This window comes from Citrobacter sp. RHBSTW-01044, from assembly GCF_013781945.1.
Taxonomy (GTDB): Bacteria; Pseudomonadota; Gammaproteobacteria; order Enterobacterales; family Enterobacteriaceae; genus Citrobacter; species Citrobacter braakii.
Genome location: NZ_CP056180.1, coordinates 805,475 through 920,817 on the forward strand (window position 1 = coordinate 805,475; position 115,343 = coordinate 920,817).

98 protein-coding genes, 1 tRNA gene and 1 other RNA gene (2 of these 100 running past the window's edge) are annotated in these 115,343 nt (G+C 52.5%); 73 read left to right on the forward strand and 27 right to left on the reverse strand.

Going from position 1 to position 115,343, the window contains the following annotated elements; genetic code table 11:
• The 6 genes from HV352_RS03945 to HV352_RS03970 all read left to right on the forward strand — a co-directional run.
• Window positions 1–819: the 3' portion of an MFS transporter gene (locus HV352_RS03945; protein WP_181635214.1), read on the forward strand. The gene continues 405 nt to the left of window position 1, outside the view; 819 of the gene's 1,224 nt are visible here — the last part of the coding sequence; its start codon lies beyond the left edge, outside the window; it ends in the stop codon at window positions 817–819.
• Between the two features lie 13 nt (window positions 820–832).
• Window positions 833–2,494: an acyl-CoA synthetase FdrA gene (locus HV352_RS03950; protein WP_103284200.1), complete on the forward strand. Its 1,662-nt coding sequence runs from the start codon at window positions 833–835 to the stop codon at window positions 2,492–2,494.
• A 16-nt stretch (window positions 2,495–2,510) separates the two neighbouring features.
• On the forward strand, window positions 2,511–3,773 hold the full coding sequence (locus tag HV352_RS03955) for a DUF1116 domain-containing protein (RefSeq protein WP_181635215.1): 1,263 nt from the start codon (window positions 2,511–2,513) through the stop codon (window positions 3,771–3,773).
• 110 nt (window positions 3,774–3,883) lie between these two features.
• Window positions 3,884–4,756: a DUF2877 domain-containing protein gene (locus tag HV352_RS03960; protein WP_181635216.1), complete on the forward strand. Its 873-nt coding sequence runs from the start codon at window positions 3,884–3,886 to the stop codon at window positions 4,754–4,756.
• A complete protein-coding gene (allS, locus tag HV352_RS03965) occupies window positions 4,674–5,606 on the forward strand; it encodes an HTH-type transcriptional activator AllS (RefSeq protein ID WP_032931810.1) in 933 nt (310 codons plus the stop codon). The genes HV352_RS03960 and allS overlap by 83 nt, the downstream gene beginning before the upstream one ends.
• A gap of 127 nt (window positions 5,607–5,733) precedes the next feature.
• Window positions 5,734–6,594: a small-conductance mechanosensitive channel MscS gene (locus HV352_RS03970; protein ID WP_016154372.1), complete on the forward strand. Its 861-nt coding sequence runs from the start codon at window positions 5,734–5,736 to the stop codon at window positions 6,592–6,594.
• 41 nt (window positions 6,595–6,635) lie between these two features.
• Here the strand turns inward: HV352_RS03970 and dctP are convergent, their stop codons facing one another.
• Window positions 6,636–7,682: a TRAP transporter substrate-binding protein DctP gene (gene dctP / locus HV352_RS03975; RefSeq protein ID WP_049268792.1), complete on the reverse strand. Its 1,047-nt coding sequence runs from the start codon at window positions 7,680–7,682 to the stop codon at window positions 6,636–6,638.
• A gap of 200 nt (window positions 7,683–7,882) precedes the next feature.
• Here dctP and argO point away from each other — a divergent pair, with 200 nt between their 5' ends.
• From argO to HV352_RS03990, 3 genes are all read left to right on the forward strand, one after another.
• Entirely contained in the window at window positions 7,883–8,518 is a 636-nt protein-coding gene (gene argO, locus HV352_RS03980; protein WP_016157426.1) for an arginine exporter ArgO, read from the forward strand.
• A gap of 93 nt (window positions 8,519–8,611) precedes the next feature.
• Window positions 8,612–9,334, forward strand: coding sequence for an oxidative stress defense protein (locus tag HV352_RS03985; protein ID WP_029139653.1), 723 nt, complete (start codon window positions 8,612–8,614; stop codon window positions 9,332–9,334).
• Window positions 9,335–9,520: 186 nt separating this feature from the next.
• Window positions 9,521–10,417 (forward strand): LysR family transcriptional regulator, encoded by an 897-nt coding sequence (locus HV352_RS03990; protein WP_103284199.1) that lies wholly within the window; start codon window positions 9,521–9,523, stop codon window positions 10,415–10,417.
• On the opposite strand, the gene HV352_RS03995 is transcribed toward HV352_RS03990, so the two are convergent.
• From HV352_RS03995 to argP, 5 genes are all read right to left on the reverse strand, one after another.
• On the reverse strand, window positions 10,414–11,880 hold the full coding sequence (locus HV352_RS03995) for an acetyl-CoA hydrolase/transferase family protein (protein WP_149382400.1): 1,467 nt from the start codon (window positions 11,878–11,880) through the stop codon (window positions 10,414–10,416). The genes HV352_RS03990 and HV352_RS03995 overlap by 4 nt on opposite strands.
• Before the next feature lie 24 nt (window positions 11,881–11,904).
• Window positions 11,905–12,690 (reverse strand): methylmalonyl-CoA decarboxylase, encoded by a 786-nt coding sequence (gene scpB / locus HV352_RS04000; protein WP_016154367.1) that lies wholly within the window; start codon window positions 12,688–12,690, stop codon window positions 11,905–11,907.
• Window positions 12,691–12,700: 10 nt separating this feature from the next.
• Window positions 12,701–13,696: a methylmalonyl Co-A mutase-associated GTPase MeaB gene (gene meaB / locus HV352_RS04005; protein ID WP_016154366.1), complete on the reverse strand. Its 996-nt coding sequence runs from the start codon at window positions 13,694–13,696 to the stop codon at window positions 12,701–12,703.
• Complete coding sequence (gene scpA, locus HV352_RS04010; protein ID WP_181635217.1) at window positions 13,689–15,833, reverse strand: methylmalonyl-CoA mutase; 2,145 nt, start codon at window positions 15,831–15,833, stop codon at window positions 13,689–13,691. Before scpA ends, meaB begins: the two co-directional genes overlap by 8 nt.
• A 226-nt stretch (window positions 15,834–16,059) precedes the next feature.
• Window positions 16,060–16,953, reverse strand: coding sequence for a DNA-binding transcriptional regulator ArgP (argP, locus tag HV352_RS04015; protein WP_003825477.1), 894 nt, complete (start codon window positions 16,951–16,953; stop codon window positions 16,060–16,062).
• Window positions 16,954–17,123: 170 nt separating this feature from the next.
• On the opposite strand from argP, the gene rpiA reads away from it, so the two are divergent.
• Both rpiA and serA read left to right on the forward strand, forming a co-directional pair.
• Window positions 17,124–17,783: a ribose-5-phosphate isomerase RpiA gene (gene rpiA, locus HV352_RS04020; RefSeq protein ID WP_016154364.1), complete on the forward strand. Its 660-nt coding sequence runs from the start codon at window positions 17,124–17,126 to the stop codon at window positions 17,781–17,783.
• A 271-nt stretch (window positions 17,784–18,054) separates the two neighbouring features.
• The gene (gene serA / locus HV352_RS04025; protein ID WP_016154363.1) at window positions 18,055–19,287 is read left to right on the forward strand and encodes a phosphoglycerate dehydrogenase; all 1,233 of its coding nucleotides are present in this window, start codon (window positions 18,055–18,057) and stop codon (window positions 19,285–19,287) included.
• Between the two features lie 382 nt (window positions 19,288–19,669).
• On the opposite strand, the gene HV352_RS04030 is transcribed toward serA, so the two are convergent.
• From HV352_RS04030 to zapA, 3 genes are all read right to left on the reverse strand, one after another.
• Window positions 19,670–20,266: a 5-formyltetrahydrofolate cyclo-ligase gene (locus HV352_RS04030; protein WP_103284195.1), complete on the reverse strand. Its 597-nt coding sequence runs from the start codon at window positions 20,264–20,266 to the stop codon at window positions 19,670–19,672.
• Window positions 20,267–20,285: 19 nt separating this feature from the next.
• Window positions 20,286–20,469, reverse strand: a non-coding RNA gene (gene ssrS, locus HV352_RS04035) — 6S RNA.
• A 41-nt stretch (window positions 20,470–20,510) separates the two neighbouring features.
• Window positions 20,511–20,840 carry a cell division protein ZapA gene (gene zapA / locus HV352_RS04040; protein ID WP_003026980.1) on the reverse strand — a complete coding sequence of 110 codons (330 nt, stop codon included), beginning with the start codon at window positions 20,838–20,840 and terminating at the stop codon, window positions 20,511–20,513.
• Between the two features lie 167 nt (window positions 20,841–21,007).
• Between zapA and HV352_RS04045 the strand changes: the two genes are divergently transcribed.
• The 8 genes from HV352_RS04045 to HV352_RS04080 all read left to right on the forward strand — a co-directional run bounded on the left by HV352_RS04045 (window position 21,008) and on the right by HV352_RS04080 (window position 31,270).
• Window positions 21,008–21,586: a YecA family protein gene (locus tag HV352_RS04045; RefSeq protein ID WP_016157420.1), complete on the forward strand. Its 579-nt coding sequence runs from the start codon at window positions 21,008–21,010 to the stop codon at window positions 21,584–21,586.
• Between the two features lie 24 nt (window positions 21,587–21,610).
• Window positions 21,611–22,936 (forward strand): Xaa-Pro aminopeptidase, encoded by a 1,326-nt coding sequence (gene pepP, locus HV352_RS04050; RefSeq protein WP_137352058.1) that lies wholly within the window; start codon window positions 21,611–21,613, stop codon window positions 22,934–22,936.
• Window positions 22,933–24,111: a 2-octaprenyl-6-methoxyphenyl hydroxylase gene (gene ubiH / locus HV352_RS04055; RefSeq protein WP_016154358.1), complete on the forward strand. Its 1,179-nt coding sequence runs from the start codon at window positions 22,933–22,935 to the stop codon at window positions 24,109–24,111. The genes pepP and ubiH overlap by 4 nt, the downstream gene beginning before the upstream one ends.
• 139 nt (window positions 24,112–24,250) lie before the next feature.
• The gene (gene ubiI / locus HV352_RS04060) at window positions 24,251–25,453 is read left to right on the forward strand and encodes an FAD-dependent 2-octaprenylphenol hydroxylase (RefSeq protein ID WP_016154357.1); all 1,203 of its coding nucleotides are present in this window, start codon (window positions 24,251–24,253) and stop codon (window positions 25,451–25,453) included.
• Between the two features lie 452 nt (window positions 25,454–25,905).
• Window positions 25,906–27,000: a glycine cleavage system aminomethyltransferase GcvT gene (gene gcvT, locus HV352_RS04065; protein WP_016154356.1), complete on the forward strand. Its 1,095-nt coding sequence runs from the start codon at window positions 25,906–25,908 to the stop codon at window positions 26,998–27,000.
• Between the two features lie 25 nt (window positions 27,001–27,025).
• A complete protein-coding gene (gene gcvH, locus HV352_RS04070) occupies window positions 27,026–27,415 on the forward strand; it encodes a glycine cleavage system protein GcvH (protein ID WP_003026965.1) in 390 nt (129 codons plus the stop codon).
• 176 nt (window positions 27,416–27,591) lie between these two features.
• A complete protein-coding gene (gene gcvP / locus HV352_RS04075) occupies window positions 27,592–30,465 on the forward strand; it encodes an aminomethyl-transferring glycine dehydrogenase (RefSeq protein WP_019077632.1) in 2,874 nt (957 codons plus the stop codon).
• Window positions 30,466–30,526: 61 nt separating this feature from the next.
• The gene (locus HV352_RS04080) at window positions 30,527–31,270 is read left to right on the forward strand and encodes an SDR family oxidoreductase (RefSeq protein ID WP_016154354.1); all 744 of its coding nucleotides are present in this window, start codon (window positions 30,527–30,529) and stop codon (window positions 31,268–31,270) included.
• A gap of 94 nt (window positions 31,271–31,364) precedes the next feature.
• Here the strand turns inward: HV352_RS04080 and bglA are convergent, their stop codons facing one another.
• On the reverse strand, window positions 31,365–32,798 hold the full coding sequence (gene bglA / locus HV352_RS04085) for a 6-phospho-beta-glucosidase BglA (RefSeq protein WP_016154353.1): 1,434 nt from the start codon (window positions 32,796–32,798) through the stop codon (window positions 31,365–31,367).
• A gap of 120 nt (window positions 32,799–32,918) precedes the next feature.
• Entirely contained in the window at window positions 32,919–33,647 is a 729-nt protein-coding gene (locus tag HV352_RS04090; protein WP_003838265.1) for a MurR/RpiR family transcriptional regulator, read from the reverse strand.
• A gap of 52 nt (window positions 33,648–33,699) precedes the next feature.
• On the opposite strand from HV352_RS04090, the gene yqfB reads away from it, so the two are divergent.
• Window positions 33,700–34,011, forward strand: a complete 312-nt coding sequence (yqfB, locus tag HV352_RS04095; protein WP_016154352.1) for a N(4)-acetylcytidine aminohydrolase — start codon at window positions 33,700–33,702, stop codon at window positions 34,009–34,011.
• Between the two features lie 163 nt (window positions 34,012–34,174).
• Window positions 34,175–34,834, forward strand: a complete 660-nt coding sequence (locus HV352_RS04100; protein WP_016154351.1) for a hemolysin III family protein — start codon at window positions 34,175–34,177, stop codon at window positions 34,832–34,834.
• Window positions 34,835–34,913: 79 nt separating this feature from the next.
• Here the strand turns inward: HV352_RS04100 and ygfZ are convergent, their stop codons facing one another.
• Window positions 34,914–35,894: a tRNA-modifying protein YgfZ gene (gene ygfZ, locus HV352_RS04105; RefSeq protein ID WP_016154350.1), complete on the reverse strand. Its 981-nt coding sequence runs from the start codon at window positions 35,892–35,894 to the stop codon at window positions 34,914–34,916.
• A 257-nt stretch (window positions 35,895–36,151) separates the two neighbouring features.
• Here ygfZ and sdhE point away from each other — a divergent pair, with 257 nt between their 5' ends.
• Together sdhE and HV352_RS04115 are read left to right on the forward strand one after the other, a co-directional pair.
• Window positions 36,152–36,418 (forward strand): FAD assembly factor SdhE, encoded by a 267-nt coding sequence (gene sdhE / locus HV352_RS04110; RefSeq protein WP_016154349.1) that lies wholly within the window; start codon window positions 36,152–36,154, stop codon window positions 36,416–36,418.
• The gene (locus HV352_RS04115; RefSeq protein ID WP_016154348.1) at window positions 36,399–36,806 is read left to right on the forward strand and encodes a protein YgfX; all 408 of its coding nucleotides are present in this window, start codon (window positions 36,399–36,401) and stop codon (window positions 36,804–36,806) included. The genes sdhE and HV352_RS04115 overlap by 20 nt, the downstream gene beginning before the upstream one ends.
• Window positions 36,807–36,906: 100 nt before the next feature.
• Here the strand turns inward: HV352_RS04115 and fldB are convergent, their stop codons facing one another.
• Window positions 36,907–37,428 carry a flavodoxin FldB gene (fldB, locus tag HV352_RS04120; protein ID WP_016154347.1) on the reverse strand — a complete coding sequence of 174 codons (522 nt, stop codon included), beginning with the start codon at window positions 37,426–37,428 and terminating at the stop codon, window positions 36,907–36,909.
• Between the two features lie 113 nt (window positions 37,429–37,541).
• Between fldB and xerD the strand changes: the two genes are divergently transcribed.
• The 5 genes from xerD to lysS all read left to right on the forward strand — a co-directional run bounded on the left by xerD (window position 37,542) and on the right by lysS (window position 43,757).
• On the forward strand, window positions 37,542–38,438 hold the full coding sequence (gene xerD / locus HV352_RS04125) for a site-specific tyrosine recombinase XerD (protein ID WP_016154346.1): 897 nt from the start codon (window positions 37,542–37,544) through the stop codon (window positions 38,436–38,438).
• 23 nt (window positions 38,439–38,461) lie between these two features.
• Complete coding sequence (dsbC, locus tag HV352_RS04130) at window positions 38,462–39,175, forward strand: bifunctional protein-disulfide isomerase/oxidoreductase DsbC (RefSeq protein ID WP_016154345.1); 714 nt, start codon at window positions 38,462–38,464, stop codon at window positions 39,173–39,175.
• Between the two features lie 5 nt (window positions 39,176–39,180).
• Window positions 39,181–40,914, forward strand: a complete 1,734-nt coding sequence (gene recJ / locus HV352_RS04135) for a single-stranded-DNA-specific exonuclease RecJ (RefSeq protein WP_016157413.1) — start codon at window positions 39,181–39,183, stop codon at window positions 40,912–40,914.
• Window positions 40,915–41,131: 217 nt separating this feature from the next.
• A protein-coding gene (gene prfB, locus HV352_RS04140; RefSeq protein WP_100250065.1) for a peptide chain release factor 2 occupies window positions 41,132–42,230 on the forward strand; the annotation gives its coding sequence in 2 pieces (ribosomal slippage) (window positions 41,132–41,206 and window positions 41,208–42,230; 1,098 coding nt in all).
• A gap of 9 nt (window positions 42,231–42,239) precedes the next feature.
• Window positions 42,240–43,757: a lysine--tRNA ligase gene (gene lysS / locus HV352_RS04145; protein WP_005123357.1), complete on the forward strand. Its 1,518-nt coding sequence runs from the start codon at window positions 42,240–42,242 to the stop codon at window positions 43,755–43,757.
• Window positions 43,758–43,842: 85 nt separating this feature from the next.
• On the opposite strand, the gene idi is transcribed toward lysS, so the two are convergent.
• The gene (gene idi / locus HV352_RS04150) at window positions 43,843–44,391 is read right to left on the reverse strand and encodes an isopentenyl-diphosphate Delta-isomerase (RefSeq protein WP_181635218.1); all 549 of its coding nucleotides are present in this window, start codon (window positions 44,389–44,391) and stop codon (window positions 43,843–43,845) included.
• A gap of 166 nt (window positions 44,392–44,557) precedes the next feature.
• On the opposite strand from idi, the gene actS reads away from it, so the two are divergent.
• From actS to vexE, 12 genes are all read left to right on the forward strand, one after another.
• Window positions 44,558–45,316 carry an amidase activator ActS gene (gene actS, locus HV352_RS04155; protein ID WP_016157411.1) on the forward strand — a complete coding sequence of 253 codons (759 nt, stop codon included), beginning with the start codon at window positions 44,558–44,560 and terminating at the stop codon, window positions 45,314–45,316.
• Between the two features lie 79 nt (window positions 45,317–45,395).
• Window positions 45,396–45,469 (forward strand) — tRNA-Gly (locus HV352_RS04160).
• A gap of 1,250 nt (window positions 45,470–46,719) precedes the next feature.
• On the forward strand, window positions 46,720–47,247 hold the full coding sequence (locus tag HV352_RS04165; protein WP_019077624.1) for a hypothetical protein: 528 nt from the start codon (window positions 46,720–46,722) through the stop codon (window positions 47,245–47,247).
• A 257-nt stretch (window positions 47,248–47,504) separates the two neighbouring features.
• Window positions 47,505–48,782 (forward strand): Vi polysaccharide biosynthesis UDP-N-acetylglucosamine C-6 dehydrogenase TviB, encoded by a 1,278-nt coding sequence (gene tviB / locus HV352_RS04170; protein WP_016157409.1) that lies wholly within the window; start codon window positions 47,505–47,507, stop codon window positions 48,780–48,782.
• A gap of 2 nt (window positions 48,783–48,784) precedes the next feature.
• Window positions 48,785–49,825, forward strand: a complete 1,041-nt coding sequence (tviC, locus tag HV352_RS04175) for a Vi polysaccharide biosynthesis UDP-N-acetylglucosaminuronic acid C-4 epimerase TviC (protein WP_109017256.1) — start codon at window positions 48,785–48,787, stop codon at window positions 49,823–49,825.
• Between the two features lie 29 nt (window positions 49,826–49,854).
• Window positions 49,855–52,350, forward strand: coding sequence for a Vi polysaccharide biosynthesis protein TviD (gene tviD, locus HV352_RS04180; protein ID WP_181635219.1), 2,496 nt, complete (start codon window positions 49,855–49,857; stop codon window positions 52,348–52,350).
• Complete coding sequence (tviE, locus tag HV352_RS04185; RefSeq protein WP_016154314.1) at window positions 52,350–54,086, forward strand: Vi polysaccharide biosynthesis glycosyltransferase TviE; 1,737 nt, start codon at window positions 52,350–52,352, stop codon at window positions 54,084–54,086. The genes tviD and tviE overlap by 1 nt, the downstream gene beginning before the upstream one ends.
• 45 nt (window positions 54,087–54,131) lie before the next feature.
• Window positions 54,132–55,199: a Vi polysaccharide ABC transporter protein VexA gene (gene vexA, locus HV352_RS04190; protein ID WP_016154313.1), complete on the forward strand. Its 1,068-nt coding sequence runs from the start codon at window positions 54,132–54,134 to the stop codon at window positions 55,197–55,199.
• Between the two features lie 9 nt (window positions 55,200–55,208).
• The gene (gene vexB / locus HV352_RS04195) at window positions 55,209–56,003 is read left to right on the forward strand and encodes a Vi polysaccharide ABC transporter inner membrane protein VexB (protein WP_016154312.1); all 795 of its coding nucleotides are present in this window, start codon (window positions 55,209–55,211) and stop codon (window positions 56,001–56,003) included.
• A gap of 25 nt (window positions 56,004–56,028) precedes the next feature.
• Window positions 56,029–56,724: a Vi polysaccharide ABC transporter ATP-binding protein VexC gene (vexC, locus tag HV352_RS04200; RefSeq protein ID WP_049041941.1), complete on the forward strand. Its 696-nt coding sequence runs from the start codon at window positions 56,029–56,031 to the stop codon at window positions 56,722–56,724.
• A gap of 22 nt (window positions 56,725–56,746) precedes the next feature.
• Window positions 56,747–58,051, forward strand: a complete 1,305-nt coding sequence (gene vexD / locus HV352_RS04205) for a Vi polysaccharide ABC transporter inner membrane protein VexD (RefSeq protein ID WP_016154310.1) — start codon at window positions 56,747–56,749, stop codon at window positions 58,049–58,051.
• A 19-nt stretch (window positions 58,052–58,070) separates the two neighbouring features.
• Window positions 58,071–60,053 (forward strand): Vi polysaccharide transport protein VexE, encoded by a 1,983-nt coding sequence (gene vexE, locus HV352_RS04210; protein WP_181635220.1) that lies wholly within the window; start codon window positions 58,071–58,073, stop codon window positions 60,051–60,053.
• A gap of 228 nt (window positions 60,054–60,281) precedes the next feature.
• On the opposite strand, the gene HV352_RS04215 is transcribed toward vexE, so the two are convergent.
• Window positions 60,282–60,818: a GNAT family N-acetyltransferase gene (locus HV352_RS04215; protein ID WP_016157400.1), complete on the reverse strand. Its 537-nt coding sequence runs from the start codon at window positions 60,816–60,818 to the stop codon at window positions 60,282–60,284.
• 961 nt (window positions 60,819–61,779) lie between these two features.
• On the opposite strand from HV352_RS04215, the gene pgaA reads away from it, so the two are divergent.
• From pgaA to HV352_RS04245, 6 genes are all read left to right on the forward strand, one after another.
• On the forward strand, window positions 61,780–64,242 hold the full coding sequence (pgaA, locus tag HV352_RS04220) for a poly-beta-1,6 N-acetyl-D-glucosamine export porin PgaA (protein WP_075847466.1): 2,463 nt from the start codon (window positions 61,780–61,782) through the stop codon (window positions 64,240–64,242).
• 9 nt (window positions 64,243–64,251) lie between these two features.
• Window positions 64,252–66,273: a poly-beta-1,6-N-acetyl-D-glucosamine N-deacetylase PgaB gene (pgaB, locus tag HV352_RS04225; protein ID WP_016157399.1), complete on the forward strand. Its 2,022-nt coding sequence runs from the start codon at window positions 64,252–64,254 to the stop codon at window positions 66,271–66,273.
• On the forward strand, window positions 66,270–67,604 hold the full coding sequence (pgaC, locus tag HV352_RS04230; RefSeq protein ID WP_016154305.1) for a poly-beta-1,6-N-acetyl-D-glucosamine synthase: 1,335 nt from the start codon (window positions 66,270–66,272) through the stop codon (window positions 67,602–67,604). The genes pgaB and pgaC overlap by 4 nt, the downstream gene beginning before the upstream one ends.
• Window positions 67,601–68,107 carry a poly-beta-1,6-N-acetyl-D-glucosamine biosynthesis protein PgaD gene (gene pgaD / locus HV352_RS04235; protein WP_016154304.1) on the forward strand — a complete coding sequence of 169 codons (507 nt, stop codon included), beginning with the start codon at window positions 67,601–67,603 and terminating at the stop codon, window positions 68,105–68,107. Before pgaC ends, pgaD begins: the two co-directional genes overlap by 4 nt.
• An 82-nt stretch (window positions 68,108–68,189) precedes the next feature.
• Window positions 68,190–68,420, forward strand: coding sequence for a 4Fe-4S mono-cluster protein YjdI (gene yjdI / locus HV352_RS04240; RefSeq protein ID WP_016154303.1), 231 nt, complete (start codon window positions 68,190–68,192; stop codon window positions 68,418–68,420).
• A gap of 11 nt (window positions 68,421–68,431) precedes the next feature.
• Complete coding sequence (locus tag HV352_RS04245; RefSeq protein ID WP_016157396.1) at window positions 68,432–68,704, forward strand: GNAT family N-acetyltransferase; 273 nt, start codon at window positions 68,432–68,434, stop codon at window positions 68,702–68,704.
• A gap of 42 nt (window positions 68,705–68,746) precedes the next feature.
• Here the strand turns inward: HV352_RS04245 and HV352_RS04250 are convergent, their stop codons facing one another.
• A complete protein-coding gene (locus tag HV352_RS04250; RefSeq protein ID WP_016154301.1) occupies window positions 68,747–69,676 on the reverse strand; it encodes a LysR substrate-binding domain-containing protein in 930 nt (309 codons plus the stop codon).
• 391 nt (window positions 69,677–70,067) lie between these two features.
• Here HV352_RS04250 and HV352_RS04255 point away from each other — a divergent pair, with 391 nt between their 5' ends.
• The 7 genes from HV352_RS04255 to HV352_RS04285 all read left to right on the forward strand — a co-directional run bounded on the left by HV352_RS04255 (window position 70,068) and on the right by HV352_RS04285 (window position 78,571).
• Window positions 70,068–70,673, forward strand: coding sequence for an ankyrin repeat domain-containing protein (locus HV352_RS04255; RefSeq protein ID WP_016157395.1), 606 nt, complete (start codon window positions 70,068–70,070; stop codon window positions 70,671–70,673).
• Window positions 70,674–70,799: 126 nt separating this feature from the next.
• Window positions 70,800–71,588, forward strand: coding sequence for a DUF2877 domain-containing protein (locus HV352_RS04260; RefSeq protein ID WP_109017262.1), 789 nt, complete (start codon window positions 70,800–70,802; stop codon window positions 71,586–71,588).
• Window positions 71,566–73,113: an acyl-CoA synthetase FdrA gene (fdrA, locus tag HV352_RS04265; RefSeq protein WP_019077613.1), complete on the forward strand. Its 1,548-nt coding sequence runs from the start codon at window positions 71,566–71,568 to the stop codon at window positions 73,111–73,113. Before HV352_RS04260 ends, fdrA begins: the two co-directional genes overlap by 23 nt.
• Window positions 73,113–74,531 carry a DUF1116 domain-containing protein gene (locus HV352_RS04270; protein ID WP_016154297.1) on the forward strand — a complete coding sequence of 473 codons (1,419 nt, stop codon included), beginning with the start codon at window positions 73,113–73,115 and terminating at the stop codon, window positions 74,529–74,531. The genes fdrA and HV352_RS04270 overlap by 1 nt, the downstream gene beginning before the upstream one ends.
• Before the next feature lie 117 nt (window positions 74,532–74,648).
• Window positions 74,649–76,199: a hypothetical protein gene (locus tag HV352_RS04275; RefSeq protein WP_016154296.1), complete on the forward strand. Its 1,551-nt coding sequence runs from the start codon at window positions 74,649–74,651 to the stop codon at window positions 76,197–76,199.
• A gap of 26 nt (window positions 76,200–76,225) precedes the next feature.
• A complete protein-coding gene (locus tag HV352_RS04280) occupies window positions 76,226–77,176 on the forward strand; it encodes a carbamate kinase family protein (RefSeq protein ID WP_019077612.1) in 951 nt (316 codons plus the stop codon).
• Window positions 77,177–77,188: 12 nt separating this feature from the next.
• Window positions 77,189–78,571, forward strand: a complete 1,383-nt coding sequence (locus tag HV352_RS04285) for an amidohydrolase family protein (RefSeq protein WP_016157391.1) — start codon at window positions 77,189–77,191, stop codon at window positions 78,569–78,571.
• A gap of 45 nt (window positions 78,572–78,616) precedes the next feature.
• Here the strand turns inward: HV352_RS04285 and HV352_RS04290 are convergent, their stop codons facing one another.
• Window positions 78,617–79,504, reverse strand: coding sequence for a nickel/cobalt efflux protein RcnA (locus tag HV352_RS04290; RefSeq protein WP_080859173.1), 888 nt, complete (start codon window positions 79,502–79,504; stop codon window positions 78,617–78,619).
• 120 nt (window positions 79,505–79,624) lie between these two features.
• On the opposite strand from HV352_RS04290, the gene rcnR reads away from it, so the two are divergent.
• Window positions 79,625–79,897: a Ni(II)/Co(II)-binding transcriptional repressor RcnR gene (gene rcnR, locus HV352_RS04295; RefSeq protein WP_016154292.1), complete on the forward strand. Its 273-nt coding sequence runs from the start codon at window positions 79,625–79,627 to the stop codon at window positions 79,895–79,897.
• Between the two features lie 53 nt (window positions 79,898–79,950).
• On the opposite strand, the gene HV352_RS04300 is transcribed toward rcnR, so the two are convergent.
• Window positions 79,951–81,180 carry an amino acid permease gene (locus HV352_RS04300; RefSeq protein WP_029139645.1) on the reverse strand — a complete coding sequence of 410 codons (1,230 nt, stop codon included), beginning with the start codon at window positions 81,178–81,180 and terminating at the stop codon, window positions 79,951–79,953.
• 142 nt (window positions 81,181–81,322) lie between these two features.
• Entirely contained in the window at window positions 81,323–81,778 is a 456-nt protein-coding gene (locus HV352_RS04305) for a multidrug/biocide efflux PACE transporter (protein ID WP_016154290.1), read from the reverse strand.
• A 101-nt stretch (window positions 81,779–81,879) separates the two neighbouring features.
• Here HV352_RS04305 and HV352_RS04310 point away from each other — a divergent pair, with 101 nt between their 5' ends.
• The 4 genes from HV352_RS04310 to kduD all read left to right on the forward strand — a co-directional run bounded on the left by HV352_RS04310 (window position 81,880) and on the right by kduD (window position 86,185).
• Window positions 81,880–82,764, forward strand: coding sequence for a LysR family transcriptional regulator (locus HV352_RS04310; protein WP_016154289.1), 885 nt, complete (start codon window positions 81,880–81,882; stop codon window positions 82,762–82,764).
• Window positions 82,765–82,866: 102 nt separating this feature from the next.
• Window positions 82,867–84,045 (forward strand): acetyl-CoA C-acetyltransferase, encoded by a 1,179-nt coding sequence (locus HV352_RS04315; RefSeq protein WP_181635221.1) that lies wholly within the window; start codon window positions 82,867–82,869, stop codon window positions 84,043–84,045.
• A 484-nt stretch (window positions 84,046–84,529) separates the two neighbouring features.
• On the forward strand, window positions 84,530–85,366 hold the full coding sequence (kduI, locus tag HV352_RS04320; protein WP_016154287.1) for a 5-dehydro-4-deoxy-D-glucuronate isomerase: 837 nt from the start codon (window positions 84,530–84,532) through the stop codon (window positions 85,364–85,366).
• Window positions 85,367–85,423: 57 nt separating this feature from the next.
• Window positions 85,424–86,185 (forward strand): 2-dehydro-3-deoxy-D-gluconate 5-dehydrogenase KduD, encoded by a 762-nt coding sequence (gene kduD, locus HV352_RS04325; RefSeq protein WP_016154286.1) that lies wholly within the window; start codon window positions 85,424–85,426, stop codon window positions 86,183–86,185.
• 144 nt (window positions 86,186–86,329) lie between these two features.
• Here the strand turns inward: kduD and HV352_RS04330 are convergent, their stop codons facing one another.
• Window positions 86,330–86,656, reverse strand: coding sequence for a cupin domain-containing protein (locus HV352_RS04330; RefSeq protein WP_016154285.1), 327 nt, complete (start codon window positions 86,654–86,656; stop codon window positions 86,330–86,332).
• A gap of 137 nt (window positions 86,657–86,793) precedes the next feature.
• On the opposite strand from HV352_RS04330, the gene HV352_RS04335 reads away from it, so the two are divergent.
• A complete protein-coding gene (locus HV352_RS04335) occupies window positions 86,794–87,501 on the forward strand; it encodes an aspartate/glutamate racemase (protein ID WP_047414387.1) in 708 nt (235 codons plus the stop codon).
• Here the strand turns inward: HV352_RS04335 and HV352_RS04340 are convergent.
• Window positions 87,473–88,408 (reverse strand): LysR family transcriptional regulator, encoded by a 936-nt coding sequence (locus tag HV352_RS04340; RefSeq protein ID WP_016154283.1) that lies wholly within the window; start codon window positions 88,406–88,408, stop codon window positions 87,473–87,475. The two genes, HV352_RS04335 and HV352_RS04340, sit on opposite strands and share 29 nt — an antisense overlap.
• A gap of 118 nt (window positions 88,409–88,526) precedes the next feature.
• On the opposite strand from HV352_RS04340, the gene lysA reads away from it, so the two are divergent.
• Window positions 88,527–89,783 carry a diaminopimelate decarboxylase gene (gene lysA, locus HV352_RS04345; RefSeq protein ID WP_016154282.1) on the forward strand — a complete coding sequence of 419 codons (1,257 nt, stop codon included), beginning with the start codon at window positions 88,527–88,529 and terminating at the stop codon, window positions 89,781–89,783.
• 51 nt (window positions 89,784–89,834) lie between these two features.
• On the opposite strand, the gene HV352_RS04350 is transcribed toward lysA, so the two are convergent.
• On the reverse strand, window positions 89,835–90,845 hold the full coding sequence (locus tag HV352_RS04350; protein ID WP_008785715.1) for a LacI family DNA-binding transcriptional regulator: 1,011 nt from the start codon (window positions 90,843–90,845) through the stop codon (window positions 89,835–89,837).
• A 13-nt stretch (window positions 90,846–90,858) separates the two neighbouring features.
• Entirely contained in the window at window positions 90,859–91,887 is a 1,029-nt protein-coding gene (galR, locus tag HV352_RS04355) for an HTH-type transcriptional regulator GalR (protein ID WP_016157382.1), read from the reverse strand.
• A gap of 598 nt (window positions 91,888–92,485) precedes the next feature.
• Here galR and aas point away from each other — a divergent pair.
• Both aas and lplT read left to right on the forward strand, forming a co-directional pair.
• Entirely contained in the window at window positions 92,486–94,645 is a 2,160-nt protein-coding gene (aas, locus tag HV352_RS04360) for a bifunctional acyl-ACP--phospholipid O-acyltransferase/long-chain-fatty-acid--ACP ligase (RefSeq protein WP_016154280.1), read from the forward strand.
• A complete protein-coding gene (gene lplT, locus HV352_RS04365; protein ID WP_016154279.1) occupies window positions 94,638–95,843 on the forward strand; it encodes a lysophospholipid transporter LplT in 1,206 nt (401 codons plus the stop codon). The genes aas and lplT overlap by 8 nt, the downstream gene beginning before the upstream one ends.
• A gap of 100 nt (window positions 95,844–95,943) precedes the next feature.
• Here lplT and HV352_RS04370 read toward each other — a convergent pair whose 3' ends face one another.
• From HV352_RS04370 to mutH, 4 genes are all read right to left on the reverse strand, one after another.
• Window positions 95,944–96,984 carry an NADP(H)-dependent aldo-keto reductase gene (locus HV352_RS04370; protein WP_016154278.1) on the reverse strand — a complete coding sequence of 347 codons (1,041 nt, stop codon included), beginning with the start codon at window positions 96,982–96,984 and terminating at the stop codon, window positions 95,944–95,946.
• Between the two features lie 106 nt (window positions 96,985–97,090).
• Entirely contained in the window at window positions 97,091–97,309 is a 219-nt protein-coding gene (gene ygdR, locus HV352_RS04375; protein ID WP_000758660.1) for a lipoprotein YgdR, read from the reverse strand.
• Window positions 97,310–97,450: 141 nt separating this feature from the next.
• Window positions 97,451–98,167 (reverse strand): TerC family protein, encoded by a 717-nt coding sequence (locus tag HV352_RS04380; RefSeq protein WP_181635222.1) that lies wholly within the window; start codon window positions 98,165–98,167, stop codon window positions 97,451–97,453.
• A 75-nt stretch (window positions 98,168–98,242) separates the two neighbouring features.
• Window positions 98,243–98,938 carry a DNA mismatch repair endonuclease MutH gene (gene mutH, locus HV352_RS04385; protein ID WP_047499360.1) on the reverse strand — a complete coding sequence of 232 codons (696 nt, stop codon included), beginning with the start codon at window positions 98,936–98,938 and terminating at the stop codon, window positions 98,243–98,245.
• Window positions 98,939–99,622: 684 nt separating this feature from the next.
• Between mutH and rppH the strand changes: the two genes are divergently transcribed.
• The 11 genes from rppH to recB form a co-directional block, all read left to right on the forward strand.
• Window positions 99,623–100,153, forward strand: a complete 531-nt coding sequence (rppH, locus tag HV352_RS04390; protein ID WP_003825602.1) for an RNA pyrophosphohydrolase — start codon at window positions 99,623–99,625, stop codon at window positions 100,151–100,153.
• 12 nt (window positions 100,154–100,165) lie between these two features.
• Entirely contained in the window at window positions 100,166–102,412 is a 2,247-nt protein-coding gene (ptsP, locus tag HV352_RS04395; RefSeq protein WP_016157379.1) for a phosphoenolpyruvate--protein phosphotransferase, read from the forward strand.
• A gap of 164 nt (window positions 102,413–102,576) precedes the next feature.
• Complete coding sequence (gene lgt, locus HV352_RS04400; RefSeq protein WP_016157378.1) at window positions 102,577–103,452, forward strand: prolipoprotein diacylglyceryl transferase; 876 nt, start codon at window positions 102,577–102,579, stop codon at window positions 103,450–103,452.
• Window positions 103,453–103,458: 6 nt separating this feature from the next.
• Window positions 103,459–104,253, forward strand: a complete 795-nt coding sequence (thyA, locus tag HV352_RS04405) for a thymidylate synthase (protein ID WP_003033990.1) — start codon at window positions 103,459–103,461, stop codon at window positions 104,251–104,253.
• A gap of 183 nt (window positions 104,254–104,436) precedes the next feature.
• The gene (locus HV352_RS04410) at window positions 104,437–104,907 is read left to right on the forward strand and encodes a prepilin peptidase-dependent protein (protein ID WP_019077605.1); all 471 of its coding nucleotides are present in this window, start codon (window positions 104,437–104,439) and stop codon (window positions 104,905–104,907) included.
• On the forward strand, window positions 104,898–105,461 hold the full coding sequence (locus tag HV352_RS04415) for a prepilin peptidase-dependent protein (RefSeq protein ID WP_181635223.1): 564 nt from the start codon (window positions 104,898–104,900) through the stop codon (window positions 105,459–105,461). Before HV352_RS04410 ends, HV352_RS04415 begins: the two co-directional genes overlap by 10 nt.
• On the forward strand, window positions 105,458–105,865 hold the full coding sequence (locus HV352_RS04420) for a DUF2509 family protein (RefSeq protein ID WP_016157375.1): 408 nt from the start codon (window positions 105,458–105,460) through the stop codon (window positions 105,863–105,865). Before HV352_RS04415 ends, HV352_RS04420 begins: the two co-directional genes overlap by 4 nt.
• Entirely contained in the window at window positions 105,850–106,173 is a 324-nt protein-coding gene (locus HV352_RS04425) for a prepilin-type N-terminal cleavage/methylation domain-containing protein (RefSeq protein ID WP_181635224.1), read from the forward strand. Before HV352_RS04420 ends, HV352_RS04425 begins: the two co-directional genes overlap by 16 nt.
• Before the next feature lie 12 nt (window positions 106,174–106,185).
• On the forward strand, window positions 106,186–109,554 hold the full coding sequence (gene recC / locus HV352_RS04430) for an exodeoxyribonuclease V subunit gamma (RefSeq protein WP_181635225.1): 3,369 nt from the start codon (window positions 106,186–106,188) through the stop codon (window positions 109,552–109,554).
• A gap of 179 nt (window positions 109,555–109,733) precedes the next feature.
• Window positions 109,734–112,622: a pitrilysin gene (ptrA, locus tag HV352_RS04435; RefSeq protein WP_103928550.1), complete on the forward strand. Its 2,889-nt coding sequence runs from the start codon at window positions 109,734–109,736 to the stop codon at window positions 112,620–112,622.
• Window positions 112,615–115,343: the 5' portion of an exodeoxyribonuclease V subunit beta gene (gene recB / locus HV352_RS04440; protein ID WP_181635226.1), read on the forward strand. It continues 817 nt past the right edge of the window; 2,729 of the gene's 3,546 nt are visible here — the first part of the coding sequence; the start codon lies at window positions 112,615–112,617; its stop codon lies beyond the right edge, outside the window. The genes ptrA and recB overlap by 8 nt, the downstream gene beginning before the upstream one ends.

Sequence of the window (115,343 nt, forward strand, 5' to 3'; positions counted from 1 at the left end):
GAGCAGATCCCGAAGAAGCACCGCTCTCTTGGCAGCGCAATCATCAACAGCGGTATGGCTTTTGGTATTGCGCTGGGGCTGATGACCTCAAGCTGGCTGGTATACGATCAGGGATATTCATGGCGGATGCCATTCTATGCGATGGCGGTTCCATCCGTGCTGGTTGGGGTGGCTATCTGGCTATTTGTGAAAGAGAAGAAACGTACTGCCGACGCCGATGGCGCGCCGGTTAAAAAGGGTAAATTCAGCGATCTGCTGAAAAACCGTAATTTAATTATCACCTATATTATGGTGTTCTGTAGCCTGTTCGGTTTCTTCGTTATCCTGACCTGGCTTCCTTATTATCTGCAAAATGAACGGGGTATCGCGGGCAGCGAAACCGGATTTATCTCTTCGCTGGTGGCCTGGATTTCCATTCCTGGGGCGCTGCTATTCTCCAGCCTGTCTGACAAATTAGGCAAGCGTAAACCTTTAATTATGTTCCTGGTGCCGGTCGCGATTATCAGCATGTTGTCAATTATTTGGATGCCGAATATGACAGGTGTTATCACTGCGCTGTGTGTCTATGGTCTGGTGGGTAAACTGGCGCTGGATCCGGTACTGGTTGCCCTGGTAGCCGATAGCGTGGATGAAAATAATTACAGCACCGCATTTGGCTTATTTAATTTTATCGGCATGAGTTCATCCATTCTGGCACCGATTATTGCCGGGGCTGCGCGTGATATGACCGGAAGCCTGGCTTCCAGTTTCTATGTTTCAGCCGTACTGCTGGCTATTGGTTTATTCGCAATGCTGTTTTTAAAAGAACAACGCACATAAAGAGGTAGCGGTAATGATTTACGCCTTTATTAAAAAGGGAAGTTTTCAGGATTCCGTCAGCCTGATGATCATTTCCCGAAAACTCAGTGAGCGCCCGGAAGTTGATCAGGTTTCGGTCATGATGGGAACACCAGCCAATAAATCGATGCTGGATTCCACAGGGTTCTGGCACGACGACTTTGCCGATGCCACGCCAAATGATATTTGTGTGGCGGTCAGAACCGAAGGTGAGCGGCCTGAGATCCTGGATTTGATTCGTGAGCAACTGGAGAAAGAGCTAAGCGCGATCGCCAACGCGTCGGGGAGTTCACATCAACTGGTGAAAGCTCGCCGCTTCGAAAGCGCGTGCCAGAAATTACCTCAGGCCAATCTTCTGCTGGTCTCCGTCGCCGGAGAATATGCCGCATCTGTTGCCAGAGAGGGGTTGCAGGCCAATAAAAACGTCATGTTGTTTTCCGATAACGTATCGCTGGAGCAGGAAGTTGAGCTGAAAACCATGGCACGCGAGCGCGGGCTGATCGTCATGGGGCCAGACTGCGGAACGGCGATGATTGCCGGAAGCCCGTTAGCTTTTGCCAACGTCCTGCCTGAAGGCGGGATTGGCGTGATTGGCGCGTCAGGCACCGGTATTCAGGAAATTACCTCGCAGATTGCGCTGCATCAGCAGGGCATTAGCCATGCGATTGGCCTGGGGGGACGTGACCTGAGCGCTGACGTGGGCGGTATCAGCGCATTGACCGCGCTGGAGATGCTGGCTGCGGATGATGCCACGCGGGTAATGGCTTTTGTCTCCAAGCCGCCGTCTCCGCAGGTGCGAACCCGCATTATTGCTGCGATGCAAAAGGTGGGGAAACCGGTTGTCGCGCTGTTTCTGGGCAGCAAGCCGGAGCAGCGTCGCGAAGGAAACGTCTGGCTGGCGAATTCACTTTCTGATGCCGCGCGGCTGGCGGTGCTGCTGATGCGCGTGGCGCAGCAGAGACGGGCTCAGCCGGAAGTGGCAGGCAAAGGGATTTACGGCCTGTATGCCGGGGGGACGCTGGCCGCGGAAGCCGCCATGCTGCTCTCAGCGGGGCTGGGGGTTCCCGTGAGTGAAAGCCACGACCAGGGCGTGATGCTGGACGCCGGTGGTCATCGTATTGTCGACCTCGGGGACGACAGCTACACCCTGGGCAGACCGCATCCGATGATTGACCCAACCACCCGCAGCATTGAAATCGAAAAACTGGCCGCGTTTCCGGATGTCGGGGTACTGCTGCTGGATGTCGTACTGGGCTATGGCGCCTGCGCCGATCCAGCGGGGGCGGTTGTTGAGGCGGTAGATCAAGTGCGCGCCAAACGCACTGCGCCGCTGGTGGTGATTGCTACTCTGACCGGAACCGAGGGCGATCCGCAGGGCCGCAGCGAGCAGGAAGAGAAACTCCGTGAAGCCGGGGTTGCCGTGGTAGAAACCCTCGAAGAGGCGGTACTGCTCGCCGTTAGCCTGACGCATCACCAGAATCACAATATTCCACAGACGCATAGCGCGCTTCTTGCGGGCGTACAGGTTATCAACGCCGGATTGCGCAGCTTCGCGCTGGATCTGCAAAGTAGCGGTACGCCGGTTGTGCATTATCAGTGGGCGCCTGTTGCCGGTGGCAACGCCCGTCTTGCCAACTTACTCAAACAGTTACATTAAGTTCAGAGGTACGGATATGTATTCATCTATTGCACAGGCCAACGAAGCCATTATCGAACGAATTAAAGCTGCACGCCCCCACTGGGTTGCCGTGCGTCCTGCAAAAGAAGCGGTGGCCGAATTATCTTCTGGACGCAAATTACTGCACGCTGGTCCGCCGATTGCCTGGGGAGAGATGACAGGCCCAATGCGCGGAGCCTGTATTGGCGCATCGCTGTTTGAAGGCTGGGCGGTCACGGAGGAAGATGCCCTGCGGATGCTGGAGCAGGGAGAGGTCGAGTTTATTCCTTGCCACCACGTTGGCGCGGTCGGTCCGATGGGTGGTATTACGTCCGCCAATATGCCGGTGCTGGTCGTGCGTGATATCGTCCACGGCAATCAGGCCTGCTGCAACCTCAATGAGGGGATCGGCAAAGTGATGCGCTTTGGCGCTTACGGCGATGACGTGCAGAAACGTCTGCGCTGGATGCGTGATACGCTGGCGCCGGTATTGCAGGAAGCGCTCTCGCAGATGGAAAACGGCGTCGATCTGACGGCACTGATGGCGCAGGCTATCACGATGGGCGATGAGTTCCACCAACGTAATATTGCGGCCTCTTCTCTGCTGCTACGCACGCTTTCTCCGGTGATTGCCGGACTGGCGCGTCCGAAGGCGGAAATCATTGAGGTGTTGCAATTCCTGAGCGTCACCGACCAGTTCTTCCTTAACCTGGCAATGGCCTACAGTAAAGCCGTTATGGATGCGTCGGCGGAAATTAAAGCCGGTTCTGTGGTAACCGCCATGACGCGTAACGGCCGTGATTTCGGTATTCGCGTGAGCGGCACAGGCGATCGTTGGTTTACCGCGCCGGTGAACACGCCGCAGGGGCTGTTTTTTACCGGCTATAGCCAGGCTGATGCCAATCCGGATATCGGCGACAGTGCCATCACGGAAACGCTGGGGATCGGCGGTGCTGCGATGATTGCCGCACCGGGCGTAACGCGCTTCGTTGGCGCGGGTGGCATGGGGGCTGCGCTGGAGACATCGGAAGAGATGGCGGAGATCTATCTTGCCAACAATCCGCTGTTCCAGATCCCGTCATGGGATTTCAAAGGGGCATGTCTGGGGCTGGATATCCGTCGCGTCGTGGAAACGGGGATTACGCCGCTGATTAACACCGGTATTGCTCACAAGGATGCGGGGATCGGCCAGGTGGGGGCGGGCACCGTACGCGCACCGCTGCTCTGTTTTGAAAAAGCGCTTGAAGCGCTGGCGGAACTGCATCACATCACGGCATAACAACGTTGCCGGAAGGCGACGAAGTTGCGTTTTATCCGGCCTGCGAATGAGTTCATTCCGTAGGCCGGCTCGGGCGCTCTCCCTGCCATCCAGTGTCCTGGAGTGTATCGATGGTGACGATTAAGGCATTAGCCAGCGCGGGTTTTTATCGACTTCCCGATGGCGAATGGAGGTTGCACAGCCGCTTCTCGCAGGCGATTAATTTTTGCCGTCCTGACGGCGAGCTGTTGACGCTGTTTCGCTACGGAAAGGGGATGGGACCGACGGGCATGCTGCTGAGCACCACACAGTTTTCCCGCGTGGCGCATATTGAACGACTTATCAAACAGGGGAGCATCCTGCGGGTACAGGGTATAGCGCTTTGCTCGCGTCGCACACTCCGGATGTCGCTGGATCCTGCCGTACTTGTCCCTGTCGATCTCTCTTTTTGCACTCAACACAGTGGTCTTTCCGGAGCGCTGAATCAGCCACTCAATACGATGTTGCACTACCCTGAAATCATTGAGCAACTTGAGTGCTGGCATCGTGGCGTGACGCCTGACTGGCGCTGGCTGATCGGATACGGCCCAGGACTGACGCCCAGCGGCGATGATATGCTGACGGGGATGCTGGCTGTGCTGTATGCTGCGGGGCTTTCTGCCAAATTGCGCTATTTTTTACCCCCGACGGAGCAACTTGTGCCGCTCACCACGTCAGTAAGCTGTAGCTATCTGAACAGCGCCAGAGTGGGCGAATTTTCAACGCCGCTACAGAAGGTGATACGTGGTTTACAGTCCGGACGCGATCCGCATTCTGCAATCAGACGCCTGCTTGCTGTCGGGCACTCCTCGGGGGCGGACATATTGCTGGGAATCGCGATAGCGCAACGGTGGTTACAGGTGGTCGACTCAAGGGGAACGCATGCTCGATCAGGAAACAATACGCACTTTTATTCGGGTTGCACAGACGGAGAGTTTTTCCCGCGCGGCCAGCTCCCTGCATAAAACGCCCGCGGCGATTAGCTATCGCATTAAAACGCTGGAAGAGCAGGTGGGGACGCAGCTCTTTTTACGTACAACCCGCTCCGTCAGTCTGACACTGGCTGGACAACATCTGCTTGAGCATTGTCGACAGTGGCTTAACTGGCTGGATGCAATGCCGGACGAGCTTCAGCAGATCAACGCGGGCGTTGAACGGCAGGTGAACATCGTTATCAACAATCTGCTGTACCAGCCGCAGACCACGGCAGATTTACTGACCTGGCTGCACCAACAATTTCCCTTCACCCGATTTCAAATTTCCCGACAGGTCTATATGGGCGTGTGGGATTCGCTACTGTATGACGATTTCCAATTGGCGATTGGCGTCACCGGATCGGAATCGCTCTCCAATAATATCTCTCTGTTGCCGCTGGGAGATATCAGTTGGCGGTTTGTGGTAGCGCAAAATCACCCGCTGGCCAGCCATCCAGTGCCGGTACTGTCAGACGATATGCTGCGCCGCTATCCGGCTATCAATATTGAAGATACCTCGCGTACGCTTACGCGCCGCGTCGCCTGGCTGCTTAGCGGACAAAAGGAGATCAAAGTGCCGGATCTCAGCACTAAGCTGGCCTGTCATTTAAGCGGGCTTGGCGTCGGCTTTTTACCCGAGCGGATGTGTCGTCCTTATGTTGAATCCGGGGCACTGGTTGCCCGTGAGGTGATTAATCCGCGCCAGCCATCGCCGCTCTCGATTGCCTGGAAGAATGCGGGCAGCGGAAAGGTGGTCAGTGAAATTGCGGACATTTTTAAGCAAAAAGATTCGCTGGTGAGTGGGTTCCTGCGGATGGTCGATCGACCGGCGGAGAACTGAGTTTACGGCGGTTTTTTAAGGGATCATGTTGAAAAAATGGCAGATTCGGTCTTTTTTGTTTACCTTTAATAGGGTGTTTTCGTGAGATTGATCTCGTAATTTTTTTGACATGCTCAAGGACTATTGAATGGAAGATTTGAATGTTGTCGACAGCATAAACGGTGCGGGCACCTGGCTGGTCCGCAATCAGGAGCTACTGTTGAGCTATGCCGTCAACATCGTTGCGGCCATCGCGATTGTCATTATCGGTATGATCGTGGCGCGTATCGTATCAAACACCGTTAATCGCCTGATGCTGGCGCGTAAAATTGATGCCACCGTTGCCGACTTTCTTTCTGCACTGGTGCGCTACGGTATTATCGCTTTCACGCTGATTGCCGCGCTGGGTCGCGTTGGGGTGCAAACTGCCTCCGTGATCGCCGTTCTCGGTGCCGCGGGTTTAGCTGTCGGTCTGGCACTGCAAGGGTCGCTGTCCAACCTCGCCGCAGGCGTGCTGCTGGTGATGTTCCGTCCGTTCCGCGCGGGTGAATATGTAGACCTTGGCGGCGTTGCGGGAACCGTGCTTAACGTGCAGATTTTCTCCACAACTATGCGTACCGTAGACGGTAAGATTGTGGTGATCCCAAACGGTAAAATTATTGCCGGGAACATCATTAACTTCTCTCGCGAGCCGGTCCGTCGTAACGAATTTATTATCGGCGTGGCCTACGACTCCGATATCGATCAGGTGAAAAAAATCCTCACTGATATCATCCAGTCAGAAGATCGCATCCTAAAAGACCGTGAAATGACGGTACGCCTGAATGAGCTGGGCGCTTCCTCGATTAATTTCGTCGTACGTGTCTGGAGCAACAGCAGCGATCTGCAAAGCGTCTACTGGGATGTACTGGAGCGTATTAAGCGCGAGTTTGACGCCAACGGTATCAGCTTCCCGTACCCGCAGATGGATGTGAACTTTAAACGCGTGAAAGAGAACGCGACCGAGTAACTTCAGCTAAAAACGCCCGCCAGAGAGAGGCGGGCGTTGATTTATCTCGTCTTGTTAAGAATTGCGCTGACACCCTGCATCAGCTCGCCAACATCGTTTATTCCTTTACTTTCCTGTTGGGCAATCCATTCGGCCTGAACGTGCTGATACCCGGTAGCGGCTTGCCACGCATTCAGCTCGCTGTTGGTCAGGTAATGAACGTGTGCACCCTCTTTTGCCATCTTTTTCGCCATTGCGGTCAGGCTTGCGTCCTGCACTGCGCCAATACGCTTTTGCGTCATGGCGGCGGCCCGATTGATGGCTGCGCGATCTTTCACGTCCAGGCTATCCCAGACGTCTTTATTCATCACCAGAAGATAAACGTGTCCGAGCCAGAGCGAAGGGGAGAGCTGAATATAGGGGGCCGCCCGCTGGGCATGGATATCATCTCCGCTGTCGAGGTTAACCATCAGGCCGTCAAGCTGTCCGGTCTGAAGCGCATCGGTAATTTTTTCATTCCATGGCATGCTGACCGGCACGCCGCCTGCGTTGCGTAAAAATGATTGATGCCAAAAGCTGGCGGTCCGCCATTGGCTTGCATTCAGCTGTGCCAAATCGACGTTCGGCCTGGTCGTAAAAAATCCAACCGGATAGCCGAGGAAAAACTGAAGATTCACCAGATTGTTGTTTTCCAGCTCGCGACCAAACTGGCGATACTCGCGGAAAATCCGCTGAAAGGCGTTAACCTGCGCTTCACCACGACCCGGTCCGAGGGGAAAGCTCTTAAAAATCTGGTGTCGCGGCAGTTGTTCGGGCGTGTACTCAGGGACCACGATCCCCATATCCGCCACGCTGCCCTGGCCGATCGTTTTTAAGGCGTCATAGCTGGTGGACAGCTCGCCGTTCCAGTGAGCGTCGATTTTCAAACGTCCAAGCGACTCTTGTTCGATCGCGCGAAAAAAAGTCTCTTTTATGAGCCGGGTACGCATGTTGCCATATGGCTCGTGATCGGTATAGCGCAGCGTTCTGTCTGCGCTGGCGACAGTGGGCCACAAACTGGTAACTATCAGCGAGGCACAGAAGAGAAAAATGTTCGCGTTATGCTTCATACCCATTCCTTTGGTATAGACAGATTTATCTTTCAGCATACCTCGGGTAACGCACAATCGCTATTGTCAGAGACTGAATATGGAGGGGAGTGTGCGCGGTATTATTAATAATGCTAATTACTGATTAATATTATCCATTTCCTCTAATGAATCCCGCGCAGTATAGTCTGCCCACAAGACAATTATGTGAGATGTTTTACATGTTATCCTACTATTTTCAAGGGCTTGCGCTTGGTGCAGCCATGATACTTCCGCTTGGTCCACAAAATGCCTTCGTGATGAATCAGGGGATCCGTCGTCAGTATCACATCATGATCGCTTTACTCTGCGCTATCAGTGATTTAGTGCTGATTTGCGCGGGGATCTTCGGCGGTAGCGCCTTGCTGATGCAGTCGCCATGGCTGATGGCGCTGGTCACCTGGGGCGGGGTCGCATTTTTACTCTGGTACGGATTCGGTGCGCTAAAAACGGCGATGAGCAGTAATCTGGAACTGGCCAGCGCCGAAGTGATGAAGCAGGGGCGCTGGAAAATCATCGCCACTATGCTGGCGGTGACATGGCTCAACCCACATGTTTACCTGGATACTTTTGTGGTGCTCGGGAGTCTGGGGGGACAACTGGACGTTGAGCCTAAACGCTGGTTTGCACTGGGAACCGTCAGCGCTTCGTTCCTGTGGTTCTTCGGTCTGGCATTGCTGGCGGCCTGGCTGGCACCGCGTCTGCGAACTGCAAAAGCACAGCGCATCATCAATACGCTGGTAGGATTAGTGATGTGGTTTATCGCTTTTCAGCTGGCAAAAGAAGGTGTTGCGCACGTTCAAGCGCTGTTCAACTAAGTGTTGTCTGATGGACAACGCAGCGAGATCGGCTAAGCTTGCCTGCATGTGCCCTGAGTTTTGGGGTAATTAATGAAACATGGAGGAACGACCGTGAAGTTCAAAATAATGGCCCTGGCGGCATTAGTCGGATTCAGCGCACTATCGGTACAGGCAAATGAGTTGCCAAATGGACCGCACATCGTGACTTCCGGAACGGCAAGCGTAGATGCAACACCAGACATCGCCACCCTGGCGATTGAAGTGAACGTTGCTGCAAAGGATGCGGCTTCCGCGAAGAAGCAGGCCGATGAGCGCGTGGCGCAATATCTGTCTTTCCTTGAACAGAACCAGATAGCGAAGAAAGACATTAGCGCTGCAAACTTGCGTACGCAGCCGGACTACGACTACCAGAACGGCAAAAGCATCCTCAAAGGTTATCGTGCAGTGCGCACCGTTGAAGTCACGCTGCGTCAGTTGGACAAACTCAACGCTCTGCTTGATGGCGCGCTGAAGGCCGGTCTGAATGAGATTCGTTCGGTATCGCTGGGCGTTGCCCAGCCGGATGCTTACAAAGACAAAGCGCGTAAAGCGGCGATTGATGATGCTGTTCATCAGGCTGAACAGCTGGCCGCGGGCTTTAATAGCAAACTGGGTCCCGTTTACAGTGTGCGTTACCACGTTTCCAATTATCAACCGAGCCCGATGGTACGGATGATGAAAGCAGATGCAGCGCCTGCAACCTCCGCTCAGGAAACCTACGAACAGCCGGTTATTCAGTTTGACGATCAGGTTGATGTCGTCTTCCAGATTGAGCCTACAGTAACCAATAAGTAGTCTTGATATAGGCGTAAGTCGCCATCCGGCAAGTTTTTAGCCTGATGGCGATGCTTACGCGTCTCATCAGGCCGACAAAATATTCCAGCCGGTTTTTCTGTGAGCAACTGTAAAAATGAGACCTCACATTCAGTCTTTTTTTTCGTGGTAATGAGGATAGGCCATAGCGATTTTTAAGGGGACGCTATGGATATTTTTATCTCGAAAAAGATGCGTAATTTCATTCTGCTGGCGCAAACCAATAACATCGCCAGAGCGGCAGAAAAAATACATATGACCGCATCGCCTTTCGGTAAAAGCATTGCTGCACTGGAAGATCAAATCGGCTATACGCTGTTTACCCGTAAAGATAACAACATCAGCCTGAATAAAGCCGGACAGGAGCTGTATCAGAAGCTGTTTCCCGTCTACCAGCGCCTCTCTGCCATTGATAATGAAATCTATAACGCCTCTTGTCGCTCGCGGGAAATCGTCATCGGTATCGATAATACTTATCCAACGATTATTTTTGACCAGTTGATTAGCCTTGGCGATAAATATGACGGCGTTACGGCCCAGGCCGTTGAATTCAGTGAGAATGGGGTGATTGATAATCTGTTCGACCGCAAACTTGATTTCATTATCTCGCCGCAGCACGTTTCTCCCCGCGTACAGGAGTTGGAAAATCTGGCGATCAGCGAACTGCCTCCGCTACGTCTGGGGTTTCTCGTTTCCCGGCGCTACGAAGAGAAACAGCCGCAGGATCTGCTGCGCGAGCTACCCTGGCTGCAAATGCGCTTCCAGAATCGCGCCAACTTTGAGGCGATGCTGGATGCTTATATGCGGCCCTGTGGGATCAATCCGACGATTATCTACCGTCCGTACAGCTTTATGGCCAAGATTAGCGCGGTGGAGCGCGGGCAGTTTTTGACGGTGATCCCTCATTTTGCCTGGCGGCTGGTGAATCCGTCGACGCTAAAGTATTTCGACGCGCCCGGCAGCCCCATGTATATGCAGGAGTTTCTCTATTCGCTGAAAAATCATCGCTATACCGGCACCATGCTCCAGCATATTGCTGAAGATCGTGACGGTACGGCAAGTTAACCGAGCATCGATCCTGTCTCGAGAAGGTTGCGATGCAGATCGAACGCATGGCTGAGATCGTGATGGATATGCCCGCCGGGCGCTTTTTCCAGATAGCGGTGCAGGTAGTCCCGGTAAAGGGGATGCGCACAGTTATCGATAATCGTGTGCGCCCGCTGCATCGGAGATAACCCACGCAGATCGGCAATCCCTTGTTCGGTCACGATCACTTTAACGCTATGTTCGCTGTGGTCGACATGGCTGCACATCGGCACGATGGTTGAGATTTTCCCTCCTTTGGCAATCGACGGCGCCATAAAGATAGACAGGTAGGCGTTGCGCTCGAAATCCCCGCTGCCGCCGATCCCGTTCATCAGGTTCACGCCCGCAACGTGCGTGGAATTGGCATGGCCGTAGATATCAAACTCAAGCCCAACGTTGAGTGCAATGACCCCCAGCCGACGGATGATTTCCGGGTTATTGGAGATCTCCTGCGGGCGCAGCACAATTCGGCTGGCGAAGAAGTCCATGTTGTCGTAAATCTTCTGTAGCGACGGGGCTGAGATGGTCAGGCTGGAGGCGCTGGCACCGGTGATCTTGCCCGTTTCCAGCAGATGCACCACCGATTCCTGTAACACCTCTGAATACATCATAAAGGGCGGGATATCCGGATTCTCTCCCAGTCTCGCCATTACCGCGTTATTGATATTGCCCACGCCGCTTTGTAAGGGCAGAAACTCTGCTGGAATGCGTTTGTGCGCCATTTCTGCCAGTAGGAAAGTGACGACGTTATCGGCAATTTGTTGGCTGACCGGATTGGTTTTATCCGACGCATTCCCGGCATCGGGCAGCTCGGTATCCACCACCGCGACCACTTTCCTGGGGTCTATCTGCACGCACTGACTGCCCACGCGATCCATGGTATGAAATATGGGCACGCTGTTACGCCGCGGCGGTGCGCCGGGTATTACGATGTCGGCAAACTCAGCCACGCGTGGATTATGGTAATGATTCAGCTCGATAATCACCTTTTTCGCCCGCAGCAGCCAGGTGGGCGCATTGCCAATACCGCTGGAAAGCCAAATCCGGCCATCCGGCGCAATGGCGGAGGCTTCAATGACGGCAACATCGATTTCGCCAAAAAAGCCGTAATTAACCATCTGCGCGACTTCGCTCAAATGCAGATCGACAAACCTCACCTGGCCCTGGTTAATTTTCTCGCGCAGGCCAGATGAGGTTTGATAAGGCGCACGCCAGGAAACGGCATCCGCCGCGGATAGTGCATCATCAGCGGCGGCGCCAATTGACGCCCCGGTCAGCAGGCGGATCTGAAAAGGCTGCCCGTCCTGATGCCGTTCGCAGGCGCGTTGGGCAATTGCGGTGGGTAACGCTTTTGGCGAACCCGCGGGGGTAAAGCCGCTGAACGCCACCATATCATCGTGCTGGATAATTTCTGCCGCCTGTTCGGCGCTCATCCGTTTCATGGCCGTCTCCTTCGTCGGACTTGATTAATGGCCAACAAAATTAGGTTTACGTTTTTCCATAAACGCGTTCATCCCTTCCTGATAATCCTCGCTGTCATACACCGCGCGGCGCATGCCCTGAATGCGCTCGAATTCGTCAGAGTTCATGGTGTGTGCTTCGCCCAACACGCGCAGTTCTTCTTTGATGACGGCGATTGCCAGCGGCGCTTTTTCCGAGATGTGATGCGCCATTTGCAGGGTGAAATCTTCCAGTTCCTCGGTTGGAACGACATGGTTGAGGATCCCGACCGCCATGGCGCGTTGAGCGGTGATGGGCGAGGCGGTAAAAATCAGCTCCTTAACGATGTGAAAACCAGCGTCACGGGTCAGGTTGTGGATGCCCACCAGGTTATAGGGCACGCCGAGGTTGACCGGGGTCATGGAGAAGGTAGACGTACTGGCTGCGATGATCAGATCGGAACTCATGATCATCTCAAACGCGCCGCCCCAGACGCTGCCTTCAACCATGGAGATCACCGGCTTCGGATATTTTTGGATCATGCGAGTTATCTGACGCAGCGGATCGTCATAAGAGAGCGGATCGCGACGTCCGGTGGGGAGTTCATGAATATCATGCCCGGCAGAGAACACTTTGGCCCCGCTCGGGGCGCGCAGAATGATGCAGCGAATGTCCGGACGATTGAGGTCGTTCAGCGCCTGCATCAGATCGTCAATAAACACTTTGCTCAGGGCATTGAGCTTGCGGGCGTAATTGAACTCAATGACCGCGACTTTCTGGATGATGACCACGTTGACGTATTGATAAGACATAATGTTCTCTTTATTGAAAGTAATGATGCTGGATAAATTCGCTGATGTGCCGCAGGCCGGTGCGCGGCGAAAGATCATTGTTTTTGACGGCCAGCAGCGTCTGCTGGAAATACTGGTCGAAATCAGCCCGTGCAAACAGCAGATGCAGGGCTTCTTCTTCAGCCTGCTTGTGTAGCCATTCCACCGCCTGCTGCTGGCGGACTTTTTCCAGTCGACCGCTGGCGGTAAGGCACGTTTTAAAGTCGGTTATCGCCTGCCAAACCTCCTCAATGCCGCGTTTTTCCAGGGCGCTGCAGGTCAGAACCTGCGGCTGCCACTCGTCATATTTGCGGCGCAGAATATGCAGGGCGGATTCGTACATATGGCGGGCGATGGCAACGCTGGTACGGTTATCACCGTCGTCCTTGTTGATGACGACCAGATCCGCCATCTCCATCAGGCCTTTTTTGATGCCCTGCAAATCGTCGCCACCGCCGGCGATTTGCAGTGAGAGAAAGCAATCCACCATGCCTGCGACTTCGGTTTCTGACTGCCCAACGCCGACGGTTTCCACAATCACCACGTTGAAGCCAGCCGCCTCGCACAGCAGCATTAATTCGCGGGCGCGCTGGCTGGCGCCGCCTAAATGACCGCTGGAAGGAACCGGACGTATAAACGCAGATTCTGCGCGAGCCAGTTCCGTCATGCGGGTTTTATCACCCAGAATGCTGCCGCCGCTGACCGGGCTGCTGGGATCGACGGCGATCACCGCTACCCGTAACCCGCGGCGAATCAACAGCATGCCGAATGCTTCCAGAAAGGTGCTTTTACCCGCGCCCGGCGTGCCGGTGATCCCCAGACGCAGGGCGTTACCGGTGAACGGCATAATCGCGTCCAGCAATTGCGTACTCAGCGGCTGGTGGCGCGGGTGATTGCTTTCGACCAGCGTCATCGCCTGGGCGAGCGTAGCCCGTTCACCGAGTCGCAAGCGGCGGACGGTATCCTCAAGCGTGGCGGCGTTAATCATGATGCTGACTGATACGGGTTAGCACATCGCGGACGCTGTCGAGCATTGGCGTGCCTGGGCCATAAATGGCTGCCACGCCATGTTCGTGTAGAAAAGCGTAATCCTGTGGCGGAATAACCCCACCGGCGACGACGCAAATGTCTTCGCGTCCCCAGCCTTTGAGCGCGGTGACCAGCTCCGGGATCAATGTCTTATGACCCGCCGCCAGCGATGATGCGCCAACGACATGCACATCGTTTTCTACCGCCAGACGGGCAATTTCCTCCGGTGTGGAGAACATCGGGCTGAGATCGACATCGAAGCCGAGATCGGAGTAGGCGCTGGCGATCACTTTTGCGCCGCGATCGTGGCCGTCCTGACCCATCTTGGCGATCAGAATACGCGGGCGGCGGCCATTTTCTGCGAGGAACTGTTCAGTTTGCGCAACAATGGCATCGAACTCATCGGCGGATTTGTCGGACTGGTGATAGCTTTGTGCAATCACCCCGGTAACGCACTGGCTGGGAACCAGATAACGGTCAAAGGCGGCCTCGAGCGCATCGGAGATTTCACCGAGCGTGGCGCGAACGCGGGCGGCGTTGACGGCGGCGGCCAGCAGATTTTCATTCTGTTGCGCAGCGTGGGTCAGCGCGGATAGCGCGGCTTTAACCGCATCATTGTCGCGGGTGGCGCGGATATGCTGCAGTGAGGCAATCTGCTCGTTGCGCACCTTCACGTTGTCGATCTCCAGCACCGACGTGTCGTCTTCTTTATCCAGCTTGTATTTGTTCACCCCGACGATAACGCGCTTACCCTGGTCGATCAGCGACTGTTCGCGCGCGGACGCTTCTTCGATCATCCGTTTAGGAAGTCCGGCTTCAATCGCCTTCGCCATGCCGCCTGCCTCATCAATCTGCTTGATGATCGTGCGCGCCTGCTTCACGATTTGATCAGTGAGTGATTCGACGTAATACGATCCGGCCAGCGGATCGACGGTGCGGCAGATCTCTGATTCTTCCTGAATGATGATCTGCGTATTACGCGCAATACGGGCGGAGAAATCGGTGGGCAGACCGAGCGCTTCATCAAAAGCGTTGGTATGCAGAGACTGGGTACCGCCAAGCGTAGCGCCGAGCGCCTCAATGGTGGTTCGTACCACGTTGTTGTACGGGTCCTGCTCGGTCAGGCTCCAGCCTGAGGTCTGGCAGTGGGTACGCAGAGCGAGAGATTTCGGGTTGGTCGCGCCAAAACTGCTGACCGCTTCGCTCCACAGATACCGTGCAGCGCGCAGCATGGCGACGTTCATAAACAGATCCATGCCGATGCCGAAGAAGAATGACAGGCGCGGGGCGAAGTCATCAATTTTCAGTCCGGCGGAAAGCGCGGCCTTGATGTATTCAATACCGTCTGCCAGCGTAAACGCCACCTGCTGTACGCAGTTTGCCCCGGCTTCACCCATGTGATAGCCGCTGATGCTGATGGTATTAAAGCGCGGCATATTGCCTGAGCACCAGGCGATGATGTCGGCGATAATGCGCATGGAGGGTTTTGGCGGATAAATGTAGGTGTTGCGGCACAAGTACTCTTTCAGAATATCGTTCTGAATGGTCCCGGTGAGCTGTTCCGGCGTCACGCCTTGCTCCTGCGCCGCGACGATATAAAACGCCAGTACCGGCAGCACCGCGCCGTTCATGGTCATCGATACCGACATCTTATCCAGCGGGATCTGGTCGAACAGCACCTTCATATCTTCGACGGTATCGATCGCCACGCCGGCTTTGCCGACGTCGCCCGCTACGCGCGGGTTGTCTGAGTCATAGCCACGATGAGTGGCAAGGTCAAAGGCGACGGAAAGCCCTTTTTGCCCAGCGGCGAGGTTACGGCGGTAAAAGGCGTTGGACTCTTTGGCGGTAGAGAAACCGGCGTATTGGCGAATCGTCCACGGCTGCGCGGTATACATAGTGGCGCGCGGGCCACGCACGTAAGGCGGCAGACCGGGCAGGGTGCCCGTGACTTCCAGATTATCGAGATCCGCTTCGGTGTACAGCGGCTTGATGGCAATCCCTTCCGCCGTCTGTCTTTCCAGCGACTCAACGGTTTTTTCCCGTCGACTGAGTTCTTTATTGGCGAGTGTTTGCCACTCCTGCACGTTTGCCATTTTTTGCTCCGTATTACGCAATAAGTTGAATCTTTGCGAATACGGTGTGCTTTTTCATTTGGCTTGTCGCCAGCAAAAAATAGCCAACAGGACGTCGTTTTTTGCCGTGTGGCGTGTTTTATTTTGTGATGTATTTCAAAGACGTGGCGGGAATAGCATGAAATGAGGGGAAAGGCTTGCAGGCCGGATGAGGCTTTACGCCGCTATCCGGCCTCTGTTCGAGGAATTAATCCTGACGCAGTACGTTGTGGCCATAGGCCAGCAGCGCGTCGGTGACGTTGCGCATCATGCGGCTTTCTGGTGCAAAACGGTGCCAGTACAGCATCCGACGCTGGAACAGGCCTGGCGTTAAGTCGATAAGCTCACCGCTTTCCAGCTCTTTCTCAATCTGTAAGTGTGGGATCATGCAGCAGGTTGTTCCCTGACGGGCTAACTGGACGAAGGCTTCAGACGAGTTAACGATATGGCACGGTACGCTGCCCGGCGGCAGGTCGAAGTTTTGTTGCAAGAACGCCTGGTGCATATCATCAAGATGGTCAAACGCGACCGCCGGGGCTTTCAGCAGGGCGGAACGGGTGACGCCGTTTGGGAAATAACGCTCGGCGAAAGGTTTAGAGCCAACAAACAGGTAGTCCAGCGCGCCCAGTTTATCCACCAGACAGCTTGGCAGCGCCTGATGTTGAATACTCACCGCACCGACTACTTCACCACGACGCAGACGTTCCTGGGTTCGGGTTTCATCTTCAACCTGCAGGTTCAGTCGAATCGGTGAATTAGCCAGTACCGGGGCCAGCGCCGGAAGTAACCAGGTCGCCAGACTGTCGGCGTTCACCGCCAGCGAAAGCAGAAGCGGCGTCGAGCCGGTTTGTTCATCGCCTAGCCACTCGTCTTCCAGCAGTTCAACCTGGCGCAGAAGCGCCAGTAGTTTCTGTCCCTGTTCCGTTGGGCGCGGCGGTACGGTGCGCACCAGCAGCGGTTGTCCGAACATATTCTCAAGCTGTTTTATGCGCTGTGAAACCGCGGATTGCGTGATGCACAGCTTTTGCGCCGCGCGCTCAAATCCTCGTTCACGAATAACCGCATCCAGTGCTTGTAGTGTTCTGTAGTCCGGACGTTTCATTGCTTTGACGCACTCCTGAAATTTTTGCTTGTTCTGCACTATGACACAATTTTTGATTGGGTAAAGACGAAATCCGCCGCTTGCGAGCGGGTGTGGGGACATTTTTCTGCACAATGTTCTATAATGCGCGTGAATTTTCCCACCATATTCACACCACAGGCGAAACGATCATGACGCAGGATGAACTGAAAAAAGCAGTAGGATGGGCGGCACTTCAGTATGTACAGCCCGGCACCATTGTGGGCGTAGGTACAGGTTCAACAGCCGCACACTTTATTGATGCGCTGGGCACAATGAAAGGTCAGATTGAAGGTGCGGTATCCAGTTCGGACGCATCGACTGAAAAACTCAAAAGCCTTGGCATCCACGTGTTCGATCTTAACGAAGTGGATAGCCTCGGCGTATACGTTGACGGCGCGGATGAAATCAACGGTCACATGCAGATGATCAAGGGCGGCGGCGCAGCGTTGACCCGTGAAAAAATCATTGCTTCCGTGGCGAAGAAATTTATTTGCATCGCGGATGCGTCTAAAGAAGTCGATATTCTCGGCAACTTCCCGCTGCCGGTCGAAGTGATCCCAATGGCGCGCAGCGCTGTGGCTCGCCAGTTGGTGAAGCTGGGCGGTCGTCCTGAATACCGTCAGGGCGTCGTGACGGACAACGGCAACGTGATCCTCGATGTGCACGGTCTGGAGATCCTCGACGCCATCGCGCTGGAAAATGCCATCAATGCGATTCCAGGTGTGGTAACCGTCGGCCTGTTTGCCAACCGTGGCGCGGATGTCGCGCTGATCGGTACGCCTGACGGCGTGAAAACTATCGTAAAATGATCTGACGGGAGCGTCTTCTCCCGTTAAAAAAATTTTGGCAGGGCAAATTTGGTGACTTGTGTCACGTTTATAATATTGTCCTGCCGATCTCTCCAAAGAAAAAGTTATCGCCAGTATTTTCCTCTGACATTTCCCGTTGAATGACATTTCTTCAGCACGGCGACGCAAACGTTCATATTGCCGCAATATTATTTTTTGATATGTTGAAGAGACGGATGAAAATCCCACACACAACACATCAGTTTGAACAAAAAAAGACAGGGTCGGGGAAATGGCAAAGGTATCACTGGAGAAAGATAAGATTAAATTTCTGCTGGTTGAAGGCGTGCACCAAAAAGCACTCGAAAGCCTTCGTGCAGCAGGTTATACCAACATCGAGTTTCACAAAGGTGCTCTGGACACTGAACAACTGAAAGAGTCCATCCGTGATGCCCACTTCATTGGCCTGCGATCCCGTACCCATCTGACTGAAGATGTGATTGACGCCGCAGAGAAACTGGTCGCGATTGGCTGCTTCTGCATTGGCACCAACCAGGTTGATCTAAGTGCAGCGGCAAAGCGCGGGATCCCTGTGTTTAACGCACCATTCTCTAACACACGTTCCGTTGCTGAGCTGGTGATTGGCGAACTGCTGCTACTGCTACGTGGCGTACCCGAAGCGAACGCCAAAGCGCACCGCGGCGTGTGGAATAAACTGGCTACCGGCTCTTTTGAAGCGCGTGGTAAAAAACTGGGGATCATCGGCTACGGCCACATTGGTACTCAGTTGGGCATTCTGGCGGAATCGCTCGGGATGCATGTCTTTTTCTATGATATTGAAAATAAACTCCCGCTTGGCAATGCCACGCAGGTACAGCATCTTTCCGACCTGCTCAATATGAGCGACGTGGTGAGTCTGCACGTGCCGGAAAATGCCTCCACCAAAAACCTGATGGGCGCGCGTGAGATTTCGCTGATGAAACCGGGTGCGCTGCTGATTAACGCCGCACGCGGTACGGTTGTTGATATTCCTGCGTTGTGCGACGCGTTAGCGACTAAACATCTGGCGGGGGCTGCAATCGACGTATTCCCAACCGAACCGGCAACTAACAGCGATCCTTTCACTTCGCCGCTGTGTGATTTCGATAACGTGATCCTGACGCCGCACATTGGTGGTTCAACGCTGGAAGCGCAGGAAAACATCGGTCTGGAAGTAGCTGGGAAACTGACCAAGTATTCCGACAACGGGTCTACGCTGTCTGCGGTAAACTTCCCGGAAGTTTCGCTGCCGCTGCACGGTGGTCGTCGTCTGATGCACATTCACGAAAACCGTCCGGGCGTACTGACGGCACTGAACCAGATTTTTGCCGAGCAGGGCGTCAACATTGCCGCGCAGTATCTGCAGACTTCAGCGCAGGTAGGCTATGTGGTTATCGATATTGAAGCGGATGAAGATGTGGCGGAGAAAGCGCTGCTGGCGATGAAAGCCCTTCCGGGAACCATTCGCGCTCGTCTGCTGTACTGATTTCCTCTACATGGGCAGGCGGTTGACCTGCCCATCTTTCCTCTGATTTCCCTGCCTCAAAATCTCTTTCTGTAACGCATACATTCTGTTTTTCGAGCTTTGCCGCAGTTGGCAACTAAAGGCAGCGTTGCGTGTTGTACAGCAATAAAAGGAATTTACGATAGGGGCGCAGCATAGCGCTGAAACGGGAAAGCCCCTACCGAAGCAGGGGCTCTAAAAAGGAAAGGGACGATGATGAGATACGTCATCATGCTGCTGATCCTGTTAATCATCGCTTGGCCAGCATATTAACAGAGAGTACGCAGGAGGGAGGTTCGCCTCCCTCACCCTTCACCGAGGAATTTAGGTCAAAAAAACGGCGCTGTCAATCGGCAAAAAACGGCTACCACTCCCAGATTTTGGACGGCGTCACCACCGCTGGCAGCGGGATATCCCACTCTTCAACCGGCAATTTTTCTACTACCTGGCAGTCATGCGCGTAGCCCACGGGTTGGATCTTATGCTGCTGCCAGTTTTGTAGCGTGCGGTCGTAAAATCCACCGCCCATGCCCAGGCGTTGCCCGTCCTCATCAAATGCCACTAACGGCGTAATCAGTACGTCCAGCTTTGACAGTGGCAATACGTCGCGTACATCAAGCCGTGGTTCCTGGATCTTTAAGCGATTGGTCACCAGGTCGCTGCGCGGATGATAGTGCAGGAACAGTAAATTACCGGGACTGAAGGGATGAAGAACCGGAAGGTAAACGCGCTTGCCCGCTCGCCACAGTTGATCTATCAGCGGCTGGGTATCGAGTTCGCCATCGAACGAGAGAAATACCGCCACAGTATGCGCGAGTACAACAGGGGGAAAACTGAGCATTCGGGTCGCGGCTTGCTGACCGTATTGTCGTTGCTGTTCAGAGGTCAACGCGCGACGACGCTGTCGAATCAGTTGACGAATTTCTTGCCGGGATAAAGAGAGTTCAGAAAGTAGTGTCATGGCTGTTGCCAGGTAGAAGGGAATCTCCGAGATGCCGCCGCAGGCTGTAACCCTTGAACCCTTGGTTCAAGGTGAATGCGTCGTCACAGTTTTAAGGCTTCTCGGACGGGCCGAGCATGCTCACCAACCATGGAGCGCCACATTCTTGTGGTATGAAATATCGGCTCAGGGGACTGGCCCGCTTGCAAACATCTCAGAGAAATTTTGTCTTCACGGTCACTCTACCACAGTAAACCGAAAAGTGTTATTCAAAGTTTTGGCCCGTTTTTTCGGTTATGCGACCCTGATCAAGCAACGCTTGTTCGATGGTCTGTTGTAGCATCCGAATACGTTGTTCCATGCTCGCCGCGTACTCACGCGTCTTCGCTTTTTCCTGAGTTAATTCATAGCTGATGTTCAACGCGGCGATGAAAACCAACTGCTCAGTATTTGTGACTCTAGTGCGAACTTTCAGATCTTGCAATCGCTGATTGAGATCGTCCGCAGCCTGATTCAACGCATCCCTTTGTTCAGGCGGGCAATTCACTCGCAGTGAACGGCCAAATATTTGGATATCGACGGGTTGTGCAGACATGCCACCTTCCTGCTGATTGACTGCGCTGCCTTCGTCTCCAGACCTTGGGTCCGCGAAGGGGCGACACTATAGCTACCCTGGTATCAAGATACAAGCCCTTTTCTGGTCCACCAGGGCCCAAAGTGGTAGCATACCATGAATATTCCTCCCTTTGATGACGAATGCTTATGTCTATACAGAACGAAATGCCTGGCTACAACGACGTTAGCCAGTTTTTGAACCAACAAGGGGCTGGATTAACCCCGGCCGAAATGCACGGCTTGATCAGCGGGATGATTTGCGGCGGCAACAACGACAGCTCATGGCAGCCGCTGCTGCACGACCTGACGAACGAAGGTTTGGCCTTCGGTCACGAGCTGGCTCAGGCACTGATGAAAATGCACTCTGCCACCAGCGATGCCCTCGAGGACGACGGCTTCCTTTTTCAGCTTTATCTGCCTGAAGGCGACGACGTTAGCGTGTTTGATCGTGCCGATGCGCTGGCGGGGTGGGTAAACCACTTTTTGCTGGGCCTTGGCGTTACGCAGCCAAAGCTCGACAAAGTGACCGGTGAAACCGGTGAAGCGATTGACGACCTGCGCAATATCGCTCAGTTGGGATATGACGAAGACGAAGATCAGGAAGAGCTGGAAATGTCGCTCGAAGAGATTATCGAATACGTGCGCGTAGCCGCCTTGCTGTGTCATGACACGTTTACGCGTCAGCAGCCGACCGCGCCGGAAGTCCGTAAACCGACTCTGCACTAAGAACGAAACGCAAAGGAGAGTGTGATGAGCGAGATATCTCAGCAAGAATTCCAGCGTCGTCGCCAGGCTTTACTGGCACAAATGCAGCCCGGCAGCGCCGCGCTGATTTTTGCCGCGCCTGAAGCGACGCGCAGCGCGGACAGTGAATACCCGTACCGCCAAAGCAGTGATTTCTGGTACTTCACCGGTTTTAACGAACCGGAAGCCGTGCTGGTGCTGATTAAAAGTGATGACACTCATAACCACAGCGTTTTGTTTAATCGAGTTCGCGATCTGACGGCGGAGATCTGGTTTGGCCGCCGTCTGGGCCAGGATCCCGCACCGGCAAAACTCGGCGTTGACCGGGCGCTGGCCTTCAGTGAAATCAACCAACAGCTGCACCTGTTGCTCAATGGCCTGGACGCGGTGTACCACGCGCAGGGCGAATATGCCTGGGCAGACGAGATTGTGTGCACGGCGTTGGATAAACTGCGTAAAGGCTCCAGACAAAATCTGCACGCACCCGCCGCGATCATCGACTGGCGTCCAATGGTCCATGAAATGCGCTTGTTCAAATCAGCAGAAGAAATTGCGGTCATGCGCCGTGCTGGAGAGATCAGTGCGCTGGCGCATACCCGCGCGATGGAAAAATGCCGTCCGGGAATGTTTGAATACCAGTTGGAAGGGGAGATTCACCACGAGTTTACTCGCCATGGCGCGCGTTACCCATCCTATAACACGATTGTCGGCAGCGGCGAAAACGGCTGTATTCTCCATTACACCGAAAATGAAAGTGAAATGCGCGATGGCGATCTGGTGTTAATTGACGCCGGGTGTGAATACAAAGGTTATGCGGGCGACATTACGCGTACCTTCCCGGTAAACGGCAAATTTTCCCCTGCTCAGCGTGAAATCTACGACATCGTACTGGAGTCATTAGAGACCAGCCTGCGCCTGTATCGCCCGGGGACGTCCATCCAGGAAGTCACCGGCGAAGTGGTGCGCATCATGATTACGGGTCTGGTGAGGCTTGGCATTTTGCACGGCGAGATCGACCAACTGATTACCGAAAATGCGCATCGCCCATTCTTTATGCATGGTCTTAGCCATTGGCTGGGACTGGATGTGCACGACGTTGGCGTTTATGGTCAGGACCGCTCACGTATTCTCGAGCCAGGAATGGTGCTCACCGTCGAACCGGGGCTGTATATCGCACCGGACGCCGATGTGCCGCCTGCTTATCGTGGTATCGGCATTCGTATTGAAGATGACATCCTCATCACCGAGGACGGCAATGAGAACCTGACCGCCAGCGTGGTGAAGAAAGCGGATGACATTGAAGCCTTAATGGCTGCGGCGCGACTGCAATGAGCGTGATTATCGTTGGTGGTGGTATGGTCGGTGCGACGCTGGCGCTGGCCATTTCTCAGCTCAGCCACGGGACTCTGCCTGTTCACCTGATAGAAGCGAGCGAACCTGAAACTGACCGCCATCCAGGGTTTGACGCCCGGGCGATCGCGCTGGCGGCAGGGACCTGCCAACAGCTGGCGCGAATTGGCGTATGGCAGGCGATTGCCGATTGCGCAACGGCGATCAAAACGGTTCACGTCAGCGATCGCGGCCATGCCGGATTTGTGACGCTGGATGCGCAGGAATACCGTATTCCGGCGTTGGGCCAGGTGGTAGAACTGCACGATGTCGGGCTGCGTTTGTTTGCGCTGCTGCGTAAAGCGCCGGGCATCACGCTGCACTGCCCCGACCGTGTAGCCAGCGTGTCACGCACGCAGGAACGCGTTGAGGTTACGCTGGAAAATGGCGAGATGATCAATGGTCGCCTGTTGGTGGCCGCCGATGGCACGCGTTCCGCGCTGGCTACCGCCTGCGGCGTTGACTGGCAGCAACAACCCTATGAACAACTGGCGGTGATTGCCAACGTCACGACCTCCGTTGCGCATGACGGGCGAGCGTTTGAACGTTTCACACAATATGGTCCGCTGGCAATGCTACCGATGTCTGATGGTCGCTGCTCGCTGGTATGGTGCCATCCGCTGGAGCGGCGGGATGAGATTATGGCCTGGTCCGACGAACAATTTTGCCGCGAACTGCAAACTGCGTTTGGCTGGCGGTTGGGGCGTATTACCCAGGCCGGTAAACGCAACGCCTATCCGCTTTCATTAACCTCGGCGCAAAAAGCCATTACCCATCGTACTGTGCTGGTGGGGAACGCAGCACAGACGCTGCATCCCATTGCCGGACAAGGTTTCAACCTTGGTCTGCGCGACGTGATGAGCCTGGCTGAGACGTTGACGCAGGCGCAAAACTGCGCGGAAGATATCGGTGATTATGCGGTGCTGGCACGCTATCAGCAGCGCCGCGAACGCGATCGCGAAACGACGATTGGTGTGACCAACAATTTGGTGTATTTGTTTGCCAATCGCTGGGCCCCTTTGGTCGTTGGGCGTAATGTCGGGCTGATGGCGATGGAATTATTCACGCCTGCGCGCGATGCGTTGGCGGAGCGGACCCTCGGTTGGGTTGCGCGATAGATATAACCTGTAGGCCGAATTAAAGAAGTTGGCCTGATTAGCGCAGCGCCATCAGGCAATGTCGCGGAAGTAATGCCGGATGGCGGCTTTGCCTTATCCGGCCTACGGTTTTTGATTGTCCTATTTTCAGGAGCAAACAGTGCAAAGTGTTGATGTAGCAATTGTTGGTGGCGGCATGGTGGGACTGGCGGTTGCCTGCGGCTTGCAGGGCAGCGGGTTGCGCGTTGCAGTGTTAGAACAACATGTTCCGCAGCCTTTGGCGGCGGATGCACCTCCTCAGCTTCGCGTATCGGCCATTAATGCCGCCAGTGAAAAACTGCTTAGCCGACTGGGCGTCTGGTCCGACATTGTTGCCCGTCGCGCTTGTTGCTACCACGGCATGGAAGTCTGGGACAAAGACAGCTTTGGGCGTATTGCGTTTGATGACCAGAGCATGGGTTACAGCCATTTAGGCCACATCGTTGAAAACTCAGAGATCCATTACGCACTCTGGCAAAAAGCGCAGCGTTCAGCGGATATTACGCTGATGGCGCCCGCTGAGTTACAGCAGGTAGCCTGGGGTGAGAATGAGGCATTTCTGTCCCTGAAAGATGGCGCAATGCTGACAGCTCGCCTGGTGGTCGGCGCCGATGGCGCTAACTCCTGGCTGCGCAACAAAGCGGATATTCCGCTCACTTTCTGGGATTACCGTCATCATGCGCTGGTGGCGACTATCCGTACGCAGGAAGCTCACGGCGCGGTTGCGCGGCAGGCGTTTCACGGTGAGGGGATCCTGGCGTTCCTGCCGCTCAGTGACCCGCACCTGTGCTCTATCGTCTGGTCGCTTTCGCCGCAGGAAGCAGAACGCATGCAGCAGGCAAGCGTTGACGAGTTTAATCAGGCGCTGAATATCGCTTTTGATAATCGCCTGGGGCTGTGCAGCCTTGAAAGCGAGCGTCAGGCGTTTCCGCTGACGGGACGCTATGCCCGTCAGTTCGCTGCTCATCGTCTGGCGCTGGTGGGGGATGCGGCGCATACCATCCACCCGCTGGCGGGTCAGGGGGTTAACCTTGGCTTTATGGATGCGGCGGAGCTGATCGATGAGCTGAAGCGGCTACAGCGTCAGGGCAAAGATATTGGTCAGTATCTCTATTTGCGCCGCTACGAGCGCAGCCGTAAGCACAGCGCAGCGATGATGCTGGCCGGTATGCAGGGCTTTCGTGAACTGTTTGCAGGCGAGAATCCGGCGAAAAAACTGCTGCGTGATATTGGTCTGAAACTGGCCGATACCCTGCCAGGCGTAAAACCACAGCTCATCCGCCAGGCGATGGGACTGAACGATCTTCCTGAGTGGTTACGCTAGCGTCCGTAAGGACAATCTTAAGAGTTTGAGACCCGTCACACTTTCCACTCCCGGCCTGCGCGCCGGGGTGCTTCTCTCATTTGAAATAATCTAATTCCACGCCTTTTTTCGCATTAGTTTTTTTAATATTACGTTTTTTTCATAACGCCATTTTTGACAATTTTTCCACATTTAATGTTGGTTGGTGCTGTTAATTCCAGCTTGTATTTATTTTTTATTCTGATTATTTGCCGTATGGGTGGGGTTTTGTTCTGCCGGTGATTTTGCTGTTTTTGGCCATAAGCTAATGTGATGGTTAATTTTGCCTTATGGTTTAGCGTCTGTTTCGGTGGTAAGTTCAGGACAAAGAGAACGTTTGCGTCGTGGCCCCTGGAGCGGCTGCGGTGCTGGGTTTCGTGGCGAAAATTTCACCGCGAAAGAGTTGGTAGCCCCGCTTATTCAACGAGGAAAAGATGGCTCAACAGACTCCTTTGTACGAACAACACACGCTATGTGGCGCGCGCATGGTAGATTTCCATGGCTGGATGATGCCACTGCATTACGGTTCTCAGCTTGATGAACACCATGCTGTTCGCACCGATGCCGGAATGTTTGATGTGTCACATATGACCATCGTCGACCTGCGCGGTAGCCGCACCCGGGAGTTCTTGCGTTATCTGCTGGCAAACGACGTCGCGAAGCTAACGAAGACGGGTAAAGCCCTCTACTCCGGTATGCTCAACGCTTCGGGCGGCGTGATAGATGACCTGATTGTCTACTACTTCACTGAAGATTTCTTCCGCCTCGTTGTAAACTCCGCCACCCGCGAAAAAGACCTCTCCTGGATTACCCAACACGCTGAACCTTACGCCATCGACATCACCGTTCGAGATGATCTGTCGCTGATTGCGGTGCAGGGCCCAAACGCGCAGGAAAAAGCAGCCACATTGTTTACTGACGAGCAGCGCCAGGCGGTAGAAGGCATGAAGCCGTTCTTCGGCGTTCAGGCGGGTGATTTGTTTATCGCAACCACCGGTTATACCGGCGAAGCAGGCTATGAAATTGCCATGCCGAGTGAAAAGGCGGCAGACTTCTGGCGTGCGCTGGTACAAGCAGGTGTCAAACCTTGCGGTCTTGGCGCGCGCGACACGCTGCGTCTGGAGGCCGGCATGAACCTGTACGGTCAGGAGATGGACGAAGCCATTTCCCCGCTTGCGGCCAACATGGGCTGGACCATCGCGTGGGAACCGACTGACCGCGACTTTATCGGTCGGGAAGCGCTGGAAATGCAGCGTGAAAAAGGCCACGAACAGTTGGTCGGACTGGTGATGACCGAGAAAGGCGTACTGCGTAATGAACTGCCGGTGCGTTTCACCGATGCTTCCGGCAATCAGCAGGAAGGCATTATCACCAGCGGGACATTCTCCCCAACCCTGGGTTACAGCATCGCGCTGGCGCGTGTCCCTGCGGGTATTGGTGAGAATGCGATCGTACAGATCCGTAACCGCGAAATGCCGGTAAAAGTGACTAAACCTGTTTTTGTGCGTAACGGCAAAGCCGTCGCGTAATTCATCCTTTTTTGGAGATTGATTGATGAGCAACGTACCTGCAGAACTGAAATACAGCAAAGAACACGAATGGCTGCGCAAAGAAGCTGACGGCTCTTACACCGTTGGGATCACCGAACATGCTCAGGAGCTGTTAGGTGACATGGTTTTCGTTGACCTGCCCGAAGTTGGCGCAACCGTCAGCGCGGGCGATGACTGCGCCGTTGCGGAATCCGTAAAAGCGGCATCCGATATTTATGCGCCAGTAGGCGGTGAGATTGTTGCGGTTAACGACGCGCTCAGCGACTCCCCGGAACTGGTCAACAGCGAGCCGTATGCAGGGGGCTGGATCTTCAAAATCAAAGCCAGCGATGAAAGCGAAATTGAATCGCTGCTGGATGCGACTGCATATGAAGCTTTGTTAGAAGACGAATAAATACGCTTCATTCTTCACGTTGCAGGTGTGTTGGCTTTCTTGCACACCTCAGTTACTTACTGATGTAAGTTCCTGGGGATGTGCTGCGTCGCCGCCTTCCTGCAACGCGAATTTTTTGCGTATTCAGGTAAGTAGAGACACCTACGATTCACTGCACGTTTCAGGAACCATCGCCCATGACACAGACGTTAAGCCAGCTTGAAAATAGCGGCGCTTTCATTGAACGCCACATCGGACCGGACGCCGCGCAGCAGCAAGAGATGCTGAATGCGGTTGGCGCCGAGTCGTTAAACGCGCTGATCGGCCAGATTGTGCCGAAAGACATTCAGCTCGCAACCCCGCCACAGGTGGGCGAGGCGGCGACCGAATACGCTGCGCTGGCTGAATTAAAAGCCATCGCCGGGCGTAACAAGCGCTTCACGTCCTACATTGGCATGGGCTACACCGCCGTGCAGCTGCCACCGGTTATCCTGCGTAACATGCTGGAAAACCCGGGTTGGTACACCGCCTACACCCCGTATCAACCGGAAGTCTCCCAGGGCCGTCTGGAAGCACTGCTGAACTTCCAGCAGGTGACGCTGGATCTGACCGGCCTGGACATGGCTTCCGCTTCTCTTCTGGATGAAGCTACTGCTGCAGCTGAAGCCATGGCGATGGCCAAACGCGTCAGCAAACTGAAAAACGCCAACCGTTTCTTTGTGGCGGCTGATGTTCATCCGCAAACGCTGGACGTAGTGCGTACTCGTGCGCAAACTTTTGGTTTTGACGTCATTGTTGATGACGCGGCAAAAGCATTGGATCATCAGGATGTGTTCGGCGTGCTGTTGCAGCAGGTTGGCACCACCGGTGAAGTGCACGACTACAGCGCCCTTATGGCTGAGCTGAAATCCCGTAAAATAGTGGTCAGCGTCGCTGCCGACTTTATGGCGCTGGTACTGCTGACTGCACCGGGCAAACAGGGCGCGGATATCGTTTTCGGCTCTGCGCAACGCTTCGGCGTACCGATGGGCTACGGCGGCCCGCACGCGGCATTCTTTGCCGCTAAAGACGAATTCAAACGCTCCATGCCAGGCCGTATTATCGGCGTCTCCAAAGATGCAGCGGGTAATACCGCCCTGCGCATGGCGATGCAGACTCGCGAACAGCATATCCGCCGCGAGAAAGCGAACTCCAACATTTGTACCTCGCAGGTTCTGCTGGCCAACATCGCCAGCCTGTATGCCGTTTATCATGGCCCGGTTGGCCTGAAACGCATCGCTAATCGCATCCATCGTTTGACCGATATTCTGGCAGCCGGTCTGCAACAGAAAGGATTGAAGCTGCGTCATGCGCACTACTTTGACACTTTGTGTGTTGAAGTGGCCGATAAGGCTGCGGTACTGGCGCGTGCTGAAGCGGCAGAAATCAACCTGCGTAGCGATATCCATAACGCGGTAGGTATTACGCTTGATGAAACCACCACCCGTGAAAACGTGGTGCAGTTGTTCAATGTTCTGCTGGGAGACAGCCACGGTCTGAACATCGAAACGCTGGACAAAGACGTGGCGCTCGACAGCCGTTCCATTCAGGACAGCATGCTGCGTGATGATGCGATCCTTAGCCATCCGGTGTTTAATCGCTATCACAGCGAAACCGAGATGATGCGTTACATGCACTCGCTGGAGCGCAAAGATCTGGCCCTGAACCAGGCAATGATCCCGCTGGGGTCTTGCACCATGAAGCTGAACGCTGCCGCCGAGATGATCCCTATCACTTGGCCGGAATTCGCTGAACTGCATCCGTTCTGCCCGCCAGAGCAGGCAGAAGGTTATCACCAGATGATCGGCCAGCTTTCCGAATGGCTGGTAAAACTGACCGGTTATGACGCAGTCTGCATGCAGCCGAACTCCGGCGCGCAGGGCGAGTATGCGGGTCTGCTGGCGATTCGCCATTATCATGAAAGCCGTAACGAAGGCCATCGCGATATCTGTCTGATCCCGGCCTCTGCCCACGGTACCAACCCGGCCTCCGCACAGATGGCGGGTATGCAGGTAGTGGTTGTCGCCTGTGATAAGAACGGCAACATCGATCTTGGCGATCTGCGTGAAAAAGCGGCGCAGGCGGGTGAAAACCTCTCCTGTATCATGGTGACCTATCCCTCTACTCATGGCGTGTATGAAGAAACGATCCGTGAAGTGTGCGACGTTGTGCACCAGTTTGGCGGCCAGGTTTATCTTGATGGCGCGAACATGAATGCTCAGGTTGGGATCACCACACCGGGCTTTATCGGTGCCGATGTCTCACACCTTAACCTGCATAAAACATTCTGCATTCCGCACGGCGGCGGTGGCCCAGGTATGGGACCAATCGGTGTTAAATCGCATCTGGCGCCGTTCGTGCCGGGTCATAGCGTAGTACAGATTGAAGGGATGCTCACCCGTCAGGGCGCGGTTTCTGCGGCACCGTTCGGTAGCGCATCCATTCTGCCGATCAGCTGGATGTACATCCGTATGATGGGCGCAGAAGGTCTGAAGCAGGCAAGCCAGGTGGCGATCCTTAACGCTAACTACATTGCCAGCCGTCTGAAAGATGCCTATCCGGTGCTGTATACCGGTCGCGATGGTCGCGTGGCACATGAATGTATTCTCGACATTCGCCCACTGAAAGAAGAGACCGGCATCAGCGAACTGGATATTGCCAAGCGTCTGATCGATTACGGTTTCCATGCGCCGACCATGTCGTTCCCGGTAGCGGGTACGCTGATGGTGGAACCGACTGAATCGGAAAGCAAAGTGGAACTGGATCGCTTTATCAATGCGATGCTGGCAATTCGCGCTGAGATCGATCGCGTGAAAGCCGGTGAATGGTCGCTTACAGATAACCCGCTGGTTAACTCCCCGCACACGCAAAATGAGCTGGTCGCGGAGTGGAATCACGGTTACAGCCGCGAAATCGCCGTCTTCCCGGCGGGCGTAGCGAACAAATACTGGCCGACCGTGAAACGCCTTGATGACGTTTACGGTGACCGTAACCTGTTCTGCTCCTGCGTGCCGCTGAGCGATTATCAGTAATCGACTGATTCAGCTATCTTTTAAAGGCGCTTCGGCGCCTTTATTTTTGGGGAGAATAGTGATGGCTATAGCACTGGTTACGGGGGGCAGTCGCGGTATTGGCCGGGCAACCGCGCTGCAGTTAGCGCTAGAGGGTTACACGGTCGCCGTTAACTTTCATCACAATATTCGTGCGGCAACGGAGGTGGTGAACAATATCGCCGCTGCGGGAGGAAAGGCGTTTGCTCTGCGGGCAGATATCAGCGATGAAAGCCAGGTCGGGGCGATGTTTGAGTCCATTGACCGCGAGGGCGAGCCGCTGACTGCTCTGGTGAACAATGCCGGGATTTTGTTTGAACAGAGCACGGTGGAAAGCCTAACCGCTGAGCGTATTAATCGCGTCCTGGCGACTAATGTTACCGGCTATTTTCTGTGTTGTCGGGAAGCGGTAAAGCGCATGTCGTTTAAGCACGGCGGTCAGGGCGGGGCGATTGTGAATGTCTCTTCGGCGGCGTCACGGCTTGGCGCCCCGTTCGAATATGTTGATTATGCAGCCTCAAAAGGTGCGGTGGACACGCTTACCACCGGCCTCGCGTTGGAGGTTGCGGCGCAGGGGATACGCGTGAACTGCGTGCGACCCGGTCTTATCTACACGGAAATGCATGCGTCAGGCGGTGAGCCGGGAAGGGTCGATCGCGTGAAATCCATGTTGCCTATGCAGCGCGGCGGACAACCGGAAGAGGTCGCGCAGGCGATTACCTGGCTGCTGAGTGAGAAGGCGTCTTACGTCACGGGCAGTTTTTTGGAGCTGGCCGGCGGGAAGTAATACGTTGCTTGCCGGATGGCGGCGTAAATGTCTGCTCTGGTCTACAGGTTCAGTTCCCGTAAACCGGATAAGCGCAGCGCCATCCGGCAAAAAATTACAGATTCTCGCCGTTGCTGGCAATCACCGCTTTATACCACTCAAAACTTTTCTTACGCGAGCGCGACATATCGCCGGTGCCGTCGTCGTGTTTGTTCACGTAGATAAAACCGTAGCGTTTGCTGTACTGGCCGGTGGTGAACGAGACGCAGTCGATGCAGCCCCACGGCGTGTAGCCCATCAGATCTACGCCGTCATACGTTACCGCTTTCATCATCTCTTCGACGTGGGCGCGCAGATAGTCGATGCGGTAGTCATCGTGGATGCTGCCGTCTTCTTCCACTTTGTCGTAAGCGCCAAATCCGTTTTCAACGATAAACAATGGCTTCTGATAACGCTCGTACAGTTCGCATAAGGCGTAACGCAGGCCGACCGGATCAATCTGCCAGCCCCAGTCGGATGCTTTGACGTGCGGGTTCGGCACGCTGCCCTCAAAACCGGAAATGGCATCGCCGCTACCGCCTTCCGCTTTTACCGCGTTGGTCATGTAGTAACTAAACCCGAGATAGTCGCAGGTACCTTCACGCAGGATTTGTTCATCGCCAGCTTCCATTCGAATATTGAATTCGCGGCGCTCCCACTCGTTCAGTACATAAGATGGATAGTAGCCGCGCAGTTGAACGTCGGTGAATACATAGCGTTCACGCATCGATTCCTGCGCGAACATCACATCTTCAGGCTTACAGGAGTACGGGTATAGCGGGACCATTGCCAGCATGCAGCCGACTTTCATTTCAGGGTTGATGCGACGTGCGGCTTTCACCGCCAGAGCGCTGGCCACGAACTGGTGGTGCAGCACCTGGTACATAGTCTCTTCCGGGTTTTCATGCTCGGTATACACCACGCCGGAGCAGCAATAGCCAAACAGCGGTGCACGCCAGTTACGCTGGTTGTTGATTTCGTTGAAGGTCATCCAGTATTTGACCTTGTGCTTGTAGCGCTCAAAGACCACTTCAGCAAAACGGACAAAGAAATCAACGACTTTGCGATTGGTCCAGCTACCGTACTGTTGAACCAGGTGTAGCGGCATTTCGAAGTGGGAAAGGGTGATGACTGGTTCGATATTGTACTTCAGCAGTTCATCAAACATGTCGTCGTAGAATTTTAGCCCTTCTTCGTTTGGCTGGGTTTCGTCCCCTTTGGGGAAGATACGGGTCCAGGCAATTGACGTACGGAAGCATTTGAAGCCCATCTCGGCAAACAGCTTAATGTCTTCTTTGTAATGACCGTAAAAATCGACGGCTTCGTGGTTGGGGTAGTACTTACCTGGCACGACGTCCTGAGTGATTTCTCGCGGAACGCCGTGTGCCCCCCCGGTCAGTACGTCGCAAATGCTGGGCCCTTTGCCACCTTTATTCCAGCCGCCTTCAACCTGATGCGCCGCAACCGCGCCGCCCCATAAAAAATCGTTTGGTAAGGTAAGTTTTTTCATCTGCGCTCAGTCTCAAATTAATACAATCTGATTTTGAGTCTAACAAAGGAAAGATAAATGTCACGATATAACAAAATAGCGTTAATGTGATTTGTTACATCAAAAAAACATATTGTTTTTTTACGCTATTCTTTTCGCCAGCTTGCGACCGAGTGATTCCAGAATATAAATAACGGGGATCTGCGTGGTTATATCGTATACCCCGGCAATGCGTGTCTGTGGAACGTGCCAGGAGAGATTAAAGTCGGCAAGTTTCGCGAGGCGCGAATGTTCATGGCTGGTGACCGACAGAACCTTACAGTTATGCAGACTGAACTGGCTGGCAAAGCGTAGGATCTCTTCGGTTTCTCCAGAAACGGAAAGCACGATCGCCAGCGCGTTTCTGGCCATATCATTAGTTACCGGGAAATAAGGGTCATCGATGTGGTTACTGAATTTTCCGACGTTTGAGAAAAAACGAGCGCCATATTTTGCCAGAGCTCCGGATGTTCCCGCTCCGACGAATATAATACGCTCGGAAGATAATATAATATCAACAGCCTGATCGAGTAGTTTGTCGAACTCGTCGTTATTGACGCCTTTAAAGAAGCTGATAATTTCGCTGGCACCGAAATTAGCCTGTTGCGGTTCATTCTGCTCTAAATATAATTTGAAGCGTACGCGAAATTCTGAGTAACCTTCACACTTAAGCTTGCGGCAAAAGCGCAGTACGGTGGTGGTGGAAACGCCCACGGCATCAGCCAGTTCGCGAATGGTCATGTACATGACTTTGTCACGGTTTTTGATGACATAGTTGTAGACCAGCATCTCAAGATTGTTGAGACTGGCGATGGCAGCGTGGGAGAACATACTCACAATGGCAAAACTCACTCATCAGACTTCATCTACAGGGAATAATAACATGCAGCCAAATGACATCACTTTTTTTCAGCGTTTCCAGGATGACATTCTGGCCGGACGTAAAACCATTACGATTCGTGACGAGTCCGAATCACACTTCAAAGCCGGTGACATTCTACGGGTTGGGCGCTTCGAAGATGAGGGGTACTTCTGCACGATTGAGGTTGTTGGCACCTCAACCGTCACGCTGGATACGCTGACGGAGAAACATGCTCGCCAGGAAAACATGACGCTAGAAGAACTTAAACACGTGATTGCCGAGATTTACCCGGATCAAACACAATTTTATGTGATTGATTTTAAATGCCTTTGATTCTAAAGGTACGCATGTTAGCTGAATATTAAAATATAACATCATGATTTTTATGGATTGTTATTTAGTTGGCAAATATTTTAGCTAACAGGTGTTCACTGGAACCATTCTCAGTTACGCTAGAGGAGCAATCACGATAGTGTTCGTTTCTCGGGAGTAAAATATGGTTCAGAAGCCATTAATTGCGCAGGGATATTCGCTGGCAGAGGAAATAGCCAATAGCATCAGTCACGGTATCGGGCTGGTGTTTGGGATTGTCGGACTGGTATTGTTGCTGGTTCAGGCAGTGGATACCAACGCCAGCGCCATGGCGATAACCAGCTATAGCCTGTATGGCGGCAGCATGATCCTGCTGTTCCTCGCCTCAACTTTATATCACGCGATCCCCCATCAAAGAGCGAAAGTCTGGCTGAAAAAGTTCGACCACTGCGCGATTTATCTGCTGATTGCCGGGACCTACACGCCATTTCTGCTGGTGGGGCTGGATTCGCCGCTGGCACGTGGACTGATGATTGTTATCTGGAGCCTGGCGCTGCTCGGTATTTTATTCAAACTGACCATTGCGCACCGGTTTAAGGTCCTGTCGCTGGTAACCTACCTGGCGATGGGCTGGCTATCGCTGATTGTGGTGTATCAACTGGCGGTTAAGCTGGCGGTGGGTGGTGTGACGTTGCTGGCAGTTGGTGGTGTGGTGTATTCGCTGGGCGTTATTTTCTACGTCTGTAAGCGCATTCCATACAACCATGCGATCTGGCACGGCTTTGTGCTGGGTGGCAGCGTTTGCCATTTCCTGGCGATCTACCTGTACGTGGGGCAGGCGTAATTATCATTACCCAGCGGTGCTGTGCTTACCGGGTCTTTAAAACGCGCGACCCGGTAAGATAAAGTCACCACCCGGCGATTTACTCTTCCAGCGAATACGGCAGCGGTACGATATGCAGCGTTTTCGCGTCGTCACGAACGCGGAACACGCTGTCGGCTTCCATGTCGTTATTCATCACAACCTGCACCAGTACCTGTCCATCCGCCAGTTGCACCGCGGCGAGTACGGTGCCGGTACGACGCCAGTTCTCGCCCATTTTCAGCTCCAGGTCTTCACCTGCTTCCGGTACACGACTGGCCGCACCTGCCAGCGTCCACATGGCACGTTTGTTAGCTCCGCGGAATTTTGCGCGAGCAACCATTTCCTGACCGGTATAGCAGCCTTTTTTAAAGCTGATCCCGCCCAGAGCCTGCAGATTGGTGGCTTGCGGAATAAACTGTGCGCTGTTGGCAGTATCAATCACCGGAATACCTGCTTCGATATCCAGCGCCAGCCACTGTTGGCTGTTATTTAACTCCGCTTCACCGCGCAGCTTCTCGACCAGGGTTTCCGCCGTTGCAACATCAACGATCAGCAGGAAACGCTCAGCGGGATGTTCGAACCACAATATGGTGGAAGAACCTTCAGTAATGACCTGCTTATCGCTGTTTGGTAATTCGCTAAAGAGATTGGCCAGCGCTGCGCGCGCCTGGAATCCCGCGACGCCCAGCAGTACGCGCTCGTCGTCCGGGGCAATCGCCACCTTCGAGAAGACCGCATATTTTTTCAGTTCGGTGAGCTGCGCATCGCGCAGACTACGGCGCTCAAGCCATGCAAAACCGTCACCCTGGCGGAACAGACGCAGGTTGCTCCACATTTTACCTTTGGCGTCACAATGTGCTGCCAACACGTGCTGATGCTCGGTCATCTGGCTGACATCCGCTGTGACCTGACCCTGAATATACTTCTCACTGTCGACACCGGTGATGGTGGCGAGCGCCCATTCATCGAGCGTCATTAGCGTCAGAGGCAAGCGCGTTGACGCGAAAGGCTGGCGAGGAGGAAAAGATATAAAAGCCATAATTAATGTCCTGATTTGCTTAACGCAGTGATAATGACTAATGGTAAAAGAGCTATGGCCCATTGCAAGCGGTTTAAACAGGCTATTTGTGCCATATATTAAGCTTTGCGAGGAGACATCCAAAAATGCTGAATCCTTTGACTTAATGTGGTTTTATTTAGCGAGCACGCTTCCGTTTGCTGATATTCCCGTAAATATGAGGGAAAAACACGTTACAATAGCGGGATACTTCGTTTTCGCGAGACAGGAAGAAGAACATGGATATTAACAACAAAGCACGTATTCATTGGGCATGCCGTCGCGGTATGCGTGAGCTGGACATCTCGATCATGCCGTTTTTCGAACATGAATATGACAGCTTAAGTGATGAAGAAAAACGTATCTTTATCCGTCTGCTAGAATGTGATGATCCAGACTTATTTAACTGGTTGATGAATCATGGGAAACCGGCTGATGCTCAGCTAGAGCAGATGGTGCGACTTATCCAGACACGGAATCGGGAACGTGGTCCAGTGGCAATCTGATTTACGCGTTTCATGGCGCGCGCAATGGCTTTCGTTGCTCATTCATGGGCTGGTCGCGGTATTTATTTTATTGATGCCCTGGCCATTGAGCTACACCCCATTATGGCTGGTTCTGCTCTCTCTGGTGGTGTTCGATAGCGTCCGTAGCCAGCGCCGAATCAATGCCTGTCAGGGCGAGATTCGGCTGTTGATGGACGGTCGTCTGCGCTGGCAAGGGCAAGAGTGGACTATTGCTAGCGCACCCTGGATGGTCAAAACAGGCATGATGTTGCGTTTACGTTCCGATGCCGGAAAACGTCAGCATTTGTGGCTGGCGGCAGACAGTATGGATGACGCGGAGTGGCGGGATTTGCGGCGGTTAATACTGCAACAGGCGAAGCAGGGATAATGCTGATGAATGCCTGATGTCGTGCAGCGTTAAAGTCTACGGTTCGGTGCGGCATGTAGGCCGGATATGGCGTTTACGCCTACATCCGGCAAAATGGTTATCAGGACCAGTGTTCGGCCATTTCACCAAGGATTTGCTCGCACCAGGCCTGAATGCGTTCATCGCTGAGATCGTACTGGTTTGTTTCATCCAGCGCCAGGCCAACAAACAGCTGTCCATCGGCAATGACGGGCTTATCGCTGGTAAATTCATACCCTTCGGTTGGCCAGTAACCAACAAATTTTACGCCTTTGGTGACCAGTTTATCGTGCAGCATACCCAGCGCGTCCAGGAACCATTCACCGTATCCCAACTGATCGCCCATACCGTAAAGCGCAACAATTTTGCCTTCCAGGTTGAGGTCGTCCAGTTGCTCCCAGACCGCTTCCCAGTCCTCTTGGATTTCACCGAAATCCCAGGTCGGGATACCCAAAATGAGCACGTCATACTGCTCCATTAAGGTCGGGGAATCATCTTTGAGGTTGTGCAGTGTCACCAGTTCGGGACCCAGGATATCGCGGATTTTTTCTGCTGCCATTTCGGTATAGCAGGTGCTGGAACCGTAAAAAAGACCCATGTTCATGACGTAAACATCTCAATTCTGCTGTAGCGTTGCGGGTAGTGTAACAGAATCGCCGCATTCTCGGCACAATGAGGCATAATGCATCAAAAATGAGAGTGAAATAAGGGGCGCGAGTGGAACAGGATCTGGCGCGCATCGAGCAGTTTCTTGATGCCCTGTGGCTGGAACGAAATCTGGCGGAAAACACGCTAAGTGCGTATCGTCGCGATCTGACCATGCTTGTTGAATGGCTACATCACCGCGGCGCCTCGCTTGCGACCGCGCAGAGTGATGACCTGCAAGCATTGCTGGCTGAGCGGATGGATGGGGGATATAAAGCCACCAGTTCCGCACGCTTGCTCAGTGCAATGCGGCGTTTTTTTCAGCATCTGTACCGTGAAAAATATCGCGAAGATGACCCCAGCGCCTCGCTTGCATCACCTAAACTTCCGCAGCGTCTGCCCAAAGATCTCAGCGAAGCACAGGTCGAACGACTTCTGCAGGCGCCGCTGATAGAACAACCGCTGGAACTTCGCGACAAAGCCATGCTGGAAGTATTGTATGCCACAGGCCTGCGCGTGTCTGAACTGGTGGGGCTGACGATGAGTGACGTCAGCCTGCGTCAGGGCGTGGTTCGGGTGATCGGTAAAGGTAATAAAGAGCGCCTTGTCCCGTTAGGTGAGGAGGCGGTGTACTGGCTGGAAACGTACCTGGAGCATGGGCGTCCGTGGTTGCTCAACGGTGTATCAATAGATGTGCTGTTTCCCAGCCAGCGGGCGCAACAGATGACTCGTCAAACCTTCTGGCATCGTATCAAACACTATGCTGTGTTGGCTGGAATCGACAGCGAAAAGCTGTCCCCGCACGTCCTGCGGCATGCGTTTGCCACGCATCTGCTCAACCATGGCGCTGATCTGCGCGTGGTGCAGATGCTACTGGGGCATAGCGACCTCTCGACAACGCAGATTTATACTCATGTCGCAACGGAGCGCTTGCGGCAACTACATCAACAGCATCACCCGCGAGCGTGAGTGCTGACAGGAAAGGATAGGTTATGAAAAAACGTTTTATGATGTTCACCCTGCTGGCGACGGCGTTTTCCGGCATGGTACATGCAGACGATGCGGCGATTCGCCAGTCATTAGCGAAGCTGGGTGTTCAGAGTACCGAGATTCAGTCTGCTCCGGTTGCGGGCATGAAAACTGTACTGACCAATAGCGGCGTGTTGTACGTTACCGAAGACGGTAAACATATTATTCAGGGACCGATGTATGACGTGAGCGGTGCAAGCCCGGTAAACGTCACCAACCAACTGCTGATGAAGCATTTGAACGCGCTGGAAAACGAGATGATCGTCTACAAAGCGCCGCAGGAAAAACACGTCATTACCGTTTTCACCGACATCACCTGTGGCTACTGCCACAAGCTGCATGAAGAGATGAAAGACTACAATGCGTTAGGGATTACCGTACGCTATCTGGCCTTCCCTCGTCAGGGACTGGAAAGCCAGGCCGAGCAGGATATGAAATCTATCTGGTGTGCGAAGGACAAAAACAAAGCCTTTGACGACGCCATGGCTGGCAAAGATGTGAAGCCTGCGACCTGTAATGTGGACATCGCTAACCACTACGCGCTGGGCGTACAGTTTGGCGTCAGCGGTACGCCGGCGATTGTGCTGAGCAATGGCTATGTAGTGCCTGGCTATCAGGGCCCGAAAGAGATGAAAGAATTCCTCGACGCACATGCAAAACAAACCAGCGGTAAATAATTCGCGTGAAACAACAGATACAACTTCGTCGGCGTGAAGCCGACGAGACCGCCGAGCTACCTGCCGACTTGCCGCCATTGCTGCGCCGTTTATACGCCAGCCGCGGCGTGCGCAGCGCGCAGGAGCTTGAGCGTAGTGTGAAAGGCATGCTGCCGTGGCAGCATTTGAACGGTGTCGAAAAAGCGGTTGAAATCCTCTATAACGCTTTTCGCGAAGGAACCCGAATCATCGTGGTCGGCGATTTTGACGCCGATGGCGCGACCAGCACCGCGCTCAGCATTCTGGCGATGCGCGCGTTGGGCTGCAGTAACGTGGACTACCTGGTGCCTAATCGTTTTGAAGACGGTTATGGCTTAAGCCCGGAAGTCGTTGATCAGGCCCATGCCCGGGGCGCTCAGTTGATTGTCACCGTCGACAACGGCATCTCGTCACACGCGGGTGTTGAACATGCCAGAACGCTGGGGATCCCGGTCGTTGTGACCGATCACCATCTGCCTGGGGACACGCTGCCGGGCGCTGAAGCGATCATCAATCCTAACCTGCACGATTGTGAATTCCCGTCTAAATCGCTGGCTGGCGTTGGCGTGGCCTTCTATCTGATGCTGGCGCTGCGCACCTTCCTGCGTGACAAAGGCTGGTTTGATGAACGAGGAATTGCGCCGCCGAACCTGGCGGATTTGCTCGATCTGGTTGCGCTTGGCACGGTGGCCGACGTGGTCCCGCTGGATGCCAATAACCGCATTCTGACGTGGCAAGGCTTAAGCCGTATTCGTGCCGGAAAGTGCCGCCCTGGTATAAAAGCGCTGCTGGAGATTTCCAATCGCGACCCACTCAAATTGGCTGCCAGTGATTTAGGTTTTGCCCTCGGGCCACGGCTGAATGCAGCGGGGCGTCTGGACGATATGTCCGTTGGCGTGGCGCTGTTGCTGTGCGACAACATTGGTGAAGCACGTGTGCTGGCCAATGAGCTGGATGCACTCAACCAGACGCGTAAAGAGATCGAGCAGGGTATGCAGGCGGAAGCGCTGACTCTGTGTGAAAAGCTGGAGCGCAGTAGTGATACGCTACCGGGCGGTCTGGCGATGTACCATCCCGAGTGGCATCAAGGAGTGGTGGGGATTCTGGCATCGCGTATTAAAGAGCGCTTTCACCGTCCGGTAATTGCGTTTGCCCCGGCCGGTGACGGTACGCTGAAAGGCTCCGGGCGCTCGATTCAGGGGCTGCACATGCGCGATGCGCTGGAGCGCCTGGACACTCTTCATCCCGGTATGATCCTCAAGTTTGGCGGTCACGCTATGGCGGCGGGTTTGTCGCTGGAAGAGGCGCAGTTTGAGCGTTTCCAGCAGCGTTTCGGCGAACTGGTAACCGAGTGGCTGGACCCCGCCTTACTGCAGGGCGAAGTGGTGTCAGACGGTGCTCTGAGCGCGGCGGAGATGACCATGGAGGTCGCGCAAATGCTGCGTGATGCCGGACCGTGGGGACAAATGTTCCCGGAACCGCTGTTTGACGGGCATTTCCGTCTGCTCCAGCAGCGTCTGGTTGGTGAGCGTCATCTGAAGGTGATGGTGGAGCCCGTCGGTGGTGGACCGTTGCTGGACGGTATTGCGTTTAACGTTGATACCACCTGCTGGCCGGATAACGGTGTTCGCGAAGTTCAGCTTGCCTACAAACTGGATATTAATGAGTTTCGCGGCAACCGCAGCCTGCAGATTATAATCGATAATATCTGGCCACTTTAGCGTCACTTTACACAAAATCATTCAAGCTGCATCGAGGCGGCAAGTGGATGAGTCTCCATAAGCGTACGAGCAGTACGTGACTGGGGCGAAATCGCGCAGCCAACAAAGAGGCAGCTTGAAGGATGATGTGTATATTCGCTATAAAAAAGGGTGTGGATTAGTTACAATCCCGCTCTTATAACCGCATTTTGACTAGTCCAATAAAAGAAATCAGACAATGTTTGAAATTAATCCGGTAAATAACCGCATTCAGGACCTCACGGAGCGCTCTAACGTTCTTAGGGGGTATCTTTGACTATGATGCCAAGAAAGAGCGTCTGGAAGAAGTAAACGCCGAGCTGGAACAGCCGGACGTATGGAACGAACCCGAACGCGCGCAGGCGCTGGGTAAAGAGCGTTCCTCCCTTGAGGCCATCGTCGATACGCTCGATCAGATGAGCCAGGGCCTGGAAGATGTCTCCGGCCTGCTGGAATTGGCTGTAGAAGCCGACGACGAAGAAACCTTTAACGAAGCCGTAGCAGAACTTGATACGCTGGAAGATAAGCTGGCCCAGCTGGAATTCCGTCGTATGTTCTCCGGTGAATATGATAGCGCAGATTGCTATCTCGATATTCAGGCTGGCTCAGGCGGTACGGAAGCACAGGACTGGGCAAGCATGCTGATGCGTATGTACCTGCGTTGGGCCGAAGCGCGCGGCTTTAAGACTGAAATTATTGAAGAATCTGAAGGTGAAGTGGCGGGTATTAAATCCGTGACCATCAGAATTGCTGGCGAATATGCTTACGGTTGGCTGCGTACCGAAACCGGTGTACACCGCCTGGTGCGTAAAAGCCCGTTCGACTCCGGCGGTCGTCGCCATACGTCGTTCAGCTCTGCGTTTGTCTACCCGGAAGTTGACGATGATATTGATATCGATATCAACCCGGCGGACCTGCGTATTGACGTTTACCGCGCTTCTGGTGCGGGCGGTCAGCACGTTAACCGTACCGAATCTGCGGTGCGTATCACCCACATCCCGACCGGGATTGTGACGCAGTGTCAGAATGACCGTTCCCAGCACAAGAACAAAGACCAGGCCATGAAGCAGATGAAAGCGAAGCTTTATGAACTGGAAATGCAGAAGAAGAATGCCGAGAAACAGGCGATGGAAGATACTAAATCAGATATCGGCTGGGGTAGCCAGATTCGTTCTTATGTCCTTGATGACTCCCGCATCAAAGATCTGCGTACCGGGGTTGAAACCCGCAACACGCAGGCGGTGCTGGATGGCAGCCTGGATCAATTTATCGAAGCAAGTTTGAAAGCAGGGTTATGAGGAACCAACATGTCTGAACAACACGTACAGGGCGCTGACGCGGTAGCCGACCTTAACAATGAACTGAAAACGCGCCGTGAGAAGCTGGCGAGCCTGCGCGAGCAGGGGATCCCCTTCCCGAACGATTTCCGTCGCGATCATACCTCAGACCAACTGCATGCTGACTTCGACGCGAAAGAAAACGAAGAGCTGGAAGCGCTGAACATTGAGGTTTCCGTTGCTGGCCGTATGATGACCCGCCGTATTATGGGTAAAGCATCATTCGTTACGCTGCAGGATGTTGGCGGCCGTATTCAGCTGTACGTTGCTCGCGACGATCTGCCGGAAGGCGTCTACAACGAGCAGTTCAAAAAATGGGATCTGGGCGATATCCTCGGCGCGAAAGGTAAGTTGTTCAAGACCAAGACCGGTGAGCTGTCTATCCACTGTACCGAGCTGCGTCTGCTGACGAAAGCGTTGCGCCCATTGCCTGATAAATTCCACGGTCTGCAGGATCAGGAAGCGCGCTATCGTCAACGCTACCTGGACCTCATCTCTAACGATGAATCCCGCAATACCTTTAAAGTGCGTTCACAGATTATGGCTGGTATCCGCCAGTTCATGGTTGGTCGTGGCTTTATGGAAGTTGAAACCCCGATGATGCAGGTGATCCCTGGCGGGGCGGCAGCGCGTCCGTTTATCACCCATCATAACGCGCTGGATCTGGACATGTACCTGCGTATCGCGCCGGAACTGTACCTCAAGCGCCTGGTGGTTGGCGGCTTCGAACGCGTATTCGAAATTAACCGTAACTTCCGTAACGAAGGCATCTCTGTTCGCCATAATCCAGAGTTCACCATGATGGAACTCTACATGGCTTATGCGGACTACAAAGATCTGATCGAACTGACCGAATCGCTGTTCCGTACGCTGGCGCAGAACGTTCTGGGAACGACTGAAGTGCCTTACGGCGAAGAAGTCTTTGACTTTGGTAAGCCGTTCGAAAAACTGACGATGCGCGAAGCGATTCAGAAATACCGTCCGGAAACCAACATGGCCGATCTGGATAACTTCGATTCTGCAAAAGCGATTGCGGAATCTATCGGCATCAAAGTTGAGAAGAGCTGGGGTCTGGGTCGTATCGTGACCGAGATCTTTGAAGAAGTTGCAGAAGCGCACCTGATTCAACCGACCTTCATTACCGAGTACCCGGCAGAAGTTTCTCCGCTGGCGCGTCGTAATGATGAAAATCCGGAAATCACCGATCGCTTCGAATTCTTCATTGGCGGACGTGAAATCGGTAACGGCTTCAGCGAGCTGAACGATGCAGAAGATCAGGCGCAGCGTTTCCAGGATCAGGTTAACGCCAAAGATGCAGGTGACGACGAAGCGATGTTCTACGACGAAGACTATGTTACCGCTCTGGAACATGGTCTGCCGCCGACTGCGGGCCTGGGCATTGGTATCGACCGTATGGTTATGCTGTTCACAAACAGCCATACTATCCGCGACGTAATCCTGTTCCCGGCAATGCGCCCGGTTAAGTAAGATGTGAAATGCCGGATGGCGGCTGATGCCTTATCAGGCCTACGATGCGTTATGTAGGCTTGATGGGCGTAGCCCCGTCAGGCAATCAATTCCCGTTGGCAAACTTGCGCAGTAACTCTCGCGCCTTAACGTCAGAAACCTGCATTACCATCCACGGGCTAAAAGCCCACGGCGTCGCGTCAATCCCGCTCAATACATCCTCAAGATTGCTCCACTGGGAATCCATCACTTCATCTGGGTTTAGCTGTAGCTCACTGACGATATGTGCGGCATAAACCGGGCATACTTCGTTTTCCACTATTCCACTCGGATCCGTGGCGCAATAACGAAAATCAGTATACATGGGGCTGAGCGAGTCGATGTCTGCACCCAGCTCGAAGCAAGCCCGGCGGTTAATAGCGGCTTCGGTGGTTTCACCCAACTGCGGGTGACCGCAGACAGAGTTGGTCCAGACGCCTGGCCAGGCTTTTTTGTGCAGCGAACGGCGGGTGACCAGCAGTTGACCCTGCTCGTTAAATATCCAGCATGAGAAAGCAGAGTGCAGGGGGGTTGTGGCGGTATGCGCCGCATATTTTTCCAGTGTTCCACAGGGCTGGCCCTGCTCATTCAATAAAATGACATGTTCCTGTCGCATAGCGTCCACCATCAATCTTAAGCATTCACATTATATGCTCTATTAAGTCAGAATGATTAACAGAGGGTGTGAAATGCCAGAGTCGACGCTTCGTTGCGCGATATGATTTGGCATCCGGTTTCTGGCTGCTATGATAAAGCGTCTGAAAATGTTGCGAGGTATTGTTTTGAGTGCAGGACGCCTGAAGAAAAATGGCCTGAGTATCGCGATGCTGCTGTGTGTCGGTCTGCTGTTAGCAGGCTGTTCCGGGAGCAAGTCGTCTGATACAGGAAGTTATTCCGGCTCCGTGTATACCGTGAAGCGGGGAGATACGCTATACCGTATTTCGCGCGCCACCGGGACCAGCGTAAAAGAGCTTGCACGCCTGAATAATATTTCACCGCCCTATACCATTGAAGTGGGGCAAAAGCTGAAGGTCAGCGGCGGCGCGAAAACCAGTTCAGGCTCTGGCAAAACAACGACGAAATCCTCAACCAAAACGGCGGCGGTCAGACCATCTTCGTCCGTACCGCAATCCTCCTGGCCACCGGTAGGACAGCGCTGCTGGCAGTGGCCTGCCAGCGGTAAAGTGATTCTGCCTTATTCAACCGCGGACGGCGGCAATAAAGGCATTGATATCTCAGCTGCGCGTGGTACGCCGATTTATGCCGCCGGAGCCGGGAAGGTGGTTTATGTCGGTAATCAGCTACGGGGCTACGGTAATCTCATTATGATTAAGCACAGTGAGGACTACATCACTGCGTATGCGCATAATGACACCATGTTGGTGAACAACGGTCAAAACGTGAAAGCCGGGCAGAAGATCGCGACGATGGGCAGCTCGGATGCGACCACGGTGCGGCTGCATTTCCAGATCCGCTATCGGGCGACGGCTATCGATCCGCTGCGTTATTTGCCACCGCAGGGCAGTAAGCCAAAATGCTGACGGTGAATTAATCGCCAGTCAGTCAGTTAGTCCCTTGCCAAGAAGAGCGTAAGGTTTATAATCCCTTACGCACTCCAATGCGGGCGTAGTTCAATGGTAGAACGAGAGCTTCCCAAGCTCTATACGAGGGTTCGATTCCCTTCGCCCGCTCCACGACTTACTTCTCACTGACTCTCCTGATTCAATTATCCTTCGTAATCTCAATGTGTTTCTTTGTTTAATGGTCTTACAGACTCAATGCACGACTATGCAGGCTAAAGCGATTGTGGGAGACGATAGGCCCCCCTGGCGGGAGATACCTCAGATACCTCATATGAAACTAACAATCCACAGGGGCCAAAGAGAAATCTTTGACGTTCTCGGATAGTAGATCCTTGTATATGCTGGTTAATCCTTTCAATTCGCGATACTGGTGTCTTAAATATCGCATTTCCCCCCGTGGTACAAAAAATCAACTATCAATCAATTGAATTTATTTAAGAAATTTTAAGGAGTATGTTTGATTGTCTGTCTGAAAATATATCAACGCTAATACAGGTTACGTAGTTAATTGTTAGATTATGATTCCATAGTTATCTTTTTTGAACACGATATAAGATTGGTCATTCTTCATAAATAAGTAATGTAGTCTTTTTGTAGCTCAATTTTCTCTAATCGGCAGTAACAGGTTTTAAATGGTTTAGACTTGGTAGGATTTTACCTGGATAAACATGGTGGACATCTATTTTGTTAAAAATATCTTCAGGAGTTTTATCATTAGTAATAATTTCTTAAGGTGACTAGTTTTGTTCTCATTATCCGGTCACGAAATTATGTAGATACACAAAAATATACGAATTACTTTAGTACTTTGTACCATTTTGAATGCTTGCTATGCCGGGGGCTCGTTAGCCTTGTGTATATTCTGTCATTGTTGTTGAAAAATATAGCAAATATAGTTAGATAGACTTCAGTTGTACTGATTAAAATCTCACACGGTATAGCTAAGAATTTAAAGGTAGAGACATGGGTGACAATTCAGTCAGGCTACCTTTAACCCCTGTATGTATGCTGGTAATTTGTAAGAAAATGTTTCCTTGTGTTTTGAGAATTTTCTCATTTTGAATAAAAGATGAAAGTGCGATTTCACAGGTGGTACTAATAATACAACCAATAATCGCATTAAAATGCCGATATCCATTAGTAATTCAAATCTAAGAATGAATAATTGATAGTTTTTAGCTATGAATGGCAAGGGGTTGATATCACATCCTTGTTGTGTAAAAGTTCATCTCATGTATTTAGCAATATTAATAAAATTAATTACTCGATTGTTAGGTATTTTTTAGAGGGTCGGTGTGCTTAAAAGTACGCACTTACCTTTCCATGGATGAAATAGAGTTTTTTGAGGTTATGGAGGCTTCATGAAGTATCAACATTTCTGGCCACCTAATGATATTTATTTTGGGGGTGGCGTCGCTAGTGTTATTGATGAAATGTCACTGATTACAAACGAAAGAAATTATTTATTCGTGAATCTTAATCAATACAGCTTACGTAGTACCTTGGTTTTTTTCTCACGTAATAAAGATATCAATAAAATTATAATCATCATTTCCAGCTCACGGTTGATGCCTTTGGCTCTTTTTTGGCTGGATAATATCAAAAATGTTATTGCTGTTTTCGATACCTCAACACCTGTGTCGGAGATGATTAAGAAAATAAGCCTATATCGACGAAATGGTGACAAGATAACGGCAGGGCGAAGGGAATGTAACTTTAAGATTAGCAACAAAGATATCATGAAAATGAAGTACTTCTTAACCGAAAGCGGTATGGAGGAGCTTCAGGATAGATTTATGAACTCGCCGTCAACATTGTATCGTTGGAGAAAAGAGATCGCCCTTAAATTCGGCGTGCGAGACCCTCGATATCTTCTATTGCCAGAATAAAAAACTATGCGTTTTCTCATTAAGAATTACAATTAAAGATCCGATCTTTAATTGTTGTTTTAGAACGGATACTGCATACGACCTTCATTTAACTAAAATTAGGAAATATAAAATTTCTAGCCTTGCTTAGACTAGAAACTGTCGTGATTTCGATAAAAATAGATACGCTGGCTAAGAACGTCAGGGGCGGTAGCGTTCCAGAAAACATCTGGGATTTATTTAAAGTTAATAATTATTAAATAAGGGATTTATCAGTAATGATCAGCAAAGATGATGTAAAAATTGCCATTATTGGACTCGGGTATGTTGGCTTACCATTGGCTGCTGAATTTGGGAAAATTCGCCAGGTGGTTGGTTTTGATGTTAATCATAAACGTATACTCGAGCTAAAAGAAGGGATCGATGTCAATCTCGAAACCACAGAAGAAGAGCTACGTGATGCTCGCCATCTGACGTTTACCTCATCAATTGATGAAATCAGAGAATGCAATTTTTACATCATTACCGTCCCGACGCCGATCAACGATTATAAGCAACCAGATCTCACCCCTTTGATTATGGCAAGTGAAACTGTTGGCAAAGTACTGAGACCGGGGGATATCGTGGTGTATGAATCTACGGTATATCCAGGGTGTACTGAAGAAGAATGCGTGCCGATCCTTGAGCGTATGTCAGCGATGACATTTAACAAAGACTTCTTTGTCGGATATAGCCCAGAGCGCATCAATCCCGGCGATAAAAAATATCGTCTGACAACTATCAAGAAAATTACCTCAGGTTCAACTGCAGAAACGGCCTGTCTGGTTGATGAGATCTATCGACAGATCATCACGGCAGGAACGTACAAAACGGAAAGCATTAAGATCGCGGAAGCGGCAAAGGTGATTGAAAATACCCAACGCGATCTCAATATCGCGCTGGTAAATGAATTGGCGATTATCTTTAACCGATTAGAGATTGACACTGAAGCCGTACTGCGAGCAGCGGGAAGTAAATGGAACTTCCTGCCATTCCGTCCTGGACTGGTTGGTGGTCACTGCATTGGCGTCGATCCCTATTATCTGACTCATAAATCTCAGGGCATCGGTTACTATCCGGAAATTATCCTCGCGGGTCGTCGACTGAACGATAATATGGGTAACTATGTTTCGGGACAGTTGATCAAAGCCATGATCAAAAAAGGGATTAATGTTGAGGGTTCTAACGTTCTGATTCTGGGGTTCACCTTTAAAGAAAACTGCCCGGATATCAGGAATACCCGCATTATCGATGTTGTAAAAGAGTTGGGCAATTACAGCTGTAATGTTGATATTTTTGACCCTTGGGTGGATGCTGAGGAAGTCGAAGAGGAATACGGGATTATACCTGTATCGGAAATCAAGGCGGCTTCTTATGATGCCATTATTGTTGCCGTTGGCCATGAGCAGTTTAAGAAGATGGGGAGTACTGATATTCGTGGCTTTGGAAAAGATAAACATGTGCTTTATGATTTGAAGTATATCCTTTCGCCTGAGCAGTCAGATGTGAGGTTATAATCATGACAGCCTATGATGAATTAAAAATACAACTCGTTCTTGAACCAAAACGTTGGCTTATTACTGGCGTAGCAGGTTTTATCGGCTCTGGATTATTAGAAGAACTACTCTATTTAAATCAAACAGTAATTGGGTTGGATAACTTTTCAACTGGCTATCAACATAATTTAGAGGATGTGCGTGCCGCTGTCAGTGAAGAACAATGGTCGCGGTTTACCTTTGTTCATGGGGATATCCGGTCGTTTGCCGATTGTCAGGCTGTTTGTGAGAATGTCGATTACGTTTTACATCAGGCCGCTCTGGGAAGCGTACCACGTTCCTTGCAGGATCCTATCACGACAAATAGCGCTAACATTGATGGTTTTTTAAATATGTTGACGGCGGCGAGAGATGCACATGTATCTGGTTTCACCTATGCCGCAAGCAGTAGTACTTATGGTGACCATCCCGATTTACCTAAAATTGAGGAACGGATCGGCCGGCCATTAAGCCCGTATGCGGTTACAAAATACGTCAATGAATTGTACGCCGAGGTGTTTGCTCGCAGCTATGATTTTAACGCTATTGGCCTGCGCTACTTTAATGTATTTGGCCGCCGCCAAAACCCTAACGGAGCATACTCTGCAGTCATTCCTCGCTGGATACTATCGCTTCTTAAAGATGAACCAATTTATATCAATGGCGATGGTTCAACAAGCCGGGATTTTTGCTATATAGAAAACGTGATTCAGGCCAATTTATTATCAGCAACGACTAATGATTTAGCCTCAAAAAATAAAGTCTATAATGTGGCTGTTGGAGACAGAACTTCGCTAAATGAGCTTTATTATCTCATCCGCGATGGGTTGAATTTATGGCGGGACGAACAAATTAGTGCTGAGCCAATTTATAAAGATTTTCGTGACGGTGACGTTAAGCATAGTCAGGCAGATATTACCAGAATAAAAACATTTCTTTCATATGAGCCTGAGTTTGATATCAAAGAAGGACTTAAGCAGACTCTAAAATGGTATATCGATAAAAAGACTGCTTTGTATTCCTGAGTAAAACTACTCACTTTCCTTTCACGTGGATGAATTTAATGAAATCGTCAGGGATGTTTTCGCTTACAGCCATTGGTAGTTGCCGTATTGTGAGTCCGGTAAAACGAGCTCAGCCTTATTTTAATTTCAAGGCTAATTTTAAAAGGATATATGGTTTTACGCATACGAGCAGCGAGGCATTACAGCAGGTTCGTTTTATTTTAGGCTTGATAGATATTCCTGAAAAGGTCCGGCCTTTTATTTTTAGACCTGCCGTAAATTATTCAAACACCGACGTTCATAGTCGTTCTGATTTCTATATCGTTGAGATTTCAAGTCAGAAGAAGATTATGGCCTATGGGTTCTGCTTACAAATAAATTATTTAACTCGTCATTTCTATGAGTTTTTTAGCCAAACAGAGCGGGCGCGTGTGTACTGGTCGCTGGCCACGCAAGGAAATCAACACAAACTGCTGGCCTATCTCAAAGACGATCCCTGTTTTGCCGGAATGTCGGAAGACGATCGTGCCTTATTAAGCAATATCAATGTTGAGCAGATGGATGAGCATGCTATCGAACAGGACATGATGGAAATCGTTCAGCTTCTTGGTCGCGATCGCGTTATGTTTATGACCCATGTTGATGCCGTGACTCGTGCTGGAACCGTCATTCAGTCCCGCAGTCGATTGATTAAAAATGTCGAGACCATCGCCACCAGGATGGATATTCCCTGCGTTAATCCGACAAATTTGATGGAAAAGTGGGGACAGAAACGAGCCCTGGAAAAAAATGGCGACGATCTTACTCATTATACCGACATGTTTGGTGACGCGATCGTTGCGGCTATTTTTAAGGGAGTGATCAATAATACTAATCATCATCTTGATGAGGGGCGACAAGAGAAACAGGACCAAATACGTGAGATTACCCTATCGATCACTAAGCTGCTTGCCGATGGCGACATTATTGCTGCATCACAGCAACTTTTTGCCGCATTAAGAAATCAGCAGCAAGAGCCTGTTCTAATCCAACTTCGGTCCGTAATCTTCAGCCGTTTAGGTTATTATGAACAGGCTTATCAGGATATTAGTGATGTTGAGAAAATTATCGGTACGACGGACAGTACATTACGTTGTCGGCTGAGGTCTCTACATGGATTAGCGCGTTGGCGGGAAGCCTTATCGACGGCCGAGATGATGCTTTCCAATGAAATTGAAGATGAAGAAGTCCTTACCGTTGCCGCCGGCTCAGCCGATGCTTTACATCTGTTTGATAAGTCATATCAATACTGGAAACGTGTACTGTTATTGAATCCTGAAACCCAAAGCGGATGGGTTAATTTCCTGAGCAGCACGCAATATTTCAATGATGGCAACGCATTCTCCGAAGCTTTCCATGCCGGCATTCAATCGCAGCGCCTAAATGATGCGTTTATGGAAACAGCGTTATCTTTGGCAATCAAATTCAGTGATGAATTGATTTTCATGCATGCGCTCGAGCAGCTACTCCGCCATGAGTCAGAATTTGCGCTGACGGTATTGTCGACGATTCATGATACCGGTCTCGTTATCCGCACAGCTTTCTGTATCAAGAATATGAGCTATCATCAGGCGCTTAGCACCTCGTATAAAGATAAACTCCACGACGTTTTTGAGGCATGGAACAATACTGCGCTGTCGCTACATTCGGTTGATGATTTTGTCTCACTGAGTACTTCGCTGGTCTACAGCTACTCTGCATTTATGGTTTATCCCCATGCACGTATTTCTCGCTTTAATAATGAAGTTAAAATGGCATGGCGCGAGAAATTAAGAGAAATGTATGAGCGTGAGGATTATGAAAATATCCTGGCAGGGGCGAAAATAGTGTGGCCGCTTCTGGAGTTCGATCCCGTTAGCACCGTATATTGTGCAAGAACGCTGGTGAATCTTGGTGCCTGGAAAGACGCGTGCACGTTGGCCCATATGACCTTGATTCGTAATTCGAATATTACCAGCCTGCAGTCGATTATGTTACGCAGTATACGTCATATTAACGACATTCCGTTCCTCATTGATTTGATTGCTAACGTCATGAGCATTTCTCCATCATTCCAGAATGCCTCGATGAACGAGTTGTTTGAGAAAGAGTGTCGCAATGTTGCAACCAGAGCCCTTAAATATGTACGCCAGAAGAAAACTGAAGGACGTCTGGATGAAGCATTGTCTGTATTGATTAGCCTGAAACGAATTGATCCTGATGTTTCTCGCCTGATGCGTGAATATAAGCAAATTATCAGATTATTTAATGAGTCACTGAAGGATGGCGGTAGCACTATCGCGTCTTATGAACATCTAGATTATGCGAAAAAATTACTCGTTTTTGATAGTGAAAATGCCTATGCCTTGAAATATGCCGCATTAAACGCAATGCATTTACGCGACTACACCCAGGCTTTGCAGTATTGGCAGCGACTGGAGAAAGTGAATGGGCCAACGGAGCCGGTGACAAGGCAGATCTCGACCTGCATAACCGCATTACAAAAAAATACATCAGGGAAGTCGTAATGATTACGCAGGAAGAAAAGTTAGCTGCGCTAGGGAAAACGCTTTTAACATTGAAACAAGAGAAGAAGCTTGCGCAAGCTGTTGCGTTAATTGACAGCGAATTACCGGCTGAGGCTTTAACTTCATTAGCGATGCTAAAAAAAGCAGAATTTCTTCATGATTTCAATGAAACGGCGCGTGCATACGCGCTCTACGAAACGCTGATTGCACAAAACAATGATGAAGCTCGTTATGAGTATGCGCGTCGTTTATATAATACGGGGCTAGCCAAAGATGCGCAGCTAATTCTTAAAAAGGTTAGCACCGGCGTGCAGAAAAAATATAATAATTATTTAGGAAAAATAAATAAGATCTGCGATTTGCTTGAACGCCTTGAAGGGGAAGCGATCCCTGTGGGGACCAACACCCGTATTATTGCAATGAAGCATGCCATCTTGTTCTATCGAAATCGTCAGCCGCGGCAGCTTCCCGTCGGATCTTTTGGTCGCCTTGCGCTCTGTACAGGCTCGCTAGGTAGCGGCGGTGCAGAGCGTCAGATTTCCAGGCTGGCTATTGAGATCGCCAGAAAATATCGGCAACAGGGGAAAATTGGCGGCCTGAAAGTAGAAGAGCCGGTAGAGCTCATTATTCGCTCCCTGGCACCGGAACTCAGGCAAGACTTTTTCCTGAAAGAAGTGCTGGAAGAACAGGTCGAGGTGCTTGAAATCGCGAAGATTACCGGAAACTTCTTTGACGATACGACAATAGAATCTCCGGAGTTGCGCTTATTGCTCTCTCATCTGCCGCCGGTGTGTAACTACGGTATCAAGCATCTGGTCCCCCACTTATGCGAGCGCAAGCTGGATTATCTCTCCGTTTGGCAGGATGGCGCTTGTCTGATGATTGCGCTTGCAGCGCTGATTGCTGGCGTGCCCAGAATTCAGCTGGGATTACGTGGCTTACCGCCGGTGGTGAGAAAGCGTCTGTTCAAGCCGGAATATGAGCCTCTCTACCAGGCGCTGGCGGTCGTGCCTGGCGTTGATTTTATGAGTAACAACCATTGTGTGACCCGCCATTATGCCGACTGGCTAAAGTTGGAGGCGAAGCACTTCCAGGTTGTATATAACGGCGTCTTACCGCCATCTACCGAACCCTCTTCTGAGGTGCCACATAAAATCTGGCAGCAGTTTACGCAAAAAACACAGGATGCGGACACGACTATTGGTGGCGTTTTCCGCTTTGTAGGCGATAAGAACCCTTTTGCATGGATTGATTTTGCAGCACGCTATTTACAGCACCACCCCGCCACACGCTTTGTGCTGGTAGGCGATGGTGATTTGCGCGCTGAAGCGCAGAAACGCGCCGAACAGTTGGGGATTCTGGAGAGAATACTATTCGTTGGCGTCTCGCGTGACGTGGGGTATTGGCTGCAAAAAATGGACGTATTCATTTTGTTTTCGCGTTATGAAGGGCTACCCAATGTGCTCATTGAAGCACAAATGGTCGGGGTGCCGGTGATTTCAACCCCTGCAGGTGGATCGGCAGAATGCTTTATTGAGGGTGTTTCGGGTTTCATTCTTGATGATGCACAGACGGTCAATCTTGACCAGGCTTGCCGCTATGCAGAACAGTTGGTCAATTTATGGCGCAGCAGAACCGGTATTTGCCAACAGACGCAGTCATTTTTACAAGAACGCTTCACCGTGGAACATATGGTGGGAACGTTTGTACAAACCATTGCCTCTCAGCCTCGTTAATTAATGGGCAGCATTTTTTCAGCTATTTCATTTATAAAATAAGTTATGAAAAAAATTATTATATTATTAACGACGTTTTTTCTGCTTTCGGGATGCACTATTCCCAGGGCGGTATTTAAATCCAGCCTGATTAATCAGGACGATCCTCATTATCATCTGGTTGAAGTCACACCGACATTAAAACTGAGTGATGCCGATACTGTGCCGAAAACTATTGTCGATCCGGTCTTTGCCGAAAATAACTGGCACTGGACATCTTTGGCTAAAGGCGATGTGCTGCATATCACTATTTTATCCTCGGGCGGGGCGGGGTACTTATCCAATAACGCGAGCGGCGACCGGGCGGATTTTGAAAATATTCTTGTGACTGACGGTAATATCGTTCAGGTGCCTTATGCCGGGATAATCCCGGTTACCGGGCTGGATGTGACACAACTGGCTGAAGAGATCAGAAAGCGACTTTCGCGCGTTGTCCTGAATCCTCAGGTGCTGGTGACGCTTACCGCCCGCACCGGAGCCATGGTGACGGTCGAGGGAAGCGGGAAAACGGGTCGCTACCCTCTCGAACAGAGTATGAATCGTCTTAGTCATTTTTTGGCAACGGCGGCGGCAGTAGAAAATACCAGCGCAGATATGATGGAAGTTCACGTGACGCGCCAGCAGCATTATTTCAATGCGCGACTGTCAGATATTTATCAGTATCCCGGGTTGGATATTGTCTTACAGCCGGATGACCGTATCACTCTGCGTCAAGTGACCGAGTATGTTAATGTGCTCGGCGCGGCGGGTGTTCAGGGGAAACATGCTCTGGTTCAGCGTCATTCCAGCGTAGTGGATGCTTTGGCGCTGGCGAAAGGATTAAACGACAATCTTGCCGATCCGCAGGCGGTTTTTCTGTACAAGCATGACGAAGCGGAACAGGCGAAACAGCAGATGCGTAAGCTGAATATCTATCATGTCGATATGAGCCAACCTGACTCGGTGTTTTTAGCACAGGCCATGCGGGTGGAAGACGGCGATGTTATCTATATCTCGAACGCCTCTTTGACTGATTTCGCTAAGGTGAAAGCCGCATTCGATAGCTTTTTGATCCGCGGCTCTAACTCTTTCTAACGTCGCCATATGAATATTTTGAAAAATAATACTTATTATTTTATGAAACTCATTACCGTCTGTGAGTTAATCATTTTGTTAATGTCACGCGATATCAAAACACGCTATAACGGTAATTTGCTAAACTATATGATGGTGCTGGCCGTACCATTGGTATGGATAACCATTACCGTTATTTCTTTTCAATATTTAAATCGCACCGTGCCAATATTCACTGACGATATCAGCTTTGTTATTGCAGGTATATTACCGTATCTGTTATTTCGTTATACCATTACCGCAACCATGCGCACCCGTTCATTCTTTACATCGTTGGCGGTTGTCTCGCAGGTTAAGAAAAGACATGTGATTTTTGCTCTTGCCGCAGTCGAATTTGTTAATGCGGTTATCATTTATATTATTGTTTCATTAATTAACTTTCTTATCTTCTCCCGTTGGGAAGCCCAGAAACCGATCCTGATTTTTGAAGGGATGGTTATCGCATGGCTTCTGGGATTATCGTTTGGTTACTTTTGTGACGCACTGTCTGAACGGTTTCCGCTGGTCTACAAAGCCGTTCCTGTAGTGCTAAGACCGATGTTTTTGATTTCAGCTGTCTTTTATACGGCGAATGAATTGCCCTATTCATTATTAAGCATATTCAGCTGGAACCCTCTACTTCATGCTAATGAGATAGTCAGAGAAGGAATGTTTGAGGGGTATAACTCCTTGTACCTTGAACCTCTTTACCCTCTGGCATTTTCCGCAACGTTATTCCTCGCGGGCATCATTTTTCACCTGATTTGTGACACTGAAAATCACTGACTTTAGCTTCAGGAGAGACGCGTTCGTGTTCGGTTTATTAGGTTGTACACGCTATTTTGAGTCTGATAAGGGCCCGCGGGTGGTCCTTGATAAAACAGATTTTGTCATGGATTACCATGAGCATATCGGTATTCTGGCGGCCCCTGGTTCAGGCAAAACGACGCTAACCCGATTGCTGTGCGGTATAGATGCTCCTGATGAAGGGAATTTTATTGGGCTACGGGGTGATGCGCTCCCACTGGGGGCAAATGCTTTTGTTCTGCCGGGGTTAACCGGCGAAGAGAATGCGCGCATGATGGCCAGTCTTTATGGCCTGGATGGCGATGAATTTTCACATTTCTGCTATCAATTGACCCAGCTTGAACAGCGCTATACCGACAGGGTGAGTGAATATTCTGTCACGATGAAAGCGCATCTGGCATTTGCCATTAATTTACTGCTTCCCTGCCGCCTTTATATTGCCGATGACAAGCTGTACACCGGGGATAATGCCACACAGTTGCGTATGCAGGCGGCGCTAGCTTATGAGCTGCAACAGAAAGGGTTGATTGTGCTAACGCGCAACCCTCGGCTTATTAAAGAACACTGTCATGCGTTTGGCGTACTGCTGCATGGAAAAATTACGATGTGTGAAGATTTAGCACAGGCATCTGCGCTTTTTGAACAATATCAGTCAAATCAGGCGACGATTCAAACTGATGATTATTCCTTTGATATATAATTAGAAAATATACGGATAGAGTGTGGAAAATTCAGAACGTATTAAAAAATGGAAAGAGGAAAGGGCGAAGGTAGCAGAAGAAAGCCGAGCCTCGCGACTACAACAAAAAGAGAATGAACGCTCCCTTCGCCAGACGGAAAAAACGGCCGATGCGAAAAGTCATCATCGCCCAGACGCCGGGTGGTCCGCGACGGATGCTGATTCCGTCCGTAGAGCGTCATTGGTTATTAAAGAGCGACGTGTTCAGCAAGCCAAACAATCGCTACGTCGGCTCTTTCTTTATATTGCTTTGCCGCTGCTGGTTATTATGCTTATGTCGTGGCTATTAACTTCGCGTTTTTATAGCGCGGATGCCACCTTTATTGTGCAAACTGATGCCAGCCAGGATAATTTTTCTGGAACAGCTTTCTTTGGTGCAGGCAATGAGATGTCGGAGGGCTTTCAGGTTCGCGAGTTTATACTTTCGAAAGAAATGATGGAGCGGATGGAAAAAGAGCTCGGTTTTTTATCTTATTTCGCGCAAGACGATATCGCATTATTTTCCCGCTACCACGCGCCACTGGGTATTAATGATGATCCTTATCGTTACTATTTATCGAAAGTCTCGGTTGCTGTCGATATTCAACAGGGCATGCTGCGTTTAAACGTCAAGGCGCGGAGTGCGAAACAGGCTGAGTTTTTTGCCCAGCGCATTCTGGCTTTTGCTGAACAGCACGTTAATACCGTTTCAGCGCGGATGCAGCAGGAACGGATTTTATGGCTGGAAAACGATGTTAAATCGGCCCAGGAAAATCTGGGGGCCGCTCGGCTTGAATTGCTAAAAATACAGCATATACAGAAAGATATTGAACCGCAGGAAACCGTGACCGCGATTTATCAATTAATTGCTGGCTTTGAAACGCAGTTGGCGGAGGCGAAAGCGGAATACGCGCAATTAATGGCTAATGGTTTGGATCAGAACCCCCTTATTCCTCGCCTGTCGGCCAAAATCAAGGTCCTGGAAAAGCAGATCGGCGAACAACGTAACCGCCTGTCAAATAAGTTAGGGTCGCAAGGTTCTTCAGAAAGTCTGTCCCTGTTTGAAGATCTTCGCCTGCAGAGTGAGATCGCCAAAACACGCTGGGAATCTGCCTTGCAGACCTTACAGCAAGGGAAGCTTCAAGCGCTACGTGAGAGACGGTATTTGCTGATCATTTCTCAACCGATGGTGGTGTCTGACACCACTCGCTATGCCGATGGAACAAAGTGGTTACTGTTCTTCGTGTTGCTGGGCATCGCGTACCTGGTGACTTCTCTCCTGATAACCATCAGGCGGATGCGTGAATAAGGCGGAGTAAGGAAATACGATGAACTTGCACTCTACATGTAAAAAAATATCGCCAACCACCCTGCTCAAACAAGAGGATTGGGAGGGGCTATGTCACTATTTCGGTCAGCATCCCGAAAAAGTACGAGATAGTGCTGGAAATGAGCAAAACATTCTTCTCTTCGCTATCGCGTGTTTGCGTAAAGATGAAACAGATGCCGCGCTGACTTTGTTGTCAGACCGTGTGCTGACGGCAAAGAATAGCCGTGATTTATTGCGACGCTGGATTATTTCGCCGCTGGCATCACATCATCGGGACGCTGTACTACAGGTGGTTAACAAACTGCTGGCGGTGAATGTGTGCCAGCCGGAGGATGTCCTGCTGGTCGCAAGCGTGCTGCTTAAGAGTAAACAATATGCGACTGTTGCTGACTTAGCCGAGCGGGCATGGCTCGCTTTTTCGGGCAATAGTAAAATTTTTGCCCTCCATCTGCGCAGCCTGACGCTGGTGGATAAAGAGTTACAGGCAATCTCGTTGGCCAGAACACAGGCGCAGGAAGCTCCCCCGCGGGGAGATATGATTGAGACCTGCCTCCGTTTCTTAAATAAAAGCCGCCTACCAGAAGATCATGACCTGGCCCGCGCATTGCTCCCTTTCTTCGTGTTAGAAAGCCAGGAGTCGGCGGGGCTGGCGGTTGATACGCTGTGCGCTGTCGGTAAATATCAGGAAGCCATTCAGACTGGGGAGTCCGCATTAGCCCGTGGGTTGGATGATGCGGCGCTGCGTCGTAGCCTGGGGCTTGCCTACTATCAATCCGGTCGCAGCCGGGAAGCGAAGCTTCAGGCCGCTGAGCATTGGCGTCATGCCCTGCAATTTAACCCTGATAATTTACGGATCGTGACCCTGTATGCCGATGCCTTAATCAGAACGGGTCAGAATGAGAAAGCCATTCCGTTACTGCAGCAGTCGCTCGCGACTCATCCTGATCTTCCTTATGTCAGAGCCATGTATGCCCGAGCACTGCGCCAGGTTGGGCAATACGCTGCTGCCAGCGATGAGTTTGTACAACTGGCAAGGGAAAAAGGGGCGACCAGTAAATGGAACCGTTATGCCGCGGCGGCGTTGTTACAGGCGGGGAAAACAAGCGAAGCGGAAAGCGTCTTTGAGCACTATATTCAGGCCAGAGCAAGCCATCTGCCTCAGTCATTCGAAGAGGGGCTGCTGGCGCTTGATGGGCAAATATCTGCCGTTAATCTACCGCCTGAGCGCCTTGACTGGGCATGGGAAGTTGCCGGCAGACAGTCCGGTATCGAGCGCGATGAATGGGAACGCCGGGCGAAGTGGGGGTATCTTGCCGATAATTATCTCCTCGACTGGCTTGAATGCCGTGGAGAGCAGGCCGACGAACCGATGTATCGGTTGGCCGATATATCGCATGTCGAGCAGTTTTTCCAACGGCTGCAGCTCGATAAGCGTGGTTGCATTGTTGTATCGGCTCATATGGGCGCAATGTATGCCGGGCCGATGATCCTCTCCTTGCTGGAAATGAACAGTAAATGGGTGGCTTCCACGCCTGGCGTGCTCAAAGGGGGCTACGGTGAGCGGTTGATTTCGGTTAGTGACAAAAGCGAAGCGGACGTGGTCAGGGCCTGCATACAGACCTTACATAGTGGGCAGTCGCTTGTTGTAGCGATCGACGGCGCGCTGAATTTGAGCGCGCCGACTATCGACTTTTTCGGCCAGCAGATTACCTACTCCACCTTTTGCTCTCGACTTGCCTGGAAAATGCACTTACCCACCGTATTTGGTGTTCCGGTGTGGCGAGACGGGCGCATCCATTTTGTTTTGGAGAAAATGGTCGATCCGCAGAGGTTCGAAAGCCAGTCTTCTTTTATTGAGCGCTGGAAAGACAATTACCTGAAATGTGTAACCCAAATCCTGAATAGCGGGCCTGAAAATCTGAGACTGTCGGGGGGGATTTGGCGAAATATCACGCGCAGGGATGAAACATCTTCGGGCTGAAAAGACGTTTGCCCCGTGATGCCTTTGGCGCACCAGGCGGGGCCGCCCGCTAAGTAAAACTGAGTTATTCGATTTAGAAAGCATCCGTTCATTAACGTTCGGGTGCTTTTTTCGTTCTAACGAGCTGAAAAATGGAGAATTATTTAATAACTACGTTATACCTGATTGTGGTTCTGTTTGTCTGAGGGTTACCAGAAGACAGTATCCTGAAGTCATCCCTTAGCAATGTTAAATAGCGGCATCGAAATCCGCTGGTAGCGTACTGTTACCTGTGCCCAGGCTGCGTTGCATTAATACCGTATCAAGCCAGAGCCCATGCTTGAATCCAATGTTCGTCAGCGTACCTATTTTCGTAAATCCGGCCTGCTGATGGACTTTCAGCGATCCCTGATTATTGCTGTCGCCGACGATAGCGATCAACTGCCGATAACCCTGCGTTTCAGCCCACTCAATTACATGGCGTAGCAACGCTTTTCCCACCCCCTGACGCTGTGCCGTCGGGTCAATATAAATCGAATCTTCGAGGGTATAGCGATAGGCATAACGCTCGCGGTAACGGGTGAGATAGCAATACCCGATGACCTTATCTTCTTGCAATGCGACAACCCATGGCAGTCCCAGACTGCGGATTTTTTCCAGACGATCCTGCATCTCGCGGGTATCCGGCGGGTCAGTTTCAAAGCTGCCGGTACCGTGATTAACATGATGGGCGTAGATATCGCGTATGGCGGGGATGTGTTTTTTTTCAGCGTTAACGATTTTCATTGACCAGCTCCCATTGGCATCTTTGTCCAAATTACCTCAAAGGCTGGAGGGAAGGTAAGTGCAAAAAATTATGTGTCTATACCCGTCATTCTTTAAGCTGCATGTACCTTGGCTACGCTAGCTCACTTCAGTCACATAGTTCGCTAAACTCCTGGGGATTTACTCACTTGCCGCCTTCATGTAACTCGAATTATTTAGGGTATATAAATTATTTTCAATGTAAATAAGCTTTCAAATTGTAAGGGTAAACGGGGTGTGGTTGATACTGTCAATAATACGCAAGGTTGGTAAATACTTTAGCGAGTTGAGCAATGCACAATTCTTCGCGCACGTATTATGGCGGATACCAAAATACCAATTTTGGTAGATTTCTAGGATAGGTCAAGAAGTCATTTGATTTTATTGAGTTTTTACTGTTTTTTTTACTGTACTTAGTTCTGCTTATGACTGTACCTTTAATTTCATTTTATCGACCCTGTTCGAAACTTAAAATTAGGTTATATTATTTACATTGTTATCTTTGTTGTTATCAGGGGCATTATTATCAGAACTTTCTCTATCCGCACACAATAGTTACCATGCAAACAGTTGCGCGGTGTAGCTATGCCAACCAGCAATAGTTATCATCGTCACAAGGTTTCGTCATGCAAACTTAATCTAAATCCAGAATTCAATCCCAAGAGTATTAGGATTATTTAGTCTAAAATACTTTTTTGTCTAAGAGTTTTCGTATCGCATAGCCACGAACTACGCTGAGTGATAAAATTTTCGAGTTTACGCCTGCTTTCCCACGATTAGAGGGCGAGGCGCGGGTAGTCAATAAGACGAAAGAATTAATTGCTTCATAACCCTATTGCAAAATAAGCGGCATTGCATCTTACATGGTCGGGTATCGTAAGTAACTGACTGTAATATATTGAAAACGCTTATTTTTACTCTGATGTAAGTTATAAGGGCAGATATGTTAAGTATGCGTCGACATGCCAACTTCATTAAACGTTTTAAGTCTTTAAGCTGTTTATTTACGGCAAGCGTTCTTTTCCCTATGCAAATCTCTGCAGCGACATCAGATTATGACGCTTTGGTTATTGAAGCGCGGGGTGGTAATAGTGCACCGTTATTGCGTTATCTAGAGGATCAGGGAAAGCAAAGCGCGCTAACGCCAAATCAGGTTGCCGACTGGCTGCAAGTTTCCAGTTGGGTTGATAACAACGATAAAGCCACTATTGAAATCTGGCAGCGCTATCGTGGGCAGATGGATGTGCCTGCACGCGGCAAAGTCGCCGCTGCACGTGCGTACCGTAACCAGAAAAACTGGAATGATTCATTGGCGGTATGGGAAAGCGTTTTACAGGAAGAGCCTGACAACGTTGACGTACGCACCGGCTGGATAATGACGTTGGCAGATGCTCGCTACAATCAGCAAGCCCTTACTGAAGCGAATAAATGGGCACAGGCACATCCGGGTGCTGACTCCGATGCGCTACTTGCCTACGTATATCATTCTCAGGGAAAAAACTGGGACGCGCTGTTGGTTGCCAGCCAGGCAGATGACGTTGATCCTGGCAACAAAAATGCAAAATCTACGCTGCTGTCTGCTCTGTCAGCAAACCGTGTTTCCGGGCCCGCCTTAAATATGGCGGAGGTAGTGCCTACGGCAGATCCTGTGAAGCGTCGCCTTGAGCTTGATGCGGCCGCCGAAATGGTACGTTCCTCCTATACGTCCGCACGTAATGAAGAAGAGCGGTTTATCGTGGCGGATAAAGCGCTGGCCCGCTATGACCAGTTGCTGGCTGCCTGGAAGGATGAGCCGTCCGCGCAGAATGATGTCCGTCGGGCGAGAATTGACCGCATGGGGGCTTTGCTGGTTCGTAAGCGAACGTCTGAAGTGATTAAGGAATACGAATCGCTTTCTGCGAGCGGCGAAGTGCCAAACTACGCAAAACGCTGGGTAGCATCGGCATGGTTAAGCGAACGCCAGCCAGAAAAAACCGAAGCGATGCTGATGAGCATCTACTACCCGAATGGACCGATTCCCGTTACGCCGCTTGGTCCTGAGGATCAACAGGATCTGTTCTACGCGCATATCGATAATGAAAACTTTGATGCCGCTAAAAAACAGGCCGAAAACCTAATCAAAGAGAGTCCGTACCTGCGACGCATCTATGGTTCGCCAACGCCGCAGCCTAACGATAACTGGCTGCTCGGACAGTCGATGCTGACGCAATATTATATTGCTGCCAATGAACTACCTGAGGCTGAAAAGCTCGCAGAGCATCTGGCGCGAACAGGTTCAGGTAACCAGGGGCTGCGCATATCTTATGCCTCCGTTCTTGAAGCACGTGGCTTGCCGCATGCGGCGGAGAAAGAGCTGAAGCTGGCGGAAGTGATTGAGCCAAGCAACCTGGAACTGGAACGTCAGCAGGCTTATGTTGCGTTGGATCTCCAGGAATGGAGGCAGGCCGATGAACTGACGGATGACGTCATCGCCCGTAGCCCGGATGATGAAGCGACGCTGCGCCTCGCGCGTATTCGTGATGTCCACAAAATGTCGGAAGTGCGCATTAGCGGCACACAAGGGATCTCGTCCGATAGCCCGGTCAGCGGTAAGAATGACTTCAACATCAATACTGCCATTTACAGTCCGCCAATTAACGACAACTGGCGCTTGTTTACTGGATTCAACTTTGCTACCGGCGAATTTGAGGAAGGTAAAGGCATCAGCCGCGATCTGGCGGCGGGGGCGGAATGGACTTCCCGCGACTACTGGGCAGAAATGGAAGTCTCTGGCCGAAATTATGGCGATGGTCAGAAAATTGGCGGTCGTCTTTCCGGCTGGCATGACTTCAATGACAACTGGCGCGTAGGCGGTTCGGCCGAGCGCTTGTCGCGTAATACGCCACTGCGCGCGCTGCGTAGCGGCGTGTATGCCAACGGCGGCGATATGTTTGTTCGCTGGTATCAAAACGAACGACGTGAATATCAACTGTCGTTTGCCGCATCACATTTCTCAGATGGTAACGATCGCATCGAATACGGACTCAGCGGAAAAGAGCGCATGTGGACAACGCCGCGCTTCACCCTGGACTTTACCCCGGGCATCGGCGGGAGCACCAACACCAAAGAGAATGTGCCGTATTACAACCCGAAGAGTGATTTTTCCGTGGTACCGGCTCTGAGCGCGGAGCAGGTTCTTTACCGCCATTATGACACCGTGTGGACGCAGCAAGGTCTGGCTGGCGTAGGTGGCTATTGGCAGCAAGGCCAGGACGCTGGTGCCATCGTTCAGGTGGGATACGGACAACGGCTCAAATGGAACAACGTCGTAGATGGCGGGGTGATGCTGATTTGGGATAAACGCCCCTACGACGGTAAACGTGAGCGGAATATCTCCCTCGCTTTCGATTTAAATGTCAGGTTTTAAGGATTGTTCATGCTGAAAAGATGCCTGTGGCTTAGCGCATTAATCGCTGGCTGGTTGATGATTACCGCGTGCAGTAGCGCGCACAATACAACGCCTCGCTACGTTCCTCCCGCAGAGAGAACGCCGCTGACGGCGGATCATCCGTGGCCGAAAAATAGCTTCCTGGTGCTCGGCTACCACGATGTCGAGGATGGTGCCGCCGACCAGCGCTATCTTTCTGTGCGCACCAGCGCGTTGAGCGACCAAATGGCCTGGCTGCGTGATAATGGCTATAACCCGATCAGCGTGCAGCAAATCCTGGACGCCCATGACGGTAAAATCGTGTTGCCGGAAAAAGCGGTATTACTCACCTTTGATGACGGATATAGCAGTTTTTATACCCGCGTCTGGCCGCTGCTGAAAGCCTACAACTGGCCTGCGCTTTGGGCGCCGGTGGGGAGTTGGGTTGATGCTCCCGCCAACAAAAAAGTCGATTTTGGCGGCTTAATGACGGCGCGAGATAAATTCGCCACCTGGAAAATGGTCGAAGAGATGGGCAAATCACCGTTGGTGGAAGTCGGTGCGCACACCTGGAATTCGCATTTCGGTGCACAAGCCAACCCGCAGGGAAGTAAAGAACCGGCGGTGGCGAACCGCCTGTATGATAAGAAAACCGGCACTTACGAAACGGATGAACAGTACACGCGCCGTATAAACGCGGATATCTCTCTCATCACCAACAAGATCAAATCGGTGACCGGGAAATCACCGCGCGCGTGGGTCTGGCCTTACGGTGCGGCCAATGGCACAACGTTAAACCTGGCTAAAGAGCATGGCTATAAGATGGCCTTCACGCTCAACGAAGGGTTGGCGAATGCCGCGTTTCTTGATGACATCCCGCGCGTGCTAATCTCTGATAACCCCTCTCTTAAGCGCTTTGCCAGCCAGGTCGCTCAGGTACGTGAACCGCAGACGATGCGCGTGATGCATGTCGATCTGGATTACGTGTATGACAAGGACCCTGCTCAGCAGAAGCGAAACATCGACAAACTCATCCAGCGCGTTTATGACATGCGTATTTCTCATGTCTTCCTGCAGGCCTACGCCGATCCGCAGGGCGACGGAAATATTCGCGAGCTCTATTTCCCTAACCGCTGGCTGCCGATGCGTGCCGACCTCTTTAACTATATCTCCTGGCAGTTACAAACGCGGGCAGGGGTGACGGTGTATGCCTGGATGCCGGTTCTGGCTTTCGATCTCGACGCTTCCATCCCACGCGTAACTGCCTGGGATCCGAAAACGGGACGTACAGCGATCAACCGCGAGAATTATGTCCGTCTGTCCCCCTGGAGCAGCGAAGCGCGTCAGCGCATCACTGAAATCTATGAAGACCTGGCCAAACACGCCAGCTTCAAAGGGATTTTGTTCCATGACGATGCTTTCCTGACGGACTTTGAAGACGCGTCACCGGAGGCGTTGGCTGCCTACCGCGCCGCAGGGCTTCCCGGAAGCATTGAGCAAATCCGTAGCAATCCACAGGCGTTCGAGCGCTGGACGCGACTGAAAAGTAAGGTGCTGATCGACTTCACCAAACAACTGACCCAGGCGGTGCGTAATATTCGCGGTCCGCAGGTGCAGACGGCGCGCAATATTTACGCCATGCCGGTACTGGAGCCGGAGAGTGAAGCCTGGTTTGCGCAGAACCTGAATGATTTCCTCAATACCTATGACTGGACGGCACCGATGGCGATGCCTTTCATGGAGCAGATCCCGGCTAATGATGCCAACGCCTGGCTCGACAGATTAGTGAATGCCGTTGCACAAACGCCCGGCGCGCTGGACAAAACCGTGTTTGAACTACAGGCACGAGACTGGCGTAAATCCGGGGACGAGGCTGAAATCAGCGGAAAACAAATAGCCGAATGGATGCGCCAGCTGAAATTAAGCGGTGCAGGTAACTACGGCTATTACCCGGATGATTTCATCAGCGACAAACCTGAGATGTCAGAGATTCGTTCGACGTTCTCCTCATACTGGTACCCGCAAAAATGACCGATCGCATAATTGCTTTCCTGATACTTTGCCTGATGTTCAGCCTGCCGTTTGGCGTGGCGGTCATCTTTACAGGTGAAGTGATGTTGAACTTCGTCTTCTTCTGGCCCTTGTTTATGTCTGCTTTGTGGATAAGCGGCGGGGTCTATTTCTGGTTCTACCGTGAGCGTCACTGGAAATGGGGAGATGACACACCGCCACCGACGCTGGAGGGGAATCCGCTGGTTTCCATTCTGATCCCCTGTTTTAACGAAGGGATCAATGCGCGCGAAACCATTGAGGCCGCGCTGGCGCAGCGATATAAAAATATTGAAGTGATTGCCATCAACGATGGTTCAACGGATGACACCCACGACGTGCTGGAACAACTGGCGGTGGAATACCCCAGTCTGCGGGTGATTCATCTGGCTGAAAACCAGGGCAAAGCGCTGGCGCTCAAGACCGGGGCAGCAGCGGCGCGCAGTGATTACCTGGTGTGTATTGATGGCGATGCGTTACTGGACCGTGATGCCGTTGCCTATATTGTGGCGCCGCTTATCCAGTTCCCGCGCGTCGGTGCGGTGACCGGGAACCCACGTATTCGAACCCGCTCCACCTTAATCGGTCGGGTGCAGGTCGGGGAGTTTTCTTCCATTATCGGCTTGATTAAGCGTACTCAGCGAGTTTATGGGCAGATCTTTACCGTTTCCGGCGTGGTTGCTGCGTTTCGTCGTCGCGCACTGGCCGAGGTCGGTTACTGGAGCCCGGACATGATCACCGAAGACATCGATATCAGTTGGAAGCTGCAATTGCGCCACTGGTCGATATTCTTTGAGCCGCGCGCACTGTGCTGGATCCTGATGCCTGAAACGTTAAGAGGGTTATGGAAACAACGACTGCGCTGGGCGCAAGGCGGTGCGGAGGTGTTTATCGTGAACATGCGCCGCCTGTGGTCATGGGAATATCGCCGTATGTGGCCGCTGTTTTTTGAGTTCTGTTTTTCTACCACCTGGGCGTTTGCCTATGCGATCAGTATCGTGCTGTTCCTGTTAGGGCTGATGATCCCGATGCCGGACTCGCTGTATGTACAACATCTGTTCCCGCCGGCCTTTACTGGGCTAATCCTCGGCGTGGTGTGCTTGCTGCAGTTTGCGGTGAGTCTGATGATTGAGCGGCGCTATGAAAAAGGCATTGGCGCGTCGTTGTTCTGGATTATCTGGTTCCCGGTGGTGTACTGGATGCTAAGCCTGTTCACCACGCTGGTCGCTTTCCCGAAAGTAATGCTCAAACGCAAACGCGGCAGGGCGCGTTGGGTGAGTCCCGATCGTGGAATTGGGAGGATCGAATCATGAGCCAGCCGCTGATCTTTACGGAGCAGCGTTTGCTGCCGCGCATCATTGACGTGTTGTTAACGCTTTTTGCCTGGGTTGGCTTTTTATATTTGATCTATAAAGGGCTGATCACCGCTCTGGCGCACTCACCTTATATAGGCGTGCGACCCTTTTTCACCACGCTGGATACGGTCACGTTTTACATCCTTGTCGCGCTGGTCAACGGACTGGTGCTGATTGGTTGGGCGAAGTACAACCAGTTTCGTTTTCGGGTGGAACGTCGCAGTCGCAGGCCCGGACTGGAAGATCATGAGCTGGCGGAAAGTTTACGTATTACCCGGGAACTGGTGACAGAGCTGAACAAAGCGCGGGTGCTGACGGTTCACCATCATGAAAGTGGTGAAATCAGTCATATCGATGTGGACAGGGATATCGCCGATAACCGTCTACCGCCGCCGACGCCTGCGATGCTGGAGTATTTGCCGCCAGAGCCGCAGCCGTTGTTGCAGAAAAGGCCTGAGTGATATTTCTACTTTCAGTTGCTTCCTTCAGCCTCGCACAGGTCTATGATTAGACCCAGACAATAAAAAAATGCGAGGCAATGTCGTGGATAAGGAACTACTGGATGCCGGTTACCGGGCCTATACCGGTGAGAAGATTGACGTCTACTTCAATACGGCGATATGTCAACATTCGGGCAACTGCGTGCGGGGAAGCGCAGCGCTTTTTAACCTGAAGCGTAAACCGTGGATCATTCCGGATGAAGTGGATGTCGCGACGGTCATTAAAGTGATTGATACCTGTCCGAGCGGTGCGCTGAAATATCGCCAGAAATGAGTGAGGGGACCATGGAAATTCTTGCAGGCCACAACAAATTTTATGTTAACGATGCCGAAGGCAATCAGGTTGCCGAGATTGTCTTCGTGCCGACGGGTGAGCATCTGAGCATCATTGAACATACCGATGTCGACCCCAGCCTGAAAGGCCAGGGGGTCGGTAAACTGCTGGTGGCGAAGGTGGTGGAGAAAATGCGCGCCGAAAACCGCAAAGTTATTCCGCTGTGCCCGTTTGCCAAACATGAGTTTGATAAAACCCGCGAGTATGACGATATTCGCGCCTGATAATCTTACGTACGCCGGAAGGCATGACCGCCGTCCGGCGCATCACTCCCGATGCAGCAAATCCTGATAAATTCCCGTCAATACCCCTTGTGGGCCAAACTCTTTTTTAATCCATTGGGTTACACGACCGGTAGCCGAATGCTGGGTCGCCAGCAGCATCCTTGAATCCTGACGCGGGTTGTGGATCTGCCGCGTGACCAGCAACGACTTTTCCATCGCCTCGCGTACCATATAGTCCGGCAGAAAACCGATGCCCTCACCCAGGATCTGGCACTGGCATTTGGTATTAAAATCAGGAACCAGAATCGACTCCTGTCCGTGTAACAGCCAGCCGACCTTCTTGTTGATGGTGTGCGCGGTGTCTTCCACCATGATGTTCGGGTACAGGCGCAGCTGGCTCTCAGAGATCGGTTCAGGCATAAAAGCCAGCGGATGATCCGGGGCAATCGCAAATGACCAACGGATCGCGCCGATCTCGGTGTAATCAATCCCCCCGCCGTCCAGTAACGTATCCGGCGCGCCGATAGCGATGTTGGCGAGGTTGTTAATGATCGAATCCCAGACGCCGTTATACACCTCGGTGGTGACGGTTATCTGGCAGGTTGGAAACTGTTTCTTGAGTACCTGCAGCAGTCGTGCCGTATGTTGAGGGGTATACAACAGTTGATTAATACAGATGCGTACCCGGGCTTCAATGCCCTGAGCAATGGTATCAATACTGCGCTTGATGGCGTGGAAATCGTTGAGCAGGTCGGTCGCCTTGCGAAACAGATAGCGTCCGGACTCAGTCAGCTCAATGCTGCGGGTACTGCGGGTAAACAGCACCACGTCGAGCCCCAGCTCCATGCGCTTAATGGTGTAACTAATTGCTGATGTGGTTAAGCCAAGTTCCTCAGCCGCCTTGCTGAAGCTGCTGTAGCGGGCTGCCATCGTAAATGCCAGCAGGTTTTCCTCGGTAAAAATTGAATTCATCTTCCTCCCCTCCGGCGACAAACGCACATCCGCGACGCGATGATTGTTGAATGTATTTGTAATCCTTATGCAGAGCAATCAGTTTTGAACAGAATTTAACACTAGTTTTACAATTGATTTGAAGGCAATCACACTTCTGTATATTAATTGCAGGCCGCTATCCGTGTAGCATCACGCCTGATTTTCCTGACAACTGATTAATGGCTAAAAGCGGCTCTGTCATAAGGAAAAGATTGCACTACAGCACGTTTTGTTCTCATTGTTAAATTTTATTCAATAATCGACACGCTTACGATGAATGAAATTTAAGCGGATATTATTCTCTGCACTCTGTTGCTATTCTCAACTTATCGGATATTTAAAAAGTCTAAAAAACTGCAGGAGAGCGATTATGTCAGAGAAAGAACTCATTACTGAATTTCTGCTGGCGGCAGAGCAGGGTGATGCCGATGGATTAAAATCCTGCCTGGCAAAAAATGTGGATATTAATGCCACTAACCGCCAGGGGCGCACTGCCATAATTATTGCCAGCCTGAATAAACATTATGACTGTGTTTCTTTATTGATTGCTGCCGGTGCCGATATTAATAAACAGGATCAAACCTGTTTTAATCCATTCCTGATTAGCTGTCTGACTAACGATTTAACGCTGCTGCGTACCGTATTACCGGCCAATCCCGATCTTAATTGCCTGAGCCGTTTTGGCGGCGTCGGTATTACGCCAGCCAGCGAAAAAGGTCATGTAGAGATCGTGCGCGAACTGCTGCTGCGTACCGATATCAATGTTAATCATACCAACTTTGTCGGCTGGACGCCGTTACTGGAAGCCATCGTGCTTAATGACGGCGGCGCGAAACAGCAGGAAATCGTCAAGCTGCTGCTCGACCATGGCGCAAACCCGCACATGACGGATAAATACGGTAAAACCCCGCTGGAGCTGGCGCGGGAGAAAGGATACCACGAAATTGCCGAGCTGCTGATTGCGGCCGGAGCCTGACAGAGGAGCGCTACTATCGCTACGCCATCACGGCGATGCGTACGGGCGCTAACCGCAGACGGCGCGTTTCTCGCTTTCCGGGGAACGGGACGGGTTGAACAGGTTTTTTCCCGCGCGGTAAACCTGTTGATACCTGAACAGCAGCGGTTGCTGACGTTACTGAGTGAAGGTTGTGATAACGCGCCTAACAGCTGTCGGCTGGCGCTGACGCATTGTGAAGAGCTGTTTCACCCCGGTGAGAGAGTCAGTTTTACCGAATCGGGGATAGCCGTTGGCAACGATAAATGGATAGAAACTTCCGGTTGTCTGCCGTGGCGCATACCACAGTGGAGGCCTGATGCAATAAGCCTTGCTGCAATCCGCTGGCTGCGCTGGGAAGAGGTTATCCGCCAACAGCTAAGAAGCGCTGACACATTATTTCTGTACCAGGGTGATAACCCGTTTTATCTGGAAATCACCCGCCAATTACTTAATCGCCGACAAACATTACTGGCGGCGTTGCAGACAGGAGAAAATATCTCTACAGCGGTCAGCCATTTAATTGGTCTGGGGATTGGTCTGACGCCCTCATCTGATGACTATTTAGTGGGTTTAAGCACTATTTTATTTATTCCTGGACATCCGCTGGGGAAATATCGTGATGATTTTTTAGCAGCCTTACAACGTGCCGGAAATAATACCACGCTACTCAGCAAAATAACGCTAGAGGAAGCCTTTCATCAACGTTATCGGGAAAGCGTCGGACGGCTGCTGAACCATATTATTACAGAGCAACAACCCGTTTCTACGCAATATATTACTGACATTAAAAATATCGGCTCAAGTTCTGGCTGCGACATGCTGTATGGCATGGCGGATGCCTGCGCCCTGAGCCACAGGTCCGGAGGGAATTATGTCGATCAGGATAGTTGTTAAAAAGAACACGTATTTTGATTCTGTCTCACTGATGTCTATCTCCACACGCGCAAATAAGCTCGATGGCGTTGAGCAGGCGTTCGTGGCTATGGCGACAGAAATGAATAAGGGCGTACTGAAGAATCTCGGTCTGCTCACGCCTGAACTTGAAGAGGCGAAAAGTGGCGACCTGATGATTGTCATTAAAGGTGCCAGCGAGGCGGCGAACGATCAGACGCTGGTGGCGATTGAAGACTTGTTTACGCATAAAGAGCAAGGGGGGCAGCATGAAGCGCGCTATGCCACGCTTGCCAGTGCGAAGAAGCATGTTCCTGACAGCAACCTGGCGGTGATCTCGGTCAATGGTCTGTTTGCCGCGCGTGAAGCGCGTCAGGCGCTGCAAAATAACCTCAACGTGATGCTGTTCTCTGACAACGTCTCTCTTGAAGACGAACTGGCGCTCAAGCAGCTGGCGCATGAAAAAGGGCTGCTGATGATGGGGCCCGATTGCGGAACCGCCATTATTAACGGCGCGGCGCTGTGTTTTGGCAATGCGGTGCGTCGCGGCAACATCGGAATTGTTGGCGCCTCCGGTACCGGTAGCCAGGAGCTGAGCGTACGCATTCACGAGTTTGGCGGCGGGATTTCCCAACTGATTGGCACCGGTGGACGCGATCTGAGCGAAAAGATTGGCGGCCTGATGATGCTTGACGCGATTGGTATGCTGGAGGCCGATCCGCAAACCGAGATCATCGCGCTTATCTCCAAACCTCCTGCGCCAACAGTGGCGCGCAAAGTGCTGGAACGTGCGCGCGCCTGCCATAAGCCCGTCGTGGTGTGTTTCCTCGGACGTGAAGCCGCGCCTGCGGATGAAAACGGTCTGCTGTTTGCACGCGGCACTAAAGAGACGGCGCTGAAAGCGGTACTGCTGACTGGCGTGAAAAAAGAGAGTCTGGATCTGCATCCGCTCAACTGGCCGCTGATTGAAGAGGTCCGCGCCCGCCTGACCCCGCAGCAAAAGTACATTCGCGGCTTGTTCTGTGGCGGCACGCTGTGCGATGAGGCGATGTTTGCTGCCATGGAAAAACATGCGGAGGTTTACAGCAACATTCATCCGGATCCGGCTTTTCGCCTGACAGATCTCAACCGCAGCGTGGGACATACCTTCCTTGATTTCGGAGATGACGATTTTACCAACGGTAAACCGCACCCGATGATCGATCCAACCAACCGCATTAGTCGTCTGTTGCAGGAAGCACGCGATCCTGAAGTCGGCGTGATCGTTATGGACTTTGTTCTTGGATATGGATCACATGAAGATCCGGTTGGCGTGATGATCGAGGCGATCGTCGAAGCCAAAGCGATCGCCGCCGCAGAGGGGCGTCCGCTTGAGATCCTCGGCTACGTGCTGGGAACCGATCTCGATACGCCGTCGCTGGAAAAACAGTGCCAGATGCTGACCGATGCAGGCGTGATCTGGGCGAGCAGTAGCACCAATACCGGATTGCTGGCGCGTGAATTTATCTGTAAAGGGGAGGAAGCCTGATGAGCCAGACACTGTTTAACCAGCCGCTGAACGTGATTAACGTCGGCATCGCGATGTTCAGCGATGACCTGAAAAAGCAGAATGTTCCCGTGACCCAGCTCGACTGGACGCCGCCGGGCCAGGGCAACATGCAGGTCGTGGCCGCACTGGACGAAATTGCCGATTCGCCGCTGGCTGACAAAATCGCTGCCGCTAACCAGCAGGCGCTGGAACGCATTATCCAGTCGCATCCGGTGCTGATTGGCTATGACCAGGCGATCAACGTCGTGCCGGGCATGACCCGCAACACCATCCTGCACGCCGGACCGCCCATCTGCTGGGAAAAAATGTGCGGCGCAATGAAGGGCGCGGTCACCGGGGCTTTGGTGTTTGAAGGGCTGGCGAAAGATCTGGATGAAGCCGCCGACCTGGCCGCCTCGGGTGAAATCATCTTCTCACCGTGCCACGAGCATGACTGTGTCGGTTCGATGGCGGGTGTGACGTCGGCGTCGATGTTTATGCACATCGTCGAGAACAAAACCTACGGCAACCGCGCATACACCAATATGAGCGAGCAGATGGCGAAGATCCTGCGCATGGGCGCGAACGATCAGAGCGTTATCGATCGCCTGAACTGGATGCGCGATGTGATGGGACCGATGCTGCGCGACGCCATGAAGCTGGCGGGCGAAATCGATCTGCGCCTGATGCTGGCGCAGGCGCTGCACATGGGCGATGAGTGTCATAACCGCAATAACGCCGGGACGGCGCTACTGATACAGGCACTGACGCCGTGGATTATTCAGACTGGCTATCCGGTTGAGCAGCAGCGTGAGGTATTCGAGTTCGTCCTCAGCAGCGATTACTTCTCCGGACCGACCTGGATGGCGATGTGTAAAGCCGCAATGGACGCCGCACACGGGATCGAATACAGCACCGTAGTCACGACGATGGCGCGTAACGGCGTTGAATTCGGTCTGCGCATCAGCGGCTTACCGGGTCAGTGGTTTACCGGTCCGGCGCAGCAGGTGATTGGCCCAATGTTTGCGGGCTATAAGCCCGAAGATTCCGGACGTGATATCGGTGATAGCGCAATTACCGAAACCTACGGCATCGGCGGTTTTGCCATGGCCACGGCACCGGCCATCGTGGCGCTGGTGGGCGGTACGGTTGAAGAGGCGGTCGATTTCTCTCGCCAGATGCGTGAAATCACTCTCGGCGAAAACCCCAACGTTACCATTCCGTTACTTGGTTTTATGGGCGTACCGACCGCTATCGACATTACGCGCGTGGGTAGCACCGGCATTCTGCCGGTGATTAACACCGCAATTGCGCACAAAGATGCGGGGATCGGCATGATCGGCGCCGGAATAGTGCATCCGCCGTTCGCCTGTTTTGAAAAGGCGATCCTCAACTGGCGCGACCGCTACTGCCAATAACAACAATCGGGGCTAACGCTGTTAGCCCCACAGTAGCGAAGCAAAAAACGTTGCTTACCTGCAGGGCTGGGCGATCCCCGGGATCGCAAACGATGCTTAACCTGTTAAGGATATTCCATGAACAGCATAAAACTAGAATGGAAACGTGGTGACTGGGCTGCTTACTTTGGGCTGATGACCAACAACCTGACTAACCTGCTGACAATGATGGGGCTGCTCATTTTTGTCGTCGGGATCCCTACCGAAATTGTCTATGGTCGCATTGCGCCTGCCTTTGGTCTGGCGGTGCTGGTGGCCAGCGTCTGCTACGCCTGGTTTGGCCTGCAGATGGCAAAGCACACCGGGCGTAAAGACGTGACGGCGCTGCCATCCGGGCCGAGCGCACCGTCAATTTTTACCGTGACCTTCCTGGTGCTAATGCCGGTATATCAGCAAACCAAAGATGCCAACTTTGCTATCCAGATAGCTCTGGTGTGGTGCTTTGTCGAAGCGTTGATCCTGGTCGGCGGCTCCTTCCTGGGCGAGACCATCCGCAAGATGATCCCGCGTACGGTATTACTTTCTTGTCTGTCCGGTCTGGGACTGTTGCTGCTGGCGATGAACCCGATGCTGCAGGCATTTGAAGCGCCGACCGTCTCTTTCATCGTCTTGTTGTTGATCTTCATTAACTGGTTCGGTAAGAAGCCGATTTTTGCCCGCATCCCCACCGGTTTGCTGTTGCTGATTGCCGGTACAGCGTTGGCGTGGATCTCCGGTTTGCAAAGCCCGGAAGCCATTAAATCTTCGATGTCTTCCTTTGGCTTCAACCCGCCGGAAATCCATGTCGACAGCTTCCTGCAGGGTTTGCCGCACGCGCTGCCGTACCTGGCTTCTGCGGTTCCTCTGGGTCTGGCGAACTACATTTTTGACCTTGAGAATATTGAAAGTGCGCATGCGGCGGGTGATGAGTACAACACCCGTAAAGTCATGATGGCGAACGGTTTTGCCTCCATGCTCGGCTGCATGCTGGGCAACCCATTCCCGGTGACCGTATATGTTGGGCATGCGGGCTGGAAAGCGATGGGGGCCAGCATCGGTTATACCCTCGCTTCAGGCATCACCATGTTCCTGGTACCGCTGTTTGGGCTGGGGGCGTTTATGCTCGCGATTATTCCGATGACTGCGATAGTGCCGATTCTGGTGTTTATCGGCGTGGTGACCGCCAACCAGGTGGTGCGAGAGACGCCCAAAGTCGAGGTTCCCGTTATCTTTATCTGCTTGTTCCCGTGGATCGCTAACTGGGCGTTGACCATCGTCAACAGCGTGATGGGCGCCGCCGGAACATCCGCGGGGAAACTGGGCAGCGACCTGCTGCACAGCAAAGGTGTCTATTACGATGGGCTGGTGCATCTGGGAAGCGGCGCGCCGCTGGCCAGTATGCTGTGGGGCTGCGTCGCTATCTTCGCCATTATGAATAAGCCGCTGCGTGGGGCGATTGCCGCAGCTTTTGGCGCGCTGTTATCGCTGTTTGGTGTGATCCACTCTCCGGCGGTTGGCTTTGCAGAAGGCAGTTCGATGATGTTTGTTGTGGCCTACCTGATGATGAGCGGCATGTTTGTCCTCAAGCATGTTCTTGATAGCCGTGAAGCGGTGACTGCGCCTGAGCAGGAACCGACGAAAACGACCTGAATCGCCTGTAAGCGGAAGATAACACTATGAAAGAACTTGTGGTCGTTGCCATTGGCGGCAACAGCATTATCAAAGATAACGCCAGCCAGTCGATTGAGCACCAGGCTGAAGCGGTGAAAGCGGTGGCGGACACGGTGCTGGAGATGTTGGCATCGGACTACAACATTGTGCTGACGCACGGAAACGGGCCGCAGGTGGGGCTGGATCTACGGCGTGCGGAAATCGCGCATGAGCGTGAAGGGTTGCCGCTCACCCCGCTGGCAAACTGCGTCGCCGATACGCAGGGCGGGATCGGCTATCTGATCCAACAGGCGCTGAACAACCGCCTGGCGCGGCGTGGTGAGCAGAAGGCGGTTACGGTGGTCACGCAGGTGGAGGTCGACAAAAACGATCCGGGCTTCGCTAACCCGACCAAGCCTATCGGCGCGTTCTTTAGCGAAGCGCAGCGCGATGAACTGCAGCGGGTCAATCCGGGCTGGCGCTTTGTTGAAGATTCGGGACGCGGCTACCGCCGGGTCGTCGCCTCTCCGGAACCGAAGCGTATTGTCGAGGCGGAGGCAATCAAAACGCTGACCCAGCAAGGCTTTGTGGTGATTGGCGCGGGCGGCGGCGGGATCCCGGTGGTGCGTAGCGATCAGGGGGATTATCAGAGTGTGGATGCGGTGATTGATAAAGATCTCTCCACGGCTCTGCTGGCGCAGGAGATCCACGCTGACATTCTGGTGATCACCACCGGCGTCGAGCAGGTCTGTATTCATTTTGGCAAACCCAACCAGCAGGCGCTGGATAAGGTGGATGTCGCAACGATGACCCGTTACATGCAGGAGGGACATTTCCCGCCGGGGAGCATGTTACCCAAAATCGTTGCCAGTCTGGCGTTCCTGGCGCGTGGCGGTAAGCGAGTGATCATCACCACGCCGGAATGCCTGCCGGCCGCACTGCGCGGCGAAACGGGCACCCATATTGTCCATTCCTGAGAGGAAATGTGAATGAAGGAAAGTAACAGCCGCCGTGAATTTTTAAGTCAGAGCGGAAAAATGGTGACCGCTGCCGCGCTGTTTGGCGCAGTGGCTCCAGTCGCGTATGCTGCTAATCCTGTCGGGAACACCTGCGGGGCGAAGAGCACAATGACGATTAACGATAAGCACTATTACCTGGATAACGTCCTGCTGGAAGCGGGGTTTGATTACGAAAACTCGGTGGTGGTGCATACCCGTACCGCGCTGCAAACCGTTGAAATTCAGGACGGGAAAATTGTTGCCCTGCGTGAGAATAAGCAGCATCCGGATGCGACGCTGCCGCACTACGATGCGGGTGGAAAGCTGATGCTGCCCGCCATGCGCGACATGCACATCCATCTGGATAAAACCTTTTACGGCGGTCCCTGGCGTTCGCTGAATCGCCCGGCTGGCACCACCATTCAGGATATGATCCGCCTTGAGCAAAAACTGCTGCCTGAACTCCAGCCTTACACGCAGGAGCGCGCGGAAAAGCTCATCGATCTGCTGCAATCAAAGGGCACCTCGATCGCCCGCAGCCACTGCAATATCGAACCGGTTTCCGGGCTGAAAAACCTGGAAAATCTGCAGGCGGTGCTGGCGCGTCGCCAGCCGGGTTTTGCCTGTGAAATCGTGGCGTTTCCGCAGCATGGCCTGCTGTTATCGAAGTCTGAACCGTTGATGCGTGAAGCAATGCAAGCGGGGGCGCATTACGTCGGCGGTCTGGACCCAACCAGCGTGGATGGGGCGATGGAAAAATCCCTCGACACCATGTTCCAGATTGCGCTGGATTACGATAAAGGCGTGGATATCCATCTGCATGAAACCAGCCCGGCAGGCGTTGCGGCGGTGAATTACATGGTGGAAACGGTGGAGAAAACGCCGCAGTTGAAGGGCAAACTGACCATCAGCCACGCATTTGCGCTGGCAACGCTGAACGAACAGCAGGTGGATGCGCTGGCGAGCCGCATGGCGGCGCAGCAGATTACCATTGCCTCGACGGTGCCGATCGGTACCTTGCATATGCCGCTCAAGCAGCTGCGTGACAAAGGCGTGGAAGTGATTACCGGGACTGACAGTGTGATTGACCACTGGTCGCCGTACGGGCTTGGAGACATGCTGGAGAAGGCGAATCTGTACGCGCAGCTGTATATTCGTCCCAATGAACTCAACCTGTCACGAGCGCTGTTCCTCGCCACCGGCGATGTGCTGCCACTTAACGATAAAGGTGAGCGCGTCTGGCCGAAGGCGCAGGATGAAGCCAGCTTTGTACTGGTGGATGCCTCCTGCTCAGCGGAAGCGGTCGCGCGAATCTCCCCACGCACCGCGACCTTCCATAAAGGCCAACTGGTGTGGGGGAACGTCGCAAGCTAGCCTGGTTTGATGCGCAGCGGCAATCGCTGCTGCGCTCTCTGCTCGTTAACCGACGATCCCCATATAGCCGTGAATCCCCATATATAAGCCGACCATCGCGATAAGCGCGCTGGAAAAATAGGGCGCTTTGCGTGCCAGTGTGTTAAATCCGCTCCAGCGTTTGGCCGCCTGCTGCACGCTGATTGCCGCTCCCACGCCCACCGTTACCAGCGTTAGCGCCAGCCCGAGGCTGAAGCACAGCACCATAGTGGCACCCAGCGTGAAGGCTTTGAGCTGGATGCAAATCAGCAGTACCGTAATGGCGGCAGGGCAAGGGATCAACCCGCCGGTCAGACCAAACAATAATATTTGGCCGTTGGTGACCTCTTTGCCTGCAAAGCGGCGCTGAATATCGGTAGCATGTGCCCGCTCGTGCGCGTCCTGATACTCTTTCGAACCCTCGCTCAGCCCTGCTAACGCAGCATGGTTATGATCGTGGTCATGTTCGTGATGATGGTGGTGAGCTTCACCGTGGTTATGATGGTGGTGATGGTCATCATGATCATGGTGATGCTCATGATCGTGGTCATGATGCGTCTGGGTCAGCCAGTTCTGTTCTCCCTGCCAGGTTCGCCAGAACATCCAGAATGCGGTCCCGAGAATAATAATCGCCGAGACAAACTGCAGCCAGGGCTCAACGGCCTGGGCAGTAAAGGCTTTGCTGATATACATCCCGCCGAGCGCAATCAGCCATACCACTGCGGTATGCGACAGCGTTGCCGCCAGCCCCAGCATCACCGCCTGTTTGATGGTCCCCTTAATGGCAATAATAAAGGCCGCCATCATCGTCTTGGAATGCCCCGGTTCCAGACCGTGTAACACTCCTAATAGAATCGCGCTGGGAATGAAAAACCAGGCGTTGCCTTGCTGAAGAAGCGTAGAAAACTCACCCATGAGAATGATTCTTAGTTGTTTAATTTTGCCAGATTCTACTCCCCCCCAGTATTAAATACTACCCCCCAGTAGAATGACGATGGTATTGTCGCTACAGCCAGACGTTGAAAAGGTATTGCTATGTCACATACGATCCGCGACAAACAAAAGCTGAAAGCCCGAGCCAGTAAGATTCAGGGGCAGGTAGCGGCGTTGAAAACCATGCTGGATGAACCGCATGAATGCGCGGCGGTATTGCAGCAAATAGCGGCGATCCGCGGTGCGGTAAACGGGTTAATGCGCGAGGTGATTAAAGGTCATCTGACCGAGCACATTGTGCATCAGGGCGATGAAATTAAGCGCGAAGAAGATTTGGATGTGGTTTTGAAGGTACTCGATTCGTACATCAAATAAGTCAGTTTAACGGCTCATCCCCATACTGATGAATGAGCCGTTAAAAACACGTTCTAGCCAAAAAACATCACAGATACGCACAGCAGACCGACAATCAGGGTGATCAGATTACCCACTGAACGGTACGGCTTTAGCGCCGGGATCAGATAGGTAGATAATGTCGGCATGATAAACAGAATCATGGCAATCAGCGGCCCGCTAATCGCGTAAATCATTGAAATTGCATTAGGGTTAATGCAGCAAATGATAAACGTAATGGTCGAAACCAGCATAATGGACAGGGCGCGGTTAAAGGCCCGGCTTTTCTTCACTCCCACCTGATGCAACGATGTTTTTACCACCTCGGTTGCCCCTTCAATCACGCCAAAGTAGGTGCCGAGGAACGATTTTGACATCGCCACGACGGCGACAATGATCCCAGAAATCGACAGCCATGCTGGTGCGTTTGGCATCATCGATAGCGCTGACAGAATGGTCACCCCTTCATTTTTCGCGTCCTCGATATAGTTTGTCGGAATCGAAAGCAAACAGCTGAAGACGAAAAACAGCACGCTCAGGCAGATGATGACGTAGGCTACCTTCATGATTTTTTTGCATTTACCCATGGCCTGCTCGCCATATTTCTCACGTCGGTCGATGGCGAACGTCGAGATAATTGGCGTATGGCTAAAAGCAAAAACCATCACGGGAATAGATATCCAAACCTGATGAAGCGTGTGCTGATCGAAGGACATCTGGCCGGTGAGTAGCGTTGGCTGCCAGCTTCCGGTCAGGTAGAGCGAAAGGAACAAAAAGTACGCGATGAGCGGGAACACCAGAAAGCCCATTACCCGAATGGTTGCTTGTCGGCCCATCAGAAAAATCAAGTTCAGCACCAGCACCACGCCAAGACTGACCAGCATGCGAACACGCAGATCGATGGCGATATGTTTTGCCAGTTGTTCAGTGAGTGAATTGGTTATCGCCACGGCGTAGATCAGCACCACCACAAAGAAGGCAATAAAATAGAGGGTCGTGATCAGGCTGCCTATCTTTTTGCCGTAGTAGTGCGTAACTGCACCAGTGATCCCTTCACCTGCCGAGGTTTTTGAGGACAGGATAAACTGGCACAGCGCCTTGTGCGGCCAGTAGGTTAAAGGCCAGGCGACGAGTGCGGTGATAAACAGTACCACCGCGCCTGCAGAACCCAGCTGTATGGGGAGGAAGAGGGTTCCTGCGCCGACGGCAGTCCCATATAGTGCGAAGCTCCAGAGAGTCTCTTCTTTTGACCAAAATTTCGACATTATTTGAACGTATCAACTATAAAATAAACAAAAAGAAGCGCAATTTACCACAAATGGCAGGAGCTGGGGGAGGTGTCAACAAGCGGGCGAGTGAATGGATCAAAAGCCGGAACCGAGAAGATTCCGGCTATTGTTTGAATTATCAGGCAGTAACGCGCTGCTGGCGACGCTTCATAACGCGCTCGCGTAAAGTGTCATAAGCCCAGTTATAGAACATGGTGTATGGCAGGAAGAACAGGAAGAAACCTATTTCCAGCGTGAATGCCTGGAGCAGGCTGACGTTCAGCACATACGCCACGATGCTCACCCCGATGACAATAAAACCGCTCTCGAAGCCTAAGGCGTGGAATGCCCGCACTTTAGCCGTACGTTTTACCAGGTGCGACGGCCACAGTCGGTCAAACAGGGCGTTATAAATGATATTCCAGATCATCGCCGTCGTGGCGAGAAGAATGGTCAGTCCGCCCATTTCCAGCACCGAGCGCTGCATCAACCATGCGGTGGTTGGTGCGAGGATCGCGGTGGCAATGCCTTCAAAGCAGACGGCATGAAAAATTCGCTCCAGTAACGAGCGGCGTTGGACTGTATCGTGTTGCATAATCTAAAACCTTCTTTGATGCCCGGATAACGGAATGGTGGCAATTTTATCGTTTTATGTGATATCTAAAAGATAGTATCCATCGATAAAGTAGATAGTTCATGCGTTACTCCCCTGAAGCGTTAACGGCATTTGTGGAGACCGTTTCCTGCGGCTCATTTTCTGCTGCGGCCCGGCGGCTGCGTAAAAGTCAGTCCACCATCAGCACGGCCATTGCGCATCTGGAAGCCGATCTTGGTTTTGCGCTGTTTGACCGCTCATCACGTCAGCCGACGCTAACCGAAGAAGGTAAGCGGGTGCTGGGCTATGTGCAGGCAATTTTGACGGCCAGCGAACGTCTTGATGAGGCAGCGATTTCGCTGTCGGGTGAAACGGAAGCGCGTCTGACCTTCGTTTTGTCTGACACGCTGCATCCGGATGTGCTGGAAGAATTGATGGTGCAGTTTGACCACAAGTTTCCCCATACCGAGTTTGAATGTCTGATTGGCGAAGATGAAGACGTGATCGATCTGCTGCAAAAAGGACGTGCTCAGGTTGGGTTGATCGAAGCGCGGGAGGATTACCCGACCGACATGGGCGTCACGCGTCTGCCGATGCAAACCTGGATGGGATTATACGTTGCGGCATCGCATCCACTGGCGACTCAAGAAAAACTGCAGTGGGAACAGCTACATACCTGGCGAGAGCTGCGGCTGAATACCTATCTGGAGAGCGGCACCAACGTGGCGCGCGGCCCCGTCTGGTCGGCGCCTAACTATTTGTTGCTGCTGAGTATGGCGGTGCAGGGATTCGGCTGGTGCGCGCTCCCTTGTGCGCTGGTGGAGGAGTTTGCGGCAGAAAAACCGCTGGTCCAATTGATGCTGCCCGGCTGGCCAAAGGCTATCTCTATCGATCTGCTGTGGAATAAGAAATCACCGCCTGGCGTGGCGGGAAGTTGGCTGCGCGACCATTTACAGCAGAGTGGCGTTCAGATGACCAATAAATGATACGAATTTCCTTTGTGATAAAAATCACCGTTTTTAAACAACCTTGATAACTCTTTTTAACAATCATCTACTATTGCGGTGTTATTTTGCGCTGAGGTGGTGATGAAAGAGGTTGTGATAGTCGGGGCGTTACGGACACCAATCGGCTGCTTCCAGGGGACGCTGGCGCGCCACTCTGCCGTTGAATTAGGTAGCATGGTAGTCAGGGCGTTACTGGATCGCACGGGCGTGGACGTTCACGCTGTGGATGAAGTGATCCTCGGGCAAGTGCTTACCGCAGGTGCCGGGCAAAACCCGGCGCGTCAGTCCGCCATCAATGGTGGGCTACCCAATACCGTCTCCGCCATCACCATTAACGATGTCTGCGGCTCGGGTCTGAAAGCGCTGCATCTGGCGACCCAGGCTATCCAGTGCGGCGAAGCCGACATTGTCATTGCGGGCGGACAAGAGAATATGAGCCGTGCGCCGCATGTCCTTACTGATAGCCGTACCGGCGCACAGTTGGGCAACAGTCAACTGGTCGACAGCCTGGTGCATGACGGCCTGTGGGACGCTTTCAACGATTACCATATGGGCGTGACTGCGGAAAATCTGGCGCGGGAATATGGCATCAGCCGTGAACTGCAGGATGCCTACGCACTGCATTCGCAGCACAAGGCGCGGATGGCAATTGACGCCGGGCGCTTTAAAGATGAAATCGTGCCGGTGGTAACGCAGCGTAATGGGCAATCGTTCGTGGTGGATACCGACGAACAGCCGCGCACCGATGCCAGCGCAGAAGGGCTGGCGCGTCTGGATCCGACCTTCGACAGGCTCGGTTCAGTAACCGCGGGCAACGCGTCATCCATCAATGATGGCGCCGCTGCGGTGATGATGATGAGCGAGGCTAAGGCCCTGGAGCTGAATTTGCCGGTGCTGGCTCGCATTCGTGCCTTTGCCAGCGTCGGGGTCGATCCCGCGCTCATGGGAATTGCGCCGGTGTACGCGACGCGCCGTTGCCTTGAGCGTGTGGGCTGGCAACTGGCTGATGTTGATCTTATCGAGGCCAACGAAGCCTTTGCCGCACAGGCATTGTCCGTTGGAAAAATGCTGGAGTGGGATGAACGGCGAGTGAATGTGAACGGCGGAGCCATTGCGCTCGGTCATCCGATTGGCGCATCTGGCTGCCGTATTCTGGTTTCACTGGTGCATGAAATGGTGAAGCGTCGGGCGCACAAAGGGCTGGCAACGTTATGTATCGGCGGTGGTCAGGGCGTGGCGCTCGCTATCGAACGAGATTAACCACCCGAAGTTTTCTCTGCTTAAACGCCTTTCCCGCTGTATATCCCCTGCATCTATAAAAAAGCCCTCCAACAGGAGGGCAAGGCCAGTTACAGAAACATACACTCTAAACTCTGCTAACGTATCAAAACGACGTTTCATTTCATGTGATTAACAGCGCACTTTGTTAGAAAAGGTGTGTGAACGGCGTGTGAGGCTGGCTGTATTTTCAATGTCTTACCCCAACCCCTCATGAACTACTCTTGTTTATTTTTATCTATCTAATTGTTTTAAATAATTTTATTGAAACCATTCCCGCGATTTATATGCGCTAGCGTGATCGCAATTACACTTTTGATAATAAGATGCAGAAAAAGTGAAACGTTGTTTTATTTGTAATTGAAAACCCATTCCGGGAGGGATATCATGAGCGCATAAGATAAAACGGAACAGCGTTTTGCTATTCGTTTAAGCATTCACGGTCAATTTATCACTGGAGGTAAATGTGGACGTAAGACAAAGCATCCATAGTGCGCATGCGAAAACCCTGGACACTCAGGAGCTACGTAATGAGTTTTTGGTCGAAGAAGTGTTTGTCGCAGATGAATACACCATGGTCTACAGCCACATTGACCGCATCATTGTTGGCGGCATTATGCCAGTGGCCAAAACCGTCTCTGTGGGTGGCGAAGTCGGCAAACAGCTGGGCGTAACCTACTTCCTCGAGCGTCGTGAGCTGGGTGTGATTAACATCGGTGGCCCGGGCACGATTACCGTTGACGGCCAGTGCTATGAAATTGGTCATCGTGACGCGCTGTACGTCGGGAAAGGGGCCAAAGAAGTGGTATTCGCCAGCATCGATACGGCGAAACCAGCGAAGTTTTACTATAACTGCGCGCCGGCCCACACGACTTATCCAACCAAAAAAGTCACGCCAGCAGACGTTGCGCCAGTAACGCTGGGCGATGACCTCACCAGTAACCGTCGTACCATCAACAAATATTTTGTGCCGGATGTGCTGGAAACCTGCCAGTTGAGTATGGGTCTGACCGAACTGGCGCCGGGTAACCTGTGGAACACCATGCCGTGTCATACCCATGAACGTCGTATGGAAGTCTATTTCTATTTCAATATGGAAGAAGATACCTGCGTCTTCCACATGATGGGGCAGCCTCAGGAAACGCGTCATATTGTGATGCACAACGAGCAGGCGGTGATTTCGCCGAGCTGGTCAATTCACTCCGGCGTTGGCACAAAAGCTTATACGTTCATTTGGGGCATGGTCGGCGAAAACCAGGTCTTTGATGATATGGACCATGTAGCGGTCAAAGATCTGCGCTAGTTGCGGGCGATAGCCGTGCCTGCTGCGGCGGGCATTATAAAAAATTAAGGATTTACAATGATTTTGAATGCATTCTCTCTTGAAGGTAAGGTCGCCGTTGTGACCGGTTGTGACACTGGCCTGGGTCAGGGTATGGCGTTGGGCTTGGCTGAAGCGGGCTGCGATATCGTGGGGATCAACATCGTTGAACCGACGGAAACTATCGAACGCGTGACCGCGCTGGGGCGCCGTTTTTTAAGTCTGACCGCCGACCTGCGTCAAATTGACGGCATTCCGGCGCTGCTGGAGCGCGCAGTGGCAGAATTCGGTCATATCGATATTCTGGTCAACAACGCAGGTCTTATTCGTCGTGACGATGCGATCGACTTCAGCGAAAAAGACTGGGACGACGTGATGAACCTGAACATTAAGAGCGTGTTCTTTATGTCTCAGGCCGCGGCGAAGCACTTTATCGCTCAGGGTAACGGCGGCAAAATTATCAACATCGCCTCTATGCTTTCTTTCCAGGGCGGGATCCGCGTGCCGTCTTACACCGCGTCTAAAAGCGGCGTAATGGGCGTCACCCGCCTGATGGCGAACGAGTGGGCCAAACATAACATCAACGTCAACGCAATTGCGCCGGGTTACATGGCGACGAACAACACTCAACAGCTGCGCGCTGATGAGCAGCGTAGCGCAGAAATTCTCGATCGTATCCCGGCGGGTCGTTGGGGTCTGCCGAGTGACCTGATGGGGCCGATTGTGTTCCTGGCATCCAGCGCATCTGACTATATCAACGGCTATACCGTTGCGGTAGACGGCGGCTGGCTGGCGCGTTAATCCGCTTTCCAGAACCGACAAACCCTGCCCTTTGGCAGGTTTTGTCGGTTAAACATAAGGTGAATGTAGCAATACACCGGAGGCGACATATTCATTCCCTCTGGAACAACATTATGCCGCCAGGCAGATTACGAACAGATAAAATTACGCAGGCAGAAAATCTTCGCGCATGGGCGTAAAGGTATCGAGTAGCGTTCCCGGTTTTAAACAGACGCAGCCATGCATAATGTTGGGCTGTTTATATAGGGTATCGCCTGCCCTAACGACATGCTTTTCTTCGCCGATGGTAAATTCAAACTCCCCAGACAAAACGTAAGTCAGCTGCTCATGCGGATGATTGTGCATCGGGCCAATCGCGCCTTGCTCGAAGTTCACCTCAACCGCCATCATTTTACCGTCGTGAGCAAGAATGCGTCGGGTAACGCCATTGCCCAGATCTTCAAGGGTGGTCTCTTTATGAAAAATAAACATCCGGTATTCCTGTAATTAAAACAATGTTTCATTAAACCTATATCAGAAAATTAAAAAAAGAAATGCACGCCAACAGATGTGGAAAGTTGATCACATCTTTGGTTCACTGGAGAGATAACAACAAATCAGGGGAAATGATGAAAACGATCGGTCTGTTAGGCGGAATGAGCTGGGAATCCACCATTCCTTATTATCGACTCATTAATGAAGGGGTAAAACAGCGTCTGGGTGGCCTGCACTCGGCACAGATTCTGTTGCACAGCGTAGATTTTCACGAGATTGAAGCCTGTCAGTCTGGCGGTGACTGGCAGCGGGCTGGGGAGATCCTCGCGCAGGCCGCCGCAGGGCTTCAGCAAGCCGGAGCGGAGGGGATTGTGTTGTGTACCAACACCATGCACAAAGTTGCTGAGGCGATTGAAACCGCCTGTGACGTGCCGTTCCTGCATATTGCCGATGCGACGGGTCGGGCCATACAAAAACAGCAACTGAACAACGTGGCGCTACTGGGTACGCGCTACACCATGGAGCAGGATTTTTACCGCGGACGTCTACAGACTGAATTTGGTATTAGCACGCTTATTCCTGAGGCTGATGATCGTCAGAAAATAAACCAGATTATTTTCGACGAGCTGTGCCTCGGTGAGTTCAGCAACGCTTCCCGCGACTACTACCTGAGCGTAATTGATCAGTTGGCTAAACAGGGCGCTCAAGGGGTTATCTTTGGCTGTACCGAGATTGGTCTGCTGGTTCCAGCCGAGCTAAGTCCATTACCGGTTTTCGACACCGCGGCAATCCATGCGCAAGATGCGGTGGCGTTTATGCTTTCGTCTGTGGATACAAAATAGCCTCCAGCGGATCGATAAGCCTCGGGAGTTGGGCTTGCAGATGCGCCGTAAAAGCATCGACCAGCGCCGAGGCAGGGCGATGAAGTGGGTGGATCAGGCTGACCGTAAAGGGTACCGAAATACTGAAGCGGCGGATAACCACTCCGCTGCTGGCATAATCCAGCGCGGTCAGTGGGTTTACCACCGAGATCCCCACGCCCGCCCGCACCATTGCACAAATTGAAGCGGCGCTGTGGGTTTCAATCACCATGCGGCGCTTCACCTGATGTTCGTTAAACAGGGTGTCCAGTAGCTGACGGTAACTGTCGGTCCGCGACAGGCTGATGTAGTTCTCTCCCTGAAAATCCTGCGGCGTTAATACCGCTTTTTCGGTCAGCGGATGACCCTGCGGCAGTACACACACTTCATCCAGCGCCAGCAATTCGGTGCGTTTCGTTCCGGCAGGCGTATGCAGCGTTTCCGTTAACCCCAGATCGTGGCGCTGCGCCGACAGCCACTCTTCCAACAGTGGTGACTCCTGCGGCACGATCTGAATGTTGACCTGCGGATAGCGCGCGAGAAATGGCTGCAGCAGCGGCGGTAAAAAGGACTGTGAAAATACCGGCAGGCAAACAATCGACAATTCACCTTGACGAAATTCGCGCAGGCTTTCGGCGGCGCTCACAATTCTGTCCAGGCCGTACCACGAACGTTGTACCTCTTCAAACAGACGTAAGCCTTGCACGGTTGGATGCAGTCGGCCACGCGTGCGTTCAAACAGCGTTAATCCCAGGACTTTTTCGAATCGGGCCAGTTCCCGACTGACGGTGGGCTGCGAGGTATGTAGCATGCGCGCGGCTTCCGTCAGATTACCAGCGGTCATGATGGCGTGAAAAATTTCAATGTGGCGCAGGTTAACCGCGGGCATAGGCAATCCTCGAATGAGCTAATCCATATCATTTTTGCATAGACTCACGATAAAACGATATTTTTTATTCTTTTTGGGCTGTGGCGTAATCATAAAAAAGCCAATACCGGAGCACACCATGCCACGCCCACTCAACAACACAGACACTGACCTGACCGCCGACAACCTGTTGCGCCTGCCTGCCGAATTCGGCTGCCCGGTGTGGGTCTATGATGCGCAGATTATTCGCGCGCAGATTGCCAAACTGAGTCAGTTTGACGTGGTGCGTTTTGCCCAGAAGGCATGTTCGAATATTCATATTTTGCGCCTGATGCGCGAGCAGGGCGTGAAGGTCGATTCCGTCTCGCTTGGCGAAATTGAACGCGCGCTGGCGGCAGGTTTTGTACCGGGCAAAGATGAGATTGTCTTTACCGCCGATATGATTGATGAAGCGACGCTCGCCCGGGTGCATGAATTGAGCATTCCGGTAAATGCCGGGTCGGTCGATATGCTGGAACAACTGGGCCAGCTCTCGCCGGGCCATCGCGTGTGGCTCCGCGTAAACCCTGGCTTTGGGCATGGACACAGTCAGAAAACCAATACCGGGGGCGAGAACAGCAAGCATGGCATCTGGTACAGCGATCTTCCGGCGGCGCTGGAGGTAATTCAGCGCTATAAGCTGAAATTGGTGGGTATTCATATGCATATCGGCTCTGGCGTGGACTACGCGCATCTGGAGCAGGTGTGCGGCGCGATGGTGCGTCAGGTGGTGGAATTTGGTCAGGATCTGGAGGCGATCTCCGCAGGCGGCGGTTTATCAATCCCGTATCGCGAAGGTGAAGAGGCGATCGACACCGATCACTATTTTGGATTGTGGAACGCCGCGCGCGATAGTATTGCGCGTCATCTGGGTCATGCCGTCAAACTGGAGATCGAACCAGGGCGTTTTCTGGTCGCGGAAGCCGGCGTGTTAGTGGCGCAGGTGCGCAGCGTAAAAGAGATGGGCAGCCGTCACTTTGTGCTGATCGATGCGGGCTTCAACGATCTGATGCGCCCGGCCATGTACGGTAGCTATCACCATATCTCCGCGCTGGCGGGGGATGGTCGTTCTCTGCAACAAACTCCTCAACGGGAAACCGTGGTGGCCGGACCGCTGTGCGAATCAGGCGACGTGTTTACCCAGCAGGAAGGCGGAAATGTGGAAACCCGTCTGTTGCCTGCGGTGGTGCCGGGTGATTATCTGGTTTTGCATGATACCGGGGCGTACGGAGCGTCAATGTCGTCAAACTACAATAGCCGCCCGCTGCTGCCGGAGGTCTTGTTTGATAACGGCGTGGCGCGACTGATTCGTCGTCGCCAGACCATTGATGAGCTGTTAGCGCTGGAATTAATCTGAGTAAAGCTGGCCGGATAAGGTGCTTGCGTCGCCATCCGGCTCTTTTTCATATTACTTAAAGTACGGTCCGAGCGTTACTGAGTCACGTAATACCAGTTTGCCGGTAAACGGAGGGATCGGCTCCACGCTCTCACCGTTGGCCAGACGTATAGCCTGGTCGATTGCCGTGGTTATCATGGTATCAATCGGCAGATAAACGGTAGATAACCCCGGTTCCAGCCATTTGGCGCTGGGCGCATCATCAAAACCAAACAGCGAGACGTCCGTCGGGATCCTCAGTCCGGCCTGATGTAACGCTTTTGATGCACCTAATGCCATGTCATCGTTACAGGCGAAAAGGGCGCTGAATTTCACCCCTTCCTCCAGCAGTTCTCGACAGGCTTCATAGCCTCGCGTCATCGTGGAGTCGCCGTATTTAACCTTATCAGGATCCCAGGGAATACCGTTTTTTTCCAGAGCCTTACGATACCCCATCAGGCGGGATTTACCGGTAGGCGTATGGCCTGGCACGGTGATACAAGCAATATCGCTGTGCCCCTGCGAGATCAGATAATTGACCGCCTGATACGCCGCGTCTTCCTGCTCAAAGAAAATCGCGCGATCGCGGGCCTGACTGACATCACGGTTGATGACCAGCAAGGGCATCGCAATGCTGTTCATCAGCGACATAATCGCCTTTTCACTCATATAGCGGGTATAAAGAATAATGGCGTCGCACTGCCTGTCGGCCAGCATTTGCACGGCTTCCTGCTCACGCTCCGGCGTGTCGTGACCATCGGTGACGATCAACTGCTTGCCGTGAGACTCTGTCTGGCGCGAGGCCTGTTGCAGCAGGCGGCCAAAGTAGAATCCATCAAATGTGGAAACCACCAGGCCAATGCTGTTGCTGGTGCGATTCGCTAAAGAGCGCGCTAAAAAGTTGGGCCGATAATCGAGTGCCTGCATGGCCTTGAACACTTTCTGGCGCGTGCTCTCTTTTACCTGACCCGTTCCATTTAGTACGCGCGAAACGGTCGCTTTTGAGACGCCTGCGTGTCGTGAAACGTCCAACATCGTAGTCATGACGCAATCCTGGTTAATCGTTTGACGATGAGTTCCCCGGCTCTGTCAGCGCCGAAACGGAATGGCGACGCACCAGAGTTGGGTTAAAGACGTGGGTAATTTCAGGTGCGGGTCGCTTCTCCGCCAGCGCGAGCGCCAGTTCGGCGGCCTGGGTTGCCATCGTCACGATGGGATAGCGTACCGTGGTCAGACGTGGGCGCACATAGCGGGAAATCAGCACATCATCAAAGCCAATCAGCGAGATTTCTCCCGGCACATCAATGCCGTTATCATTCAATACGCCCATGGCGCCAGCCGCCATTGAGTCGTTGTAGCAGGCTACCGCAGTGAAGTTTTTGCCACGACCAAGTAACTCGGTCATGGCCTGTTCACCGCCGCTTTCATCCGGTTCGCCGAACGTCACCAGTCGATCGCTTACCGGTATATTGCTCTCCGCCAGCGCGTCGTAATAGCCTTGCAGACGATCTTCCGCATCAGAAATACTGTGATTGGAACACAGGTAGCCAATGCGCGTATGGCCCTGTTGAATAAGGTGTCGGGTAGCGAGCCACGCGCCGAAACGGTCATCGAGGGCAACGCAGCGTTGTTCGAATCCCGGCAGAATTCGGTTAATCAATACCATGCCGGGGATTTGCTTCATTAATGAAGCCAAATCCGCATCCGGGATGATTTTGGCATGGACAACAAGGGCCGCGCAGCGGTGGCGAATGAGCTGTTCAATCGCCTGACGTTCCTTCTGTTCATTATGGTAGCCGTTGCCAATCAGCAAAAAATTCCCGGTGTTATAGGCCACCTGCTCGACAGCTTTAACCATTGCCCCAAAGAATGGATCGGACACATCACCAACGACCAGACCGATGGTTTCAGTGGATTGTTGCGCCAGTGCACGCGCATTCGCATTGGGGTGGTAGCTGAGTGATTCCATTGCACTCGTTACGGCCAGACGCGATGCTTCGCTGGCTTTGGGGGAATCATTGATCACTCGAGAAACGGTGGCGACTGATACACCAGCTAGTCGGGCTACATCCTTTATGGTCGCCATGATAGTACCTGTTGTGGGTAAACGCTTACATTCCGTCAGTGTTACGGAAAATGGCTGGCTGTTCAAGCAGATTGCCCGTCAGGACCTCGCAAATGTGAGCGCGCGCGAGCGAAGTAAGACAGAAAATAGAAAATGCTAATTTTTGCTTACACTTTGCGATGTGCTGTTGCGATTGTTCGCTGGTGGGAGAACTGAGCGGATTGCTAAAGTTGGGATCCCAGAGGTATTGATAGGTGAAATCAACTTTCGGGTTGATCACTAGAATTACACCAGCCTGCGCAGATGCGCAGGTTTTTTTTTGCCTTCAGCCTATCTGTAACAGTAACCGATAATTTACACAACTCGTTGCATTTGGGTTCATTCCTTTGCGTTTTCGTACTGGCGTATCTGGCTGCTGACGACCACAATCAAGATCCCAGAGGTATTGATTGGTGAGATTATTCGGTACGCACTTCGTACCTGTCTCTTGCACCGACCTGCGCGGATGCGCAGGTTTTTTTTCGGACTGTATTTACCTGTTTACCTGTCGCGCCCATTCCCCAACTCGTATACTCTCCCACCATTAATGTTTCTATAATTAATGGCACAGGGAGTTGAGATGCTATTTGGCTTTTTTCGTAATCTGTTTCGCGTGCTTTTCCGCGTTCGCGTCACGGGCAATGTCAGCGCGCTACAGGGAGAACGCGTTCTAATCACTCCCAACCATGTCTCATTTATAGACGGCATCCTACTGGCGCTATTTTTACCGATTCGTCCCGTCTTCGCCGTTTACACCTCGATCAGCCAGCAATGGTATATGCGCTGGCTAACCCCGCTGATTGACTTTGTGCCGTTAGACCCAACCAAACCGATGTCGATTAAGCATCTGGTCCGTCTGGTCGAGCAGGGCCGTCCGGTGGTGATTTTTCCCGAAGGACGCATTTCGACCACCGGTTCGTTGATGAAAATATATGACGGTGCCGGGTTTGTCGCCGCGAAGTCGGGAGCGACGGTCGTTCCTGTCCGCATTGAGGGAGCAGAGCTTTCCCACTTCAGCCGCCTGAAAGGTCTGGTTAAACAGCGATTCTTCCCGCGTATCCAACTGCACATTCTACCGCCGACTCAAATGCCAATGCCGGAAGCCCCGCGAGCGCGCGATCGCCGCAAAATCGCCGGTGAAATGCTGCATCAAATTATGATGGAAGCACGCATGGCGGTACGCCCGCGTGAAACGCTATACGAGTCGCTGCTGGCGGCAAAATACCGTTTTGGCGCGGGCAAAAACTGCATTGAAGATGTTAACTTTACGCCGGACAGCTACCGCAAACTGCTGACTAAGACGCTCTTTGTGGCCCGTATTCTGGAAAAATACAGCGCCGAAGGTGAAAAAATCGGCCTGATGCTGCCAAATGCGGGGATCAGCGCGGCGGTCATTTTTGGAGCCATTGCGCGTCGACGCATTCCGGCCATGATGAACTACACGGCGGGCGTGAAAGGGTTAACCAGCGCCATTACTGCGTCTGAAATCAAAACGATCTTCACTTCCCGACAGTTTCTCGATAAAGGCAAACTCTGGCATCTACCGGAACAGCTCACCCAGGTACGCTGGGTTTATCTGGAAGATTTAAAAGCCGATGTGACGTTGAGCGATAAGCTGTGGATTTTCTCACATCTGCTGGCACCGCATCTGGCGCAGGTGAAACAGCAGCCGGAAGAGGCTGCTGTGATCCTCTTTACGTCTGGTTCGGAAGGCCATCCGAAAGGCGTGGTCCACAGCCACAAGAGTATTCTGGCGAACGTTGAGCAGATTAAAACAATTGCCGATTTCACCGCCGATGACCGCTTTATGTCGGCGCTGCCGCTGTTCCACTCCTTTGGCCTGACGGTGGGATTATTCACGCCGCTACTGACCGGTGCGGAAGTGTTTCTTTATCCCAGCCCGCTTCATTACCGCATTGTGCCGGAGCTGGTATACGACCGGAACTGCACCGTGTTGTTTGGTACTTCAACGTTCCTCGGCAACTATGCGCGTTTCGCGCATCCGTACGATTTCCACCGCCTGCGCTATGTGGTGGCAGGCGCGGAAAAACTGCAAGACAGCACAAAACAGCTATGGCAGGAGAAATTTGGCCTGCGCGTCCTTGAAGGCTATGGCGTGACGGAATGTGCGCCGGTTGTGTCGATCAATGTGCCGATGGCGGCAAAATCAGGAACGGTAGGGCGCATCTTGCCTGGCATGGATGCCCGACTGCTGGCTGTTCCGGGTATTGAGGATGGTGGGCGTTTGCAACTGAAAGGCCCGAATATTATGAGCGGCTATTTGCGCGTCGAAAAACCTGGCGTGCTGGAAGTGCCGACGGCAGAAAATGCGCAGGGTGAGATTGAGCGCGGCTGGTATGACACCGGAGACATCGTCCGCTTTGATGAAAACGGCTTTGTACAGATCCAGGGGCGCGCCAAGCGTTTTGCTAAAATTGCCGGAGAGATGGTCTCGCTGGAAATGGTTGAGCAACTGGCATTGGCGGTATCTGCAGACAAAATGCACGCCACGGCGATCAAGAGCGATGCCAGCAAAGGTGAGGCGCTGGTGCTGTTCACTACCGACAGCGAACTCACGCGTGAAAAACTACAGCAGTATGCGCGAGCGCATGGCGTGCCTGAACTTGCCGTGCCGCGTGATATTCGCCACCTGAAGCAACTCCCATTACTCGGCAGCGGTAAGCCGGATTTTGTTACGCTGAAAAGCTGGGTCGATGAGCCGGAAAAACAACATGATTGAGTCAGCGCACACTAACACTTCAATCTGGTCCAAAGGGATGATGTCCGTCATCGCCGCGCAGTTTCTGTCGGCGTTTGGCGATAACGCACTGCTGTTCGCTACGCTGGCGCTGCTGAAGGAACAATTTTATCCGGACTGGAGCCAGCCAATCCTGCAAATGGTGTTTGTGGGCGCTTACATCCTGTTTGCGCCATTTGTTGGACAGGTGGCGGATAGCTTTGCCAAAGGCAGAGTGATGATGTTCGCGAACGCCCTGAAACTGCTGGGCGCGGCGAGTATTTGCTTCGGCATTAATCCGTTTCTCGGGTATACGCTGGTGGGGATTGGCGCGGCCGCGTATTCACCGGCCAAGTATGGCATTCTCGGTGAATTGACCACCGGTGACAAACTGGTGAAAGCCAACGGCCTGATGGAAGCCTCCACTATCGCCGCGATTTTGCTCGGTTCTGTCGCTGGTGGCGTTCTGGCCGACTGGCATGTGATTGCCGCGCTTTCTGCCTGTGCGCTGGCCTATGCTGGCGCCGTGGTGGCTAACCTGTACATCCCGAAACTGGCCGCGGCTCGTCCTGGCCAATCCTGGCATCTGGGGAAAATGACGCGCAGTTTCTTCTGCGCCGCTTCTTCGCTGTGGCGCAACGGTGAAACACGTTTTTCGTTGGTCGGAACCAGCCTTTTTTGGGGCGCGGGCGTCACGCTGCGTTTTCTGCTGGTGCTGTGGGTTCCGGTGGCGCTCGGCATCACCGATAACGCTACGCCGACCTACCTCAATGCCATGGTAGCGATTGGGATTGTCGTAGGCGCGGGGGCGGCAGCGAAGCTGGTGACGCTGGAAACCGTGTCGCGCTGTATGCCAGCGGGGATCCTGATTGGCGTCGTGGTGCTGATTTTCTCACTTCAGCATGCGCTGCTTCCGGCTTACGCGTTGCTGATGCTTATCGGCGTGTCAGGTGGCTTCTTTGTGGTACCGCTGAATGCGTTGCTGCAGGAGCGGGGCAAGAAAAGCGTCGGTGCGGGTAATGCGATCGCGGTGCAAAACCTGGGAGAAAACAGCGCGATGCTGCTGATGCTTGGGATTTACTCACTGGCAGTGCTGGTGGGGATCCCGGCGGTAGCGATTGGTATTGGATTCGGTGCGCTGTTTGCGCTGGCGATTGCGGCGCTGTGGATTTGGCAGCGCCGCCAGCCTGGTACGAGATGAATGAACAATGAATGTGCCGGATGGCAGCGTCGCCTTATCTGGCCTACAGAGAGCAGCAATTTGTAGGTCTGATAAGCGTAGCGCCATCAGGCACTAACCGTCACGGTGCAGGATAGGTATACACCTGATGCACCGCTTCAATCTCTGCCAGTACTTCTTCGCTCAACTCCAGATGCAGGCTTTCAACGTTGGTTTTTAGCTGCTCCATCGTCGTGGCTCCCAGCAGGGTGCTGGCGACAAACGGCTGACGACGCACGAATGCCAGCGCCATTTGCGCAGGATCCAGATTATGGCGTTTCGCGATATCCACATAGGCCGCAACGGCTTTTTGCGTTTGCTCGCCGCTGTAACGCGTGAAACGGCTAAACAGCGTATTGCGTGCACCGGCAGGCTTCGCGCCGTTCAGGTATTTACCGGTTAATGTACCGAAGCCAAGGCAAGAGTAGGCCAGCAGTTCAACGCCTTCATACTGGCTCACTTCCGCCAGTCCAACCTCAAAGCTGCGATTCAGCAGGCTGTAGGGGTTCTGGATGGTGGCGATGCGCGGCAGATCGTGTTTGTCCGCCAGGTGCAGGTAGCGCATCACGCCAAACGCGGTTTCATTGGACACGCCGATGTAGCGAATTTTCCCCGCGCGCTGAAACTCTGCCAGCGCGTCCAGCGTATCCAGCAGCGAAACGACCGGCGCAGAGTCCGTCCAGCTGTAGCCTAACTTACCAAAGCAGTTGGTCGGGCGCTGCGGCCAGTGAACCTGATACAGATCCAGGTAATCGGTTTGCAGTCTTTTCAGGCTGTCGTGCAGCGCTTCACGGATATTTTTACGGTCCAGCGCCTGATTCGGTCGAATACCGCTGTCGTTGTTACGTGAAGGTCCACTGACCTTAGAAGCAACGATTAGCTTTTCACGGCTGCCGTGTTTGGCGAGCCAGTTACCTACGTAGGTTTCGGTGAGACCCTGGGTTTCAGGACGCGGCGGTACCGGATACATCTCGGCAACGTCGATCAAATTTATGCCTTGTTCTACGGCATAATCGAGCTGTGCATGTGCGTCGGCTTCGCTGTTTTGTTCACCAAACGTCATTGTGCCCAGCCCCAGTGTACTGACTTCAAGCGAGCTGTGGGGTATACGGTGATATTGCATAGCCGTTTCCTTTTTATAATCACGACATAAGGATTATAAAAATGGCTGAGGGAAGAGAAAAAGGGAAGTAAAATTGTTAAGGCCAGCGCGCTGCTGACCTCAACCATCAGCGTTCAATGATTTGAGACACATCATCGCGATTAATCTGCATCGCATTGCCTTGCTGGTCGTGATAGCTCACCAGACCGGTATCATCGTCAATTTCTGGTTTTCCATCGGTCAGGATCATTCGACCATCTTTTGTCGCCATAACATAATCACTGCTGCATCCGGAAACGGCAAAAGCCAGTCCTACGGCGGAAATCAAAACTGCCCATTTTTTCATCTGCTTATCCTCACATGGCCTGCATCTGACAATAGTTTAGTAATAACGCGAAGTTGTGCATGGCGAAAGCAGTAAAATCTTAAACTGTGAGAAGAGGTAGGTGTGGCGCGCATTCGCTCCCCGTGCGGGGAGCGATGGATTTCATAAGAGCGGATTTTTTTTATTACGCCACAGGTTCAGGGTCTCTACCGCAATAGAGAAGAACATGGCGAAATAGATATATCCTTTCGGAACGTGGACGTCGAAACTTTCCAGAATTAGCGTGAAACCGACCAGAATCAGGAACGAGAGTGCCAGCATTTTTACCGAAGGATGGCGATCGACAAAATCGCCAATCGGGCGTGCAGCAAACATCATCACACCCACGGCAATCACCACTGCAGCCATCATGATAAACAGATGATCGGACAAGCCTACCGCAGTAATCACGGAATCCAGGCTGAAGATAATGTCTAACAACATGATCTGCACAATCGCGCCCAGAAAAGAGGAAACGCGGGTTTTCAGCCCCTCTTCCTCACCTTCAATGGATTCGTGGATCTCCTTACTGGCTTTCCAGATCAGGAACAATCCCCCGAGTAGAAGGATCAGGTCGCGCGCTGATATTGCCTCGCCAAACACTTCGAATAGCGGGTTTGTCAGACGCGTTACCCAGGCGATAGAGGCCAGCAGTGCCAGACGCATGATCATCGCCGCCGCAAGCCCAATACGTCGGGCATGATTGCGTTGCGCTGTCGGGAGTTTGGCTACAACCAGAGAGAGGAAAATAATATTGTCGATCCCAAGAACGATCTCCAGCAGCGTCAGCGTACCGAGCGCAAGCCAGGCGTTAGGATCGGTTATCCATGCAAATAACATCGAACAAAGTCCTGCCAAAAAAAAGAAGCGGTAATTATAGGCCCGTAACGCGGCGGGTGAAAGACCGGACGGTGCCTATTGCGCCTGGAACAAGAAATGTCGCTCAAGCAATGCGCGCGTGAAGTTCTTTTTCAAGTAAAAACCGCGTGGTAGGGTCAGGATGGGTTCGCCATGGGCGCCAATGGCCTCGGTAAGCGCTCGGGCGTTGGCGGCTTTAGGACGCAGCTGTAGCACTTCCCCATGGCGGGCAGTGATGCGTTCGACGTGGCCTAACACTATCATGTCCATCAACTCTTCCCAGTCCAGACGCAATTGCCGGTCTTCTTCTTCATTCGGGCTCCACAGCAGGGGAGAGCCGACGCGGCGCTCAGCCAGCGGGATGCTGCGTTCGCCTTCTACCGGGATCCACAGAACGCGTTTAAGTTTGTGCCGCACATGGCTGGTTTCCCAGGTAACGCCGGTATTGCCGGTTAACGGTGCCACGCACACAAAGGTGGTTTCCAGCGGTCTGCCAAGGCTATCCACTGGGATTGTTTTCAGCTCCACGCCCAGCGCCGCAAAATCCTGCTCCGGTTTGCTGCCCGCACTAGCGCCGAGCCAGATTTCCAGTAACACGCCAATCCAGCCTTTATCGCGCTTGAGATCCTTGGGGGCGACGAGTCCTGCCATTGCCGCCAACTCTCCCAGCGCGTAGCCCGAAAGCAGCCGTGCCTGGCTCAACAACTGGGCTTCAGATTCAGGGGGAGAAAGCAGCGGATGGAGTTCTGACATCGGGTTAACCCTTAGGTGAAAAAATGAGCAAAGATTTTATACCGTGTGGACAGAGTTTATCTTTTTCCACATGCTTTATTCAATTCTATGATTTATATTGGTTTTTAGATTCACATACGCAGAGTTGCGCAACAGCGAAGCGGGTTTTCCAATTCTGGTCACTGACAATGAACAGGATCTTACACCATGTTATCCACAGAAAGATGGGATAACTGTGAAAAACCCCCACTACTGTTTCAATTTACAGCCTTGACGTGCGACGAAAATCGAATTTTCACACAAATTGTGCCTAACTTATTGGCATAATCTGTGGATAAAACCAACGCTGGTCGATCTTTCATCAGCCTGAAGATCGTGTGCGTGATATACGTCACGTTTCTATGGGTTTATTTGCGCTGAACGGTTTTAACTTTATGAATATAGAAGACTATTTTTGATATGTGACGAATGTCTTATTCGGACTGTTCTGGGTTTTCCCATAGTAATTCCGTACTTCTTCACAACTATATCCACAGAAAAGGTGAATAAAATCGCCTTGCTTGCCCTTCTTCTGTTTATAACTCCGCCCTTAGCTGTGAGTTATTCAATTGTTATTAGAGTATCGCGCCCTTAACAGAGTGGTTTACCGCCTCTCTGGAGTGTGAAACAATCGTTTGTATATAAGGTTTATATTGAGGTAGTCCGGTGATTGATGACGATGGCTACCGCCCGAATGTAGGGATAGTAATTTGTAACCGCCAGGGGCAGGTCATGTGGGCCCGGCGATTTGGTCAGCACTCCTGGCAATTCCCGCAAGGTGGGATAAATGCAGGAGAGACAGCAGAGCAGGCGATGTACCGGGAACTCTTTGAAGAAGTGGGTCTCAGTCGTAAAGATGTACGGATCCTTGCTTCTACTCGTAACTGGTTGCGTTACAAGTTACCGAAACGTTTGGTGCGTTGGGACACGAAGCCGGTTTGTATCGGCCAGAAACAAAAATGGTTTCTTCTGCAATTGGTCAGCAGCGATGCTGAAATCAATATGCAAACCAGCAGTACACCTGAGTTCGACGGCTGGCGCTGGGTGAGTTACTGGTATCCGGTTCGACAGGTGGTGTCATTTAAACGCGATGTCTATCGCAGGGTGATGAAAGAATTCGCAAGTGTTGTCATGGCGCTTCAGGAGAGCACTCCTAAGCCGCAAAGCGCACCTGCGTACAGACGTAAAAGAGGTTAAGCTACGCAAATTATGCTCACCCGCCTGCGCGAAATAGTCGAAAAGGTGGCCAGTGCTCCGCGTCTGAATGAAGCGCTGAATATTCTGGTTACCGACATCTGTCTTGCGATGGATACAGAGGTCTGTTCGGTTTATTTGGCCGATCACGATCGACGTTGTTATTACCTCATGGCGACCCGGGGACTGAAGAAACCGCGTGGTCGTACTGTCGCACTCGCGTTTGATGAAGGTATCGTTGGCCTGGTTGGCAGGCTGGCGGAACCTATCAACCTCGCCGATGCGCAAAAACATCCCAGCTTTAAATACATCCCTTCGGTAAAAGAAGAGCGCTTTCGTGCGTTCTTAGGCGTACCGATTATTCAGCGCCGTCAGCTGTTAGGTGTGCTGGTGGTCCAGCAGCGCGAATTGCGCCAGTACGATGAAAGTGAAGAGTCTTTCCTCGTCACGCTCGCCACGCAAATGGCGGCGATTCTTTCGCAGTCGCAGCTTAACGCGCTGTTCGGCCAATACCGGCAAACGCGCATCCGCGCATTGCCCGCCGCCCCTGGTGTGGCAATAGCCGAAGGCTGGCAGGATGCGACGCTGCCGCTGATGGAGCAGGTCTATCAGGCTTCAACGCTGGATCCGGTGCTTGAGCGCGAGCGGCTCACCGGTGCGCTGGAAGAGGCCGCGAATGAATTCCGGCGCTACAGCAAACGCTTTACCGCCGGGGCGCAAAAAGAAACGGCGGCGATTTTTGATCTCTACTCACACTTGCTTTCCGATACTCGTCTGCGCCGTGAGCTGTTTGCGGAAGTGGATAACGGTTCGGTGGCCGAGTGGGCCGTTAAAACGATCATTGAAAAGTTTGCCGAACAGTTTGCCGCGCTGAGTGATAACTACCTCAAAGAGCGGGCCGGAGATTTACGCGCGCTGGGCCAGCGTCTACTGTTCCATCTTGACGACTCGATCCAGGGGCCGAATACCTGGCCGGAGCGCTTTGTGCTGGTGGCGGATGAGCTTTCCGCCACCACGCTGGCGGAACTTCCTCAGGACCGCTTAGTCGGTGTGGTTGTCCGGGACGGCGCGGCCAACTCTCATGCGGCTATTATGGTTCGTGCGCTGGGTATCCCTACCGTCATGGGGGCCGATATCCAGCCATCGGTGTTACACCGCCGTACGCTGGTAGTGGACGGTTATCGCGGTGAACTGCTGGTCGATCCAGAACCGGTATTGATCCAGGAATACCAGCGTCTTATCAGTGAAGAAATTGAGCTGAGCCGCCTGGCGGAAGATGACGTCAACCAGCCAGCACAGTTGAAAAGCGGCGAGCGTGTGAAGGTGATGCTCAATGCGGGCCTCAGCCCGGAGCATGAAGAGAAGCTGGGGAGCCGGATCGATGGCATTGGCCTGTATCGCACCGAAATCCCGTTCATGCTGCAAAGCGGTTTTCCTTCGGAAGAAGAACAGGTTGCGCAGTATCAGGGCATGCTGCAAATGTTTAACGACAAGCCGGTGACCCTACGTACGCTGGATGTCGGCGCCGATAAACAACTGCCCTACATGCCGATCAGTGAAGAGAACCCGTGCCTTGGCTGGCGTGGGATCCGCATAACGCTCGATCAGCCGGAGATCTTTTTGATCCAGGTTCGGGCCATGCTGCGTGCCAACGCGGCAACCGGCAACCTGAGCATTTTGCTGCCGATGGTCACCAGCATTGATGAAGTGGACGAAGCGCGACGTTTGATTGAACGCGCCGGACGCGAAGTGGAAGAGATGATCGGCTACGCGATCCCAAAACCGCGCATTGGTATCATGCTGGAAGTTCCGTCGATGGTGTTTATGCTGCCGCATCTGATAAACCGGATAGACTTTATCTCGGTCGGAACCAACGATCTCACTCAGTACATTCTGGCTGTAGATCGTAACAATACGCGGGTGGCCAGCATTTATGACAGCCTGCATCCGGGTATGTTACGTGTGCTGGCGATGATTGCGCAGGAAGCCGAAAGAAGCGGTATCGATTTGCGATTGTGCGGTGAAATGGCGGGCGACCCGATGTGCGTGGCCATTCTGATCGGCCTGGGTTTTCGCCATTTGTCGATGAACGGTCGTTCCGTGGCTCGCGTTAAATATCTGCTGCGCCATATCGATTTTGATGAGGCGCAAACGCTGGCGCAACGCAGCCTGGAAGCACAGATGGCGACAGAAGTACGCCATCAGGTGGCGGCTTTTATGGAACGCCGTGGCATGGGGGGACTGATTCGCGGGGGATTGTGAATCGGGGGCTGGTAACAGTAGGTATACATATCTTTTAACTGTAATCGGCATCCGCTGCGATCCCCATGTGCTATCATTCGCACCTTTGGAGCGCCTGCATTATGCAGGCGCGCTTATCAATTGCTGTCTGAATTCAGCGAAATAACAAGAACTTGTGGTGACAGATGACCAGTAGCTATCTGCATTTTCCGGATTTCGATCCGGTCATTTTCTCAATCGGACCCGTCGCGCTTCACTGGTACGGCTTAATGTATTTGGTGGGGTTTATTTTTGCGATGTGGCTGGCGACGCGCCGTGCTAATCGTCCGGGCAGTGGCTGGACCAAAAATGAAGTAGAAAATCTACTGTATGCGGGCTTCCTCGGGGTTTTCCTTGGAGGGCGTATTGGTTACGTACTGTTCTATAACTTCCCGTTATTCCTCGATAACCCGCTGTATCTGTTCCGCGTTTGGGACGGCGGGATGTCCTTCCACGGTGGGCTTATTGGTGTGATCCTGGTGATGATTATCTTCGCCAAACGCACCAAGCGTTCGTTCTTCCAGGTTTCTGATTTCATTGCCCCGCTGATTCCGTTTGGTCTGGGTGCAGGGCGTCTGGGCAACTTTATCAACGGTGAGCTGTGGGGACGCGTTGATCCGAACTTCAAGTACACCATGCTGTTCCCGGGCTCCCGTACCGAAGATATTTTACTGCTGCAAACTAACCCGCAATGGCAGTCAATTTTTGATACCTACGGCTCGCTGCCGCGCCACGCCTCACAGCTTTATGAGATGGCGCTGGAAGGCGTTGTGCTGTTTATCATTCTTAATCTTTACATTCGTAAACCGCGCCCGATGGGCTCGGTATCCGGTCTGTTCCTGATTGGTTATGGCGCGTTTCGTATTATCGTTGAATTCTTCCGCCAGCCGGATGCACAGTTTACCGGCACCTGGGTACAGTACATTAGCATGGGACAGATCCTATCAATCCCGATGATTGTCGCAGGCATTATTATGATGGTTTGGGCGTACCGCCGCAGCCCACAGCAACACGTTTCCTGAGGAACCATGAAACAGTATTTAGAACTGATGCAAAAAGTGCTGGATGAAGGCACACAGAAAAACGACCGTACCGGAACCGGAACGCTTTCCATTTTTGGTCATCAGATGCGTTTTAATCTGCAGGAAGGGTTCCCGCTGGTTACGACTAAACGCTGCCATTTACGCTCGATCATTCATGAACTGCTGTGGTTTTTGCAGGGCGACACCAACGTTGCCTACCTGCATGAAAACAACGTCTCAATCTGGGACGAATGGGCGGATGAAAACGGTAATCTGGGGCCGGTTTATGGCAAACAGTGGCGTGCGTGGCCTACGCCAGATGGTCGCCATATTGACCAGATCACCACGGTGTTAAACCAGCTCAAAAATGACCCGGACTCTCGCCGAATTATCGTTTCTGCATGGAACGTCGGTGAGCTGGATAAAATGGCGCTGGCGCCGTGCCACGCGTTCTTCCAGTTTTACGTGGCGGATGGCAAGCTCTCCTGCCAGTTGTATCAGCGTTCGTGCGATGTGTTCCTCGGTTTGCCGTTTAACATTGCCAGCTACGCCTTGCTGGTACACATGATGGCGCAGCAGTGCGATCTGGAAGTGGGTGATTTTGTCTGGACCGGTGGCGACACGCACCTGTACAGCAATCATATGGATCAAACGCATCTGCAGCTTAGCCGCGAACCGCGCGCGCTGCCGAAGCTGGTCATCAAACGTAAGCCTGAATCTATCTTTGACTATCGCTTCGAAGATTTCGAAATTGAAGGCTACGATCCGCATCCTGGTATTAAAGCGCCAGTGGCTATCTAACCGGCCTCATGCTGTCACAACCGACGCCCGTGTGCGTCGGTTTTTTTTGTCTCAAATCGCGTTCTTCGGCGTGGGTTCCTGAAATATTGCAACGACCTGCAACGCGACAAATATTCCTCGTAGCTCGCCGTAGAAACCGAATTTCCCGCTCGTTATTCATTTTCCTCACGCCATACTGGCGACATGAAAAAACAACACGGCTACACGCTTCTCGAAACCCTGATTGCGATGCTGATCGTCGCGGCGCTTGGCGCCTCGGGGCTGTATGGTTGGCAGCGCTGGCAGCAGCAACAGCGGCTATGGCAAACCGCCATTCAGGTGCGAGATTACCTGCTGCAACTGCGTGAAGATGCTAACTGGCGTAACCGCGATCACGTCATCAGCGTGATTCGGGATGGCACATCCTGGTGTTTTGTCAGCTCTGCTGCTGTGCAAACCACGTGTCTACCCGTTTCGCCCTTGGTTTTTACACCGGCCTGGGACGATGTCGAAATGGCAGAGATAACGCCTTCACTGGCCTTTTTTGGTCTGCGCAATACGGCATGGGCTGGACATATTCGCCTGAAAAATACGACAGGGGAATGGCGCGTGGTGGTGTCTGGCTGGGGGCGAATCAGGCTTTGCGAGAAAGATGAGGCCAGGTTATGTCAGTAAATGAACGGGGCTTTTCACTCCTGGAGGTGCTGATTGCTATGGCGATTAGCAGCGTTTTATTGCTTAGCTCAGCGCGATTTTTACCCGCGCTGCAGCGAGAGATCCTGCGCAACACGCGCCAGTTAGCGCTTGAAGATGAAATATGGCAGCGGGTATACACCGTGGCGAAGCATCTTCAGCGGGCAGGGTATTGCCGCGGAAACTGTGTCGGAGAGGGGCTGGTGATATCGGCTAAGGGCGACTGTGTCATTGCGCGCTGGGATGCCAATAGCAACGGCATTTGGGAGAGCAGTCCCGCGAAAGAGGCCGATACGATTGGATTTCGTTTACAGGACAAGGTACTGGAGACCCTGCGGGGAGCAACGGACTGCAATGGAAAAGGGTGGGAGAAAATGACCGATTCAGCCACGATACAGATTGAGGCATTTCAGGTCGAACGTCTGAATATCAGCGGATATTCCCCGCTCCTTACGCTGCGTTTGCGCGGAGTGAACAATGTCGAACCACAAAAGGTTATTGAAGCAGTCTACAGCGTGACAGGATTCAACCTGTGAACCGTGAGCGGGGCGTTTCATCTTTAGCGATGGTCTTGTTGCTATTAGTGCTCGGTAGCCTTCTGCTGCAAGGCGTTAGCAGGCAGGAGTCCCGTTTTGCTTCGCGAGTGGTCACGCAAAGTCAGGCTCTGCAGCGCCAGGCGGTGGTGCAATCCGCGATGGAATGGGGGCGTATGCAGCCCTGGCGCTTACAACTCGCCGCACAGTGTCGGCGTTATACCACGCAGGATGCCGCGGTTTGTCTGCGACTGCTTACTAATAATTTCGTGCTGCTTATAGTCCATTATGAAGGGGTATCGTTATGGCGGCAGGGGGCGATTATTGATGGCAATATCGAATACTCGGCGCACGGCTGGAGCGATTTTTGTCCACTAAAGGAGCAGGCACTATGTCAGATCCCCTGAACAGACAGCGTGGCTTTAGCCTGCCGGAAGTGATGCTGGCAATGGTGCTGATGATCATGATTGTGACCGCGCTGTCAGGATACCAGCGGGCGCTGATGAACAGCTTTATCATCAGAAACCAGTATCAGCAACTCTGGCGTCACGCCTGGCTGCAAACCCAGCTGTATCAGTTTTCATCGCCTTTGAACTGGCAGGTTAACCGAATGCAGACAATGAGCGCGGGATGTGTCAGCATCAACGTTAAAATTTCTTCACCCTTGGGCAGGCAGGGTCAGATGACGCGTCTGCATTGCCCGAATCGTCAGTAGTCAGGAGTCGCTATGTTAAGGGTCTACCACTCCAATCGTCTGGATGTGCTGGAAGCGTTAATGGAATTTATCGTTGAGCGCGAGCGGCTGGACGACCCCTTTGAACCTGAGATGATCCTGGTTCAAAGTACCGGTATGGCGCAGTGGCTACAAATGACCCTTGCACAGAAGTTTAGTATTGCCGCCAACATCGATTTTCCGCTGCCCGCGAGTTTTATCTGGGATATGTTTGTGCGCGTGCTGCCGGATATCCCGAAAGAGAGCGCGTTCAGCAAACAGAGCATGAGCTGGAAGTTGATGACGCTGTTGCCGCAATTGCTGGATGGCGATGACTTCGCATTACTGCGCCACTATCTGACGGACGACACCGATAAACGTAAGCTGTTTCAGCTTTCCTCGCGCGCGGCTGACCTCTTCGACCAGTATTTAGTCTATCGACCTGAGTGGTTGACCCAGTGGGAAGCCGGGCGACTGGTTGAGGGACTCGGCGAATCTCAGGCCTGGCAGGCGCCGTTGTGGAAAGCGCTGGTGGAACACACCGAGGAATTGGGCCAGCCGCGCTGGCATCGCGCCAATTTATACCAACGATTTATTCAGACTCTGGAAAGTGCGTCCGAGTGCCCGCAGGGACTGCCTTCTCGCGTCTTTATTTGCGGCATTTCAGCGCTGCCGCCGGTTTATTTGCAGGCATTGCAGGCGCTGGGCAAGCACATTGATATTCATCTGCTGTTTACCAACCCTTGTCGCTACTACTGGGGAGATATAAAAGATCCCGCCTGGCTGGCGAAGCTGATGGCGCGTCAGCGTCGGCACAGCTTTGAAGAACGCCATCTGCCGCTGTTTCGCGATAGTCAGAAAGCCGAAGGGGTGTTTAACAGCGATGGTGAACAGGATGTGGGCAACCCGATGCTGGCCTCGTGGGGCAAACTGGGGCGCGATTACATTTATCTGCTTTCAGAACTGGAAAATAGTCAGGAGCTGGATGCGTTTGTCGATATAACACCTGACAATCTTTTGCATAATATTCAATCGGATATTCTGGAACTTGAAAGTCATGCCGTGGCGGGCGTTACGCTTGAAGAGTATTCGCGTAGCGACAATAAACGACGGCTTGAACTAAACGACACCAGCGTGACTTTCCATGTTTGTCATAGTCCACAGCGCGAGGTAGAAATTCTTCATGACCGCCTGCTGGCAATGCTGGAAGCGGATCCCACGCTGACGCCGCGCGATATTATTGTGATGGTGGCGGATATCGACAGCTACAGCCCATTTATTCAGTCGGTCTTTGGCAGTGCGCCAGCTGAGCGTTACTTACCTTATGCGATTTCCGACCGTCGGGCGCGCCAGTCTCATCCTGTCTTACAGGCCTTTATTAGCCTGCTGTCGCTGCCGGATAGCCGTTTTGTCTCAGAAGATGTGCTGGCATTACTGGATGTGCCCGTGCTGGCGGCGCGTTTCAATATCGATGAAGAAGGGCTGCGCTATCTTCGGTTATGGGTCAATGAATCTGGGATTCGCTGGGGAATTGACGACGATAACGTGCGTGAACTGGAACTTCCGCCTACAGGTCAGCATACCTGGCAATTTGGTTTAACGCGCATGCTGCTCGGCTACGCGATGGAAAGCGCGCAGGGCGAGTGGCAATCGGTATTGCCATACGATGAGTCCAACGGTTTGATTGCCGAGTTGGTAGGGCATCTGGCCTCGTTGCTGATGCAGCTCAATCTCTGGCGTAGAGGGTTAACGCAGGAGCGCCCGCTGGAAGAGTGGCTGCCCGTTTGTCGGGACATGCTTAATGATTTCTTCCTGCCGGATGCAGATACCGAAGCGGCGATGACACTGATTGAACAGCAGTGGCAGGCCATTATCACTGAAGGTCTGGGGGCTGAGTATGGTGATGCCATACCGCTTTCTCTATTGCGAGATGAGCTGGCTCAGCGTCTTGACCAGGAGCGCATTAGCCAGCGCTTCCTGGCGGGGCCAGTTAACATTTGTACGCTGATGCCGATGCGCTCTATTCCTTTCAAGGTGGTTTGCCTGCTGGGTATGAACGATGGCGTTTATCCGCGTCAGCTTGCGCCGTTGGGCTTTGATTTGATGAGTCAAAAACCGATGAGGGGCGATCGCAGCCGTCGCGATGATGACCGCTACCTGTTTCTTGAAGCATTGATTTCAGCACAGCAAACGCTCTACATCAGCTACATTGGCCGCTCCATTCAGGACAACAGCGAGCGCTTCCCGTCGGTACTGGTGCAGGAACTGATGGACTACATCGGGCAAAGCCACTATCTGCCGGGCGATGAATCATTGACCTGCGATCAAAGCGAAGCCCGGGTAAAAGCACACATTACCCGTTTGCATACCCGTATGCCCTTTGATGCACAAAACTATCTACCGGGCGAACAGCAAAGCTATGCCCGGGAATGGCTGCCTGCGGCGAGCCTGTCAGGAAAAGCGCACACGGATTTTGTCCAGACGCTTCCCTTTGAGATGCCTGAAGCGCTGACGCTGGAAACGCTGCAGCGATTTTGGGCTCATCCGGTAAGGGCTTTTTTCCAGATGCGTCTGAGGGTCAACTTCCGTTCTGAAGAAAGTGAGATCCCGGAAACGGAACCGTTCACTCTTGAAGGATTAACCCGCTATCAGCTTAATCAGCAATTGCTTAACACGCTGGTTGAAGAGAAGGATGCTGAACAACTGTTTCGCCGTTTTCGTGCGGCGGGCACGCTTCCCTATGGGCCATTTGGCGAAATTCTGTGGGATACGCAGCGTCAGGAGATGCAGTCGCTGGCTGAACGCATTATCGCCTGTCGTCAGCCCTGCCAGAGTATGGAAATCGATCTTAACTGTAACGGCGTGCAAATCACCGGTTGGCTGCCACAGGTGCAAGAGGACGGTTTGTTGCGCTGGCGCCCATCTTTGATAAGCATTGCGCAGGGTGTGCAACTTTGGCTGGAACATCTTGTCTATTGTGCCAGTGGCGGTACGGGAGAGAGCCGGTTGTTCCTGCGTAAAGACGGGGAATGGCGTTTTCCGCCACTGGATGCAGAGCAGGCACTGCTGTACCTGTCGCAGCTCATTGACGGGTATCGGGAAGGCATGTCGTCACCATTGCTGGTATTGCCCGAAAGCGGCGGCGCCTGGATAAAAACCTGTTATGACGCCGTAAATGATGCCATGTTAGATGACGATGCAACGTTGCAAAAAGCGCGCAGTAAGTTTCTGCAGGCCTATGAAGGCAACATGATGGTACGGGGTGAAGGTGATGATATCTGGTATCAGCGTCTTTGGCGTCAACTGGATGCGGCTACGCTGGAGACCATTGTTTTACAGTCTCAGCGTTACCTGTTACCGATTTTTCGCTTTAATCAGTCATGATGATTGTATAAAAATTGCGCAGTCCGATGGCTTCCACTATGATGCGCATTCTGTCACGGACTGATTCTTACAAAGAGAGGATGCTGGCTCGTTCAGCACATAGTCTTGCCCTGTTCAGACCACGTATTTATGCGTGCTTTGCTGTGAACAGGTGAATACGTTAATGATGAGGTTTGTGAATGCCCCGCAGCACCTGGTTCAGCGCATTACTGTTGTTCGTCGCCCTTTGGGTTCCCGTAAGTCAGGCAGATACCGGTTGGCAGCCTTTAGCTGAAACCATCCGTAAAAGCGATAAAGACACCCGCCAGTATCAGGCCGTGCGCCTTGATAACGGCATGGTCGTGTTGCTGGTATCCGATCCTCAGGCTGTGAAATCCCTTTCTGCACTGGTGGTTCCCGTGGGCTCGCTGGAAGATCCGGACGAGCATCAGGGGCTGGCGCATTATCTCGAACACATGTGTCTGATGGGCTCGAAAAAATACCCACAGCCGGACAGTCTGGCTGAATTCCTGAAAATGCACGGTGGCAGCCACAATGCCAGCACCGCGCCTTACCGTACGGCCTTCTATCTTGAAGTCGAAAACGACGCGTTGGTGGGGGCGGTGGATCGCCTGGCGGACGCTATTGCCGATCCGTTGCTGGATAAAAAATATGCCGATCGTGAGCGTAACGCGGTTAACTCCGAGCTGACGCTGGCGCGTACCCGAGACGGGATGCGTATGGCGCAGGTGAGTGCTGAGACCATCAACCCGGCGCACCCTGGTTCGCGTTTCTCCGGCGGAAATCTCGAGACATTAAGCGATAAACCGGGAAACCCGGTGGTGCAGGCATTACAAAAATTTCATGAAAAGTACTACTCCGCGAACCTGATGAAGGCGGTGATTTATAGCAATAAGCCGCTGCCAGAGCTGGCGCGGATAGCTGCTGACACCTTTGGACGCGTACCGAACAGAAATATCGCAAAGCCTGAAATTACCGTACCGGTAGTCACCGAGGCGCAAAAGGGCGTCATCATCCACTATGTTCCGGCAATGCCGCGTAAAGTACTGCGCGTCGAGTTTCGTATCGATAACAACAGCGCGCAGTTCCGCAGTAAAACCGATGAGCTGGTGACCTATCTGATTGGTAATCGTAGCCCTGGCACGTTGTCTGACTGGCTGCAAAAGCAGGGACTGGTTGAAGGTATTCGTGCGGATTCCGATCCGGTGGTCAATGGGAACAGCGGCGTGTTAGCCATTTCCGCGACGTTAACCGACAAAGGGCTGGCGAACCGCGATGAAGTTGTTGCGGCAATTTTCAGTTATCTCAATCTGTTACGCGATAAAGGCGTCGATAAACGCTATTTTGACGAACTGGCGCACGTACTGGATCTCGATTTCCGTTATCCCTCCATCACCCGTGATATGGACTACGTGGAATGGCTGGCTGATACCATGATCCGCGTTCCTGTCGAACATACGCTGGATGCGGTGAATATTGCCGACCAGTACGATGTGAAAGCCGTTGAGCAACGCCTGGCAATGATGACGCCACAGAATGCGCGTATCTGGTATATCAGTGCGAAAGAACCGCATAATAAAACCGCTTATTTTGTCGATGCGCCTTACCAGGTGGATAAAATCAGCGACAAAACCTTTGCCGACTGGCAGCAAAAAGCGCAGGGCATTGCGCTGTCGTTACCGGAGTTGAACCCCTACATTCCGGATGATTTCACGCTGATTAAAACGGATAAAAAATACGCGCACCCGGAACTGATCGTTGATGAGCCGGATCTACGCGTGGTGTATGCGCCGAGCCAGTATTTTGCCAGTGAGCCGAAGGCTGACGTCAGCGTGATCCTGCGTAACCCGAAGGCCATGGACAGCGCCCGCAACCAGGTATTATTCGCACTTAACGATTACCTGGCGGGGATTGCGCTCGATCAGTTAAGCAATCAGGCGTCGGTAGGTGGAATTGGTTTCTCTACCAACGCTAACAATGGGTTGATGCTTAACGCCAACGGCTACACCCAACGTCTGCCGCAGCTTTTTCAGGCGCTGCTGAGCGGCTATTTCAGCTACACCTCAACGGATGAACAGCTGGAACAGGCGAAATCCTGGTATGCCCAGATGATGGATTCTGCAGAGAAGGGTAAAGCCTACGATCAGGCAATTATGCCAGTGCAAATGCTTTCTCAGGTGCCGTACTTCTCACGCGATGAGCGCCGTAAGCTACTGCCTTCCATCACCCTGAAAGAGGTGATGACGTACCGCGACGCCTTAAAAACCGGTGCGCGGCCTGAATTCCTGGTAATTGGTAATATGAGCGCCGCTCAGGCGACGACCATGGCGCGGGATATCCAACAACAGCTTGGCGCTAACGGGTCACAGTGGTGTCGCAATAAAGATGTGGTTGTGGACAAGAAGCAGTCCGTCATCTTTGAAAAAGCAGGCAGTAGCACGGACTCCGCGCTGGCGGCGGTATTTGTGCCAACCGGATACGATGAATACGCCAGTTCAGCCTACAGCGCCATGTTAGGGCAGATTGTTCAGCCGTGGTTCTACAATCAACTGCGTACTGAAGAGCAGTTAGGCTACGCTGTATTTGCTTTCCCGATGAGTATCGGCCGTCAGTGGGGAATGGGGTTCCTGCTGCAAAGCAATGATAAGCAGCCGTCTTATCTTTGGGAGCGTTATAAAGCGTTTTTCCCGACGGCGGAAGCGAAGCTGCGGGCGATGAAACCTGAAGAGTTTGCGCAAATTCAGCAGGCGATTATTGCGCAAATGCTGCAGGCGCCGCAAACGCTGGGGGAAGAAGCCTCACAGTTAAGCAAAGATTTTGATCGCGGCAATATGCGCTTCGATTCACGTGATAAAATAGTGGCTCAGATTAAACTGCTGACGCCGCAAAAACTTGCCGACTTCTTCCATCAGGCGGTGGTTGAGCCGCAAGGCATGGCGATACTGTCACAGGTTTCCGGCAGTCAGAACGGGAAAGCAGAATATGTGCACCCGGAAGGCTGGAAAGTGTGGCAGACCGTCAGCGCGTTGCAGCAAACCTTACCCCTGATGAGTGATAAGAATGAATGATGCCGCTGAGTCCCTTGATCCACTGCGCTTGCCCCTGACGGGCGAGCGCCTGATTGAAGCCTCTGCGGGCACCGGTAAAACCTTTACCATCGCCGCCCTGTATTTACGTTTACTGCTTGGACTGGGCGGCTCTGCCGCCTTTCCTCGTCCTCTGACCGTTGAAGAACTGCTCGTGGTCACCTTCACCGAGGCGGCCACCGAAGAGTTGCGCGGACGAATTCGTAGCAACATTCATGAACTGCGAATTGCCTGCCTGCGTGAAAAGACCGACAACCCGCTATATGCCCGTTTGTTAGATGAAATCGCCGATAAAAAACAGGCCGCTCAGTGGCTGCTATTGGCTGAAAGACAGATGGATGAAGCGGCGGTGTTTACCATCCACGGCTTTTGTCAGCGTATGCTCAGTCTCAACGCCTTTGAATCAGGCATGCTGTTCGAACAGCAGCTGATAGAAGATGAATCGCTGCTGCGCTATCAGGCCTGTGCGGACTTTTGGCGTCGGCACTGCTATCCGCTACCCCGCGACATTGCGCAGGTGATTTTTGAAACGTGGAAAGGACCGCAGGCTTTGCTGAGAGACATCGATCGCTATCTGCAGGGGGAAGCGCCGGTCATCAAGGCTCCGCCGTCTGATGACGAAACGCTGGCTTCCCGACACGAACAAATTCTCGCGCGCATTAACCAGATCAAGCAGCAATGGCGTGATTCCGTTGATGAGCTGGATGGCCTGCTGGAAGCCTCCGGGATCGACCGGCGTAAATTTAACCGTGGTAACCAGGGTAAGTGGATCGAAAAGATCAGCGCATGGGCGCAAGAACAAACCCAAAGTTATCAGCTTCCTGACGCGCTGGAGAAATTCTCACAGCGTTTTCTGGAAGAGCGCACTAAAGCGGGCGGAATAACCCCTCAGCACCCGCTGTTTGTCGCTATTGATGAACTGCTTAGCGAACCGTTAACTCTCCGCGATCTGGTGATCACCCGGGCGCTGGCGGAGATCCGTTCAGCGGTTGCCGAGGAGAAACGACGCCGCGGTGAGCTAGGCTTTGACGATATGCTCAGCCGTCTGGATGCGGCGTTGCGCAGTGAAAGCGGCGATGCGCTGGCGACGGCTATCCGTACCCGTTTTCCGGTCGCGATGATCGATGAATTTCAGGATACCGATCCGCAGCAGTACCGTATTTTTCGCCGGATCTGGCAGCATCAGCCGGATACCGCACTGCTGCTGATTGGCGACCCAAAACAGGCGATTTACGCGTTTCGCGGCGCGGATATCTTCACCTATATGAAGGCGCGCAGCGAGGTCAGCGCACACTATACGCTCGATACCAACTGGCGTTCGGCCCCCGGCATGGTCAATAGCGTAAATACGCTTTTCAGCCAGATGGATGACGCCTTTATGTTCCGCGAAATCCCCTTTAGCCCGGTAAAATTTGCAGAAAAAAACCAGTCGTTTCGGTTTGTTTTACACGGTGAGACACAGCCAGCCATGAGCATGTGGCTGATGGAAGGGGAAAGCTGCGGCCTAGGCGATTATCAGAACTACATGGCCCAGGTGTGCGCCACGCAAATTCGCGACTGGCTTAATGCCGGGCAGTCTGGCGCTGCGCAACTGGTCAGTGGTAAAACATCCAGTCCGGTACGCGCGTCGGACATCAGCGTACTGGTTCGTAGCCGCCAGGAGGCGGCACTGGTCCGTGATGCGCTGACGCAGCTGGCAATTCCCTCCGTCTACCTTTCCAACCGTGACAGCGTATTTGAAACGCTGGAAGCGCGGGAGTTGCTGTGGGTGCTGCAGGCGGTGATGACGCCGGAGCGTGAGAACACGCTGCGTAGCGCGCTGGCGACCTCAATGATGGGGCTGAATGCGCAGGATCTTGAAGCCTTAAATAACGACGAAAATGCCTGGGATGCGGTGGTCGAAGAGTTTGATGGCTATCGTCAGATCTGGCATAAACGCGGCGTGATGCCGATGCTGCGCGCGCTGATGACAACCCGCCAGATTGCGGAAAACCTGCTGGCGACGGCGGGGGGCGAACGCCGCCTGACCGATATTTTACATATCAGCGAACTGTTGCAGGAAGCAGGCTCGCAGCTGGAAAGCGAGCATGCGCTGGTGCGCTGGCTGTACCAGCATATTCTTGAACCCGACAGCAACGCGTCCAGCCAGCAGCTCAGGCTGGAAAGCGACAAGCATCTGGTCAAAATCGTCACTATCCATAAATCTAAAGGGCTGGAGTATCCGCTGGTCTGGCTGCCGTTTATCACGAATTTCCGCGTCCAGGATCAGGCTTTCTACCACGATCGCTGCTCTTTTGAAGCCATGCTGGATCTCAGCGATGCCGAGGAGAGCGTTGAGCTGGCTGAAGCGGAGCGTCTGGCGGAAGACCTGCGTTTGCTCTATGTCGCGCTAACCCGTTCGGTATGGCACTGCAGCCTTGGCGTTGCGCCGTTGGTGCGACGTCGGGGCGATAAAAAAGGGGATACCGATGTACATCACAGCGCCCTTGGTCGCCTGTTGCAAAAAGGTGAGCCGATGGATGCCGCGGGTCTGCGTAGTGCGATTGAAGCACTGTGTAGCGACGATATTGCCTGCCAGACGCCTGCGCAGCCTGACGGTGAACGCTGGCAAGTTGCGCAGGCTGTTAGCTGCGAACTGAGTGCGAAAATACTGCAGCGTACGCCCGGCGATAGCTGGCGCGTGACCAGTTATTCCGGTCTGCA

Bases quoted from the DNA above. Each gene is read 5' to 3' on its own strand.
- HV352_RS03950 (WP_103284200.1), top strand. From the start codon at position 833: ATGATTTACGCCTTTATTAAAAAGGGAAGTTTTCAGGATTCCGTCAGC.
- HV352_RS03955 (WP_181635215.1), top strand. From the start codon at position 2,511: ATGTATTCATCTATTGCACAGGCCAACGAAGCCATTATCGAACGAATT.
- HV352_RS03960 (WP_181635216.1), top strand. From the start codon at position 3,884: ATGGTGACGATTAAGGCATTAGCCAGCGCGGGTTTTTATCGACTTCCC.
- allS (WP_032931810.1), top strand. From the start codon at position 4,674: ATGCTCGATCAGGAAACAATACGCACTTTTATTCGGGTTGCACAGACG.
- HV352_RS03970 (WP_016154372.1), top strand. From the start codon at position 5,734: ATGGAAGATTTGAATGTTGTCGACAGCATAAACGGTGCGGGCACCTGG.
- dctP (WP_049268792.1), bottom strand. From the start codon at position 7,682: ATGAAGCATAACGCGAACATTTTTCTCTTCTGTGCCTCGCTGATAGTT.
- argO (WP_016157426.1), top strand. From the start codon at position 7,883: ATGTTATCCTACTATTTTCAAGGGCTTGCGCTTGGTGCAGCCATGATA.
- HV352_RS03990 (WP_103284199.1), top strand. From the start codon at position 9,521: ATGGATATTTTTATCTCGAAAAAGATGCGTAATTTCATTCTGCTGGCG.
- HV352_RS03995 (WP_149382400.1), bottom strand. From the start codon at position 11,880: ATGAAACGGATGAGCGCCGAACAGGCGGCAGAAATTATCCAGCACGAT.
- scpB (WP_016154367.1), bottom strand. From the start codon at position 12,690: ATGTCTTATCAATACGTCAACGTGGTCATCATCCAGAAAGTCGCGGTC.
- meaB (WP_016154366.1), bottom strand. From the start codon at position 13,696: ATGATTAACGCCGCCACGCTTGAGGATACCGTCCGCCGCTTGCGACTC.
- scpA (WP_181635217.1), bottom strand. From the start codon at position 15,833: ATGGCAAACGTGCAGGAGTGGCAAACACTCGCCAATAAAGAACTCAGT.
- argP (WP_003825477.1), bottom strand. From the start codon at position 16,953: ATGAAACGTCCGGACTACAGAACACTACAAGCACTGGATGCGGTTATT.
- rpiA (WP_016154364.1), top strand. From the start codon at position 17,124: ATGACGCAGGATGAACTGAAAAAAGCAGTAGGATGGGCGGCACTTCAG.
- serA (WP_016154363.1), top strand. From the start codon at position 18,055: ATGGCAAAGGTATCACTGGAGAAAGATAAGATTAAATTTCTGCTGGTT.
- HV352_RS04030 (WP_103284195.1), bottom strand. From the start codon at position 20,266: ATGACACTACTTTCTGAACTCTCTTTATCCCGGCAAGAAATTCGTCAA.
- zapA (WP_003026980.1), bottom strand. From the start codon at position 20,840: ATGTCTGCACAACCCGTCGATATCCAAATATTTGGCCGTTCACTGCGA.
- HV352_RS04045 (WP_016157420.1), top strand. From the start codon at position 21,008: ATGTCTATACAGAACGAAATGCCTGGCTACAACGACGTTAGCCAGTTT.
- pepP (WP_137352058.1), top strand. From the start codon at position 21,611: ATGAGCGAGATATCTCAGCAAGAATTCCAGCGTCGTCGCCAGGCTTTA.
- ubiH (WP_016154358.1), top strand. From the start codon at position 22,933: ATGAGCGTGATTATCGTTGGTGGTGGTATGGTCGGTGCGACGCTGGCG.
- gcvT (WP_016154356.1), top strand. From the start codon at position 25,906: ATGGCTCAACAGACTCCTTTGTACGAACAACACACGCTATGTGGCGCG.
- gcvH (WP_003026965.1), top strand. From the start codon at position 27,026: ATGAGCAACGTACCTGCAGAACTGAAATACAGCAAAGAACACGAATGG.
- gcvP (WP_019077632.1), top strand. From the start codon at position 27,592: ATGACACAGACGTTAAGCCAGCTTGAAAATAGCGGCGCTTTCATTGAA.
- HV352_RS04080 (WP_016154354.1), top strand. From the start codon at position 30,527: ATGGCTATAGCACTGGTTACGGGGGGCAGTCGCGGTATTGGCCGGGCA.
- bglA (WP_016154353.1), bottom strand. From the start codon at position 32,798: ATGAAAAAACTTACCTTACCAAACGATTTTTTATGGGGCGGCGCGGTT.
- HV352_RS04090 (WP_003838265.1), bottom strand. From the start codon at position 33,647: ATGTTCTCCCACGCTGCCATCGCCAGTCTCAACAATCTTGAGATGCTG.
- yqfB (WP_016154352.1), top strand. From the start codon at position 33,700: ATGCAGCCAAATGACATCACTTTTTTTCAGCGTTTCCAGGATGACATT.
- HV352_RS04100 (WP_016154351.1), top strand. From the start codon at position 34,175: ATGGTTCAGAAGCCATTAATTGCGCAGGGATATTCGCTGGCAGAGGAA.
- ygfZ (WP_016154350.1), bottom strand. From the start codon at position 35,894: ATGGCTTTTATATCTTTTCCTCCTCGCCAGCCTTTCGCGTCAACGCGC.
- sdhE (WP_016154349.1), top strand. From the start codon at position 36,152: ATGGATATTAACAACAAAGCACGTATTCATTGGGCATGCCGTCGCGGT.
- fldB (WP_016154347.1), bottom strand. From the start codon at position 37,428: ATGAACATGGGTCTTTTTTACGGTTCCAGCACCTGCTATACCGAAATG.
- dsbC (WP_016154345.1), top strand. From the start codon at position 38,462: ATGAAAAAACGTTTTATGATGTTCACCCTGCTGGCGACGGCGTTTTCC.
- lysS (WP_005123357.1), top strand. From the start codon at position 42,240: ATGTCTGAACAACACGTACAGGGCGCTGACGCGGTAGCCGACCTTAAC.
- idi (WP_181635218.1), bottom strand. From the start codon at position 44,391: ATGCGACAGGAACATGTCATTTTATTGAATGAGCAGGGCCAGCCCTGT.
- HV352_RS04165 (WP_019077624.1), top strand. From the start codon at position 46,720: ATGAAGTATCAACATTTCTGGCCACCTAATGATATTTATTTTGGGGGT.
- tviB (WP_016157409.1), top strand. From the start codon at position 47,505: ATGATCAGCAAAGATGATGTAAAAATTGCCATTATTGGACTCGGGTAT.
- tviC (WP_109017256.1), top strand. From the start codon at position 48,785: ATGACAGCCTATGATGAATTAAAAATACAACTCGTTCTTGAACCAAAA.
- tviD (WP_181635219.1), top strand. From the start codon at position 49,855: ATGAATTTAATGAAATCGTCAGGGATGTTTTCGCTTACAGCCATTGGT.
- tviE (WP_016154314.1), top strand. From the start codon at position 52,350: ATGATTACGCAGGAAGAAAAGTTAGCTGCGCTAGGGAAAACGCTTTTA.
- vexA (WP_016154313.1), top strand. From the start codon at position 54,132: ATGAAAAAAATTATTATATTATTAACGACGTTTTTTCTGCTTTCGGGA.
- vexB (WP_016154312.1), top strand. From the start codon at position 55,209: ATGAATATTTTGAAAAATAATACTTATTATTTTATGAAACTCATTACC.
- vexE (WP_181635220.1), top strand. From the start codon at position 58,071: ATGAACTTGCACTCTACATGTAAAAAAATATCGCCAACCACCCTGCTC.
- HV352_RS04215 (WP_016157400.1), bottom strand. From the start codon at position 60,818: ATGAAAATCGTTAACGCTGAAAAAAAACACATCCCCGCCATACGCGAT.
- pgaA (WP_075847466.1), top strand. From the start codon at position 61,780: ATGTTAAGTATGCGTCGACATGCCAACTTCATTAAACGTTTTAAGTCT.
- pgaB (WP_016157399.1), top strand. From the start codon at position 64,252: ATGCTGAAAAGATGCCTGTGGCTTAGCGCATTAATCGCTGGCTGGTTG.
- pgaC (WP_016154305.1), top strand. From the start codon at position 66,270: ATGACCGATCGCATAATTGCTTTCCTGATACTTTGCCTGATGTTCAGC.
- pgaD (WP_016154304.1), top strand. From the start codon at position 67,601: ATGAGCCAGCCGCTGATCTTTACGGAGCAGCGTTTGCTGCCGCGCATC.
- HV352_RS04245 (WP_016157396.1), top strand. From the start codon at position 68,432: ATGGAAATTCTTGCAGGCCACAACAAATTTTATGTTAACGATGCCGAA.
- HV352_RS04250 (WP_016154301.1), bottom strand. From the start codon at position 69,676: ATGAATTCAATTTTTACCGAGGAAAACCTGCTGGCATTTACGATGGCA.
- HV352_RS04255 (WP_016157395.1), top strand. From the start codon at position 70,068: ATGTCAGAGAAAGAACTCATTACTGAATTTCTGCTGGCGGCAGAGCAG.
- fdrA (WP_019077613.1), top strand. From the start codon at position 71,566: ATGTCGATCAGGATAGTTGTTAAAAAGAACACGTATTTTGATTCTGTC.
- HV352_RS04270 (WP_016154297.1), top strand. From the start codon at position 73,113: ATGAGCCAGACACTGTTTAACCAGCCGCTGAACGTGATTAACGTCGGC.
- HV352_RS04275 (WP_016154296.1), top strand. From the start codon at position 74,649: ATGAACAGCATAAAACTAGAATGGAAACGTGGTGACTGGGCTGCTTAC.
- HV352_RS04280 (WP_019077612.1), top strand. From the start codon at position 76,226: ATGAAAGAACTTGTGGTCGTTGCCATTGGCGGCAACAGCATTATCAAA.
- HV352_RS04285 (WP_016157391.1), top strand. From the start codon at position 77,189: ATGAAGGAAAGTAACAGCCGCCGTGAATTTTTAAGTCAGAGCGGAAAA.
- HV352_RS04290 (WP_080859173.1), bottom strand. From the start codon at position 79,504: ATGGGTGAGTTTTCTACGCTTCTTCAGCAAGGCAACGCCTGGTTTTTC.
- rcnR (WP_016154292.1), top strand. From the start codon at position 79,625: ATGTCACATACGATCCGCGACAAACAAAAGCTGAAAGCCCGAGCCAGT.
- HV352_RS04300 (WP_029139645.1), bottom strand. From the start codon at position 81,180: ATGTCGAAATTTTGGTCAAAAGAAGAGACTCTCTGGAGCTTCGCACTA.
- HV352_RS04305 (WP_016154290.1), bottom strand. From the start codon at position 81,778: ATGCAACACGATACAGTCCAACGCCGCTCGTTACTGGAGCGAATTTTT.
- HV352_RS04310 (WP_016154289.1), top strand. From the start codon at position 81,880: ATGCGTTACTCCCCTGAAGCGTTAACGGCATTTGTGGAGACCGTTTCC.
- HV352_RS04315 (WP_181635221.1), top strand. From the start codon at position 82,867: ATGAAAGAGGTTGTGATAGTCGGGGCGTTACGGACACCAATCGGCTGC.
- kduD (WP_016154286.1), top strand. From the start codon at position 85,424: ATGATTTTGAATGCATTCTCTCTTGAAGGTAAGGTCGCCGTTGTGACC.
- HV352_RS04330 (WP_016154285.1), bottom strand. From the start codon at position 86,656: ATGTTTATTTTTCATAAAGAGACCACCCTTGAAGATCTGGGCAATGGC.
- HV352_RS04335 (WP_047414387.1), top strand. From the start codon at position 86,794: ATGAAAACGATCGGTCTGTTAGGCGGAATGAGCTGGGAATCCACCATT.
- HV352_RS04340 (WP_016154283.1), bottom strand. From the start codon at position 88,408: ATGCCCGCGGTTAACCTGCGCCACATTGAAATTTTTCACGCCATCATG.
- lysA (WP_016154282.1), top strand. From the start codon at position 88,527: ATGCCACGCCCACTCAACAACACAGACACTGACCTGACCGCCGACAAC.
- HV352_RS04350 (WP_008785715.1), bottom strand. From the start codon at position 90,845: ATGACTACGATGTTGGACGTTTCACGACACGCAGGCGTCTCAAAAGCG.
- galR (WP_016157382.1), bottom strand. From the start codon at position 91,887: ATGGCGACCATAAAGGATGTAGCCCGACTAGCTGGTGTATCAGTCGCC.
- aas (WP_016154280.1), top strand. From the start codon at position 92,486: ATGCTATTTGGCTTTTTTCGTAATCTGTTTCGCGTGCTTTTCCGCGTT.
- lplT (WP_016154279.1), top strand. From the start codon at position 94,638: ATGATTGAGTCAGCGCACACTAACACTTCAATCTGGTCCAAAGGGATG.
- HV352_RS04370 (WP_016154278.1), bottom strand. From the start codon at position 96,984: ATGCAATATCACCGTATACCCCACAGCTCGCTTGAAGTCAGTACACTG.
- ygdR (WP_000758660.1), bottom strand. From the start codon at position 97,309: ATGAAAAAATGGGCAGTTTTGATTTCCGCCGTAGGACTGGCTTTTGCC.
- HV352_RS04380 (WP_181635222.1), bottom strand. From the start codon at position 98,167: ATGTTATTTGCATGGATAACCGATCCTAACGCCTGGCTTGCGCTCGGT.
- mutH (WP_047499360.1), bottom strand. From the start codon at position 98,938: ATGTCAGAACTCCATCCGCTGCTTTCTCCCCCTGAATCTGAAGCCCAG.
- ptsP (WP_016157379.1), top strand. From the start codon at position 100,166: ATGCTCACCCGCCTGCGCGAAATAGTCGAAAAGGTGGCCAGTGCTCCG.
- lgt (WP_016157378.1), top strand. From the start codon at position 102,577: ATGACCAGTAGCTATCTGCATTTTCCGGATTTCGATCCGGTCATTTTC.
- thyA (WP_003033990.1), top strand. From the start codon at position 103,459: ATGAAACAGTATTTAGAACTGATGCAAAAAGTGCTGGATGAAGGCACA.
- HV352_RS04410 (WP_019077605.1), top strand. From the start codon at position 104,437: ATGAAAAAACAACACGGCTACACGCTTCTCGAAACCCTGATTGCGATG.
- HV352_RS04415 (WP_181635223.1), top strand. From the start codon at position 104,898: ATGTCAGTAAATGAACGGGGCTTTTCACTCCTGGAGGTGCTGATTGCT.
- HV352_RS04425 (WP_181635224.1), top strand. From the start codon at position 105,850: ATGTCAGATCCCCTGAACAGACAGCGTGGCTTTAGCCTGCCGGAAGTG.
- recC (WP_181635225.1), top strand. From the start codon at position 106,186: ATGTTAAGGGTCTACCACTCCAATCGTCTGGATGTGCTGGAAGCGTTA.
- ptrA (WP_103928550.1), top strand. From the start codon at position 109,734: ATGCCCCGCAGCACCTGGTTCAGCGCATTACTGTTGTTCGTCGCCCTT.